The sequence below is a fragment of the Mangrovimonas sp. ST2L15 genome, assembly GCF_001280515.1.
GTDB lineage: Bacteria > Bacteroidota > Bacteroidia > Flavobacteriales > Flavobacteriaceae > Mangrovimonas > Mangrovimonas futianensis.
Map to the genome: position 1 here is coordinate 1497843 of NZ_LBIQ01000030.1, position 115343 is coordinate 1613185.

Genomic DNA, 115343 nt, shown 5'->3' on the forward strand with positions numbered 1-115343 from the left:
GGTAATCCCTTTGAGATTAAGCATAAGTTTGATGAATATAGAAAGACTGTTGGTAATGCAGGTGGTATTAAAGGTAAATTCAACAATGCCTTGGATGATTACAAAAACAACGTTGATGAAAAAGCGAACAAACGCGTTTTAATTATAATCGGTATCCTTATTTTACTCTTCCTTATTTTCATAGAGTTTGATTTGTCAATTTTCTTTAAAAGCTAATGGCAGATATCATTCAGTTATTACCAGATCATGTTGCCAATCAAATAGCAGCAGGTGAAGTTGTTCAAAGACCTTCATCCGTTGTTAAGGAATTGATGGAAAATGCTATAGATGCTGGTGCTTCTACAATAAAACTGGTCATAAAAGACGCAGGTAAAACTTTGATTCAAGTCATTGATGATGGCTGCGGTATGAGTGCTACCGATGCTAGGTTGAGTTTTGAGCGTCATGCTACTTCTAAAATTCGCTCTGCTGAAGATTTATTTCAATTACACACCAAAGGATTTCGAGGAGAGGCCCTGGCCAGTATTGCGGCTATCGCTCATGTAGAAATGAAAACAAAGCAGGATTCCAATGATTTGGGAACCCATTTAATTATAGAAGGAAGTGAAGTCGTGTCCCAAGAGGTTATTGTTACTCCTGATGGAACGTCCATTGCTGTTAAAAACCTTTTTTATAACATTCCTGCCAGACGAAATTTTTTAAAATCCAATCAGGTGGAGTTACGTCATGTAATTGATGAATTCCATCGGGTGGCATTGCCTCATCCGCAAATAAAATTTGTTCTTATTCATAATGGTAGTGAGGTCTTCAATTTGCCTTCCAGTAATTTTAGGCAGCGGGTAGTCAATATCTTTGGAAGTAAGACCAATGAGAAATTGGTGCCTGTAAATGAAGAAACCGAAGTCTTAAAAATTGATGGTTTTGTTGGGAAGCCAGAGTTTTCAAAAAAAACCAGAGGTGAGCAATTCTTTTTTGTAAATGATCGCTTTATTAAAAGCAATTACTTAAATCATGCTATTTCTTCGGCTTTTGAAGGATTGTTAAAAGACGGGCATCATGCCAGTTACTTTTTATTTCTTCAAGTTGACCCCAAATCGATAGATATTAATATTCATCCCACCAAAACGGAGATCAAGTTTGATGATGAGCACACATTATATGCCATTTTAAGAGCCTCGGTAAAACATAGCTTGGGACAATTTAATGTAGCTCCTATTTTAGATTTTGAAAGGGATTCCAATTTGGATACCCCTTATAACTATCAGAACAAGGAAGTGAATACACCTCGTATTGAAGTGGATAGCAATTTTAACCCCTTTGCTTCCAGCTCCAGTAAAATAAGCAGCAAGCAAACCCAAACTGCTTTTTCACGAAAGCAGACTCCAAATGATTGGGAAAGTTTGTACGTAGGTTTAAAAGATGAAGATGCAGAAGTAGAGCCTTCCAAAGAGTTTACTGAAATACGATTTGAAAGTGAAGAGCAAACCCTTTCAGTTTTTGATGAGGTGTCGCATGTTGATAAGGTTTATGCTACTTATCAATTACATAACAAGTATATAGTAAGTCCTATCAAATCGGGAATGTTATTGATAGATCAAAATAAGGCACACCAAAGGGTTTTATATGAAGATTTTCTTCAGAATATTACCGTTAAAGAGAGTGTCAGCCAGCAATTGTTGTTTCCAGTAGAATTGCATTTTACACCTCAGGAAATTGAGATTATTAAGCAAGTTCGTGAAGATTTGGAATATGCTGGTTTTATCTTTTCTAATTTTGAAGTAGATAGAATAGAAATTTCTGGGGTTCCTGTGAATGTGCCATCTAGTGAGGTGACTCTTATTTTGGAGCAGATAATTAGTGATATTGAAAATGATATTCCAGACAGTTGCTTTAGTGCAGCCGATTTGTTGGCCAAATCCATGGCTAAAAGTTTATCGGTCAAAACAGGACAATCTTTATCAATAGAAGAACAGGAACATTTGGTAAATAGGTTGTTTGGGTGTAAAGAACCTAATATGACCCCTAATAATAGACCAACTTTCGTGACTATGAGTATGGAAGAGTTGGACAAAAAGTTTATTTAGAATACAAACAAATGAATTTAAGAATTTCAGAAACCGTCAAGCATTTACTGATCATTAATGTGGTCATGTTTATAGGAACCATGACAGTGGCCAATGGTGCTTTTTACGATTGGTTTGCTTTATATTTTCCCATTAACGATGCTTTTAGACCATGGCAAATCATTACTCACATGTTTATGCATGGAGGTGTAACCCATATTTTGTTTAATATGTTTGCTTTATGGATGTTTGGTACACCTGTAGAACAGCGTTTAGGGTCCAAAAAGTTTTTATTTGTTTATTTTTCCGCTGGATTGGGAGCAGCATTGTTTCAATTAGGATATTATTATTGGGACTATTTTCAAATGTTACAGCCGTTATTGGATGCTGGTCTTTCCAAAGAAGCTATCACCGATATTGTAAATTTTAATATCGTTAGTGGTAATCAATATAGTGGTGCATTATTAAAGGATCAATTGATACCTTATTTGAATGAGCATAGCTATTCGACAAGCATGGTTACACAAGAGACGTTTACCAATTTGTTTGAAGCCAATGTCATGATTAATAATGGGTCCATGGTGGGAGCTTCTGGATGTATCATGGGGATTTTAGCAGCCTTTGGAGTTTTATATCCAGAAGCTAAGTTGATGATGATCTTTTTGCCAATCCCAATTAAAGCCAAATATTTTATTCCAGGGATCATCTTATTGGACCTAATTTCAGCACTAACTGGACATTCGTTCTTTAGCCCAAGCAATACGGCTTATATGGCTCATGTGGGTGGAGCGTTGGTTGGCTTTTTCATTATGTGGTATTGGAGAAAGAATCAGTTTAATAATAATAGATGGGATCTATGACATCCTTAAATCAAGACATATCCAGTAAGTTAAAAAACCTCAACGGCCTAGAAAAATTGATTGCTGTTAATGTGGTCGTTTTTTTAATTGTAACCATTATAAGGGCGCTAGTTGGTCGTTTTATGATTTTGGATTGGTTGGAATTGCCAAGTGATTTCTACAGTTTCCTTATCAAACCATGGACTTTAGTTACCTATTCTTTTTTACATTATGATTTCTTTCATATCCTATTCAATATGCTTTGGCTGTATTTTGTGGGTAAAATGTTCTTGACTCTTTTCAATGTCAAACTGGGAATGAACGTCTATTTTTTGGGGGCCATATCTGGAGGGTTGCTTTATCTGTTAGGATATAATGTGATACCTTCTTTCTTTTCGGGACCTAGCCGATTAGTTGGTGCATCTGCGGCAGTAAGAGCCTTATTGATTTTTATCTGTGCCTATTCGCCATTTATGGATGTTCGTATGTTTACCTTTAAAATCAAGCTATGGCATATTGGAGTGGCCGTGGTTGCTATAGATATCCTTGGGCTTTTCGGAGTCAATTCAGGAGGGAATTTAGCTCATTTGGGAGGTGCGATTTTAGGGTATGGTTATGCCGTACAACTTCGTAAAGGCAATGATATAGGTAAGGGGTTTGAAAAAATGATGGACTCTCTGTCTAGTTTATTTTCAAAAAAGGAAAAGTCTCCCTTGCGAACCGTTCATAAAACCAGAGGTCGAAAAGAAAAAATGGCAGGATACTCAAAGGAGGAGTTCAGTGAATTCAATACCCAAAAGAAAATCGATGTCATTTTGGATAAGATTAGTAAAAGTGGTTATGATAGTTTAACGAAGGAGGAAAAAGATTTTTTGTTTAGAGCAGGTAAATAATTAACTTTCCCCTTATGAAAGGACTCAAGTGGTTTGATAAACTTATCTATTTCTTAAATGCGCTTTTGGCCTTTGCTCTCTTACTATCTTACATACTTCCTTACCTGCCACCCAAAACATTCGCCATATTATCTGTATTGAGCCTAGGAGTTCCCTTATTGATAATGGTTAATGTGATTTTTTTATTTTATTGGTTGGTCAAGCTTAAAAAGCAATTGCTTTTATCCCTCTTGGTCTTATTGGTTGGCTATTTCTTTTTGGGAGGTTTGTATAAAATATCTTCTGAAGAGGAAGTGACATCATCCGACTTATCAGTCATGAATTATAATGTACGACTTTTCAATGTATATGAATGGATTCCCAGGAAAGGAGTGGAAAACGATATTGTATCATTTATCAAGGATAAAAGCCCTGACATTTTGAGTATTCAGGAATACCATCCACACAAAAGTATCGATTTATCTTTTTATAAATATAAGTTTGAAAATGTATCTGGTCAACGTGTCAAATACGGTCAGGTTATTTTTTCGAAATATCCCATTATTAATTCAGGGTCTATAGAATTTCCAAACACCTTTAACAATGCTATTTATGCTGATGTGGTAAAGGGTAAAGATACTGTCAGGATATATAATTTACACTTACAATCCTTGGGGATAGATCCGAATATCGATCACCTTAAAAAGGAGGATTCTGAAAAATTATTTGGGCATGTAGGGAATACGTTCAAGATGCAACAGTCTCAAGCTGAATTATTTTTAAAGCACAAGGCTAGTTGTCCGTATAAAATGATTGTATGTGGCGATTTCAATAATACAGCTTTCTCCTATGTTTATAGAAATATTAAAGGAGATTTAAAGGATGCTTTTACAGAAGAAGGAAATGGTTTTGGACGAACCTATAATTTTAAATTTTTTCCCATTCGGATTGATTTTATCCTAAATGATCAATCCATTGAAGTAGAATCCTTTAAAACCTTTGATGAAAACTACTCAGACCATTACCCCATCATGGCTCGATTAAAATTGGGAGAGTAAACAATCCACGCCATCTGATAGCATATGGATGATTAAACCCAGCGCCACCAGTCTTGTTTTTTTTGGGATAAGCATAAGGAAATAAACAGCTATGGCCCAATACGCATGAAGGGGGTGAAAGTTAATACTACATCTATTGGGATCAAATATGGGAGTCGCCAATAGGTGATCCAAGTCAACCAAAAATGCAGCAATCATTATGAAATAGGCTTTGACCCAATGAGCTCTAAAACCAAAAAGGGCTAGAAATAGGGGAAGAATAAAATGGCAACCGTAATGAATGAAACCCTGCATTTAGAATGATATTCTTTGGGATTCCAAATAATTTAAACTGTTCGGACCTTCATTAAAAAGTAAATCTAAAATACTCAGGTTTTCAATAAAACCGTGTTTGCTTTCAAAGACTTGGGTGTAATGCTCCAAGGCATTTGAAAACTTGTGTTTGACATTTACCAGCGATCGAAAATCCAAAACGTCTATAGGAGATTTATCATAGATTTCTGTTTTCTGGAAGTCCAAATCCAATTGCAAACAATCACAAACAGTATCAATGCATTTAAAATTAAAATCCATTAGATTGTCTACTTTCTCAAAAAAAAGAGGTTTCAACTCATCCTCATAAAACTCAAAAAATGGAGATGTTTGATAGGCTGATTGCAAGGATTTCCAGTGGTTGAGCTGCCAGTTTTCTTGATCCATGACCATTTGAACTGACTTGTATTTTTTCCGTTCTTTTTGAGAATGCCACACTGGAATGTTTAATAGCAAAGGACCATTAGCAGCATAAATATATGTTCGGCTTCTTAAAGTTTGTTTTTCAAAATTATCCTCCATTTCCCATAGAACCTTATCGGCTTGAACCATAGCTGCAAAATGCGCTATGTTTGGAAAATAGGTTGGATGTAAGAGAACCTTCATGTCTTAATAAAGGAATTGGTAGTACCTATGCCTGTTCCTTTTTTCTTTTTCTGAATTTGTTAAATCCGTAACCTATAGCCATCAAAATCAGGAATGGAATGAAGTAGGAGGTTGGTTTGCCACTTCCATTTACGGTTGTAAACAAACGATCCCATCTTATTTTTTCTCCAATACCTTTGCCATGTTGATTATAACTCATCCAAATAAAGACGGGTTTGCCAACGATATGATCCATAGGAACATAACCCCAAGAACGAGCGTCTTGTGAGTTGTGACGGTTATCACCCATCATCCAGTAATAGTCTTGTTTAAATGTATAGGTCGAAGTTTGTTGTCCGTTTATAAAGATTTGATTGCCTTTAACCTGCAATTCATTGTTTTCATACTCAGTAATCAATCTTTTGTAAAGAGGCAAAACATCAGTGTTTAACTCAATAGTGGCACCAGCCTTAGGGATGTATAAAGGACCAAAGAAGTCATTATTCCAATTATAGGCTGGATCATGTGGGAACACACTACCTTCACGCTCTCCTTTTTCACGCATTAGAGGTTCTATTTTGGCAACATTGGGGTGGTTCTTAAATTTCTCGACGGTTTCATTAGTGATACCAGGGAAATAACACACCGTGTAATTTTGATTGTAATGAGGGAAATCAGTGATGCCATATCGTTTAGACAGTTCGTAATTATCAAACGGACCATTTTTAGTTTCTACTTTATAGGAGAATTGTAATTTGGCTCGGTCTGGTAATTCGTTCTTTTGTCCATTAATATATACATAACCGTTACGTACTTCTAAAGAATCTCCAGGAATCCCTACACAGCGTTTTACGTAGTTGGTTTCTTTGTCTATCGGTTTTTTATAAGCTCTATTGGCAGGCTTGTACATGTTGTACAAAGTATCTACAGGCCAATTGAAAACAACTATATCATTGCGTTCTACGTTTTGAAATCCAGGTAATCGCAGATAAGGCAATTGAAACTTATTGATAAAGGAAGTCTTTTCTTCTTTTGCATTATCGTTGTATAGATATGATTTTGTTCCTAAAACAGGTATGGTATCATGAACCATTGGAGCTGCAAGAGTAGTCATGGGAATACGAGCGCCATAGTGAAATTTGCTCACAAATAAGAAATCACCAACCAATAATGACTTCTCCAGTGAAGAAGTTGGAATGGTATAAGGTTGAATGAAATAGGTGTGAACAATGGTTGCGGCCACAATGGCAAATAAAATGGAGCTTACCCAATCTCCAGTTGCTGTTTTAGGATGTAAATCCCTATTTTCTATATAAGTTAGATTGTCACCCGCATAATTGAGGTAGTAATTATAAAAACCGAGACTTAAAATGGCTAGCCATGTATCGGTAGTAGAGCTTTTTCCAAAACTTCTGGCAGTTTCTACCCAAACTACAGGGAACATGATCAAGTTTACTATGGGAAGAAATAGAAGAATGGTCCACCACCAAGGTCTGTTGATGATTTTCATTAAAATGACAGCGTTGTACACAGGGATAAATGCTTCCCAAGCTTGCCTACCTGCTTTTTGATATAATTTCCAGGTTCCTAATCCATGAATTACTTGAATGATTAGGATAAAAATAAACCACTGTACAAGAGTCATAATTATTTTCTTTTATTTTTTGGTTAGTGCAAGAACTGTTAAAATTGTTACTTTTCCAAGAGAAGTTAACCAATATTTAACACATCTTTCATGGTGAAAACGCCTTTTTTGCCAACCAACCATTCAGCCGCAATAACTGCTCCTAGAGCAAAGCCATCTCTGCTATGTGCTGTGTGGGTCATTTCGATGGTGTCTGTTTTACTGCTATATGTAACCGTATGTGTACCGGGCACATTTTCGATTCTTTTGGCTGTAATTGGAACAGCATTTGGTGCTTCTTGATCCAATACCCACTCTGAGTAATTTTGGTGTTCCTTGATGATGCCTTCGGCAAGAGAAATTGCTGTTCCACTAGGAGCATCCAATTTTTGAGTGTGATGAATTTCTTCCATGGATACTTTATACTCATCAAGAGGTCCCATCAATCTGGCTAATGTTCTATTAAGTTCAAAGAAGATGTTCACGCCCAAGCTAAAATTGGAAGCATAAATAAATCCGCCATTTTCTTCTTCGCAAAGTGCCACGGCTTTATCATAGTTATGAAGCCACCCTGTAGTTCCCGAAACCACGGGTACATCGTGCTTTAGACAATTGGCGATATTAAAAAAGGCTGCATTAGGAACGCTAAAATCTATGGCAACATCTGCTTGAGTGATATCATACCCACCTTCATCCGAAGTGGCTATAACTATCGAGTGTCCTCTTTGTTTGGCAATGGCTTCAATTGCTTTTCCCATTCTGCCATATCCTAGAAGCGCTATTTTCATAATCTAAAATTTAAAATTTAAAGTGAGGCCCACGTCTCCTTTGTTGTTCAAATCATTAATCTTATAGTGGGGCCTTACAGTCAATGCATCATCCACATTAAACTGCATAAGGTGAGCATTTACATTGGCTTCTATGATATTTAAAACATAGAAACCTAAAGTAACCAGCAAGGAAATTTCCTTATTTCGTCTTAGTGTTTTTTGGGCTCTTACCAGACCATCATCGGTTACTACTCCATAAAATTCATCAGTTGTATAACCTGCTAGTCTGCTTTTATAGGCATCCCTATAACGGTCATATTCTCTATCGTTATCAAAATAGAAATAAAGACCACCGCCAATGAATGCATACACTATAGGGATTTTCCAATATTTTTTATTGTAAGCTTGTCCTAAACCAGGTAAGATGGCTGAATAGAATGCTGCTTTGGAAGGCGCTAAGGGGTCAATAGGCTTTTTGTCCATTGCCGCTTGCTCCACCACTAAATCCTCTGTATCAATATAAGATTTGGATTTTCGTACGTTTTGCTGTTCTTCTGTTTTTTCCTCATCGTTTTCTTGAGAAAAACAGACTGGAATAACAGAGAAACAAAACAGAATTGTTATTATAAATAGCCTACTTGTCACGTTTTACAAGTTTCATGATACGGTTAAAGTCTTCTTCGGAATGAAAGGGGATGGTAATATTTCCTTTTCCTTTATTAGATACCTTAACGCTAATTTTATGACCAAAGTATTCTGAGAATTCCTTAATTCCTTTCTTAATATATTTCGGAATTTCTTTTTCAATAGGTTCCTTCTCGGGAGTATCTGAATGAAAGTTTCTTACCAAAGCTTCAGTTTCTCTAACCGATAGTTTTTTGGTAATAATTTTCTCATATAAATCCAATTGATCTGTCTGATCTTCAATGTTGATTAAAGCTCTCCCGTGTCCCATACTGATGAAACCATCGCGCATCCCAGTTTGGATGATTGGGTCCAATTTCAACAATCTGAGGTAATTGGCTATGGTAGAACGTTTTTTTCCCACACGATCACTCATTTGTTCTTGGGTCAAATTGATTTCGTCAATCAATCTTTGGTAAGAAAGAGCTATCTCTATAGGATCTAAATCTTGACGTTGAATGTTTTCAACAAGCGCCATTTCCAATGATTCTTGGTCATTGGCAATTCGGATGTAAGCTGGAATAGATTCCAGTCCTAATAATTTAGAAGCGCGAAAACGGCGCTCTCCAGATACCAACTGGTATTTGTTGAAGTCTAGTTTTCTTACTGTTATGGGTTGAATAACACCTAATTCTCTAATGGAAGATGCAAGTTCTTTTAGAGATTCTTCGTTAAAATTTGTTCTAGGTTGAAAAGGATTGAGGTCTATGGCATTCATGTCCAATTCCACAATATTTCCTATAACCTGATCAGCATTTTTATCTTTTGCAGAAGAAATGTCGTTATCAGGATCTTTTAATAAGGCTGATAACCCTCTACCTAAAGCTTGTTTCTTCGTTGCCTTCGCCATAAATTAGGAGTTTTTGGTAATGATTTCTTTCGCCAAACTTAAGTAATTTGAAGCACCTTTACTGGCTGCATCATAATTTATAATGCTTTCACCATAACTTGGGGCCTCACTCAAGCGTACATTTCGTTGAATAATGGTTTGAAAAACCATGTCGTTAAAATGCTTTTGTACTTCCTCAACCACTTGGTTTGAAAGTCTTAACCTAGCATCGTACATGGTCAATAGTAAACCTTCGATATCCAACTTTTGGTTGTGGATTTTTTGAACACTTTTAATAGTATTTAATAGCTTACCTAAACCTTCCAATGCAAAATATTCGCATTGAATCGGAATAATTACAGAGTCGGCCGCAGTTAAAGCGTTCAACGTTAAAAGCCCTAAAGAAGGTGCGCAATCAATTAATATAAAATCATAATCATTTTTGATGTCTGCCAAAGCCTTTTTTAGCATGTATTCTCTTTCATCCTTATCAATCAACTCGATCTCTATAGCCACAAGATCGATATGTGCTGGAACGACATCTAAATTGGGAGTGTCTGTATTAATAATAGCTTCCTTAACATGATTGGTATGCTCTAAAAGTTGATAGGTTCCAATCTCTACGGATTCAACATCAATACCTAAACCTGAAGTGGCATTGGCTTGAGGGTCTGCATCGATAAGAAGCACTTTCTTTTCTAAAACTCCTAGTGAAGCAGCTAAATTAACTGAGGTAGTGGTCTTTCCAACACCTCCCTTTTGGTTAGCAATAGCTATAATTTTGCCCATTAAACGATTTGGTTTTAATAGCGTAAAAATACAATTATTTATCAGTTTAGAAAACGTAAGTTGTTAACAGTATCTTAATTGATAAGTGCCTTATTTTAAGGCAATATTAACAATGCTTTGTGGGAACTTTTGTATTAAGTTGTATCTTTAATCCACTATTTAAATCACAATTTATGAATCAATTTTATCATCAATCTAAAATGATGCTGGCCAGTTTATTGTTTTTGGCCGTCTCATTTACTACACAGGCCCAAATAAAGCAAACGGCGAGCGTAGAAGGTATCACAGAGTATCAACTTGACAACGGACTTAAAGTCTTATTATTTCCCGACAACTCTTCACAAACCATTACGGTTAATATTACCTACAAAGTAGGTTCAAGACATGAGGGTTATGGAGAAAAAGGAATGGCTCACCTTTTGGAGCATATGTTATTTAAAGGATCTACAAATCATACTGATATACCTCAGGAATTAACAACCAGAGGATCTCGACCTAATGGAACCACATGGTATGATAGAACCAATTATTATGAAACTTTTAATGCTACTGAAGATAATTTAGAATGGGCTTTAGATTTAGAATCTGACAGAATGGTCAATTCTTTTATTGCACAAAAAGATTTGGAATCAGAATTTAGTGTGGTAAGAAATGAGTTTGAAAGTGGGGAGAATTCGCCTTCAGGTGTATTGATGGACAAGGTAATCGATGCTGCTTATTTATGGCATAACTACGGTAGTTCAACAATTGGAAACAAATCTGATATTGAGCGTGTACCTATTGAAAACTTACAAGCATTTTATAAAAAGTATTACAGACCAGATAACGCCATCTTAATGGTTACTGGTAAATTTGACAAGGATAAAACCTTAAAACTGATTGAGGATAAGTTTGCTGGAATTAAAAATCCGGCAGAACCAGTAAGAAAATCTTATACAGTAGAACCAGCTCAAGATGGTGAGAAATATGTGACCCTAAGTAGAGTAGGGGATTTACAGATTGTTTCTGCGCTTTATCACACCCCAGCAGGTTCTCATGAAGATTATGCTGCTATTGCCATAGCAGAACAGATTTTATCTGATAATCCATCTGGGCGTTTGTATAAGGCTTTAGTAGATGGAAAAAAAGCATCAGGAATTTGGTCTTTTAGTCCGTTTACTCATGACCCTGGATTTATTTATTTTAATGTTAATGTACCATCAGATAAGTCTTTGGATGAAGCTGAAAGTACATTGTTGACTGTTTTGGATGATTTCTCCCAAAAACCTGTGAGTCAAGAGGAATTGAATAGAGCTAAGGCTAATCTTTTAAAGCAAATTGACCAAATAAGCAGAAACTCTTCTTATTTAGGAACTTATATGAGTGAATTTATTGGTGCTGGAGATTGGAGGTTAGCGTTTATTCACAGAGATCGTATTGAAACGATGACTGTTGAAAAAGTAAATGCAGCAATTCAGAGATATTTTATTAAAACCAATAGAACGGTAGGGAAGTTTATCCCAACAAAAACACCGGTAAGAGTAGAAATAGAACATACCGAAGGTTTGGAAGACCTAGTTGCTACTTACAAAGGAAGAGAAGGATTTGATGCTGGTGAGGCTTTTGACCCATCTTATGACAATATCAACCAACGCTTGGTACAGGGTACTTTGAGTAACGGTATTGAGTATGGATTCATTAAAAAGAACAACCGTGGGAATACCGTTAATCTTTCTTTTGTTTTGAGAACAGGAAACCTTGATCAACTTATGAATACAGGTGTTGTTGATGGCTATACTGCCAGAATGTTAGACAAAGGAACCACGTCTAAATCAAGACAGCAAATTGAAGATAAGTTGAGTGAGTTGAAATCCTCCATTAGATTTCAAGGATCTAATGGCAGACTTTATGCTCGCATAAGTTCTACTGAAGAAAACCTAAAACCAACTTTAGATTTAATGGTGGATATGTTGAAGAACCCTGCTTTTAACCAAGAAGAATTGGATAAGCTTAAAACTCAGGATCTAGCTAGTATAGAATCTAGTAAGACTGAGCCAACATTCTTGGCAGGGATGAAATTAAGACAGATTAATCAGCAGTATCCAAAAGGACATCCAATGTATGCTATGTCTCTTGAGGAGAATATCGAGGCTATTAATGATGTCACCATTGAAAAGATTAAGAAGTATTACAACACCTTCTACGGATTATCAGATTGGTCTAGTGTAGTAGCTATAGGTAATTTGGATGAAGCCTTCTTGAAGACTTATTTTGTAGAGCAATTCAAAGATTTTAAATCGGGATTGAAATACAAAAGAGTTGCCGACAAATATTTCGAAAACAAAGCTGTAACTGACGAAATCTTAACGCCAGATAAGAAAAATGCCTTTACTGTTGGAGCCTTAACTTTTGAAGCAAGTCAATATGACGAGGACTTTGCGGCATTGGAAATGGCTGGCGCTATTTTTGGTGGTGGTTTCTTAAACTCTAGAATCGCTACGAGATTGCGTCAACAAGACGGTGTAAGCTATGGAGCGGGAGGTAGTGTTAATGTAGATGGCAATAAGGATGATAAATCGTCTTCTATATTTGTTTATGCTATTTATGCACCTGAGAATGAAGCTAAGGTAAAACTTGGATTTGAAGAGGAAGTTGCCAGATTTATCAATGAAGGTATTACCGAAGAGGAATTGAAGAATGCCAAAGAAGGTTGGATTCAAAATGAGAGTGTCTCTAGAGCGAAAGATAATGAATTACTAAACACCATCAGTAACAATATGTATTATGACAGAGACATGAATTTCCAAAAAGACATTGAAGAGAAGGTTAAAAAATTAACCGTGAAAGATGTTAATAAGGCGATCAAGAAATACTTCAAGACATTTGATCAGTGGACTGTAGTTTATGCTGGAGATTTCGAAAAAGCCGATATCAAAAAGGAAGAAGAAAAAGTGGATTAATATATTTTGATACCATTTGAAATAAAAAGCCCATCTCAAGAGATGGGCTTTTTTATTGTAGTCAAATTAAGACTTATTTTTCTGATTGGGAAGATTGAATCCTTTCCGCATTTTTAAGTTGTGTAGGGTTTACTTTGGGTTCGTTTTCATTGGCCGGTTTTTCTGTAACCTGAGTAGGATCTACATCAAATAATTTGGAGTAATACCAATCTAAAGCAACAAAGGTGGCTAAATATCTGTCTTTTGGAGCTCTTCTGATTTTTGTTCTTAATGGAGCAGCAATTAATGGTGCTCTCATACTGTTCGTTGCAACCAAGGCCTTGAAAGTAGTTTGGAAATCTTTATCCGAAAAATTGTTGCTTACACATTCAAAGATAGGTGCTTGGTAATTCACCGAGTGGTCTTCGTTAAATATTCCAGCTTCGGCTTTAAGGGCTTCAAACACTTCCATAGTATGCGGTGAAACAGCTGCTTGATAATCCATTCTTCTATTGTTTACATTAGCAAGAAAGGTGCTGTATGCTTTGGGTAAATTATTGGTTGACTGATTGAAATATTTTTTAATGTCTTCCTCAAAACTTAAAACAGCCTCTTCAAATAACTTGGTGTTTGTATTAGGACAGTTTATGCTGGAACCATCTTGGGCAAATTTATAATCAAGCGTTGGTTTGGTTTCCGTTTTACAGCCAAACAGGCTTATTCCTAAGGCGATAACAAATACTTTAATCGTCGTGTGTTTCATAATGTAATTTTTATTCGGTTTTTAATCTATTTTTTTCTTGGGGGTCAGAAATTCTTTTTTCAATAATGGGTTCTAAAAGGGTTTTTCGAGGAGCCATTTTTAAGAAGGGATATAGCTCCAGTTGGTCTGTCATTTGGTCCTGAGGGTTGATGTATTTATTGGTCCCCACCAACACCAATTCCTTATTGTCAAACTGTTCCAGTTCTTTATGGGAACTTTCCCTAATTTTTTTCTGGATGACCCCATCTTTAAGCTGCGTTAAAAAGCCGCCTCCAGCTTCAATATCTTTAAAAATATCCAAGGCTTTTTGAGCTAATTGGTTGGTGAGGGTCTCTATGTAGTAGGCTCCTTCTGTAGGATTGACGACTTTATCGAGATAGCTTTCATGTTTAAGCACTAACAATTGGTTTAAGGATATGCGTTCTCCAAAATCATTTACCCTTTTAAATACAGTATCATAAGCCAAGTTGTTGATGGTATTGGCACCGCCTAAAATAGCACTCATGCATTCTGTTGTGGTGCGCAGCATGTTGGCATTATAATCAAATAGCGTTTTGTTTCTTTTTGTGGGTTGTGCAAAAATATGGCAGGTACTGCTCACATGATATTCGTTAGAAAGGCATTCCCATAATAGCCTCATGGCCTTCAGTTTGGCAATCTCAAAAAAGTAATTGGAGCCGATGGCCATTCTAAATGAGAATTTCAGCTCCTTTATTTCCTCGTCTGTGTTGTTTGAAAATAGATAATCCAAATAGGTATTGGCATGTGATAAGGCGTAAGCCAATTGCTGGGTTATATTAGCTCCAGCATTTTGATACAAAGCAGCATCAATACTTATTTGTTTGGTGTTTTTGATAATTGCTTCAAACTTTTGGTGGTCATCCTTTAAGTTTGTGAACCAATTACCGCTCCTGCCCAAATTCCCAATGATGTCGGTTACTAAGTTTGAATTGGGATGGGTTTTTTTGACCTCTGCTACCAATTCAGGATTAAGAAATTGAAATTCAAAATAAAGAAGCGTTTCCTTAGGAATACCTTCAAGCAGTCCCATAATGTCGATATCCTTTTGGGGAAGGATAAATTTGATTGTATCTGCTCCCTGTCTAAGAAGCGCTATGGCATGCTGGTTAGATTTTTCAACGTCTGCCACATAGATGGTTTCACATATTTGCCATTGTGTGCAATCCACTGATTTTTCGATGGGCAGATTTTCAATATCCTCTGAAACATAAAAAGGTTTGACGTCAATACCTTCATTGGAATGCCATATTAAAAGGTCATTATAGTCGGCACCTTTTAAGTCAAACTGTAACTTTTGCTTCCATTGTTTTGAAGAAATATTGGGGAATTCGTCAAAAAGTGATTTACTCATCATGTTTTGTTTTTACAAGGCTGTCCTGGTATTCAATGATGTAAATTTCTTCGTTTTCCCGTTTCATATAGTAGGTTTCCCTAGCCAGTTTTTCAACACCTTCCTCAGTGCTTAGCTCCTTAATAGCCTTTTTGTCTTTATTGATTTCATTTTGATAGTATTCCTTTTCGTTTTCAAGTTCATTAATATCTGAATTCAGCTCGTAGTGAATCAAAAACGAATTGGCATCGAAGAAAATCATCCAAACCGCAAAGACAACGAGTATCAAAACAAAAATGTTTCTAAAGGGTTTCAGGTATTTGTTGTTTTTAATGCCCATATCAAATAAGACGTTCGTTAATGATGGTTTTCACAATATCAACGGCTACTGTATTGTATTTGTTATTAGGAATAATAATGTCTGCATATTCCTTTGAGGGCTCTATAAATTGCTGATGCATGGGCTTCAGGGTACGTTGATACCTAGTGAGCACTTCGTCAATGTCTCTGCCTCTTTCTGAAATATCTCTTTTTAATCTTCTAATCAAGCGTTCATCACTATCGGCATGAACAAATATTTTGATGTCAAACATGCTCCTTAATTCAGGATTGGTTAATATCAAAATACCCTCTACAATCATCACTTTTCTTGGGTGGGTCACTATGGTATCTCCTGTCCTGTTATGTTTGACAAAAGAATAGACCGGTTGCTCTATGGTCTCTCCTTTTTTTAATTCTTTTAAATGCTCCTCCAGCAATTCAAAGTCTATAGACCTTGGGTGGTCAAAATTGATGGCGGTTCGTTCTTCAAAAGTCAAGTGGGAGGTCTCCTTGTAATAAGAATCTTGAGTGATGATTCCAACCTCACCTTCTGGCAGTTCTTCTAGAATTTGGTTGACTACAGTGGTTTTACCACAGCCTGTTCCTCCAGCAATACCTATAATTAACATGAATGGTGCATTTAAATAAGTAACACAAATTTAAATATTTGGAACAAATGTCACCGTTCAATTTTGGAAACTTGTTTAGGAGTTATTAACGTCTCATTGGTATTGCCCCAAGAATTGGTTACATAGTTAAGAATATCTGCCACTTCTTCATCCGAAATTCCTAAAGGTGTCATAACGCTGTTATATGTTTGTCCGTTGACGGTGATTTCTCCCTGCTGGCCATATTTGACGACATGTATGGCACGGGGAATGTCTTCCATCAAGAAATCAGATTTTGCTAGGGGAGGAAACACGTTTTTTACACCCTGTCCTTCCTGCATGTGGCAACTGATGCAATAGACGTCATAAAGTTGCTTTCCTTTTTCCATGCTGGCCTTTAAGTTTTTCTCTGATTTACTTCCTTGATTTGAATTGCTGCAACCAACCATGAAGATGGCGGTCAATAGAATTGCTTTAAAAATATGTCGCATAGGTTAACGCTGGAGCTTAATAATTCCTAATCCCTCTATGCCAGCATAGATGTAGCCATCTGGGCCTTGTTCTAGAGAACGAACTCGTCCTATGCCTTCTAGAAGTTTCTTTTCTTTTACCACGGAATTTCCGTCTAAAAAGCAAAGTGCAAGATACTGAAATTTCAGGGAACCGACTAACAGATTTCCTTTCCAATTGCCATATTTATCACTGGTTATAAAAACCATACCGCTAGGGGCAATGGAGGGGTCCCAATAATGAATGGGCGGTTCTATGTCGGGCAAGGTGGTGTACGGCGTTAATTGAGAGCCGTTGTAGTTTTTTCCGAAACTTGCTTTAGGCCAGCCGTAGTTCTTTCCGGGTTTGATGATGTTTATTTCATCACCTCCCATGGGGCCATGTTCATGGATCCAGATGTCTTGGGTAACCGGATTGCGTTTCATTCCCTGCGGATTTCTATGGCCGTAGGTGTAGATGGCTTTTTTGGCATTTGATTGGTTGCTAAAGGGGTTGTCATCAGGGATGGTGCCATCGTCTTTGAGACGGTATATTTTACCGCCATCCCTAGTGATATCTTGCGGGTTTACGTCTCTATTGCCACGTTCGCCAATACTGAAATAGACATAACCTTGGTCGTCAAATTCTATTCTGGAACCAAAATGTCTGCCGTCTGTGGAATTGGGTTGTGCCTTATATAGTAGTTGTTTGTCTACCAATTGGTTGTTTTTTATACGGGCCCTCATAAGGGCAGTATGTCCTCCTTTTTTATCTCCTGCTGGGGAGGCGTAAGTAAAATAGAGCCAACCGTTTTGGGCATAATTGGGATGAAGTTGCAGGTCTAGTAAGCCCCCTTGGCCTCTTACATAGATTTCTGGAAGTCCCTTGATGTCGGTTTTTTTACCGTTGATGAAATGAACGAGTTTGCCTTCTTTTTCGGTGTAAAGAATGGAGTTGCCAGGGAGAAATTGAAAGCCCCAGGGGATGTGGAGATCTGGAACGATGAGCTCATAGGACAGCTCTTGGCTTCCTTGATTGGCCGCTAAGGTTTTCTTTTTTTTCTGTTGGCAAGAACCTGTAAGGAAGGCGCCTAACAACAGTGGGATAACCATTTTTTTTATCATAGTTCTGGGATTTCTATAAAATTAAAAATAATATTGTTTGAAATTCGAGAAATAACAATATCTTTGCAGTCCAAAATTCGGGGTGTAGCGTAGCCCGGTTATCGCGCCACGTTTGGGACGTGGAGGCCGCAGGTTCGAATCCTGCCACCCCGACAGAAAGCTGAACAGAAATGTTCGGCTTTTTTTGTGCTTTTTATTTTGGGTTTGTGGTTGGAATTAACAATGAGCAACTAACAATGTACAATTACCAATAATCAATAATTAAAAAGAGACAAGAATTAAGATTTTATAGGTAATGGTAAGAGGGCGAAATGGAGGCAACCAATTGTATGCCAAGGCTTTTATTTGTTCTTATTATTTGGTTTATGGAAGTTCCTAGTTTGTGTAGGAAATTTATTTATTTTTCGGGTTTATTTATTCCTTTATTATGTGAAATTTTCAAAAAGCAAGAATTGATGATAACATTGAAAACCCTAAAAGTATTATATAAAAGAATAGTTTTATGTTTTTTAATCTTTATCCTTTTTTCGGAATGTGGATCAAGTAAAGAAATTAAAAAACTTTCAACTCAATTAAATTGCTCAAAAAAGATTTGCTTTGTTTGGGATGACAACAGTAATTTCGTAAAATACATAAAAAAAGGTAACCACAAAGACTCTTATGCTTCCTTTTGGAAAGGGAAGAAATTGAATCATAAAGAAATTTTTATTAAGTCTGTTAAGGAGTTTAATGATAAATACGAAGGAGAATATTTCTATTCTGAAAATTACGACTTTTCCAAAGATTCAATTATTCATGTTTCTGTAAGGTTGGAAAAAGTGATTTTTAACATAGGTTTTTCAAAATTGATAACTGATGTACGGCTCGTATACTCAACTCCTGATAAAGAAGTTGGTTTAATTGGAACAAGTAATGGATATAAGGGAGAAAAATTATATCTGAAATGTTTCGAGGATGCAAATTTACAATTTCTACTTTCCCAATGTAACAACTGAAAATTCACACAAGAGGAATTGAATGAAAAAACAATTCCATTTTTACTTTTTGGTGTTGGTTCTCCAGCCTGTAATTTGTACAGGAAGGCTAACATGAAGTTCTCCCAATTTTTCTATCTTGGTTTTGTAATCAAAAAATGCTAGCGGATTTTCCTTGCAACAAACCAAACACAAAGCGTTAGTATTAATACGAGAATCAAAATGGGAATATTGGACTTTATATTTGGAAAGACAATAAAAATAGATGATGAGTTTTTCGGGAAAATGATTTTTCTTGAAGACAAAAGGGAACCGCTTAAAAGCTATTTTGAATGCAAAAGACATTTCAAACCAACTGATGACATTATTGAAATAGGAATAACAGGAGATGTAAGCGGACCGACAAAGATACAGATAGATTTTTTTCTAAAAATCGAATCTGATTATGATAAAATTGCTTCGTCAATAAAACCAATGATTGAAAATGAATTTCGGAATTGGAATGAGGATTTTAAAATAGCTGACTTTAAAAATGAATTTAAAGCTGTTTACCTTTTCTTGTCTCGTTGTGAAAAAGAACCAATAGTTTGGGAAATCGCATTTGAAAGCGAGCACAACTTAAACCATACATTCACTTTGACAATGAATGATTTACATGCGACTGAAATATTAATAGACGGATAAAAAAGTACAGTTGCTAAGCCGTGTAAAATAATTGTATGGTTCTAGCCAACTCAGAAAACCAATCTTCAAAGAATTAAAGAGAATTAATGTATTTATTAAGCTTTAGGGTGTTTTCTTTGCTGATAAAACAATTGGGAAGGATCATAAATAGAACTTGTTCTTCTCTAACATCTCCATTATCATATTCACGACACAACTTCAAGATCATTTAAGGGTTGTTAAGGTTTTAGGATTTCGTTTGAAATATTCCTAATTCTCTGGGATAGTTGCGTATTCTTATGGGGGTTCCACTTATATGTGGTAATTTTGTATAAATCATTGAAAAATAATTTATTATGAGTCGAGTAAAGGAAGACGATACGGTAAAAGTACATTACACTGGAAAGCTAAAGAACGGTCAAGTTTTTGATACGTCTCTTCAAAGAGAGCCTCTAGAGTTTACTTTGGGCCAAGGAATGTTGATTCCTGGGTTTGAAAATGCCGTGGTAGGAATGGAAGTGAATGAAAAGAAAACTACAGAAATCCCGATGGAACAAGCCTACGGAGATATTAATAAAGAATTGTTCCACAGAGTAGAAAGGAATCAATTGCCTCAAGACATAACACCAGAATTAGGGATGGGATTAACTTCTCGTTCTGAGGATGGGAGAGAGCACCAATTTAAAATCGTTGATGTGAAAGAGGATCACATCATTGTTGATGGGAACCATCCATTGGCCGGACAAGATCTTACTTTTGAGTTAGAGCTTGTAGAAATTTTATAAGTTGCAACGAGCCCTTAATTCACGGCAAAAAATATAGAAAACCACAGTCTAAACTGTGGTTTTTTGTTTTAATTCCATCGTGTATTTTCAATAATCCCCTTAAGACCTAGTTAGCTTAAAAAATTACTAATTTTATAAAGACTAAGTGACAACCCTTTAAATCATATTTAAGGTTAAAGCTAAAACATATAGAAAAAAGTAATGACACTTGAGGATTTAGGATATACTTTAGAATTTGAAAATTATAGAAAGGACCAAAATCTTGATTCTTTTGGAGTGGGACGTGTTATCTCAGAGCATAAGGAAAGATACGTTGTAAAAACCAGTGACAAAGAATATGATGGTGAAATAATTGGGAACTTGCGTTTTACAGCCCAAAGCAGGTCTGATTTTCCCGCTGTGGGTGATTGGGTCGCGATTTCTGAATATGATGAAAATAAGGTCCTTATTCATTCTGTTTTTCCAAGGAAAACGATTATTGAACGGCAAGCCGTAGGAAAACAAGGGGAGAAACAAATTATAGCGACAAATATCGATTATGCCTTTATTGTTCAGGCTGTTGATAGGGATTTTAATATCAACCGAATTGAAAGGTATTTGACCATTTGCAATACATCTAACGTAAAGCCAATTATTATTCTCAATAAAATTGATTTGATAAATGAAGGCGCTTTATTAAAGCTGATAACAACTGTTCAAGAAAGGATAAACCAAATACCCGTATTCCCTATAAGCAATGCGTCACGACAAGGATTTGAAAAACTGACAAAGCATATAGAAAAGGGAAATACCTATTGTCTGTTGGGCTCATCTGGAGTAGGGAAATCAACCCTTTTGAATAGCCTTTCTGGGAAGCAATTGATGAAAACCAATACCATTAGTGCAAGCACAAGCAAAGGACGACACATTACTACGCACCGTGAATTATTGGTGCTCGAAAATGGCGGTATTCTTATTGACAATCCGGGAATGAGAGAAGTGGGAATTGCAGATGCTACCGATGGATTAGAATTGACATTTGAAGCTATAATTGAATTGTCCAAAGATTGTAAATTTAAAGATTGTACCCATACGTCTGAAGTGGGTTGTGCCGTTTTGAAAGCAGTTGAAAGTCATGATATAGATAAATCGTCCTACGAAAACTTCTTGAAAATGGAACGTGAAAAGGAGCACTTTGAGTCAACAGTTGCTGAAAAACGCAAGAAGGACAAGGATTTTGGGAAAATGATAAAGAATTATAAAAAGCGAAATAAGCACAACAATATTTAAAAGTAATTGTTTATCCTCGTCTAATTCTGAAAACCCGTGGTATTTTTGATGTTCATCAATTTTTGAAATTGAAGCTTGAAAATGACTTAGAAACCGTTACCGCACCTAAAAAAACTTAATGGATCATTATATTTTCAAATCGGATAGACTGGGATTTAGAAATTGGACTGAGGAGGACAAATCTAAAATGGGAATGATTAACTCAGACCCAAAAGTGATGGAGCATTTTCCGTCAATACCAACTCAAAAACAGACGGATGAATTTATTGACAGAATGAGAAATCAATTTTCTAAAAACGGATTTTGCTATTTTGCTGTTGACAAACTTGAAAATAATGAATTCATAGGCTTTATTGGAATTGCAGAACAAACTTTTGAGTCAGATTTTACCCCCTGTGTAGATATAGGGTGGAGATTAGCTCAAGCTGAATGGGGAAAAGGATTTGCAACAGAAGGCGCAAAAAAATGCTTAGAATTTGCATTTAATGAGATGGGACTGGAGAACATAAAATCAATCTGTCCTGAGATTAATACCCGATCAGAAAAAGTGATGAAAAAAATAGGAATGAAAAAATTTAAAAGTTTTAATCACCCTTTACTTTTTGAATATAAAGAATTAGAAAAGTGTGTGCTTTATGAAATTGAAAAATAACGTTTGGAAATATAAAACTGAGCTAAAAATTGTGATTTCTAGCAACAAATCTTTAGTAACGAAGCAAAAATGAAAAACTATTTAGCAACCTTTGGTATACTGACGGAAGAGGAAATAGATCTATTTGAGAGAAAGGTTTTCCATAAAAAATTAAAAAAGGGAGATTTTTTTATCAAAGAGGGTCAAACCTGCCAAGAGGTAGCCTTTGTAACCTCTGGATTGTTCAGGTCATTTTATTATTCATCGTTAGAAGAGGAGGTAACTTATTGTTTTACCTTTTCCAACTCATTTGTTAGTGCCTATTCTTCATTTCTTTCCCAATCTAAAACTGTTGAGAATATTCAAGCTTTAACTGATATTGAACTATTATCCATACCACGTCATGCAATTTTACAATTGGAGCAATCTAGTGTGAATTGGTTGAAATTTTTTAAACATATAGCAGAACAAGAATACATCCAGATGGAAAAAAGAATTTTCTTGTTGCAAAAAGAATCCGCAGAAAAACGGTATCTCGACTTACTCCATAACCATCCCAAATTTTTACAATTAATTCCTCTTAACTTTCTGTCGTCTTATTTAGGGATATCACAAAGACATTTAAGCCGGATAAGAAAGTCGATATCGAATTAGACAAATGTCCTTTCAAAGCTTTTTGATTGTGTAGTTCTTTGTGAAAAACATAGAACAATCATGAAACAAGTATTAATAATCAATGGACACCCCGATAAAGAAAGTTTTAATTATGCTTTATCAGAGGCCTATAAAAAGGGAGTAAATACATCTGACGCAATGGTCACTCAGATTAACATCTCAGAATTGGAATTTAATCCTAATTTAAAGTTTGGTTACCGTAAAAGAATGGACTTGGAACCGGATTTAGTAGCGGCCATGGACAAAATCAAAAAGGCAGACCATATGGTATGGCTATTCCCTATGTGGTGGTATGGTTATCCCGCAATTATGAAAGGTTTTATTGATAGAACCTTTCTTCCTGGAATCACTTATCAACCTATTGAAGGAAAACCGCTCCCAGAAAAACTTTTGAAAGGAAAGTCCGCCCTTTTAATCATTACGGCCGATACACCAAAATGGTATGATTTCTTAATTATGAAGCGACCTGCCATAAATCAATTCAAGAAAGGCACGTTGCAATTTTGCGGTATCAACCCTGTTAAAGTGACTTACATCGCGACCATGAAAAACTCGAGTTCCGATTTTAGAGAAAAATGGTTAAGAAAAATATCGGTATTAGGAGAACAACTCAAATGACTTGGCACTTATTAGGAAGTTATTGTAAGGTGCTCATTATTAGTTTCTTTTTCTATCTTTAAGCGTGAATAAATAACAAAGATGGGATTGTTGAAATGTAGATTTTATTTCAATGAACCATAAACAAACTATAAATGAACAAAACCTATTTCTTGCTTTTTTTGACCATTTTTTTAAGTCAGATGCTTCTAGCACAGGATTATCAAGTGTATAAGTCAAAAACGGACACCACTTTTGTGTCATCCCATTTGGGCTACGAGAAGAAAATCTCTATCATATTGCCAGATGACTGGCAAAATAACAATCAAAAAAAGTACCCGCTGGTTATAATTTTTGATAGGCAAAATAAAAGAAGTTACGGTCAGATTGTAAACACCATAGACTATTTAACGGCTGCAGAACAAATGCCACGTTCTATTATTATAGGCATTGAGTCTGATAATTCTAAACGGATAAGTGAGGCGAAAAGCCCCAAGTCTTCTAAAGACGGTAAAGCGCATCTCAATGAAAAATTTCTCTTTGATGAGATTATAAAATTGGCCGAAACAAGATATAAAGCAAGTTCGTTTAGAGTCTTAATTGGTCATTCCTGGTATGGTCATTTTACCACATCCATGTTTGTTAAGAATATTGAGGGTTTATCTGCGGTGATTGCCTTAGATCCATTTTTTAAGCAAGAAAACATTTCTCTAACTGATTCCCTTTCGGATTTAAATAAACGCGAATTAGAGCACGCCAAATACTTCCTTTATGCCATAGGCAAAGATTATCCTCAAGATTATAAAGCTGTTGAAAAGGTTAAAGTTGAAAATACCAATTCAAAACTTGATATTCATGGAACTTATTTTCCCAAAGCATTTCATCATGCTGTTCCGGGGTTGGGAATTGGGGAGGCCTTGTATGATTTATTTGAATATTGGTCCGTTCAACAATATACTTTTTTTGAACCCTCAAATAAGAATGTTGACGTATTTGATGAATTAAAAGGCAATTTGATCAATCATTATGGCTCTAACTTGGATTTTTCGTTGGGTGTCTTGAATGGGAAAGGTTGGGGTTTTTACAATGACGAAGATTACCTGAAAGCTATCAAGGTTTGGGAAGAACTCATTAATCAATATCCAAGTTTTTCTGAAGCTTACCTTTATATCCTAGATGCGCAACAACAATTGAATCAGGATACTTCAGAAACCATAAGCAAATTCAAAGAGAGCTTGAAACAATCTCAATTTTATTCAAAAGAAGAAAAGAAAGAACTACTTTCTGAATTAAAATAATGACATATATACCTCATTTGTAGTAACATAAGAATCTAATTTTTATAACTTTAACAAAATTCAATTCCTGTTCCTAGAAAATAGCTAATCCTATTATTGAATTACCTAGTCCTTTTAGATGTTACTAAATAGGTTGGTTTTCGTTGATAGAGAGCATGAAACTTAAAGTTAAATGAATTGGAACCAATAACATTTTGAAAATGGAAATACAGACAAAACCTGAATTAAGAATGGGAGGACTCCTTTTAAGTTTAGGAGCCTTAATAACCATAATCTGTATACTTCTTGAGGTCAATGCGGGATGGGCATCACTGGTTGTTGAAATGAAAAGGACTGATTTTGAAGCTGGGAAATTTCTCTACGAAAATTGGGATGAAATGAATTCTATTTGGAATTGGGCCCTATATGGGAACGTATTTTTGGCTTTGTCATCTATGATTCTTTTTAAGGTCAACCAGAAAATAGGTTGGTTTCCATCAAGCCTTTTTTGGGCAGCGTATTTTTTAGGAAGTTTAATACTCATTATTTCATTTGCACTTAGTTTAGGTAGCTATCCCCATGCTTTCAAGGTCTTAGATGATGAATTGTATCTATTTGAGGCTTTGCGTGGGGCTCCTCTTTTTCTTTTTAATTTGGGAGCTTTATTTCAAACAAGTGTCTTTATCATATATTTTTTTGAAGGATTCAGCAAAAAGGGTAGGGTACCTCAATGGATAGCCGGTATAACACTTTTACTTATGGTCGGTTCTTTTGTTGCAGTCATTCTTGGAGCAGTGTCCTTTGCTGTTTTTGCTATAACATGTTTTGTTCCGCCATTAGTTTTAGGTCTCTTCTACATGAAGGAAACTTGGAAGACATAATGAATATCAAAACAATAAAACAAATTTGGAAGAACGGTAAAACCAAATGATTTACCTGAATATTACGATTGGAAAGATAAGAATGGGGAGTGGATTTCTCTCATTGAACTCGACCGGTTTGATGTGGTCTTTTGTGTTAAGGTTGTCAATGAATAAATTTAAAAAACTTAATTTTAGCTATTAAATTAGAAACCATTTAATCAAAAATAAATAGAAACATTAACATGAAAGTTACGGCTGAAAAAAATGATAAGGTTGCCCAAATGACCTTTGCATCCATTTATCCCCATTATGTGGGTAAAGTGGAAAAAAAGGGGAGGACCAAAGAAGAACTTCACCAAGTGATAGAATGGCTGACTGGATTTGATGAGGGTCAATTGCAAGACCTGATACAGGAGAAGGCCACTTTTGAAACCTTTTTTCAAAATGCGACCTTACATCCTAATGCGCATCTTATTAAGGGAGTCATTTGTGGGTATCGAATTGAAGATATTGAATTTGATTTGTATCGAAATGTGAGATACTTGGATAAGTTGGTTGATGAATTGGCAAAAGGTCGAGCCTTGGAAAAAATTTTAAGAGAAGAAAAGAAATAGTTTCTCTAAAATAAGTCCATTCAAGATTGCTTCAACTTTCACAAGTTTTCTAGCACTAGATCTCAAAATTTAACTTAAAAAAGGTGACAAATTTTTGATTGTCATAGAGGTAAGTTTTATTTTTGCACTGTGAAAATTTTGACACATCAACTCACCGCTTTAATCTTGGTGGGTATCTTGCTTTTTAATAACCTCAATACGGTAGTGATTGTGGTCAATTTTTTGGCCAACCAAGAACTTATTTCCAAAACTTTATGTGTTCAAAAGGATAACCAGCAGGGGTGTAATGGGAAATGTCATCTAAAAAAGCAGCTGGCCCAAAATGAAACTGGAGCAGAGAAACAAACACCGCTTCCAGAACTAAAAAGGTTAAGTTTGGATGCTTTTTTTATCTCAGAAATTCATGTGGTTGAGCCCCAACAATGTTTATGTTTAAGCACAAAACATGCTTCTGTATATAAAATCCCTTTTTTATATGAGAGCTTTATTTCTATAGAGACACCACCTCCCAATTTCGGTTAATTCATATTTACAAATAGAAAGGAATCACACTTGCTTAAAAAAGTTGTGGTGACTTCGTGTATTATCAATTTAAGTTAAGGGCTGTTTGGGCTAAGAACCTCAGGAAGCACTTGACCTACCATAAATTTGAATTAAAATGAAATTAAAATATATATACCCAATTATTTTATTGGTGTTATTTTCTGTGGCCTGCTCAGAAGATGATACTGAATTTTTTCCAACCAACGAACTTGAGGGACTAACCAAGATTCAAGAACTTTCCAATGACTCCCATGTCGTAGAACTTTACAGTAAATCGGGAACGCTTTCGACAGGATATAATGTGGTAAGTGTTAGAATCAAGAATCTATCCAATAACACGTATGTAGAAAACGCGGAGATCACTTGGTTACCAGTCATGCAAATGCCGACTATGAATCACTCCTGTCCTAAATCTGATCCAGTGCAAGTGGCAAATATGAATGCCCTATATCAAGGTTTTATGATTTATCAAATGACCAATAGCGATGGATCTGGATGGTCGCTTACCATAGATTATACTATCGATGATGTCTCTTATACCGTTAGTTCTGAACTTATGGTTTTTCAAAGCAATTTACAAAACGTCAGTAGTTTTATGGGTAGTGATGATTCTCGCTATGTTGTAGCTCTAATAGAACCAGAAGCGCCAATCATTGGAATTAATGAGATGGTTGTTGGTGTCTACAAAATGGAGACCATGATGTCATTTCCGGTAGTTGAAAATTATTTGTTGACTTTAGATCCTAGAATGCCAGGAATGGGAAATCACAGTTCGCCCAATAATACCGATTTGACATATCAAGTTGAGGATGAGTTGTACCGAGGAAACTTGTCACTAACCATGACCGGTTATTGGGTGCTTAATCTGAAATTGTTGAATGAATTAGGAGATGTTTTAAAAGGAGAAGATGTTACCGAAGACAACACACAAAGCAGTTTGTATTTTGAAATGGAATTCTAGGTTTACCACCGTTCTTTTCATGTTTTTTGGTTTTTATTCTTGGTCACAAGAAGTTGAGCCAAGGGTATCACCTGATACGCTTAATTTACAGGAAGTTATTGTTCTAGCTCCGCATAAATTAAATCATTACAAGCAAGATAAACCCTTGTCAAGTATTGATGATTATTTGGAAAAGGCCCAACGAGTGGGCATGATCAAACGAGGTCGATATGCTTGGGAGCCAAGTTTGAATAACATGACAAGCGAGCGTCTCAATGTTACCATTGATGGCATGTATGTTTTTGGAGCCTGTACCGATAAAATGGATCCCATCACCTCCTATGTGGATGTGTCCAATATTGAACAGGTGACCATTTCCTCTGGACAGGAGGGTACAGAACATGGACATAATATTGGAGGCGCTATCGATTTGAAATTTCCAGAAGCGAAATACGGCCCTAAAAAGTTTAAATCGAGTCTGGATTTGGGTTATGAAACCAACGGAAACTATAAAACTACGGGGATGGACTTAGCTTATACCAATACCTCATTTTATTTGAATTTAGATGGTATTTACAGGCACGCAGATAATTATGAGGCCGGTGGCCAAGAAGAAGTGCTTTATTCTCAATTTGAGAAATACAATGTATCGGGTCAAATGGGGTATCTGTTCAATGCACATCATGCATTAGAAGCTCATTTTATCTATGATAAAGCCACAGATGTTGGATATCCTGCGCTACCCATGGATGTTTCTTTGGCAGAAGCTCTGATTGGTTCAATTGGCCATAACTACCAAAGTGATTCCACTTTAGTCAAGCAATGGGAAACCAAACTCTATGCAAACACCGTTACCCATATAATGGACGATTCCCAGCGTGTAGATGTACCTATTAGGATGGATATGCCAGGTTGGAGCGATACATATGGTTTTTATAGTAAACTTCAAGCTGAGCGATTTCATCACGATTTAAGCTTGAATCTGAATGGGTATTATAACCGGTCCTTGGCAGAAATGACTATGTACCCCAATGATTCTTCTCAACCTAGTATGTTTATGTATACCTGGCCCGATGTAAGAACATGGTACACGGGATTGTATGTGGAAGATCGTTACCGTTTTACTCCTTCAAAAATTTTGTCGGCATCTATGAGGTTAGGATACCAAAACAACCGAGTTGCTAATGACGAAGGATTAGAAAGTTTGAAAATCTTTTATCCAAATATGGGAGATGATAAAAATAGGATGCTATTTGCTTTTTCATCTAATTACCATTTTGTTAAGAAGGACTTTGATGCTATTTTTGGTTTGGGTTACGGGGAAAGGGCGCCCTCGGTCAGTGAGGGATATGGGTTTTACTTGTTCAATAGTTTTGATCGATTTGATTATATAGGGAATCCAAACTTGGCGAATGAAAAATCCCTCGAGGCTCAGTTCAAAACCAATTACCGTTTGGATCACTTTCAGATTGGGTTGGAGGCTTCCTATTTCCATATTAAGGATTATGTGATAGGTGAGATAGACCCAAACTTAAGTGCTATGACCATAGGGGCTAATGGCGTTAAACAATATAGTGCTTTGGATTATGCAACTATTTTTGATGTATATCTTCATGCGAATTTCCAATTCTTTAAACGGTTTTTAGTACATAGTGCTCTGGGGTATAATTATGGTAAAGGCAGTCATGGAGGGAACCTGCCTTTAATTAAGCCCTTTTCTTATATAGCTGAGGTATCTTATACCGCTCCTTATTTCAACGTGGCTATTCAGTTGCAAGGAAATGGTAACCAAAGCAGGTATGGTTACAATTATGGGGAAGATGAAACTCCAGCCTATGGTATCCTGAATATGAATTTGGGACATGTTGTCCCTTTCCATTCTAATAAACTGGTGTTCAAATATGGTATAGAAAATGTTTTAGATACCTATTATTCAACCTATGCCGATTGGAATAACATACCTCGGGAAGGAAGAAACTTCTATATTAATTTGTCTGTGGTTATGAATTGATATTTAGAAATTAGAGCGAGTGTTCTTCTTTTGATAGAATTTTGGTTCCAGGTTTAAACCTTTCATGTGACCTATTGTTTCATGAAAAGCTAAAGATAAAGACTGTATTTTAAGATTATTTTAAAATACAGTCTTCTTTTATAAGCGTGAATAATCCTAAATTTGTTAGAATCACACCCTTAAGGTGATTTTATATGAAGATAGCAAAGATTCTTATATTAGTTGGAGGCCTTATTATTTCAGGACTATTTATTTCCTTGATAGCTGAACCAAATTTTTACAGTCAGATTGAGCCCAAAGAAAAATATCATTATACAACGATAAAGACATGGGATGTACCAGGAGTTCTAGAGGAGATATCTGGTATTTTTTGGTTAGGGGATCAAAAAATGGCAACCATTCAAGATGAGGATGGTGTTATTTTTATCTATGATTTGAAAGCTAAAAAGATAAGTGAAGAAATACCATTTGATAAAGGAGGAGATTATGAGGCTTTGGCCATTGTGGATGATGTGGCTTATGTTATGAGAAGTGACGGAAAGTTGATTGCGATATCAAATTATATGGATGAGGATAGGGAGTTAAAAGTATATGATTCATTTTTTGATGAAGAAAATGATATGGAATCCCTCACGTATGATAAAAAACACCATCGCTTGCTTATGATTGCTAAGGATGAAGACCCCAATTTTAAAAAGACTAAAGGGATTTATGCCTTTGATTTGAACAGTAAAAAATTCTTGTCAAAACCCGTTGTTTCTATTGATTTTAAGGATGATGGTTTTAAAGATTATAGACATAAGGACGCCTATAAAACGTTTCGACCATCTGATATGGCCATCGACCCAAAGTCAGGAGATTATTATCTTTTAGAAGGTGTTGATCCGAAAGTCTTGATTTTAAATTCGCAGGGTGATTTTAAATCTATCTACAAATTGGATAATGATGATTTTGAGCAACCTGAAGGTATCACCTTTGATAATTATGGTGAATTATATATCTCCAATGAAGCTGTAAATCATTCGGCGAATATTATACAGCTTCGATTAGATAAGTAAGGTTGTTTATGATTTATTTTTTTAAGAGCATTATTTATTAATGTAAACGGCTTTTTTGTTTACAAACTCCATAATGCCTTCTATCGAGAGTTCCCGGCCATAACCAGAAGCTTTGGTACCTCCAAATGGCAATCTTGGGTCTGACTTAACCATTTCGTTAATGAAGAAAGAGCCATCTTCAATGCTGCCAATTCTTTCATAGGCATCATCAATATCTTCAGTAAATACCATAGTTCCTAATCCAAATCTTGTGTTGGAGGCCAGTTTATAGGCTTGGTCCTTATCTTTGACTTTCATAATGGCTGCTACCGGGCCAAAAGTTTCTTCAGTAAAAATGGGCATGTCCTCAGTGACATCAGTAATCACTGTAGGTTGATAATAGGCTTTATCTCGATGGTTACCATAGGCAACCACGGCACCTTTATCTACAGACTTTTCTACTTGTTTAAAGAGTTCTTCAGCCAAGTCCTCCCTGGCAAGCACCCCAACTTCAGTTTTCTCTTTTTCTGGATCACCAGAATTCAGGTTTGAGACTTTTTCTAAGAAACGGGCTAAGAATTCATCATATATTTTTTCCTCAACTATAAATCTTTTGGCGGCTATGCAACTTTGTCCTGAGTTTTGCATTCTAGCATTGACCATAGTATCTAAATAGGTGTCCAAATTGGCATCATTTAAAACGATACAAGCGTTATTCCCCCCAAGTTCTAGAACCAATTTTTTTAAGTTTTTACCAGCAATTTCGGCAATTTTCCTGCCTGCTCCTTCACTTCCCGTTAAGGATATGGCTTTAATGCGGTCATCAGAAATTAACTGTTCGATAGCATCATGTTTTGCCAATACCGTTTGGAAACATCCTTCGGGGTATCCAGCATCTTCAAAAAGGTTTTGAATTAATAAAGCGCAACCCGAAACGTTGGAGGCGTGTTTTAAGATAGCTGTGTTACCCGCTGTAAGTGTTGGTACGGCAAATCTCATAACTTGCCAAAAGGGGAAGTTCCAAGGCATAATGGCTAGGATGGTTCCCATGGGGTCATAACTGATAAAACTCTCCTTGGCTTCTGTTTCAATCAAGGCGTCGGCTAAAAACTGATCGGCATTTTTGGCATAGAAGTCACATAACCACGCGCATTTTTCTACTTCGGCTTTGCTCTGGGAAATGGGTTTACCTACTTCTTGGGTCATAAGCAACCCGTAGGAATCCCTATTTTTTCTTAAAAGTTTAGCTAATTTCTTTAGCAGTTTGGTTCGCTTGGATATATCAGTTTCTTTCCAAACCTTAAAGGTACTGTCGGCCTTTGCTAATATATGTTCTATATTTTGTTTGGTATGTAAGTTATAGGTTTGTAAAATTTTACCTGAGTAAGGATTTATAGTAGTGATATTGGATGTTTCCATGGGATTGAATTTTAATAGTAAGTTAGGATTAATCTTCTAAAATGAAGAATGCTTTGACTTAATATTAACGTTTGAAAAGGAGAAAAGTTAAATAGTATTAAAAATGATTCATTGTGTTTTTAAATGCTTATTTTTTAAAGAGTTAAGTCTAAAATTTTATAAATTCTTTAACGACATTGAGTAAGTAATTTCTTAATTTAGAGTCATAAAACTTATTGTCTAATTTAAAACGAACGAAAATTATGGGAAAAGATAGCAGCACGATGTTAGGTCTTTTGGCTGGAACAGCAATTGGAGCAACTCTTGGTATTTTATTTGCGCCAGATAAAGGTGAAAAAACAAGAAAGAAAATTGCAGATGAAGCCAATATAGCCAAAGAGCGTCTTACGGAAAATGCAATGCATTTAAAAGATGCTGTGGTAAGTGGTGTTTCTACAAAAAAGCAAACTTTGGATGAGCAAGTTGAACATATTGTTTCTGATGCCAGTCATAAGGCTGAAGATGTTATTACAACTTTGGAAAGAAAACTTGCAGATTTAAAAGCTAAGAATAAAAAATATCAAAAACCAGTCGTTTAATGAGTAACGTTTTTGAGTCGATTAGTGAAAATTCTTCCAAAGCAACCGACCTTGGGGAGAAATATATAAAGAATACTCAGGACTACATTAAACTTAAAGTTTTTCAACAACTTACTATTTCAATTAGTATGGTTGTAAAAATGTTTATAGTGGGGAGCCTATGTTTTGTAGGCTCTCTATTTCTAGCTGCGGCAGCAGCTTGGTCCTTTGGAAAACTTTTAGGCAGTTTAGCCTTAGGTTGTCTTGTGGTGGCTTTTTTATTCTTTATTTTGGGCTTGATAGCCTATCAATTCAGGCAAAAAATCAATTCAGTGATTATCACCAAAATGTCTGAAAAATTCTTCAATTAACATTATGAATAAAAATTACCAATCTTTTGAAGACATAGAATATGATTTAAAACGTCTCAAGTTAGAGCGCCAAATCATACAGGAAGAACTGAAGGGGGTCCGTAACGATTTACAGGACGATTTGACGCCTGCCAATTGGGTTCAAACCGTATTTAGTGCGTTTAGCAAGTTTGGACTTTTTATGCTTATGAAAAAATTCTTGACAAAAAGCAAGTAATTCCTTTTTCCTTGCTGAAATTATTAAAATTCAAAATCTATTTTAACAATGAACATATTTGAAGCTATTAGAAAAGATCACGACATTCAAAGAGATTTACTAGACAAATTAGTTGATACTTCTGGTGATAGCAAAAAAAGGGATGAACTCTTCAAAAAAATAAAAAAAGAACTTCAGGTGCATGCCAATGCTGAAGAAAGACATTATTACAAGCCTTTGATAGATGTAGATGTCATGCAGGAAAAAGCCAGACATGGTATAGCAGAACATCATGAAATAGATGAACTAATAGAGGAACTTGAAGAAACTGAATATGATTCTTCGGCATGGTTAAAAATAGCCAAGGATTTAAAGCATAAAGTAGAGCATCATTTGGAAGACGAAGAGCATAAATTCTTTCAGCTTTCCGGTAAGGTTCTTTCAGAAAACCAGAAAACCGCTTTAGCCAAGGATTATATGGATTATATGGAGGAGAACAGGTAGTTTGAATAAATGGCCGATATAAAAATTTCCAAGCGTCTTCTTTTGAAAATGGCTAATGAACCACAAGCCATAATCGAAAAATTTAATCTTATCTATGTTCATCAAGGAAGGTTATCCATTAAAAGGAAGAAATCTCCTAATGGATTTATTTATTTGAAAAAAGGTAAGCAGTTGCAGAGTAAAAAGCAACTAGATAGAATTAAGGCTTTGGTCATTCCTCCGGCATGGGAAAAAGTGAGGATAACACATTTAAAAAATGGCCATTTACAAGCTGTAGGTAGAGATGCACGTAGTAGAAAACAGTATCGTTATCATCCGTTATGGACCAAGCTTAGAAACCAGACTAAATTTTACAAAATGGCTGAATTTGGGGGGAGTTTGTCCCAGATCAGAGAACGAACCGACCAAGACTTAAAAATGGAAGGTTGGCCAAAAGATAAAGTTCTTGCTTTGGTCATCAATTTAATGGAAGAAACTAGAATAAGAATTGGTAATTCGTATTACGCCAAAAACAATAAATCGTATGGCTTGACTACGCTTCGATCCAAACATGTTCACCTTTATAGAAACAAAATGTACTTTGAGTTTGTTGGTAAAAAAGGAAAGCAGCACAAGGTCACCCTGCGAAATAAGAAATTGATTAAACTAATTATGCAATGTGAAGAGATTCCAGGGTGGGAATTGTTTCAATATTTTGATGAGAATGGAGAGAAAAGGACTATTGATAGTGGGATGGTGAACGAATACTTGTTTGAAATTACAGGTCGTAATTTTACCGCTAAAGATTTTCGTACTTGGTCAGGATCTCTGGTTTTCTTTGAAGCCTTACGTGAATTGGAGTTACCAACAAATGAAAAAGAAATCAAAGCGAACTTGATAACAGCCTATGATGTGACTTCCAAAGCACTGGGGAATACACGTTCTGTTTGTCAAAAATATTACGTTCACCCTTGTTTGCCAGAAGCTTATATCAATGAATCCTTATTTGATACTCAAGTTAAAAAAGAAAAGAATAACCATCAAGGACTATCTGAAAACGAATGGGTTCTTCTAAATTTGATAAAAAAATATAAAGTACAAGTTTAAATGTATTTATTCTCGTCAATGGCTTCACTGTCTGCATCCAAATATTTTACGATATCAGAAGGATTATTTAACTGTAAATATTTCTCTCCAAAAATTAAGATAGGGTAGGCCAATACTTCAGGATGTTTATTCAAGATCTTGATCCAATCATTTTCATCCAAATCTAAATCTTCATCATAGTTTTCAGTAAATATGGGATGATGCTTGTCAATTAATTCTCCTATGGTTTTATGTAAACCGTCAGCCAATTCCTTCCATTGGGTTCCTGTAACCTTTGTTTGAAGTATATCAATCGTCAATAATTCATGGTCTGAAGCTTTTAGGTAGCCAAGTACTTGCTTCCCTAAACTGGATTGCGAATTGAAGAATAGTTTATTAGTGCTTTTGTTGGTAGAAATCACAGACATCATTTTTATTATTAGACATTACCCTCAAAATTAAGCTATTATCTTGGAAGTTTCTGTTAAAGTAATTTTAATTCCTCTGTAATAAGAAAATCAAATAGTTCTATTAGAACTGTTAATAACTTATAAGTAAGGTTTTCATCAAAAAACCTACTTTTGTTTAGTGTAATTAACGATAAGAGATTATGTCAGATTCAATAGAAAGAGTGAAATGTTTAATTATTGGTTCAGGTCCTGCGGGTTATACGGCAGCAATATATGCATCAAGAGCCAATATGAATCCAATTTTGTATCAAGGAGCCCAACCTGGTGGTCAATTGACAACCACAAATGAAGTAGAAAATTTTCCTGGTTATCCTGATGGGATTACTGGTCCAGAAATGATGATGGAATTACAAAAACAAGCAGAGCGTTTTGGAACCGATGTAAGAAATGGATGGATTACCAAGGTGGATTTTTCTGGAGAGGTTCATAAAGTTTGGGTTAACGATGAGAAGGAAATCCACTGTGATACCGTTATTATTTCTACTGGAGCTTCAGCTAAATATTTGGGATTGGAATCTGAACAAAAATATTTAAAGTTAGGAGGCGGTGTTTCTGCATGTGCCGTTTGTGATGGTTTCTTTTATAGAAATCAAGAAGTGGTTATTGTTGGAGCAGGAGATTCTGCTTGTGAAGAAGCACATTATTTATCAAACCTTTGTAAGAAGGTAACCATGTTGGTTAGACGAGATGAATTTAGAGCCTCTAAAATCATGGAAGCAAGAGTTAGAAATACACCTAACATTGAAATATTGATGAATACCGAAACTGAAGAAGTGATTGGTGATGGTCAATTGGTAACGGCAGTAAAAGCTAGAAACAAAGAAACGGGAGAAGTTTTTGAAATTCCTGCAACTGGATTTTTTGTTGCCATTGGTCATAAGCCTAATACTGATATCTTTAAAGGCTTTTTGGAATTGGATGAAACCGGTTACATTATTAATAAACCAGGTTCTTCACGTACCAATATTGAGGGCGTGTTTGTGAGCGGTGATGCAGCAGACCATGTGTATAGACAGGCTATTACGGCTGCTGGAACAGGCTGTATGGCAGCTTTGGATGCAGAAAGATATTTAGCTTCAAAAGATGCTACATTTGAAGTAAGTACTTCAACATACAACTAGAAATACAAATTAGAAACCTTGTAAGTTATTGAAACCGAAGCATATGCTTCGGTTTTTTTTGTATATTAGGAGGAGATTCCCTGTAAGTGATCTATTAATAGCATATTAAGAACACTCTAAAACCTCTCACATGAAACGAGTATTATATGCTTGGTGTCTCTTTGTAAGCGCCATGGTTTGGTCTCAAAAATTGGCTCAACCAGAAGTCCTTCCTCAAAACATTGTAAAGAATACCTACCATGGTGTTACCATTGAAGATCCATACCAGTATCTGGAAAACTTAGATGACCCCTCTGTTATCAATTGGATGAAGGGTAATGCCCAATATGCCAATTCTGTTTTGGATAACATTTCTGGTAAACAAGAAATGCTGGACAAGATGATGGAATTGATGAACAGAACATCTGCGGCCATAGGCAGTTTAAGGATTACAGATGATAATACTTACTTTTATTTAAAGCGCGTTCCTGGAGAAGAGATTTTTAAAATGTATAAACGTGATGGATATGAGGGCAAGGAAACGCTCTTTTTTGATCCTAACAAATACAAAAAGGATTCAGGAAAGACATACACCATTAATGGGATTACCCCCAATAATCAAGGAGATAAGGTTGCAGTAACGCTGGCAGCAAATGGATCTGAAAATCCGGAAGTCCTTATTTTCACCAGTGAAGGAGAGAAATTTAAAGAAACCATAGAATTAGGACGTGGTATTTCTTGGCTGCCTTCAGGAGATGCTTTCTACTACAACAAATTCCATTCTTCCGATGTGACTGACATGAACCGAAAAATGTTTACGAATGTCTATGTACATCAATTGGGAACTGAACAAGAAGCGGATAATATATACTTTTCTAAAGAAGAATATGAGGCTTTAGGTGTCGATGGGATGGAGATTCCTATGGTAGTTTATGACAAAAACGCAGGACTGAATGTTTTGATTATAGGATCCGTAGATAAAAACACAAGAGCTTATTTTCAATCGGCATCTGGTAATTCAAAAGTATGGAAGTCCTTATCTCAAAGGTCAGACCTGATTGTTGATTATGAAGTCAATGATAAGCATCTTTATTTCATGACGTATTTGGACAGCCCCAATTATCAGATTAAAAAAGTATCTCTTCAAGATTTGGATGTGTCTAAAGCAACAACTGTAGTTCCCGAGTCCAAGAACGAAATTATTACAGGGATGAAATTGACAAAAGATGGCTTGTACTATACTACCATGAAAAATGGTGTAGAGGCTCAAGTTTATTTTTTAGCATACAATTCATCTACTCCTAAGAAATTAAAACTACCTTTTACGGCGGGTGATGCTTCTTTATCGAATAAGAGCTCAGAATTTAGTGATATTTGGATTTCCATCTCAGGATGGACTTCACCAGACAAGAGATATCTTTATCATCCTAAGGACGATGTATTTGAATATCAACCGCTTTCTACTCCAGCAGAATACCCAGAACTTAAAGACTTAATAGCTAAAGAAGTGATAGTTGCTTCTCATGATGGGGTAATGGTGCCTGTTTCTATTATTTATAATAAAAACATCAAATTGGATGGCTCCAATCCTGGGGTAATCTATAGTTATGGCTCTTATGGAAATTCAACGAGTCCGTTTTTTAGCCCTATTACATTGGCTTATACTCTTTATGATGGGGTTTTGATAGTTCCTCATGTAAGAGGTGGCGGAGAGTTAGGAGATTCATGGCATAAAGCGGGTCAAAAGTTGAATAAGCCTAATACGTGGAAAGATGCCATAGCAGCAGCAGAATATGTTATTAAAGAAGGATACACATCTTCTAAGAAATTAGCCATTTTTGGAGGTAGTGCAGGGGGGATTTTAGTAGGACGCTCTATTACTGAACGTCCCGATCTTTTTGTAGCCGCCGCACCCATGGTAGGAGCCATGAATACCGTAAGAATGGAAGAGACACCTAACGGACCAGTAAATACTCCAGAGTTTGGAACGGTTCAAGATCCAGAAGAGTTCAAGGGTTTATTGGAGATGGATTCTTATTTAAATCTTAAGCCGGGAACAGACTATCCTGCAACCCTTATTACTGCCGGGATTAATGACCCTCGGGTTATAGCCTGGCAGCCAGCAAAATTTGCGGCCAAGTTACAACATGATAATGTAGGTGACTCACCGATTCTTTTTTTAACAGATTTTGAAGGAGGACATGGAGGCGGTGTTGCATTAACCAAAGCATTAAATAGATTTTCGAATGTGTTTTCATTTTTTTACTGGCAATCGGGACACCCGAAATTTAAGATGAGAGAGCCGATTAAGGATTAAAAGTATAAACCGAAACCTAGATTTAAAAGTCTAGGTTTTTTGTTTTTTTAGCGAAGTTTTCGAACTATAACGGTATAGTTGAGCCTGTGTGATAAATGTTACACATAGTATGATTTATGTCATGTTTTCGAAAGTCATTCGGTATTACATTTGTATCAAACAATTAATCAGATATGAGACATTTTATCCAATTAGCCATCGTGGCTTTGTTGCTGTGTCCAATTTCTTCAATCGGGCAAAGCTTTAAGATCCAAAAAACAGGATCATCGATCATTATTTCCGGAACATCCAGTCTACATGATTGGGATATTGAAGCCGAAGATTATTCAGGAACTATTGAGTTTAGTGATTTGGCTGCCGGTCAAATTTCTAACCTTAACATGTCAGTTGTTTCAGAAAGTTTAAAAAGCGGAAAAAGCGGTATGGATAGCAATACCTATAAAGCTTTGAACACTAAAAAGTACAAAAATGTAACTTTTAAATTTTCTAAAGTCAACAAACTGGAAAAGGTAGATGACTCCACCTTTAAATTGAATGTGTCAGGAACATTAACGATTGTGGGGGCATCTAAAAATGTCAACTTTGAAATGCTTTTAACTAAGCTTCCAAGTGGCGTTAATTTAACAGGTAGTGAATCCATAAAAATGACGGATTTTGGTATCGACCCGCCTAAAGCTTTAATGGGAACCATTAAAACTGGAGACAAGGTTACCATCAAATTTAATACAACTTTTAAATAAATACTTAACAAAAACGAAACTAGAAATGAAAAATTTTAAAAAACTATCGGTTTTATTTCTATTGGTGCTTTCTTTTAGCGCCGTACAAGCACAGAAAAGACATTTGGATAATTATAGAGATCCAGATCAAAGAGGTATCAATGTATTTGAAGCGCCTAAAGATACTGTCTCCACATTTGATGGAGTAAGGGTTAGAATAGGTGGATCATCTACTCTTCAATTCCAAGCTATAGATCACGAAAATGGTGTAGATCAGGCTTTAATTGATGACGGAACAGTTCTTCCATTAAAAGAAATAGGAAGCAACTTTAACCTAGCTACTGCCAACTTAGATTTAGATGTAGCTTTGGCAAAAGGTGTAAGAATGCACTTAAGAACTTATTTGTCTTCTCGTCACCACCCAGAACCTTATGTAAAAGGTGGATATTTTCAAATTGATAACCTAGACTTTATTAGTGAAGGTACTTTAGGTGAACTAATGAAATACACCACTATTAAAGTAGGTCACATGGAGAATAACTATGGTGATGCCCACTTTAGAAGAACTGACAATGCACAAGCCATGTTCAACCCATTTGTTGGAAACTTAATTATGGATTCGTTTACTACAGAAGTAGGTGCTGAGGTTTACTATCAAAGAAATGGTTTTATCGGTATGGTAGGTTTCTCTAATGGTAAGTTAAACCAATCTGTAGAAGCGGGATCTAATGGAAAAACTGGTGGAGCTTCCTTTTTGGCAAAATTAGGTTACGACAGTCAACTTAGTGATGACCTAAGAGTGCGTTTAACAGGATCTTTGTATAATACAGGTTATGTGCCTTCAAACTACTTATATACTGCAGACCGTGCTGGTTCTAGATATTACTTTGTAATGGAAAATGAGGAAGCTGCTGCTAAAAGCCCATTCAGATCAGGACGTTATGATCCAGGTTTCAGAAACAGTATAACAGCTATTATGTTCAATCCATTTGTGAAATTCGGAGGTTTGGAATTCTTCGGAACTGCAGAATTTGTTAGTGGTAGAGCTTCATCTGAAGTTGATGACCGTAAAACAACTCAATTTGCTGGAGAACTTATCTACAGATTTGGAAGCACTGAAAACTTCTATGTAGGTGGACGTTACAACACTGTTAAAGGGGAATTAGCTGATGGAACTGAACCAGATATCAACAGAACACAGCTTAGTGCCGGTTGGTTTATGACCAAAAACATTTTAGCAAAAGTTGAGTATGTGAATCAAAAATATGATGGATACGACAATACTAGTATTTTATATGATGGTCAATTTAATGGAGTAGTAGTAGAAGCTGTAATTAGTTTCTAATTTCCAGAAAATTTGGTTAAATTTATAAAGTGAAGCCTATAATTTTAATTCTGGTCAGTGTGTTATGTTTTAAATCTCTAGTAGATGATAAGGGATTTAATGAAGCAACATACCTGATATCCGAAAGGAGTGAATTAAAAATTATAGGCTCCACTAATGTTAACAAGTTCACTTGTGCTTATGATATGAGCCGAGTGGAAACCAAACAAAAAGTAAATTTTAGACAGGAAAACGATAAGCTTGTTTTTACAAACACCGATTTAATTCTAAAGAGTACAGCTTTTGACTGCGGTAGTAAAATGATCAACAAGGACTTCAATAAGTTGATGCAAACTGATATCTTTCCTGATATTTCCCTAAAGCTTATAGAAATTACCAAAGAAAATATTGAACATCATGTGGTTTACACCACAATGGATGTCACTATTTGTAATCGAACCAAGCGCTATAAAGTACCTGTCAATATTTCTGATAGCGTTAAGTTAGGAGTTAAAGGTAATTTAAGAATCAATATCACAGACTACGAGCTCGAAGCCCCTAAAAAGGCGATGGGTATGATTAAAGTTTGTAATGATATTGATATCGATTTCAATCTCTTCTTTCAAAAATTATAGTTCCTTTTTCTTTAATTGTGAGGTACCATCAAATTTGTGAATGGTAATTTGAGGCGCTCCATAAAGATCCACATCTCCATTACCTATAGATTCTAATTCAAAGGAATTATTGACATGAATGGAAATTTCGCCATTATCCTGAATAAAAACTTTAGCTGTATTTGTAGTTAAATTATTTCCTCTTAAATCTGAATTTCCAGAACATTTCAAGTCCAATTTTTGCAAATTTCCTTCTAAAGTCGCATAGGCGTTATCAAAAAGGTCCAGTTTAAGTGATTGACTATTTATTAATGCTTCTATTTTACTATTTTCATTAAGGTCCAAGGTTGTAGAATCGCTTTTTATATTAAATTTCATGTCACCTTTTCCATGCCCATTCAACTGAAAATAGCTTGTTTCTATATTCAAGGAAATTTCAGCATCATCTCTGGCTTCTATTTTAAGGTTATTAGTAACCATCGTGCTAATCGCTGCTATTTCAGAATCTCCTTTCCCTATAATATAATTTAGGTCACTGTTATAGTTAACCGTGATGTTTAATCGTTTACTTGAAACAATTCGTTTTGTAGTTTCTATTACCAAGGCACCCTCTGAAACTGTAATATGAATGATATCGTGAAGATTTTCATCGGCTTCTACTTCAACCGACGTGTCAAAAGATTTTTTTAGGATAACTTCAAAATCATTGCCTACCACCAATTTGTGGAAGGGGTCAACTTTTGTTTCTACGGTAGTAACTTGTTTGTTACCTTTTATTTTTTCTTGACTTAAAGCAGACTGAATGATAGAGAATCCAATCAAACAGGTTAGTAAAATGTTCTTCATATAAATGGTTTGGTGCAAATATAGAAAACCATCCTGATATGTTTTAAACACAACAGGATGGCATTTTTTGGTGGTCAGATGATATTTATTCTTGTCTTACAGAACCAGAAACCCCATCGGTTTTATCTAAAATTTCTGGATTCCCAATATATTTCACATCAGCCCCACTACTAGCCTTTGCAGTTAATTTTTTCTGCGTATTTACAGTAATGCCTGAGCCGCTGCTAGCTTTAACCTGCGAGTTTATTGCAATTAGTTTTTCAGCATCAATGCTACTTCCACTACTGGCCGTAGCCGAAAAGTTATTGACGCTTCCTTCAAGATCCAGTTCGCTGCCACTTGATGATCTGGCGGAGATGGAATTGGCCTGAACCTTAAGATTTAGATCGCTTCCGCTAGAGGTTCCTAAGTCCAAATGGTCTGTCTGTATCTGGTTGGTAGCAGTCACATCGCTTCCACTAGAAGCTGAAATAGACTGGATGGTTTTAACTGTTACAAAAATCTTTCTGGATGCTGCATGCGAAATATTTTGACTGGCAGTTACTTTTAAAACACCATTGTTTACTGAAGTTTCTATGATGTTTAAAAGGTTTTCATCTGCTTCTACAGTAACACTTTCTGAGGAGCCCTGGGTGATGAATACATCTAGGCCTCGACTTACTTCAATAGCATTAAAGGACTCAGAAACCGGTCGGTTTTCTGTAGCTACGTTTCCATTTCCACGAACTCCCATATCAAACATACAAGAGTTTAATAATAGTGATAAAATGGCGGTTACGATTAATTTTGCAATTGTTCCCATGATAATAGATTTTTGATTGATTTTAGATTGTAAATATGTGATGATTAATTGATTCTTAAAATTATAGTTCCTTCAGTTGTAAAATTTGATGACTTAATTGTTATTCGCTGGTGATGTGGATGCCATCTTCTGTAATATCCATTTTCACATCATCAGAAGATCCTTTGATACCATCGCTATTTATTTCGAGACTATCACCATTGTCTTTGATCTTAATGCCTTGACTGTTGATGATTAATCCGTTTTCCTCTTTTTGGATATTGATATTCACATCAAATTCGTCTTCAACATCACAATCAATGCAGATGACTTCGTCTTCCATGACCATTAATAAATGTGAGGCGTCGCTAAAGGAAACCAATCCACCCTCATAGCTTCTGTGGTCTAAAAATGAAGCTGTGTTTTGGTCTAACTTAAAAACAGTTCCCACAGGTAATTGTAATACCAAGTTGACATTCTGGTCTAGAAACTTGTTCTCGAAATCAGTATGTAAATAGTTATTCAATGACAAGGTCTTTCCGTTGAAGCTGTAATTATAGTCAATATTCTCTGCTGTGTTTCTGGCTTCAATAAAATCACTTCCTTTAGCTTCTTTCATTATAATAAGGCTAGCTACAGAATCTTGTGTCGATTTAATGGTAAGCCTCACGTTTCTTGAAAAGATTACTTTTTCATCCTCGGTGTTGTACTTTACCTCAAAACCGTTGCTTCTGTGCATACCATATTTGTACTTGTCATAATCACTAGCCACCATCTTAATTTGTAAGGTGTCTTGTGGGTTGATGGTCAGTTTTTCTGTTTGCGATACAGAATTCTCAAGGGCAAAGTGTGATGCTTCTTTAATACTGATTACAACCAATCCTACTATGGATAATAACCAAAGGCCTAACAGTGTGAATTTGGCAACCCTACCTATAGACTTCAGGTTGGTAATCAAAATTCTCAAGCCTAAATAAAGGATAAAGAATAATGGAATTCCGAATAGGAAGAACAATAAAACCGATCCCAACCATAATGGTAATCCTGTGGTGTTTAGTGCATCTGGGTAATCAAGCCACCATGGATGAAAATAGGTGGAACTACCAAATGACAATAAGCTTACTATGAGTCCGAAGAGCAGCGAAACGCCAATGATAATTAAGATGATCCCTATGAATTTAGCAAAGAGTTTTAAGAGAAATAAAAGGACATCGCCTATGGTGTCAAAAAAATTTTTAGAACCACTTTTTACACGTTGCCCGTATTTTTCATAATCAACGTTTTTTACCGTTTCGGAGACATTATCAATTCCGTCTCGAATTTTTTTTTCAATGTTGCTGATGTTCACAGGCTCTCCGGTCATGGTCAATTTCTCAGCTGTAGTAACGGCCTCAGGAACCAAAATCCAGAAAAGAATGTAAATAAATATAAACGTACCGCCAGAACCTATGGTAAGCAAGATCCAAAGTAAACGCACCCAAATGGCATCGATACCCAAATAATGACCCAATCCAGAAGATACCCCTGCAATATAGGAGTTGTCACGGTCTCGGTATAATTTTTTGGTTGATGATGATCTGGTTGACTTACCGTAAGAAGAAGAAATAGGTTCGTCCTCAAAAATCTCGTCGTCTACCAAATAATCTTCAGGCTGCCCCATGATGCCAATGACTTCTTCAACTTCCTTGATGCCTATCACTTGTTTGTCGTGTTTTACACGCTCGCTAAACAATTCGGCAATACGGGCCTCGATATCAGAAATTATTTCTGCTCGACCTTGAGAGTCTGTAAATGAACGTTTAATAGCCTCAAGATAGCGTTGTAATTTTAAGTATGCATCTTCATCTATGTGAAAAAATATACCTGCTAAATTTATGTTGACTGTCTTATTCATCTCGTTTTATTTTTTGGCTTGTTACTAGGTTTACAGCGTTTTGTAATTCGCTCCATGTGGTGTTTAATTCTTTAAGAAAGAGCTTACCAGTTTCGGTAAGTCCGTAATATTTTCTCGGTGGACCTGAAGTAGATTCTTCCCAACGGTAGTTAAGAAGTCCAGCGTTTTTAAGACGGGTCAATAAAGGGTAGATGGTACCTTCCACTACCAGCATTTTGGCGTCTTTTAAGGTGTCTAGAATTTCTGCTACATAAGCATCTTCATCCCTAAGGATAGATAAGATGCAGTATTCCAAAACACCTTTACGCATTTGAGCTTTTGTGTTTTCTATCTTCATGTTTTAATTCGATTTAGATGTGAAACTGTTCATTTTTTGATTGATATGATGATTATTTGATGAAATTGATGGTGAAAGGATAGTGATATGGCTTCCCTTCTCTAGCCGTTAAGCTTGCTCTTATTATTAATACAAGTTCTATGATGAAACCAATAAAAGCGATTACTCCTAAGCCTCCTGTGATGAAAAGAAGAGGAGACGGTTTGCTAATACTGATATGAAAATGATCAAAATTGTTGAAATTGATAAAATCAAATCCGCTAAATAGATTGAATGCAAACAATGGGATAGCAATGCTACCTAATATTAAGGCATATAATAAAATGCTTATCTGAAAATTGATAGCTTGTTTCCCGTGGCTATCCACAAATTCTGACTTATCCTTATTCAATGCCCATAAAACAATGGGAGCGATGAAATTTCCCAAAGGGAAAAAGAACCTAGTGAAAGTAGATAGATGTATTAAAGTGGCGATATTTTTTTGGTGGTTGTCTAACATGATTTCAATTCATATAGTAATTTCTTATACAAATATATATCTAAAAGAAGGTATTATGCAAAACATAGTACTTAAAATTAACAAATTATTAACAATTGAAGTCTTGAGTATTTTCAGTAATTTGGTGTTCTATTTTAAATATATATGAAAATTTCACCCAGTAAACTCAATAAATTTTTAATGTTCAAACTTCCTTCTGCTTATCTAACGGGCGTGCGTGTTAAGGAAATTAATGCTTCTAGCTGTGTTGTCTCGGTAAAGCATAAGTGGCTTAATCAAAATCCCTTTAATTCCATGTTTTGGGCAGTTCAGGGAATGGCCGCCGAATTGACAACAGGTTCCTTGATGATGATGAAGATTAAAGAAAGTGGAAAGAAAATTTCCATGCTTGTAGCCAATAACAAAGGTAGCTTTACTAAAAAGGCAACTGGACGTATTACTTTTAGTTGTCATGATGGGAATCAATTGGATGAGACCATAGCCAAGGCTATTGAAACGGGGGAGGGACAAACCATTTGGATGCAGTCAACGGGAGTTAATGAAGAAGGGGTAGAGGTTTCTAATTTTCAGTTTGAATGGACTATAAAGGTTAAAAGTTGAGGATGATGTAACGAATAGAACATTTCCTTCACTAATAGTGTATAATCAATAAAAAACGAAATACAATGACATCACACGAAATAGATTACAGGATTTATGGTGAAGAAATGCAGTATGTAGAAATTGAATTAGATCCTCAAGAGGCGGTTGTAGCTGAGGCTGGAGGCATGATGATGATGGATGAAGGCATTCAAATGGAGACCATTTTTGGAGATGGTTCTGAAAAGAATAAAGGTTTTTTAGGTTCTATTTTAGGAGCAGGAAAACGTGTACTAACAGGGGAAAGCTTATTTATGACCGCTTTTTATAATACACAAGTGGGTAAAAAATGTGTCAGTTTTGCGTCCCCTTACCCAGGGAAAATAATTCCTATTGATTTAACGGAATACAGAGGTAAGTTTATCTGCCAGAAGGATGCCTTTTTATGTGCAGCAAAAGGTGTGAGCGTGGGTATTGAGTTTAGTAAACGTTTAGGCCGGGGGTTCTTTGGAGGAGAAGGATTTATTATGCAAAAATTAGAAGGAGACGGACTGGCTTTTGTGCATGCTGGAGGTACCTTGGCTAAAAAAACCTTGCAAGCAGGTGAGGTTCTAAAGGTGGATACTGGTTGTATTGTTGGGTTTACGCAGGACGTTGATTATGATATAGAGTTTGTAGGAGGTATCAAAAACTCCATATTTGGTGGAGAAGGTTTGTTTTTTGCCAAACTACAGGGACCAGGAACCGTTTATATCCAATCGTTACCTTTTAGCAGATTGGCAGGAAGAGTTTTGGCAAGTGCACCTCAAGGAGGAGGAAAGGATAAAGGAGAAGGTAGTATTTTAGGAGGTTTAGGTGATTTACTAGATGGCGATAATCGGTTTTAGTTAATAACTTAGTTGATATTTTTTGTTAAAAATTTAAATTATTTCTCACACTCAAACGTTTTTTTATTACATTTAATGAAACTAAATAACTGAGTGCTTATAAACACTACTACCAAAAACTAAACCCTAAAATTATGGCTAGAGCAATGTTTGAGTACACCAAAACGGTACTTAGAAAAGTGAGTTTTGATGTTTCATTATTTTGCAAGGAAGTTCAAAAGGCCCTTCAAAGATTACTACCGTATGAAATTGAAGAATTAAAAGTCTTTATTGATTCCTTGATTACACAAAACCCAGAATTGAATCAATGTTTAATTTATTTAAAACCATAATTAAATAAAAAGAGCGACTGAAAAGTCGCTCTTTTTATTTTGAAGTTGTTTGTTATCATTTTACAGGAAGTGGACTAACAATTTTTACATTTTGGAAGGCAATAGCTCCTCTTACTATGCCTGTAATAACTTTATGAAGCGCCTCAATAATTTGAAGCTTAAGTTCACTTTTATGATAAATCAAGCTCACTTCCCTTGCTGGACTCGGTTCGTAAAAGTAATGTAGGTTTTTCTTGTAATTTTCGTTAAGATCAAAGGTGTGTAGGTAAGGAAGTAAAGTCATTCCCAAACCTTCGTTTGATAATTTGATCAAGGTTTCAATACTACCACTCTCTAATTGGAATTGATCTGCTTCTTGATTTTTAAACGTTTTACACAAATTGATGATGCCTTCCCTAAAACAATGGCCATCTTCTAGAAGTAGCATATCATCTAACGATAACTCTTCTATTTTGATTTTATCTTGAGAATGGAGTTTGTGATTTTCTGGAATATAACCAACAAATGGTTCGTAATATAAAACACGTTCTTTAATATGTTCATTCTCTAGAGGAGTTGCTGCGATAGCCGCATCTAAATGGCCTTCGGTAATTCTAGAGATAATCTCCTCTGTTGTTAATTCCTCAATCTTAAGATTGATTTTTGGGTATTTTTTGATAAAAGTTTTCAAAAACATCGGTAATAAGGTAGGCATGACTGTTGGGATGATACCCAATCTAAATTCTCCCCCAATAAAGCCTTTCTGTTGGTCAACTATATCTTGAATTCGGTAGGATTCATTTACAATGTTTTTGGCCTGAATTACTATTTTTCTTCCAACCTCAGTTAATTCAATGGGTTTTTTACCGCGATCAAAAATTAAGATGTCTAATTCATCTTCTAATTTTTGAATTTGCATACTCAAAGTTGGCTGGGTTACAAAGCACTTTTCTGCTGCTTTGGTGAAGTTTTTATGTTCGGCTACAGCCAAAACATAATATAGTTGAGTTATTGTCATAAGTTATATTGATTGCGGCTATAAAATTATAAAAACTATCAATAAAACTTATAGAGTAGATTGTTAATTATAGATTAAATTTGTAGTAGAAATAAGATATTAAAACACATAGATATGACATTAAATAGTATAGGATTAGATGAAAAAAATACCAAAGCATTGGCAACAGACCTAAATATGCTTTTGGCTAATTTTCAAGTTTATTACCAAAATTTAAGAGGTATTCACTGGAATATTAAAGGAAAACGATTTTTTGATCTTCACGCAAAATTTGAGGAATTATATACCGATGCCAATTTAAAAGTTGATGAAATTGCTGAGCGTATTTTAACTTTAGGATCAACACCTCTACATACTTTTGAGGATTATACAAACTCGGCTAAAGTGCCAGTAGGTAAAAACATTTCGGAAGATGAAAAAGCAGTGAGATTGATTGTTGATTCGTTAACAGAATTACTTAAAATTGAAAGAGATATTTTAGGCAAGTCTGATGAGTTTGATGATGAAGGTACCAATTCCATGATGAGTGATTTTATCACCGAGCAAGAAAAGACCGTTTGGATGATGAAAGCTTTCTTAGGAGAAACTGTATAATGAATAATAGAAAGATTGAAAAAGCGCCCTAGGATAAGGGCGCTTTTTTTTTAAAACCTGACAGTCATTTCGATATCCTGATCTGTAACTTCAAATTTGGCGTCATTAAAGGATGGAGGTCCAAATAACATCGGATTGTTGCTCATTCCATAAGACTCAGCAGGCATTCCTGAACCGTCAAAATCCATGCGGTTGTTGTCATTTTCATCATGTAACACCATGATGGCATAGGTTCCAGGCTTAACATTATCAAAGGTGACCTGCACCTTTCCATCGGTTATTTCTTTCTTGTATCCTTCAATGCCCTTTCCTTTCATAAAAGTCTCCTGATTGTGAAGCCCAATTAACGCATGTCCCTTTTCATTTAAAAAATTGTTGACATGAATGGTTACTGTGTAAGTTGATTTTTCTTCTTGAGCTTGTGTTACAAATTGCGTCAAAAGACAAACGATAAAAATAGCTAGAGTTCTCATAATTGTAATGTGTTTCTTGATTAATACACTTCAAAGATTGTTGAATAACACAAATTTGGAAATAATTATTTCCTGAATTGTTAAGAAAGAGGAGTGAATTGTATTTGACTGAAAAAGATAAGCCTCAATTGATATTGAGGCTTCTTTGTTGGGTAGTGTAAATATATTTTTCTAACTCTTTTTAAATAGAATTTTAACTTCATTAAATTGATTGGCTGCCACAAGGAACTCCAACATCAAAGGCCAATTACTGTTTGGCTCAAAGTAATTTTTGTAGGATTTGTTGGTTTGAATTTTTAAAGTGTTCCCATCCAAGGAGGCTGAGCTTTCAAATGCTCCTGTGATGTTGTCTATATTAAAATTTAATTTATCTATACCAGAAACTTCATACCCCTCAGGAATTGTAATATTAACTTCGTTTGTATAAGAACGGGGATTTTGAGAATACACATTTTGGGTACGTTCTTTGGTTTTTTCATTGACTTCAAATTGACCTCCAATAAGTTTTCCTACTTCGAGGATGTAAGAAGGTCCCGCTTTTTTAATAAGATCTCCTTCCGTAGTGAAATGTTCTTTCAATTCTAATGGATCACCTGTTTTAAAACGTCCCGTTTTTATCACTTCAAATGAGTAGTCATCTAATTTTAAGTCATATTCTGAAGAAGTAAGTTTTTTACAATTTTCCTGTTGCTTCTCTTTTAATTTTTTCAACAACGACTCATATTCAGTTTTATGACGTTCTCGGTCCTTTTTCTTACCAGCAAATTCAAGCACCGAGGTTGAATTGTATTTGTCATAATCTTCATAAACAAAATCAAAATACTCCAATCTGGATTTTTGCTCATCAGATTTGTTATGCCCTATGTGATAAGAATTTCTATCTATAACCAAACCTTCAAAACCATCTTTAAAGCTAATGTTTGCAACTTCTTTTGAATTATTCTCTTCATAAGTGGAAGCAGGTAATTTGGCATGGGCAATCTCAGAGATTACAGCCTTTTTGGTGGTCTTTAAAGAGTATGCCTCCGAATTTTCGAGCAATGGCGATATCTTATTGATGGTAGCGTAAGCATCAAACGTATCTATGTAAAGAGGTGTTTCGGTATTGACTTTTAAAACGAAATCGGCATTGTATTCCAATAAAAGTTCGTCAATACTACCATTAAATCTTTTGGTACCTACCAATATTTCATAATCGATTTTTTGATCTTTAAGTACTTGGGCAAAATATCTAACAAAAGATTCGTCATTGTTAAAAAAGATGGCGTTCATATAATAAGCAAAGGGATTCATGATTTTGGCATCTTCAATGACAATTGCCTCAATATAATTGGTGTAAAATTTATGTCTCATGAAATAGAATACGGCAGTAACCAATTCTGTTTGAGATTTAAAATCATGTTCTTTTATAAAGTGCCTTACTTGCTTAATATCTCCGCTAGGAGCCAACTTGTCCTCATAAAAGGTATATACCTCCTCTTTGGTGACTGTTTTTTTTATGTCAAAATCTTCCTCAGGAATAAAGGCATAAGCTCTTTTTTCATTTTTTCGGGTTCTGGCAAAATTCACCTGAAATTTGTAACAGGGTAACTCCACATATGGATAGAACCATCTGGGATAAGTGTTCTCATCGACATCTTTCATTTCAAAACTGTAGTGTCTTTTTTTCTTTTCGGCTACATCTTGTTCTTGAAGTTCTGGTGCCCCATTGTAGGTATTGAAACTTATAAAGAAGTCTTTTTCTGTGTAGAGGTTGAATTCATAATTCATAATAGGATACGTAGCCTCAACGGTTTCTTCCACTTCATCAAAGCGATAAAGATCATTTTCACCTGGAATCATATCTGAATAGAAATAATAATCGATGATATCTCCTTTTTCCAAATTAGGTATTGCCAACTTGGTTTCTTCTTCCCCTTCAATTTTTTCCTCTTTAACGTCAACAATATGCTCCTCTCCATTGGGTTTGATGACTTTAAGACCTAAGTGGAAGGTGTACAAATGTTTTTGTTTAGCGTTGTTGTTTTTATACTTGAATTCTGAATAGTCATTTACCGCTGCCTGATCCAGTAATTTGATTCTGTTTCTAACAACCCTTGTATACTCGATGCTGTTTTGCGGACGAATGTAATAGTAGTTCACGGACCTGTAAATATACACCGCCGATTCACTTTCCCATTTTTGTGGAATTTCAAAAACATCGTGATAAGGCGCTTCGGCTCCCCATAATTTTTCCTCTACAGCAGCAATTTTTTTGATTTGATCCTTTGTTTGGGAATAGCCAATTGTAATACTCATAAGTAGGAATAGGCTAAGAATTAATTTATTAGTCATGGTTAGTTATTTGGACAGGGTTAATATTAGTTGTTCGTTATACGTAGATTTTAAGCGCTCTATGGTTTTGTTCCAGTGTTCAAATGTTGCTTTCTTTATTTTTGCATTTTTAATGATAAACAGTTTTTTATATTCCAAAATGTTGTTGTTCAGATTATAGCTCAAATGAATTTTAAAGTCTTCGTTCTCTTCATCAATGGCTTCTGGCAGATGTTCAATGGTATAACCTTCTGGAATTTCTAAGTTTATCTCGCTTTCAAGGTGTTTTTTAAAATTAAAAACAAGATCGGTTTTTCGATCTTCTAAATTATAAGTTGCAAATTCCCTGTCCTTGTCCAAATCTAAATAAATGGTACCATCAAAACTGGAAATGGTATTTTTTAAGATTAAATGGTAGTCTAGGTTTAGGTCGTTTTCACGGTCATTAAAATCGGAAGGATTTATGTCTGCTACAATAATGTTATGATCCCCATTGTTCAGGTAAAAGTTAAGAGCTTCCCCTTTTTTATTGGTCATTAAGTTATTGTAATTGTATAAAAAAGAGGCTTTGCTCTCACCTTTATAGGTGATGTGGGCATCACCAACAATTTCATCATTTTCGATTTTGGCATTATAAATAAAGTGTGATTGGTTATCTGCTGAAGTGGCAACCGGTATCTGCTCCAAAATATAGTCGTCTCCATTTTCAATCAAAGCTTGTTTACCCTGTATCCTTTCAGCATATTCGCCAAATGGATTGTATTTTTCAGTTCCATCAAGGAATATTTTTTTGCCATCTTTAATTACGGTACAAATCATGTGATTATCCACAGAAAGAGAGGGGGTTGAATAGTCGTATGCAATGTGATTGGTTCCAATCCAAGTCAATCTAGCATCAAAACCAGCAAGGATTAGCATTTGCTTGATGAGGTTGGCCATACCTTTACAATCTCCATAGCGTTTGTTGTATACGTTTTGGGAATCATCTGGTTTAAATCCCGCAATGCCGTCTTCAAAGGCAATGTATCTAATGTTGTCTTGAACCCAATAGTAGATGTTTTTTATTTTTTCTTCATCAGATGATGTATTACTGGTTAATTCTGAAACCTTACCTTGAAATTGAAAAGGTTCATCGGTCATATCATCAACAAGAGATTTGTACCAAGCGTAAAGATCTTTTGTATTTTTAAATAAGGTATGACTCTCCTTTTTGTAGGTGAATGATTTAGCCAAAACTAGAATATGTGGATAGATAAAACTTGGTCCTGGAGCCATTTTGTCATCATAATGGGCGTCCAAATTGCTTACGGTAAAAGAAATAGTTCGAGTCTTATTCTTTTCATCATAGACTTCTGTTTTTTCAATATCAAAGCCATCAAAATTCATTTCTTTAAGTTCTAATTCTAACCAATCAGGAACAACAAAAGTTATTGTTCTATTTAATATGGGATAGTCATCCGGAAAATAAATGGAGGTAAAATATTTAATGTCCTCGTATTTCTTTTTTGAACTCAAAGCATATTGATATCCTTGAACAGGGAAGTCCAAATTGGTATAAACCACTTTGGTATCATTGTGAAATAGATCATTACTTGTATATGACTCATATTTTGGCGAGAAGGGAGCTTCCTTGTCATTTCTGTATTTGATAATAAAATATTCCACATTCGATTCGCTGTTGTACATATCATAGGTCTGAATGTCCGCTCTAGAACTAATGTTCATCAGGTTTTGATCAACCTTATGGTTAACAATAACTTGTTGGTTGTCTTTATTGATGTCAAATTCGATATAATCGTTACTGTTTATTAAAACCACATCATCATCAGGATATACCACTTTTAGGCTTTTGGCCTGAGTGATATCTTCAGGAGTTGGATCGATTTGTTTCTGGCAATAAACGAGTGTAGATAAAAAAAGGAGAGTTAGGGTTAATTTTTTTTTCATGGTTGGGTTCGTTCAAAATAGTTAGTTTTTAGATTAAGCCTTTGGCTTTTACTTCTAGGTATTTATTAATAGCATTGACAGTCAGGTTTTCTGGTTTGGTAAGTATGGTTTGTATCCCGTGTTTTTGCAATTCCCTTACCATCGTATACTTTTCAAGGCTGAATTTTTCGGCGATAGTCTTATGGTAAATACTGTTTAAGTCTTGGGTTGGTATAGAAATTAATTCTTCTAGTTCCGTATTTTCAAAAATGATAACGACGAGTAAATGCTTTTTTGCTATTGCTTGAAGGGACGGCAATTGTCTTTTAAGAGCACTAATATGTTCAAAATTAGTATAAAGCATGAGCATGCTCCTATGACTTATTTGTCTTTTTACTTGGGCATAAAGTCTTCCAAAATCAGAATCCTGAAACTGAGTATCGATATGGTATAACTGATCCATGATTTTATTTAAATGGGTCAGTTTATCTTGAGCAGGTAAAAAAGCTTCTATGTTTTTGGAAAAAGTAAGCAAGCCTACTTTATCGTGTTTCTTTAAAGCAACATTACTAAAAGCGAGGGAAGCATTAATGGCATAATCCAATAGTTTTAATCCTTCAAAAGGCATTTTCATGACACGTCCTGTATCAATGATGGAATAAATAGGTTGGGACCTTTCATCTTGATATTGATTGACCATCAGTTGGCCTGTTTTTGCTGTAGCCTTCCAGTTAATGGTTCTGAAATCATTTCCTGGCACATATTCCTTAATCTGTTCAAATTCTTGGGTATGCCCAATACGTCTTATTTTTTTAAAGCCAAATTCGGTTAAATGATTGCTGATAGCTAGAAAATCATATTTCTGCATTTGTACAAACGAAGGATAAACTGCTACGGTATCATGTTCTTGAAATGTAAATTTTCGCTTGATTATTTTGAGTCCGGTGGAAACAAAAACATTGAGGTTTCCAAAGATGTATTCTCCACGATCTACAGGTCTTACAGTATAAGAGAAATCCTTTGTTTCATTTGGTTTTAGAGCTGTCCGATACTCAAAATCACGCTTTTGAAATTGAGCAGGAAGTTCATCAATTACTTGAAGCCAAGTTTTGATGGGATATCGGTTATGTAAACTGATATGGACTAGATTGTCATCACTGTTGGAAAATTTTTTTGGGAGCCACCTTTTTGCTTCAAATGCATTTTTAAATCGGTAAAGCAAGATCAGATCAATACAGGCAACTAGAGAAATGATTAAAACCAATACCCAAGCCAGAGGATATAACCAATGAATCCAAAATGATAGGAGGAAACAGGCTGACCCAAGGGCTAGAACCTTGAAAAAGTTTGGATGAATGTAAAGTGATTTTAAAAATTTCAAGAACTCAAATTTTATCGTGGTACTTCAATAGATTGGATTATCATATCTAAAACGCGTTCGGTACTTAGGCCTTCCATTTCTCTCTCCGGAGTTAGAATAATGCGATGATTCAAGACTGGTTTGACCGCTCTTTTAACATCTTCTGGAGTTACAAAATCTCTTCCAGACATGGCGGCAAAGGCCTTAGCGGCATTTAAAATGGCAATGGAGGCTCTAGGGGATCCACCCAAATATAAATGGGAATGGTTTCTAGTTTTAGTCACCAATTCTGCTATATATCTAATGATTTTTTCTTCAACAAGGATTTGTTGGGTTTTTTCTTTAAAATCTGCCAATTGTTTGGTGTCAATGATTGATTCTATTAAAGTATGTGGTTTTTCACCTTTTCTTTGGTGATGGGTTTCAATAATTTTTATTTCATCTTCCAGTTGAGGATAATCCACCTTCACCTTAAAAATAAATCGGTCTAATTGCGCTTCTGGCAATGCATAGGTGCCTTCTTGTTCAATAGGGTTTTGGGTAGCCAGAACCATAAAGGGATCTTCAAATTTATAAGTGTGTCCATCTATGGTTGCTTGTCTTTCCTCCATGGATTCAAACAAGGCAGCCTGTGTTTTTGCAGGTGCTCGATTGATTTCATCAATAAGAATGACATTAGAGAAAATAGGACCGGATTTAAATTCAAAATCTGATGTTTTCATGTTGAGAATCGAAGTTCCCAATACATCACTTGGCATTAAATCTGGAGTGAATTGAATACGGCTAAAATCGGTTTTCAATACCTTGGCAAATAATTTGGCAGTTACCGTTTTGGCAATGCCAGGAACACCTTCTATTAAAACATGGCCATCAGCCAATAAAGCGGCTATCAAAAGGTCAATAAATTCTTCTTGGCCTACAATCACTTTTCCCAACTCACTTTTAATGGACTCAACGGCCATTTTTAATTCTTCTAGCGGGACGCGGTTATTAAATTCTAAGTTGTCGCTTTCCATGTATTTTTTGATTTAAAGGTGTCTATTTTGGTTTCCAATAACTCCAATTCTTTTACACTCACATTTAAGGCTTTATTTAACGATGCAATCCATTCAAATAGAGCCTTGGTATCGTCCAGGGAATTGTTACTTCTAGCCGATAGTTGAGATAAAAATTGATTGTCCATTGTTTGTGTATCTAAGTAGTAATGGGTTCTAATAAAATTTAAAAAATATTGAATTTTATGATGTGCCATTTCCTTGTGTTTTCCTTGTTCCAAATACATGTTTGAAATGGTTCTGGTAAAATCCAAGGTTTGGTTTTTTAATGGAGGAATAACCGGTATCGGTCTTTGCTTGCGTTTCCCTTCAAATATAACATACAGCAAAACGCCTAAAAGCATGAGGTAATAAGCCCATTTCAATTCTTTATTGTTTAAAAATACATACAAGGGAGAGATGTAAAATGTCTTTCCCGTTTTGTAGTGATTATCAAATAAAATGGGTTCTTCAGGAGGAAAGTAAGACATCAATCCTGCCGTAAAGTCTTTATTGGTGTCCTTTAAGATGAAATAATTGGTAAAGACTTGAGGTGTTGTACATAATATAATATGTCCTTCGCCAAAGGATTGATATGCGGTTGTAATATGCTCTTCCTTTAATTGCTGTGTATTTTCGTTTATAGCACCAATAACTGCCACCCCTTTTACATTTGATGAATCTACTTTTTTGAGGTAGTTGATATAATCCATACGATCTAATGGAAATAGATCGGAGGAAAGTTGTGGATTTTTTAGCCCTAATGAAAACGCATTGTCCATATTGTCAAAATTGCTCAATAAAGACGTTTTTAATTGCAATGTATCCTGAAGCCTTTTTGGTATTTCCTCTGAGGCAAATAATAGGGTGTTACCTTTGTCTACCCAATTAAGCAACGTTTCCAATTCGTCTTCACCTAATCCAACATTGTTGTTCAGCAAAACATAAGTTCCCGAAATTGAATCGTTATAGGTCAAAAACTCATAGGGAGATTGATTGATATCAATAAGTTGTTCATTTCCAAAATGAGACTCCAATAAATCATGAAAAACATAAGTTCCAAATGGAATTTTGTGTTGTTTGGCATAAGATGGAAACCAATTCACCTTTTCTGGCTTGGTGTATTCGGCTAAAACCATCAGAACAATAATCAAGATGGCCAAACCTAAATATATTCTCCCCTTTTTATTCATGCCGCTTGGATGGTTTGGTTGAAATCTTGAAATACGGTTTGGTATTTGAAGTATTTTTCTTCATTAATAAGAAACGACCCATACCACACATAATCGTAAATTCGGGTAAGGTTGGTAAACGAGGTTTTTAGGTCAGAATTGTTAAGTTCCCAAATATAATCTGTATTTGTTTTATCTGGTTGCCAGTTAATCAATTCCTTTTCTGTTAAGCGTTTTAAGGTCAACAAATATTGATACCTCAGTGCGAGTCTAAATTGTTTTTCTTTTAATGCGTCTAGTATCAGGTTTTCAAGGTCTGCCTTTTTTATCAATTCTTCCTCGAGAGTCAAAGAAATACTGCCCTCAGGTTTCTTCCCGGTAACAAGTGTTTTGGTATTGAATTTCAAGAAGAGTTTAATTAGCAAATAGACCAAAACTACTAACAGAAGATATGGTAGTGCCTTTAAAATCATGCTAAAAATACCGCTCGCTTTTTCTACCCCAAAAATGGCTTCCAAGATTTTTAAAAGGAGATTTCTTAACCAAATCATGAGATCATCCCAAAAGGGAATTTCGGTTGGTGTTTCCGTATAATCAAAATCAGAGTCCTCGAGGTAGGGCTCCAATTCTGATTCTGAAATTTCTTGAACCTGAAGAGGCGTGTGATCGGCAGCAACCACCAACGAATCTACTTGAGCAAATCCATGCCAAGTAGTAAATAGGAATATGATGCCGATTAATAATTTCATTTAAGAATCAGATCCGATAGATTCGATTTGCTCAAAGGTACCTGTTAGATGTTTTTTCTCATTAAGGTTGAAGTACACCAAAACAGCACTTATTACCAAAACAAGGTTTAACACGTACTGAAAAAAGTACGCTATTATATTGAGGAGAATCATAATTGGGTCAAAAAAGCTACTCATGTCCGATGGGTCAAATTCACTAGAGAAAGTGCCCATTTTTATCATGCTATATAACGAAGCAGGGAGACTGAATGCATAACCTGCAATCGTAATAATAATGTACATGATGATTAGGGTAAAGAAAGTCATCCAGAACTCATCTTTGATTAGAGTAAAACTGTAACTATAGGAATCGGACACATCTTTATCTTCAAAGACATAAATGGAAAACACTATAAACATGGGGACCATTAAATACAGAACGGGTAGAAAGCAAAGCATAGCACCTATTATTAGTGTAATCCATTTCAAAACACCTAAGCCCAAAAAGCCCGTGATTTGTTGGTAAACCGCTTGTTTAATTTCACTTTCATTGATAACACCATTATTATGAATGTAATTTTTGATGTAATGCAGTGCAGAGGCACTTGCAAAAACATAGGCTAGAATGGCAGATACTACAAATAATCCGACAGATAGGAGCATGATGCCACCACTAAACAAACCATTTCTTGAAGAGCTGTTGAAGTCAAACATGTCTACAGCTGCATATAGATAAAAAACCATGCAACCCAAATAGATTAAAATAAAGGGAGCACAAATTTTTAGAATGGTACTGAAAAAGGGCTTGTATTCATGTCTTATAAAACCAAAGCTATCACTTATGATTTCACCGAGTTCACGTTGCTTTTTAAATTGAAAGAATGTTTTCATGTTGGTTACTAGTAGATTTTTTATTGAGATAAATTGGATAATAGACGTAATAAAATAGAATGAGACCTAATGAAAGGGCAATTATAAAAATGGCTAACCAATCGGGCATTTCTGTATGTCTTGTGACAAAACCTTCCAAAAATCCAGCGACGATAAAAAAAGGAATGGTACTCATTAAAATTTTCAAACCACTTTTGATACCTCTTTTAAAAGCTTCTAGTCTGGTGTAGGTTTCTGGAAAAAGCATGCCAGCTCCTAAAGTCAGTCCAGCACATCCAGCCACAATGATGACAGATATTTCGATGGTTCCATGAATCCAAATGGTTCTAGCTGATTCCCAAAGCAGTCCTTTTTCATAAAAAAAGTATTGAAAACTACCTAACATCAATCCGTTTTGTAGCATGATATACAAAGAGCCAATACCAACCAAAAGGCCATAAACAAAGGCCATAAGAGCTACCTTAATGTTATTAAGTGTGATGCCTAAAAACATATTGAACTCCCCTTGTTGTTTATACACAGCCATGGGGTCTCCTTTTTCAATATTTTCTAGGGTCATGTTGACATATCCATCACCCAAAAAAGAACGAACAAAGTCCCCTTCACTAGCTGCAGAAAAGGCTCCTATGATAACGAATAGGGCAAAAACTAAAAAAGCAATGAGTAACTTTCTTTGATGTTGGTAGAATTCCATGGGGAATTCTTTGGTGAAAAAGGTGATGATCCTGTTTTTAGATTCTTTTTTGGTCTTGTAAATTTTTTGATGAGCGCTGGAAGCCAGTTGATTGAGATAAAATTCGGTATTGCTTTTGGGGTAGAAGGTTTTGGCATAGCTCAAATGATCTGTTATTTCGATATAAAGGTCAGAGAGATCATCGGGATTCATGGAGATTTTATTTGAAAGAAGGTTTTCAAAAGTGGACCATTTATCCTTATTTTGCTTCACAAAAGCAGCTTCACGCATTTATAGGGCTTTTGCTTTCAAAGAAAAGAAAATATGGAAGAATTTCAAATTGAAACCGCGCAAAATATAGGTATAAACCAAAACGTCGCTCACTTAGGAGATAGAATGTTGGGTTACTTGATTGATTCTTTGGTGATTTTTCTATACATATTTTCGGTATACATGTTATTGATTACTTTGGAATTGGACATGATGGACTCATGGTCAATTTATCTTTTAGTTAGTTTACCTGCTTTTATGTATTATGTATTGTTGGAAACTTTTTGGGATGGTAGAACCATTGGTAAATATGCTGCCAAAACCAGAGTGGTAAAGTTAGATGGTTCGAAGCCTGCTTTTTCCAATTTCTTAATAAGGTGGTTGTTGCGTATTGTAGATGTTACCTTAACAAGTGGTGGTCTGGCTGTTTTAACCATTTTACTTAAAGGGAATGGGCAACGTGTAGGAGATATAGCTGCGGGAACGACTGTGATTAGTGAAAAGCAGAGAGTTCGCTTAAGGGATACAATTATGGTTCAATTGCCCGATGATTATCAACCTAAATACAGTCAGGTGACTGTATTTTCTGATCAAGAGATGCAGACTATTAAAAGTTTATATGAAACGGCCGTATCTAAGGGGCAACACAATGTGATATTGTCGCTATTTAATAAAACCAAAGACGTTATGCAGGTGCAGCCGGAGGAGTTACCCATGGATTTTATCAAGCGAATTATCAAGGATTATAATTACTTTACACAGCAAATGTAATTGATGGTTGAAGGTGTTTTCACAGAGGAGAATTTCATTTATCTGATTGAGATTTTTGGTACCATAGCTTTTGCTATTTCAGGCGTATTGGTAGCCCTAAACAAGCGAATGGATTTTTTTGGCATCATCATCATTGCTTTTGTGACTTCGGTTGGGGGTGGGACATTACGTGATGTTTTAATGGGGTATACACCTGTTACCTGGATGACCCACTTGATCTATGTTCACCTTATTTTAGGTGCTTCTGTTTTTGCTATTATTTTTAGACACAAATTGGATCGGTTGAGACGATCGCTTTTTTTATTTGATACCATAGGTATTGGTCTGTATACGGTAATTGGAGTAGAGAAGGGCCTTTCGGCAAATTTAGATCCCTTGATTTGTGTTGCCATAGGAACCATGTCTGCCTGTTTTGGAGGTGTGATAAGAGACATTTTGTGCAACGACATCCCAGTAATATTCAGGAAGGAAATTTATGCAACGGCTTGTATCGTTGGTGGAACCACCTATTTTTTATTAAGTCAATTGCCGATAGAGCGTAATTGGGTTTTTGTGATTTCAGGCCTAGTGGTTATAACGATTCGTTTGGTGGCGGTAATTTTTAAAATCAGTTTACCAGATATTTATAAAAGATCTAATCGATAATTCTGACACTTTTGATATAAATGTTGTGAACGGGCCAATCAGAATCATCTGTTTTCTGTTTGGCAATTTCATCAACGACATCCATACCATTTAGGACCTTTCCAAAAATGGTATAGGAGCCATCCAAATGATGTGCGCCTCCTTCCTGTTGAACAATAAAGAACTCATAGGGAGATGCTAACTTATAAGCATTTTCAATTTCACTACTAGGCATACTAATGACGCCACGATCGTGTTTAAAACCACGTTTGGTGTCTGGTGGCAAAAGATATTTTCCTATTCCAGCTCGTTTGTTCATGATATCTGGGTCATCGGTACTACCTCCTTGAACAATAAAGTTGTTGATGACTCGATAAAATTGGGTGTTGTCAAAATACTTCCTTTTGGTTAGGTAAATGAAATTAGCTCTATGGAATTTGGTTTCATTAAAAAGCTCGATATCGATATCTCCAAAATCTGTCTTTATTCTTACCTTATTTTCTTTGTTGTGTTTTTCATATTCCAAAAAAAACTCCATCGCTGTTTTATCTGTGAGAAATGGAAATTCTGGCTCTTTTTCTTCGACAGTATCTTTTTTAACGACTTCTTTTTTTTCGGTTTTTGTTTGATTAATAGGGGTTCCCTTTTTAATTTTGGTATTGTTGTTACAGTTTAAGAGAAGTAGGGAAAGAAAAATGACGGAAAAATATTTCATATAAGGATTTCTTCTTGTAAGCTGCAAAATTCAAAGAGAGGTCAATGAATTTCGATAGGTTTATAAATATTGTGCCAAAATTAAAAAATATACCTCTTCCAGCCGAATCATCTCAATTTAAAATGTCTCCACCATTCCGACAGGAACTTATAAAAAGGGAGCAAAAAAAGATGAAATTCGCAAGGAAGGCAGGTGTTATGGCCCTGTTTTATCCAGATGTGACCAATACCACCAAACTCATTTTGATTTTGAGAAAAACATACAGAGGTGTTCATTCGGCTCAAGTGGCATTTCCCGGAGGGAAAGAGGAGGAGCACGATGATTCCTTGATGGCTACAGCTTTAAGGGAAACCGCAGAGGAGGTTGGTGTGCCAGAGCATCAAATTGAAGTTTTGAGAGAAATGACGCAAGTTTATATTCCGCCCAGTAATTATTATGTCTATCCTTTTATTGGGATTTCTAAAGAAACGCCACGTTTTATCAAACAGGAAACCGAAGTTGAAGAATTATTGGAAATTACTTTTCAGGATATGATAAGCGATTCCAATGTGGTAACCGAAATTGTAAACACGAGTTATCAAAAAGCCATTAGTGTTCCCGCCTTCAAATTAAACGGTAAAATTGTTTGGGGAGCTACTGCTATGATGCTCAGTGAGATTAAAGACTTGTTAAAGCAAGCCCTGTAAATTTCTTACTTTTATTACCTTTGTACCCTTAATTAAGCATGAAACAAACATGGGGTTGATAAAAAAGAATCCTTTCGGACATATCCTTTTTTTGAAAAAGTGGCTCATTAGAAGCATGGGAGCAATAACCCACAGGAGGTTTAGAGGGTTTAATGAATTACAGATTGAAGGATCGGAAATTATCAGAAACCTCCCTGAAACCAATGTGTTATTTATTTCAAACCATCAAACATACTTTGCCGATGTGGTGGCTATGTTTCATGTATTTAATGCGAGCTTGAGTAATAGGGATGATTCTATCAAGAATATAGGATATCTCTGGAACCCAAAGTTGAATATCTATTATGTAGCGGCTAAGGAAACCATGAGGTCTGGATTTTTGCCTAAGGTTTTGTCTTATGCAGGAGCTATTCCTATTGAAAGAACCTGGAGAGCCGATGGTAAAGAGGTTAACAGACAAGTGAAAATGAGCGATATTACCAACATCAAAAAAGCACTTCAAGATGGTTGGGTCATTACATTTCCGCAGGGAACTACCACGCCATTTAAACCCATTAGAAAGGGAACCGCCCATATTATCAAACATTATGAACCCATTGTGGTGCCTATTGTTATTGATGGTTTTAGACGGTCTTTTGATAAAAAGGGCATACGTGTGAAAAAGAAGAATATCCTGCAGTCTATGGAGATAAAGGAGCCTTTGGATATCGATTATAAGAATGAAACCATCGAACAGATTGTTGAAAAGATTGAATATGCCATTGAGCAACATCCATCCTTTCTAAAGGTGATACCAAAAGATGAGGTTGAGGCACATATGGCGCTTAACAACAAGCGTAGGTGGCACCCAACTGAATATTAGATTTCCAGTTTTTTTAATTCTTTATAATTTCTATTTAGGCCTTTTAGTAGAATTCCATAAACCAGCCAATAGAATAATAGAAATACGCCAATAAGTAGTACTAGAGCTATGAAAACCGTAGCAAAGAAAATAGCGTAAAACTTAAATATCTCACCATTTGCAGAGGCCTGACTTAAGTGGTCGTTTAATTCTTGGTTCTTGTCAAACTCAATAAAAAGAGCCGCGATGAAGCATACAATTAGGTAAATAATATTGAAAGCCACGTATTGTTTGACAGTTCTTCTTGTTTTTAGGATGTTTTCCATCAGTGCTTTAGCACTATCAGTCACAGAAATTCTTTTGTAATTTTTAAAGAACGCTATAAAAAAGTAAATCAAAATCCCAAAACCAATTATGGCTATAGGGACAAGGATGTTCTCTCCGTGAAGTTCTCTAAAATGCTTCATGCTTTCTGTATCCCTAAAGGCAACGCTGATAAAAGACCAAAAAACAAATTCAATGATGCTGATGATAAATATCCATTTCACAATGGAGGATGATTTCTTTAAAATCATCTTGTAAATATCGTCATAGGACAATTTAGGATAGCTATTATCCTGTTTTTGCCAATCTTTTTTCAATAATTCTAACTCATCCATAGCACTACGGATTTAAAATGGTTTTTAGCTTGGTTTTAATTCGGTTCATCTTCACACGGGCATTAACCTCGCTTATACCAAGAGTCTCACTAATTTCTCTATAATCCTTGTCTTCTAAATACAAGAAAACTAAGGCTTTTTCAATGTCGTTCAATTGATGTACCGCTTGATACATCAATTTGAGTTGTTGCTCTTCGGTGTCATCATAAGGTTCTGATTTGATTTTAAACTGGACCATATCAAATTCCTGGGTGTTGACACGTCTTTTTGATTTGCGATAAAGAGTAATTGCTGTGTTCAATCCCACTCGGTACATCCACGTACTGAATTTGGAGTCCCCTCTAAATTTAGGATAGGCTTTCCAAAGTTGAATGGTAATTTCTTGAAAGAGATCATTGTGTGCTTGTTGGTTATTGGTGTACAGTCTGCACACCTTATGCACAATATTTTGATTCTCCTCAAGTAGTTTTACAAAGCTATGTTCTAACTCTTTACTCAATCAAATGGTTGTTTAGTTTTCCTATAGGTATACGAAAACGTTATAATGTTACAAAACTTATAAAATCTTTATAAAAATAGGCTTTATTAGGGTTTTGCAATACATTTGTTATACAAATTTAGCACCATGAAAATACCTGAAACCAACTTCCCAAGGGTGGTTGTTGTTGGTGGCGGTTTCGCCGGAATCAACATTGTAAAGAAATTGGCTAACAAACCCGTTCAAGTCATTTTAATTGATAAGCGTAATTACCATACATTCCAGCCTTTACTATATCAGGTTTCTTCCGCTGGATTAGAGGCCGATGCCATTGCATACCCTCTACGGAAATTTATTAAGCGCTATAAAAATAGTTTCTTCAGACTGGCAGAGGTACATCGTGTGGTTTCAGAGGAAAATAGAATTGAAACATCTATAGGAGATATTACTTATGACTATTTGGTTCTGGCTTTAGGTACAAAAACCAATTATTTTGGAAATGAGACCATTCAAAAATTTGGAATGCCAATGAAAACGGTGCCTCAAGCTCTAAATATCAGGAGTTTGATTCTTCAAAATTTTGAAAAGGCTGCCATAGAGGATGATCTGGAAGAGGTTAAGGCTCTACTTAGCTTTGTTATCGTTGGTGGTGGGCCAACAGGCGTGGAGTTGGCTGGTGCTATAGCAGAGTTGAAAAATCAAATTCTCCCACGGGATTATAGGGATTTAAACTCAGACTTGATGGAGATTCACTTGTTGGAGGGTAGCGATCGTGTATTACCGCCTATGAGTCAAAATGCATCCAAAAAGGCAGAGAAGTTTTTAAAACGATTGGGAGTTCAAGTCCACTGTAACACATTTGTAAAAAATTATGATGGGGTAAAGGTAACCACCAATACTGACCTCAAACTGGAATCGGAAACCTTAATTTGGGCTGCTGGAGTTACATGCAGAACAGTTGAAGGATTACGTGACGAATGTTATACAGAACGTAACAACCGACTCAAGGTAAATGAGTATAACCAAGTGTTGGGATATGACAATATTTTTGCTCTTGGTGACATTGCCAGCATGGAAAGTAAAGACTATCCAAAAGGGCATCCTCAGGTGGCTCAACCAGCTATTCAACAAGGGAGTTTGTTAGGTAAAAACTTGCTTAAATTGATGGCAGGAAAATCGATGAAGAAATTTAAATATATCGATAAAGGTTCCATGGCCACCATAGGAAGAAATAAGGCTGTAGTTGATTTAAAGCCTTATAAATTTGGCGGATTTTTTGCTTGGTTTATTTGGATGTTTGTTCACTTAATGGCCTTGGTTGGATTTAGAAATAGAGTCATTACTTTCTTTAATTGGGTGTACAATTACATCAATTTTGATAAGGCATCACGCTTAATTATCAGACCATTTAAAAAGTTAAACTGATAATTTAAAATAAGTAAACTATGTATCTGATTAATAGATTTTTGACGTGTTGTTATAAATTTTATCTATCGTTGTTTTATAAGGCCTAAAACAATGAAAAGTTGTGCTGTTGCATACGTAAACATAATACTTAAATGTGACATTGCCAAAGGGGTGTAAAATTTATTGATTGCTAGAATGCTATCAGATATCAAAAAGAAAATAGCCCCTAAAAAAACGAGTAAAAAACTGGAGGCTGATACTTGTTTTATTCTTAAGAATGAGGTGACGGCCATAACCAAAATGACTCCCATATATATCGCTACAGGTACCATGAAATCTCCAAGATGATTTTTTAAGAGGAGGAAAATTAAAATAGCATAACTAGCTAAAAGGGCATAAAGTAAATAAGGTTTTTTATAAGGATTTCTTCGCTTAAGAAAAGTTGAAATATACAGTATGTGGGCCAATAAAAAGGCAACTAATCCGGCCAGAAAAAAGCTTGAGGTATGTTCTACAAATAGAAGTAAAATGTCACCCGTAAGAGAACAAATTAATGCTAAAAGTGTTAGTGATTTACTTATGCCATCTAGGTGTTTTGCCCTCAATAAAAAGAAGATGATGAGCGATAAAACAAGGAGAGGTTTGGTTATTATTCTATAAGGTTGGAGACTGGCAAAATGGGAGCATATAAGTTCAAGGGCCAGTAGCAAGCAAAAAAAGGCGATAAATCCTTTATTTGATGTCATAGGTTTTTAGTTTGTGTGTGTTCCAAATATAAATATTATGTCAAAAATTTAAAAGGAGTTTTATGATGGTTACCAATCCAATTAATAGGATTAAGGAGAGTGAAATCTTTCTGAAACGGTCTTGTGGAATATAATTCAGTATGAACTTCCCCATGTAGGTTCCAACGAACCCAATGACAAACAAAAAAGGAAGATATGTAAGTTCTTGTTTTTGAATATAGCCATTGTCATAATAAACAAAGGTTCTTGAGAAGTCTATCAATAAGTCAATAAAAGCTGAGGTGGCTATAAAGACATTTTTCTCAAGATTAAAGGCCGCCATGGTTAAACCTCTTATGGCTCCTCCTGTACCTAGCAAGCCAGCTGAAAACCCAGATAGGGTTCCTCCAGCAATGGCATTTTTATTGGTAGGTTTAAATGTGAGAGTCTTTTTTATAAGGAACAATAGGCTTAAAGCCACTAGAAAAACACCAAGGAATACCTCAAGCCAAAAACTGTTAACCATTTTAGATAAATAACCTCCCAAAATAACAAAAGCCACAGAGGGAGCTCCTATGTAAAGGAGTAGTCTTTTATCTAAACCCTTTTTGAACAGGAAAACCTTACTTAAATTACTTGATAAGTGAAAAATAGCGGTCATCCCAAGAACCGAATAGAAGTCAAAGTAAAAATTACCTAAGGGAACAAAAAAAACGGAGGATCCAAAGCCGCCTATGGTACCAATTATTTCGGCTTCTAAGGCCAACAATAGAAAAACAACCCGAATGTTCATATCTCAGGAAATAGTTCCATTAAGGTACAATTATTTAACCAGAAAAAACATGAATAATGTCAAGTTAAGACATAAGAATCCATTAGGGCTTATGGATTCAAGTTTAGAAGAGAAAGGTTTAATTATTCGGCTGTAACAGGGTCAATTATAGAATAAACTCTTTCTACAGAATTTGCAGGAAACCCACCTTGTTGGGCGTGTTCTCTAACCATTTCTTCATTAGGTGCATTATAAATACAATAAATTTTATTGCCAGTTACATAACTGTGAACCCATTGAATTTGAGGTCCCATTTTTTCTAATACACCACAGGATGTTTCAGAAATGGCCTTTAGCTCCGTAGGACTTGATTTACCGATATTCGGAATATCCCGCTCAATGACATATTTAGGCATGACAAAAAGGTGTTAAACCCTACTCGTATGGCTTTTCGGTTCCGCCCCGTTTGGTTTGGTCTCTGGACTCCAAGCTATTAATCAGTCCAAAAATTGGTTTAGTTGTTGGTTTGTTGAAAAAGCATTTAGTCTTCTAAAGGTACAAAAAGGAGTGATACATTTTAAATTTAAATGCGTTTTTATTTTTAAAATGTTAGGTAAAAATGAAGATACACCCAAATTAGAAAGTATTGCTATTAATCAGTATTTGGGTGTATCTGTAAAGACTTAATTGACGGGGGCGGGGGGAATGTAACTTGGTACTACATTCTCGATGGGTTTGATGGATTTTAAGTATTCAAAAATAGCCATCATATCTTCTTCTTTCATATCGACATAAGATTCCCATGGCATGGGAGGCATTAAAGGTCTGCCATTTTCCATTCCTTTATATTTTCCTTTAGTCATAGCTATTTTAAATTGATCGTATGACCAACTTCCTATTCCTGTATCATCTGGGGTAATATTGGCACTAAATGAAACTCCCCAGGGGCCAACAGCAGCTGTTAAACTATTGTTGAACAATAACCATTTATCAGGTCCTAAAGCTTCTGTAACAATCGGTGGGAGGGTATCATTGGCAGGATGCCCCATTAGCCAACGATCTGTATCAGGTACGGGTCCATTGGGTGTCATTTTTTTTGGTGTATGGCAATGATCACAACCTATGGTTTTGGTGAGGTATTCGCCTCTAGTAATTAGTTCTTCTGTTGTGGGTTCATTGGTAACGGTAGTCTCAATAGGTTCCGATTTTTTATCAACGCAGTTAAAAAATAAAATGACAATAAAAATTGGAGCCACACTGAACAGGTTTTTTCGAGTCATGTGGAAAAGGTTTTGGTTGGTTTGTAAAGTTTTGATTTAAGTTAGCATTCTGACATAAATATAATCATTTTTTAATATTAAATTAACTAAAGGTCTAAAATTCAATTATTTATTTATTGACAAGTGAAGATTTACGAATATACGATAGAAAGCCACTTAGAGAATTTATGGGCTTAAAAGCTGAACTATTGCCTTATTTTTGAAAAGCAAATGGTATCACAAATAGGCTTATTTGTCATGAAATCCTTTTCCATTTAGGATATGGGAGGTATATTTTTCTATTCTTGAGGCTTTTGTTTTAGATTGTTTTGGAGCTGAGAAATAAATGAGATAGCCTCTTTGTCTGCCCGGTGTTAGTTTGTAAAAAGCAGCTTTGAATGCAGGGTCTTTTTTAAAGACCGTATCCAATTCTTCTGGAATAGGTTGCTCTGGAGCTTTGTCTAATTCTATTTTTAACCCCTTTTCTTCCACTTCCATAGCTTCAAAGATGTATTCTTTTATTTTGGAGCGTAATGCTTGAAAGTTTGTTTGTTTATCCAATCGGATCAACCTAACTATTCTGGAATTTTTTCCAGGCTTGTCAAGTATTTGGTATGGGTCTTTTAAAAGTATTCCCTTAAAAAAACTAAGGGTACAATTGTCCCTAAAGGCATTAATTAATAAGATATTGTTTCCTTTGTATGTGTAACAAGGGACGCTCCATTTTAACTCCTCGATCAAACCGCATTCCAAAGCTAGAGTTCTTAAATGACGTAATTCATTTTGCCAAAGATGCACCTTGCAGTCTGAAGTTTTGTATAAACTACATCGTCCGCATCCATCTTTTAGATAGAGATCTACGGCCTTATGATTGGAATGAGGTTGCAAAATAAAAATGCATGAGATTAAAAAATAACCTGCTTAATTTTTTAAAAGAATACACCTTTTACATTTTCGAATGATGACTACTTCAAGTTTTCAATAACTTGTTTCATCTTTTTCTGAACTTCTCCAGCTATAGGCCCCAAAGATTCATTTTTTACAGAACTCATGGAGGCAATAGGATCTACGGCAGATACTTCAATATCTCCATTGTCATGTTCCTCAACAATGACATTACAAGGAAGAAAGACACCAATTTTGTCTTCACTTACTAATGCCTGATGGGCAAAATGCGGGTTACATGCTCCCAAGATGCGGTACTTTTTAAAATCAACATCTATTTTCTTTTTTAAAGTGGCTTGCACATCAATTTCTGTAAGAACCCCAAAGCCTTCTTTTTTTAGTTCGGAAGTAACAAGATCTAGTGCTTCTTCAAAAGAAATTCCATTTAGGGTGGTATTAAAATAGTAACTCATGGTTGTTGAATTTATAATACTTAAAGTTACTAAATTTTATTTCCAAAGTTGCTTTAAGCAACAGTAAATTTATGAGGTTTTAAACGCAAATAAAATGGTTTTAGGTACATTGAAATTCTGTTCTCTATATAGTAAATTGAGACCATGCATCAACACCATTCTTAAGCTATTTCTTAGGTTTAGAGGAACTAATGGATTTTAATGAAATCAGATTAAGGTAATAGAAGGATATTTTGCTTTAATAAACATATAAATACCGTAACCTATTAAACCAACAGAAATAACACCTAATACTAAAGCGCCAAATTGACTTTCAATAAAGCTGAATGCATCTGTTTGGGTACTTACCGAACTGCTAGAATTTAAACCAGATTTGATTGTTAAAAAAGCCATCAACCCAAACACAAGCCCCCTCGCTGTATGGCCAAATCGTCCCGCATTTATTAATATTTTTTGCTGGTTTTTACTTAAGTCACTTTCCCTAATTTCGTTTCTGTATTTTCCAGAATAGGCTCTATACAAATCATAGATGGCTTTTATAGCAAATCCTATTCCAACCATCAAAGCAATAAGGTTCCCATAAGATCCTGAAAAAAGATTGTGGGTTAATGACGAATTGCTGGAACCAATAAATCCATAGATGGCAAGTTTAAAAGCGTAAAAGGCTAAGCCTCCATAGGCCAAACCACTTATAAAGTAAGCAATGCGTGTCGCATAGCCCATAAAATCGCTTGTTATATTACTGGGATTTTTAAAAACTTGGTAGAACCTCCAAAACAAATATCCAAGCAAACCTAAGCCCATTAGAATGAGTAATACTTGTCCAAAAGGTTGTTTTGCTAAGAATTGTAATGCTCCGGTACTTCCAGCCTTCTCGCCACCATTGCTAAAAGCCGCTAAACCCGTAAGTATACCTATAATACAATATACTGTGCCTTTGGCGGCCATTCCGAATCTGGCAAAGTTTTTTTTATGTGAGCTCATACTATTAAATCTAATTTATTTGTATTTGGTGACAATTTATTATCGTCTTTTTTATGATGTTGTTTAGTCGTTCGTTTTTATTTGCAGTATTTCAATCAATTCAACTTCATACATTAGGGTAGAATCAGGATGTGGAAAGATATGTGCCCCAGTTCGTTTACTTAATGCTGGAGGTACAATTAGTTTTTTTATTTCTCCTTTTTTCATTCCAACTAATCCCTCGTCAACACCGGCAATAGCTTGACTACCGCCAACCAAAACTTTCACGGGGTTTGGTAATGTTCTAGAATCAAATAGCATAGAGTCGTTCATATAGGACATTGTTTCATGAATTAATACTTCCTGTCCCGCTTTCACTGGTACTCCCTTTCCTTCTTGTATGATTTTGTATTTGAGTCCCGTTGAAGTTTTTATAAATCCAATGTTTTTATCTTTTTTGTTTGAACTACAGCCAACCATGAAAGTGCTTGCTATTAGTGAAATCCAAAAAAAGAAGATAACATTGATGTATTTTTTCATGAATAAGAGTTTTTTGGTTGGGTTTGTTTGTGGATTAGTTCTAGGATTTTATTAATGAGAAACAAGATAACAAAAGTACGGTAACTTTTTGTCCAGATATTAATGCTAGCTTCAAACCGCACATAAGATTCAGGAACTCGAAATCACTGTTAAATTTCTATTTTATCTTTGCTAGTTCTATTAACCTTTCTGAAATAGATAGATTTCATCAACCTTTGCATTTCCCTATTTGAGCTATCAACCAAAGGGCGAAAAAGTAATGGCGCCAAATTCCCAATTGGTTGCAAAACCAATAAAAGCAAGAAGCAAGATGCAGGCTTGGAGAATCATTAGAATAAAGAACAAAAGAATTCTGAGAATTATACCCCATCGGGAATAATCTGAAGCAAAGGCATTGTAATACCCATAGGCAATGTAACATAATACCAATACGGGAGTGCCATAGTTGATGCTGGTTGCAATCACTTGACTTTTAGTAAATAGATACAAAAAGAATAGCAAATTGCCCATGGTAGATATGAGTAACATCCCTAGTAATATCATACCGGCAATAATAAAGTGCTCACTTAAGTTCAAGGATTTTCTTTTGAATAACAGTAAACTGTTGATGGCGGCAAATGGAACGAACAGAAATACAATCAATTTTCTTTTTTCTGAAATCATGCGATCCAATCTCTTACTGGCCTCGTCTTGTAATGCAGTGTCATTTATAACATCACCTTGAGCCATGGCCAATTGCTCATAAAAATGACGCAGGAACAAAATCAAACCAAATAAAAACAAGCCAAAAAGGAACAGATTGTAATACCGCCTGCGTTTCCCGTAAATATATTCTAAAGCAGCTTTTCCAGGGCGAAGTAGGGCCTGTTTAGCTGTAAAGACCATGCCTTTTTCTATGCTAAAAGTGCCATGGAGGATATCATTAAATACAAAGTTCTTAAAGGAAATGCGACGTGTATCTGCTTTTTGTCCGCAACCAGCACAAAATTCACCTACTAATTCTTTATTACAATTAAGGCAGTGGCTGGTGGTCATGTATGAAAGTTTGGGTTACGCGGTTTAGAATCAAATTAATGCTTTAAATATACTGTTTAAATTGAAAAATGAGCACACAGAATTCTAGAGGCTTTTAATAATTTGTCTTAAGGAACAGCCTCCAAATCATTCTGATTTTAAGGTTCCTTTTTTACCAAATACTTTATATAGATGATTACCAAGATTGGAACAAGAACCAAGCCACTAACAAAATTTAATAAGGAAGCCCAATCGGTCAATTCATTTGCGCCTTTAGAAACCAAGATCAGTTCGCCCAAAGGCCCTTTTGAAAATAGGGTGTTGTAAATGACATTCCATCCTAAGTGAAGGCCGAAAGGTAGCATCATGGATTTTGTTTTAGAAAAAGCCCATGCCCAAGCGTATCCCATTATTCCGGTTCCAATAAAAACTAAAATCATAGCCATAACATTCCCCAAAACACCGTATGAGAACCAATGATAAACCCCAAAAGCAATAGCAGAAATAAGAATGCCTTTTGATGGGCCAATTTTTTGGATGAGTATATATAACAAAGCTCCCCTAAAAATAAGTTCTTCGGTAAAGACAGATTTAAAATCCCACCAAAGGGACTTTAGTATTATGGCACTTGTAATATTATCATTTAGGATCCAAGTGGATGATTTTAGATGAGCCTCTAAATACTGAACTACAACACAAAGGATTCCAGTAATTAAAAATCCTATTAAGAATTGTTTCAATCTTTTGGGTGTAGGGAGGATTCCTAAAACTGAAAGAGTCTTGTTTTCAATGAAGTATAATAGCAACCACGAAATAGCAATTACAACTAAAATTCCTATCATTTCTTAGTTGGTTTTAAATTAGGTTCATGGACCTTATTATTGATTTGATTGCTAAGTTAAGGAATAACAAGTTGTTTTTGAGGTTGTTGTGTTGTTGTTTGTTTAAGAAGTGAATTAAAAATAACGAATTGTAGGGCAAGATTTCACTTAAAATCACCCATTAAATCATCATATTTAAATTCATAATTCAACAAGTGCCTCAGTTTCGTGCTATCAATTATTTTGTATTCATTTTTCGAATTTTCATTAAAGGAGATGGAGGAATGTCCTACTTTCTTTGATTCTTTAAGGTAAAACTCTCGCCTTTTGGGGTGATTGGCGGCACAGGCATTCAAGGTTTCATTCCAAACGTCTTTTAAAATGATTTGCTTGATGATTTCGATGCAATCGTCTCTATGAATAAAATTAATATACCCTTCTGGATTGTCAACCGCTTTGTTTGGTTTAATGAAATTTCCTGGTTTTCTGTTATAACCAAACAGTCCGCCAAATCTTAAAATGGTTGTTTTGAATGAGGTGTTGGTAATAAATAATTTTTCAATTTCAACAAGATTACTCTCAGTGGTGGGTGTTTCTTCAGTGACAATACCGTTAGTAAATGGATATACAGAAGTGGAACTGATAAATAGGACTTTTTGAACCTTATGGTGTTGTATTTTATCAATAAGCTTCTTAATATCCTGAATGTTCTTAGAGGTCATAGAAATGATTAAGACATCAGAATTTAAAAAATTCTGAATGTCCAGATTGGCTGAGCCTATGTCTATAAGAAATGGTTTAACGCCATTTTCAGAAAGTGTTCTGATTTTATCTTTTGAGGTCGTGGAGCCATACACCTCATATCCTTTTTCAATGAGATCAATAGCTAGGGCTAACCCTAGCCAACCACATCCTAATATGCTGATTTTTTGGTTCAATTTTTTTGGTTTGTGGGGTGATAACAAAGTTATCAAATAAAAATAGGTCTTAGATTGGAGGAATGAGTTTACCTGATGAAATAGCAAGTTTTGAATTCTATATGCTTTTATGTTAAGTTGTTACTTCTATTTGATATTCAATTGATTTTTTACTTTTGGATGATTCATTATCATCTTTTTAAATACCTCAAAATTTTCGTAGTTATTGGGCGAATCATTAATTTGTTCATAAAAGAAGGATTTGTCCTTTTGAGGATAAATGATGATGGTTTCTCCAAATCGTAAATCAAAAAGTTTCATGTTCAAAATTAAAGTTGAATATTCATCTGGACTTGCCGAAAATACCCAATCAAATTCATTGTTTTGCGCTTCAAAGGTTCCTTCAGCAGTTAAGTAAGGATAATTTCGAGATTCAACCAAGGTATTTTCGCTAGAGTTTTTGTCATTTGTTAAAACAAGCAATGTTAATTTATCAATTACGGTGTCACTTTCAGGGTTTTCATAGGCTCCAATTCGCACGCCTTTAAAAACCAAGTCACCAATTTCTATGATAAATGGAACACTAGAGACCGCATAATCATATGCTGCCACAGGGAAAGGTGATTTGTTTAACGGGTAACCTTTAAATATTTCAGAATATTGGTCATAGGTTTCAATATCTTGTGCAAACAGTTTTAAATCCCATTTTGTACTGTCAAGATGTTGACGGGATTTAATACTTAATTTTTCAATGTCCCATTCTTTTACTTCTGGACTATCTAAAACAGCATTCGTTTTTTCTTTCTCCTGACAAGAAAAAATCAATAGTATTAAAATAAAACCTAAGTAGTTTTTCATAACATGAGCGGAAGTTATGGCTAATTATTATGTTCTTATTAATTCATGAAATTCGTCCAGATATTTGCAAGGATTATCCTTGACCCAATAAATAGTATTGGTTCCTTTTATTCTAAATATATAATCAACCTTAGAGGAACAATAAGTTTTATCGTTTTTGTCCAAATTTTTAATGTTAGACACGAATTCCATAAGTTCTTCCTTTACGTCTTTCTTTCCTGAATAAATCCACTCGCCTTCATATCTTAATCTGTCTATTTTTTTTCTTAAAGTAATTTTATTGTTTTCATTTGTAATGAATTCAATTAGCTTTGTTGAAGCTCCGAAGCACCCCAATTCTTTATAAAGAACTTGAAGAGTGTCATTTTTGGTCACTTTCTTAATGTTCAAATTCTTGATTTCTTTTTCATTGTAAAACTCTTTAAGTTTATTTGGAAATTTTAACTCGATGTTTTTTTCAAAATTCAGTTTTTCGGTAATAGTATCATTAAAGCCAGATACGAATTTCAAATTATATTCTCCAAAACTTAAACTGTCATAAATACGGCTAACGTTTATATCATCGTCGTGGAAAAATAATTTGGAATCTATTTTTTGATCTGACTTCTTAATAATCAAATTATTCCAAATTTTAGAATCAGATTCTATCACTTGAATAAAATTTCCTTGTGGTGAATACTTGACAGAAATATTATTTTCTCCAATAAAAGCCTGACCTTGTATGCTATCATTCGGTATAGAGATTATACTGATATTTTCATTAGACAAATTTTCACAAGATTGAAAAGAAAGTAGTAAGCATAAAATACCTATAAATGTCAAAATGCGATTCGTTCTATTCATCAGAATTTAGTTTCTTTAATTAGTTGCATTGGTCAGAATAAGAGCTATTTATCGATTTAGTTTGTTTGGTTTTTACCACAGTGCTTTGTAACCAGGATTTTATTTATTTATAATTATGACTAAAACAATTATAAAAATAAAAACAAGGCTTAGAATGTAATTATATGGACTATTATCAGATAATATCTCACCAAATGATTTAGATCTATAAAAATAAATCCAACGAACAAATGCTCCTGGTAATCTCATTAAAATTCTATTTAAGAACTGGTTTATCAATTATAATGTTCTTTTCTAATTTAGCAACTAATTCAATTTTAAATATTTAATTTCAGTATGCATTTTTCAAATGTTGGGTAACTATTGGAATAACAGTCATTTCTCCGCTTAGTTTGTTTGGTTTTTAACTCAGTTCTTTGTTGTGCTTAGTTTTTTATTGTTTTTAAATGTTGTATTATGTCAATAAATACATTGTCATTATTTGTTTTAAAAGTCTTTTTGCCATAAAGTCCATTTTTGTCTACATATTTAAGCGAAATCACGTGAAATGTATCTAAAAATGATTTTGAATTAAATTTTATGGATTCAACTGATTTTGCATCAGCTAAAAATGTATTCACTTTCTTTTTGGAAAAATTCTTTTGATATTGAATTTCTAGTGAGTCATTTTCGATTGAGTAATTTTTAATGTAATAGTCATTTCTAAAATAGAACACTAAACACATTATCGTAAGCATAATTATTAAAATGGTAAATAAGAAAATCCAATCATTCGTTTTTCTGATATATATAAGTCCGAAAAAAAACGTGATTAGAATTGGTCCAAGAAATTTATCTTTTATTATGTTTTTTGTCATTTTTTAAATTAAGCACAACAAGCGAATAAACACCCCATTGTGTTTATTTCTTAATATATACTCCTTAAAAATACATAAAATTCTTACTTAACGCTACGAGTTTAATAACAGCAAAGAGAAGATCTACTGAAAATTACTGATAAGATCTTCCTTTTACCTTTTCAATCACAGGTTACAATTCAGGCATTTGTTTTTACAATTGAGTCAGCTTCCTTTTTAAAAGGGCTGCTTTTGTCGCAATTTTGGGGTATCAATCAAAAACAAAACAGGCATCAATCAATTTAATGTTACCTTTAATATCCCAACAGAGATTATATGAAAAAGCTTCGTAAAAATACCATCCTTGTTTTCATCATCGGTAGTGTGGTATTTGGAATAGGAAACTCCCTCTCATCAAAAGGGTTTCATTTTGAGTCTACCAAAGACCTGATGATCAATTTTCTGTTCTATCAAGCCTATGCGTTTCTGTTGGGATATAGTAACATGTATTACTTCGCCTTTTTGGAACGCAAACAGTGGAACAATAGCTTAAAACGCATTTTTGTTGGTATTTTCGGCTCGGTTCTTATAACCCTCTTGGGACTATTTGTACTCAATCTTTTGACAGCGGTTTATTATGACGGTTATACGGTACGAGCTTTTTTAAGTCAAACCTCTTGGAACCAATATGCCTTTGGAGTGTGGATCACCTTGACCATCGTTATCATTTTTCATCTGGTTTATTTTTACAACCGCTACCAACAAAACAAAATCAAGGAACAAAAGGTAATTGCCGGTACGGCTAGTGCCAAGTTTGATGCGCTTAAAAATCAATTGGACCCCCACTTTCTGTTCAATAGCTTAAATGTGCTGACCAGTTTGATAGAAGAAAACCCCGATGCGGCACAAAAGTTTACCACCTCGCTTTCTAAGGTGTATCGCTATGTGTTGGAGCAAAAAAATAAGGAACTGGTAGGGGTCGAAGAGGAGTTAAGGTTTGCAAAAACCTATATGTCTTTATTAAAAATGCGGTTTGAAGACAGCATCGTGTTTAGCATACCAGACCAAGTAAGCGACCCAGAAAGTAAAGTAGTGCCCTTATCGTTGCAATTGTTGCTTGAAAATGCCGTAAAACACAATATGGTAAACAACAAGCATCCGTTGCACATTAAGATTTATGAAGATAACGGGTATTTGGTGGTAGAGAACAACCTGCAACCCAAACAAATAGTAGGTAAAAGCAGCGGCGTGGGACTGAGTAACATCAAGCAGCGTTACCAGCTTTTAACAGACAAACAAGTAAACATCAATCAACAAGTAAACAGGTTTGCCGTAGCAATCCCTATGCTTACAAAACAAGTATCAATCATGGAAACAATCAATTTTGACCAAAACGGTTCTTATGAAAGAGCCAAAAAGAAAGTAGAAGAAATTAAAGGATTTTACAGCAATGTGTTTTCTTACCTCATTGTAATACCCTTTCTTATTTTTATCAACTACAGAACCTCTTGGGAGTTTAAATGGTTTTGGTTCCCACTTTTAGGTTGGGGTATTGGTATTGCATTTCATGCCTTTGGGGTGTATGGTTTTGGAAAATCCTGGGAAGAACGTAAAATCCAACAGATTTTGGATGAAGAAGAACGCAAACAAAGCAAATGGAGCTAATCATGGAAACTAAATTTGAAAAACAACGCCGAATTGATCGAGCCAAAAGACAAGTAAAACGCATCAAGGGTTTTTATACACATCTATTGGTGTATGTGGTAATCAATATTTTTATTTTGGTAGTCAATTTTTCTAGGACAGGCCTAGGAGAAAACACCTTTCAGTGGGAGAATTTCAGCACGTTGATATTTTGGGGAATCGCCTTATTGATACATGCAGCTTCCGTGTTTATGCCAAACATTATTTTTGGCACCGAATGGGAAGATCGCATGATCAAAAAGTATATGGACAAGGAAAAACAGGGTTGGAAATAAAACACTTATCAAAAGAATTTAAAACACTATGATGCAAGTAATAATTATTGAAGATGAAAAGCCATCGGCCAGAAGGTTGCAGCGCATGCTGGAAAAACTGGACATGCAGGTTCATACCATGTTACATTCGGTAGAGGAATCTATCGCTTGGTTTCAAAATAATACGCACCCAGATTTGATTTTCTTAGACATTCAGCTGAGTGATGGTCTGTCGTTTGAAATCTTTGAGGCATTGGATATCAAGTCTTCCATCATTTTTACAACCGCTTATGATGAATATGCTCTAAAAGCCTTTAAGCTGAACAGTATTGATTATTTGCTGAAGCCGATAGATGAAGAAGAGTTGGAAGCGGCCGTAAAAAAATACCAGACTATGGCTCCCAAACCATCTGTGACACTCAACTTTGATGATATCAAGCAGCTTTTGGTCAATCCGATAGAACGGGAGTACAAAAAGCGTTTCTCGGTAAAAATTGGTCAGCATATCAAGCTGGTGAATGTCGAAGATATTGAATGCATTTACAGTGAGAACAAGGGCACTTATTTACATACCGTAGATGGAAGGAATTATTTAATAGACCCAACCTTGGAGGAACTGGAGGTCGAATTGCCACCCAATCAATTTTTTAGGGTTAATCGTACGTTTTATGTTCAAATCAATGCCATCAAAGACATCATAAGTTATACCAATTCCAGACTTCAAATCAAATTGCAAAGCTATCAGGAACAGGATGTGATTGTGGCTAGGGAACGGGTTAAGAATTTTAAGGATTGGTTGCAGTGATTTTCGGTTAAATCTCATTTTAAGGGTGTTTATCAAAAAAGTTTTGCAAGTTGATTTAATAATAGTAGCTTTATTTTAAACAACTTGAAAATGAAACATATAACTACCCTGCTACTATCGCTTTTTATGTTACAATCCTTCGCCCAAGATTGGAACATGTATCCTTACGAACCTGTTGGGCAAATTGCTTTTCCTTTGGATGAAGGTCGTCATGATGGCGAGGAAGTAGAGTGGTGGTACACCTCGGGCTTTTTTGAAGGCGCTACTTCTGGCACTTCATACAGTTATATGGTAAGCTATTTCTACTATCCCGCGGCTGGCTTTGATGGATTTCGAATACTGAATATCACTAATTTGGATACTGGTACTTTTTACAAAGATGTTCTACCAGTCACTTATACAACCATGTCAACGACTTCTTTGGACATAGAAGCAGCCATTTTTTTAGGTGGTACCGAAACTTGGTCCAATGCGTTGGACGGTTCCAACAATCCCATACCTTTTGAGTATGACTTGAGTACGGGAGCTAGTTTTGGTGATTTAACCCTGAATATGGATGTGACTAAAAGACCACTTTTGGTTGGGGATGATGGCTTTGTAGACCAAGGTTTGGATCGATATTCCTATTATTATTCCTTTACTGGAGTGTCTTTATCGGGATCTTTGACCTTAAACGGCACCACCGAAGCTATTACTGGAACCGGATGGTTGGATAGGCAATACGGAAATTTCAATCCTTATTCCAGTGAAGATTACGAATGGTTCAGCTTGCAATTATCTAATGGCATGGATATCAATCTTTGGAATATTTTTACCGCAGAGAGCAGCATTCCTGATGCGCCGGAATATCGTATTCTTTCAGTGTATGTAGATGAAGATAACCAATACACAACCGCCGACCTAAGCATTGAAAGGGAAGCGTTTTTCTGTACAACCGAAGATGGCGAAGAGAAATGCTATTCCAAACAATGGCATTTAACATCCGATATCAATGATGTCGATCTAGTGATGACTGCTCAATATGAAGATTCTGAAATGCAATTGCCTTTCCGTTTTTATGAGGGTGCCACAACCATAGAAGGGACTGTCAATGGGGTAGAAGTGACAGGGATCGGCTTTGCTGAACTATTACACGGTTATGAACATCCAGAGGTTGCCATAACCACACCTACAACTGTTTTTGAAACGGGTTCTCCTATAACTTGGGAGTTAAATAATCCTGATGATGGTAGACCAATTTATTATGACCTTTCATACAGTGTGGATGATCAAGCTACCTTTTTACCATTGGTAGAGAATACTACAGAATTATCTTATTTATGGGAAAGCCCAAGCATAAGTGAAGATGATGTCTTATACTTTAAATTGTTTGCTTATTCGGTGGATGGTACTTTAAACAATGAAATTATTGCAGGTCCTTTTACTGTCAATTTGTTGTCTATGGATGAGGTATCTTTTTTTGAAGTTAAAACCTATCCAAACCCGGTTCAGGATATCTATTATTTACAATTTCCCAATTCTGTAAATGGAACGTGGCAATTGTTTGATATCAATGGCCGAAGCGTATCAAGTGATGCCTTTCAAGGGGTTTCTTTGCAACAAATTCCCGTTGCAAGTTTGTCCAAAGGCGTTTATTTCCTGAAAGTTGAAGTAGATTCTAAGACTTGGATAAAAAAACTGGTTAAACTGTAGCAGTTATTCTTCAATACGGTTGTCATCAAAAGCAGATGGCAATAATTGGGGAATGATCTTGACAATTAAAGGGAGTAGAAGGGAGCCGCCTGGTAATAAAAAGATGGCCAAACTAGGAATAGTCTTTATGATGTCCATTAATTGGTGGTTGACCCTTTTTTGTTCTTCCTCTGTTAAATCTCTTACAGTTGATTTGGTAATCAATTTCATAAGGTCCTTGCTTTGGGAAACCTCTTTAAGTAAGCGCTTGCTATTCCGTTTCAATAGTAAATTGACCAATTTACTGGAGTTGGAATAAAAGGTCTGTACGATGTTTTTGGAACTGAGCAATCCTATTTTTTCCTTATGACTTTGGTAAAAGTAAGTCAATGCACTTAAGGAGTTTTCAACCCTGTCTTTGGGTAGATTAAGTTGTGTGCCTAATTGCTTTAGGATATCTTGTTCGGTTTTTTCAACCACCATATCGGTCCATGCCGCCATACAAGCCAAATCCATGATGTAATACTTTTCTAAATCCTCATTTATGAAGGTGATACCTTCCTCCAAGCTGATGGTGGGATGATTTTGAAAGCGCAAAGAACGCTCCAGCAAATCAATTAAGGTATCATCATATTTTGATTTTTTGACTTTAGAGTCCAATACTTTCAAAACGATGGATTCAATTACGGCCTCCAAATGCTGTATATGGCTATTGGTAATTTTGCCTCGTTTCAAAAAATGTTGGTAGGCCAAGACATCAGTAAACAATAAGGCGTTGGTCACAAAGTAATTAAAACTTTTCCCAATAAACTTATCCTCAATCAAAACCCTTTTGTGTAGAATATGCTCTAGAAGGGCATGGGATTTCAGTTCTCCCAAAAGCTCTGTGAAAAAGGTGGGTTTATGGGCATCTATTTCCTTGTAAAATTGAATGACAGAATCCAAAAAGGAAGTGTCTGTAATATGATTGTCCTTATAGATATAATAAAAGGAAAGTGCCAGATTGATTTTACATAACTCTTCTTCAGTATAGTCATAAAAATCAAAACTATTATTAATGACCTCAATGTTGCTACCATATATAAAGCCACAAGTCCTTAACTCATCATAAAATTGAGCAGGTGATTTTTGAGTCCAATCTATGGATTCCTTGCCTAAAACCTTGATGAGTTTCTTGATCCAGCCTTTACTAGAAGGGTTCATTGCTATCAACTTTATCGGGGGATAAAGATATTAGATTCTTTCAAATCCATAACATCTTTTTTGTGTTAACAAATATTTAACAAAACCGCTTTTGGAGTAATTGCGTAGGTAGAGGTGAATGCAAAAAATAATTAATAAAACCTCATGATTATGAAAAAAACAAAATGGATTTTAGGAATCGGTCTACTAGCTGTGGCTGGTTTCTTTTTAGTAGCAGCAGATCATATTGATGCGCCTGCAGTTCAAGGTGGTTCTAGTGACATCACCGATTTTTATGCCTTTCAAGGTGAAAATACAAACAACATTGTTTTTGCCGCCAATGTAATGGGATTATTAAGTCCTACAGCAACCGCCGATGCTATGTTTGATGAAAGTGTATTGATTGAATTCAACATTGACAATACTGGAGACAACGTAGAAGATTTGGTGATTCAGGCCATACCAAGAGATGGCAAAATGTATTTCTTTGGACCTGCTTCCCCAGGAACCACAGGTTTAAGTAGTACCATTTTAACCAACAACATGTTGGGTTCGGTAGATATTTCTGCCTACGGTTCGGCTGCAATGACAAACAGTTACAATGGCGCTATGATGTTCGCTGGACCGCGTGATGACCCATTTTTTATGGATTTTGCTCAGTACAGTGAGATTATAGCAGGAAATGCTTCTGGATTTAATGATCCGGGGAGTGACACTTTTGCCGGAACCAATGTGCTGTCTGTAGTTGTGGAAGTGCCAAAATCTAGTGTTGGTGGTTCAGGAACCATAAACACATGGGTAGAAACAAAAAGAAAACAATAAAAACTTTAAATCACGAAATTATGAAACGAATAACATACATAACCCTAGCAGTCTTGCTAGCAGCTTTTACTTTTAATTGTTCAAATGATGATGATAATATGATGGGAGATATGGATAATACCAACCAGCCATCAGAACCTGACTTTTCGGGAACCTACATGCAGGAGGACCAAGTGGCGAGACCTGCTGTAAATACAGTGTTTACATCTCCATCATCAAAGGATATGTTTAATATGACCATTCCTTCGGAACAAGGTGCTGCTTTTCAATCCATGTTTCAGACAAACTTGGAGGGCTTAAGTCCGGCTTATGCCAATCCTGGTGACATGAATGCCTTGGGATTGGATTCAGCCACTTTTACGGGATTATTGGCCACTGACGTCTTAAATGTAAGTCTAGATGGCACCACAACTTTTTATGATGGCACCAATGTGTTGACGGGTAGAGCCCTGGCTGATGATGTAATAACAGTAGAATTGCTTTTGATTTTTGGAGGTGAAGATTTTACAGAAAATCCAACCCTTTCAAATGATCATGTTGATGCAAACGACAAACCTTTTTTGACCTCATTTCCATACCTGGCTTCGCCATGGTAGTATAATACATATCAGGGTATAACAGCCCGTTATATTCTGATATTTTTACCAGTGAACCATCCTACAAACCAAACAAAACTGAAATACCATGAAAACAAAACATACATTTTTATTACTTCTGGTTTGCCTTGTATTCAGTTGTAATACAGACACCAGAAAGAAGAGAACAAGGAATGTGACAAACGCACATGATTATCGTGGATTTTTTGAGTTGAAAGAGAATGAGGCGTTGCAAAAGGCAAAAAGCGAATATGCTTTTTGGGAAAAAAAGCTAGAAAAAGAACCGAGTCAATATCCGTACCTTGCTAAAATAGCAGCGTCTCAATCTCAATTATTCACGATTACAGGAGATATCAAATATCTCAAAGAGGCTGAATCAAATCTTACGGCCTTAAATGAAAAATCTCATTACACTAATTCCGGTAGTTTAAGGTCTTTAGCCCATAACTATATTTCGCAACACCGATTTAAAGAAGCGTTAGCACTTTTAAAAATGGCAGAGACTCAGGGAGAGCGATTGAAAGCGACCCAAAAGATGCTTTTTGACGTGCATTTGGAACTTGGAAATACCGCCGAAGCCAAACACTATTTGGAAACTATTAAAAACTTAAGCGATTTTGATTATTTAATTCGCTTATCAAAATGGAGTGATCATCAGGGTAATTTGAAGGCTGCCATTAAGTATATGGAAAAAGCACAAATTATTGCAGAACGTTCCAATGTTAAGAGCCTTAAGGAATGGTCGTATACCAATATAGCAGACTTTTATGGACACCACGGTGATATTGAAAAATCTTACAAGCATTACATAAAGGCATTACAATTAAACCCTAATAACGCCTATGCCAAAAAGGGGATTGCTTGGATTGTCTATTCGCATGAAAGAAATCCAGAGGAGGCTTTAAAAATTTTAAATAGCGTAAGTAAAGAACATAACGCTCCAGATTATCTGCTTCTTAAAGCAGAAATAGCATCGTATATGGGAAAAAATAAAGAAAAAGAAACCTATCTGGAAACTTATGTAGAGGCTGTAAAAAGGCCAGAATATGGCGATATGTATAATGCTTACAACGTTTTAATATACACCGATGAATTCAATCAAGCACAAAATGCCATGGTTTATGCTCAAAAAGAAGTAGCCAATAGGCCTACGGCTTTATCATATGATTTGCTAGCATGGGCCAATTTCAATGAAGGGAATAAATTAAAGGCTTTAGAAATTGCCCAGTCTCATGTTTTTGGTAAAACTTTTGAGCCAACAGCGCAATATCATTTGGCGGAAATTTTTAAGGCCAATGGCTTAGAGAATGAAGCACAAAAAATCAAAACAGAATTGCTTGAAAGCACCTATGAACTTGGTCCTTTAATGGAACAAGAAATTAAGAAAATTTAAACATTTGACCCTATTAGTATTTAGTATTTTCACAAAAAATTATCCCCTATGATTAAATCATTACTTACTTTCTGTTTATTGTTTATTATTAGTTCCTTAGCCCAAGGGCAAACCATGCAAGGTCATGTGTTGGATGAAAATAATAAACCTCTAGATGGTGCTTATCTATATAATGAAAATTCAAAAAAGCATGCGCATTCCAACGAAAGTGGCAGTTTTATTTTGGAAGGTAATCAGGTAAATGACTCCATAACCATAGGGTTGTTAGGATTTGAAAAAAAGATACGTATAGTATCTCAAGAAGATTTGAATAATTTGGTAACCATTCATTTGGTAAGTAAAGCATTTTTACTGGACGAGTTGGTATTGACCAATGAGGTCAATGCGTTGCATACCGTAGCAAAATTAGATTTAGAAACCAATCCTGTTAATTCATCTCAAGATATTTTGAGGAAGGTTCCAGGGCTTATCATCGGACAACATGCAGGAGGAGGAAAGGCAGAACAAATCTTTCTACGCGGTTTTGATGTGGACCATGGTACCGATGTGAGTATCTCGGTAGACGGTATGCCCGTAAATATGGTTTCTCATGCTCACGGTCAAGGGTATAGCGATTTGCATTTTCTTATTCCAGAAACAATCAACAATATTGAGTTTGGCAAAGGTCCTTACTACGCCGAGAAAGGAGATTTTGCTACCGCAGCTTACGTCGATTTTAATACAAAAGAACGGTTGGATGAAAGCGAAGTTCTTTTTAGCTATGGACAATTTAACTCGTTACGAACGGTAGGATTGTTCAATTTAATGGATAAGAGTGGTTCTCAAAATGCCTATGCAGCTATAGAATACATAGAAACGGATGGTCCCTTTGAATCACCTCAAAATTTTAACCGATTAAACCTCTTCGGAAAGTATACAGCGTTGTTAAAGGACCATGATAAGATTTCATTTAATGTTTCCCATTTTACCAGTCGTTGGGATGCATCTGGACAAATTCCACAACGGGCGGTTGATAGTGGTTTAATTTCAAGATTTGGTGCCATAGACGATACTGAAGGAGGAAATACCTCTAGAAGTAATATCAATGTGTCCTACATGAAATTTATGGATGATAATACGAGTATAAAAGCCAATGCATTTTATTCGCACTATAATTTTGAGCTGTATTCTAACTTCACTTTCTTTCTGGAAGACCCTGTAAATGGTGATCAAATAAAGCAATATGAAGGTCGAGATATTCTAGGTTTTAATGCCGAAATTAAAAAACACAAACAGCTTGGGGAAATTGATGTGAATATCTCCTCTGGGGCAGGGTTAAGACATGATATCATTAACGATATAGAGTTGTCACATACATTGAATAGAATTGAAACTTTGGAATACATGCAATTAGGTGATGTGAATCAGACCAATCTGTTTACGTATGTCAACACCGAATTTCTATTTGGCGCTTTAAAGGTAGCCCCAGCCTTACGATTGGATTATTTCAAATTTATGTATAACGATCATTTGACAGATTCATATGCAACCCAAAGTAATTCCAAAACCGCTTTGTCTCCCAAATTGAATGTGTTTTTTACGCAGAATGAGAATTTACAATGGTATTTGAAAAGTGGTATAGGATTTCACTCCAATGATGCTAGAGTTGTGCTACAGGAAAGAAAAGATATTCTTCCAAGAGCCTATGGTGTAGATCTGGGTACTACATGGAAGCCAATCCCGAAAATGTTATTGAATGTCGCTGTCTGGACCTTATTGTCAGAACAAGAGTTTGTTTATGTAGGCGATGCTGGTATCGTGGAACCAAGTGGTAAATCGGAAAGATATGGGGTAGATCTTGGGGTTCGTTATCAATTTACCAATTGGTTGTATGCAGATACCGATGCCACCTATACCCATGCAAGAGCAGCAGAGGAACCAAGTGGAATGGATTACATTCCTCTAGCACCAGACTTTACTTGGACGGGTGGTCTGGCTGTGGTTAATTTGAAAGGGTTTAGTGGCGGAATTAGATATCGTTACGTAGATGATAGACCAGCCAATGAGGATAACTCCATCGTGGCCGAAGGTTATTTTGTGACTGATTTTAATGTAGCCTATGAATATAAAAACATGGGAATAGGGATTACTATTGAGAATTTGTTTGATGTAGATTGGAACGAAACCCAGTTTGCCACAGAATCGAGGTTGTTTAATGAACCAGAACCAGTTGAAGAAATACATTTTACACCTGGAACTCCCTTTTACATTAGAGGAAACCTCACTTATAAATTTTAAAGTAAACTAACCTCTGTCCAAAGTTATTGGGGGATTTGTTTGGTAGAGTTTTTGTTGGTTTGGAAGCGTCACTTCACATGGTTGGAGGGCGCTTCTTTTTTATGGCTTCTCGTGAAGATTGGAGGTTCTTATGTCAACAGGTGCCAGTTGCGGTAAATTGCTGACTGGTGAATCCAAGTAAAAATAGGCGGTAGCAGACACATCATCGCTTCTATAAAAGTTGGTCCAACCATTCAAAATATCAGGATGGGTGAGGTCAACAGGCTGTGGCATTTCAAGGAGTTTGTGGAAGCTTTTATTGCTTACGCTTATGGGTTTCATGGGCACGCCGTTCTTAATCATTTCCCGAACTTTTTCTGCTGGAGCTCCACCAATTTGTTGGATGGTCACCTCCATATTTTCATAAAAAAACACAGGATCAGGAATGTGATATCTGTAGAAAGCATATTCCCCTTTTTTAGCATTAGCGATAGGTGAGCCTTGGTATTGATGACTAAAAGGCCCTTGACCATAGGCTGTTCCTATATAGTCTTCAGTCCCCGATCCAACCAAACTAGGATAATCTTTATCTCCATCTAAGTAAATTTTAACCTCTCCCTCTCCAAACCAAGTGTCTTCATACACTGGGTCTGTATACACCCCAATATTGGTTCCTAAAAACCTCCCAGAGCCTTTGATTTTGGGAAGAACTTTAAAATCCTCAGCCAATTTGGTATGAAGGTCTCGGCTCCAATAAGTATGAAAATAAAGCACATTTTCTTTATGCTCTTCCATTAGCACATCCACATCAAAAAAAATAGCTTCTAGATCCTTTTGAGATTCATTGGTAACTGTAATTTTTGCCTCAGTTTTAAATGGCATGGGAATAATACAATTAAAAGATCGTCCTTCTGGGTCACTAAAAAGGGCACTTTCAAAAGGAACACGTTGGCCCAAACCAACTCCGAAGAAATCCCCTATGGGAGCTGATACGGCTGGCTTGTCACTGCCGTCCCAAAACATTTCAATTTTTAGGGAACGCAACATCTCAGGACTTCTATCACTAAATGTTAACCAAATACGCTTAATAGTGCCGCTGCCTTCAAGATTTACCAAATTAACAGACGCGCCTCCTTTGATGTTATCAAATGCATGTCCCTTGGCTCCTTCATTTTCTATACCACCTTGCCCTTTATCTCCTGATATGTTTTCAAAACTCACCCATTTGGTATGCTTATTTTTAGGAAGTTGATATAACTCTTGGGAGAATAGGGTAGGGCTCCCACTTATAATAAATAAAAGGACTAAAAGTGATAGTTTATGAATTAAAGACATAGTTGTTATGAATTTGTTTCCACGGCACCCAAAGTATATAATTGATCCATAGTTGGAGACTCACTACCTCCAGCTGGTTCTAAGGTAATTCCAAAAGCTTCAGAATCATAAATATTCTCTAGGGTGAAAATTTTATTCTCGTTTTTGGTAAAATCATCAATAGTTCCCAAACTGGTAGGTGTTAATGGGGTAAGCGTTAAAGACCAAATTTGATATACTTTACCACTAGGAGGGGTTGGAAGTCCTTGCAAATCAAAATAAATCTTATCATTATCTTTATCCCAATAGGCCTTTGCATAAGCCTCCGGATAAACAGCTTGTCCTGTTAAAGGAATAGAAATGACATTTTTATCTCTTATAATCGATAAAATTTGTTTGGTTTCTACCAATTTTTGATCTGTTTTTTCTAATTCAACCTCTATCAATTCTTTCTCGGTTTCTACTGTTTGAATATCAGATTCCAATTGCTGCTTTTGATTGAACAACCAAATAAGTCCGGCAAACAATAAAATAGAAGCTGCCCAACCGGTATAAGCCATCCAGCGGTTTTTAGGTCTTCTTATTGGCACAACTTGATTTGATAAGCCTAATTTTTCCTTTACTGAGGCAAATAGATATTTAGGATCAGAAGGAGATGCCATTGCCGTTAAAGAAATAATGGATGCTTCAATTTTTAAAACCTCTGAAAGGACCTCGGGAGATTTTAAAAGCATGTTGTACACTTCCTCATTTTCTTGGTCTGAGAGCGCACCGGCTACATAAAGCTCTAATATTCCAGATTCTATAAATTCCTTTTCGTTCATGAGTTCACATTGAGCATGTTTCTAAGCTCATTAATACAATTTCTGTTTCTTGTTTTAACGGTGCCTATGGGCATATTTAATTCTTCCGAAGCCTCTTTTTGAGTAAAACCTTTGAAGTATAATAACTCAATAATTTCAATACATTTATTAGCTAATTTCTTTACAAAGTTTTGAATACCTAAGGCATCCATTCGACTGTTTAAGTTTTCTTGATTCTCTAAAATATCTACGAAAAACTGGGCATTGAGGTTTTTTTTAGAATTTTTAAACGTTTTGGAGCGGGTTTTATCAATGGCTGTATTTCTTGCTATATTAAGAATCCATGTAAAAAAGCGCCCTTTCTTAGCTGAATACGTATGGGAATTATTCCAAGCCTTAATAAAAACATCTTGAGTTAGTTCTTGAGCAATATCGCGATCTCTTACAATATTGAAAATAACACCATGCATACTTTCAGCATACATGTTATATAAAGTTTCAAAGGCCTTTTCATCTTTCTTTTGAAAACGTTTGACCAAATGTGTTAAGTCCATATTGTGGGATTTGTAGGTCTGAATTTATAAAATATTATTTTAATAAAAAAAGCTACCTGTTTTAGGTAGCTTTTTAAAAATATCGTAATAAATAACTATTTATTCAATAATGCCTCCACAACTCACGCGTCCTCCAGCATCACCAGTAGGTTGCGTAGTAAAGTCATCGGTTCCTTGATGCACGATTACGGCTTTTCCAACAATATCTCTGTTAGGGTCACCACATCCTATACACCATTCACCACCTGCGTTGAAGGTAATAGTTCCATTACCATTTTCATCGGCAGTAAAGTTTCCGATGTCTCCTTTATGGAAACCTTCGGCAGCTCCCCATTTTCCATGAGGCTGATTTGTAGGGTTCCAGTGTCCTCCAGTTGAGGTTCCATCTGGAGCCGAACAATCTGCTTTTTCATGAATGTGGATGGCGTGAGAACCAGGCTCTAAACCTTCAAAAACGGCCACAACGGTTACTTGCCCATCTTTATCAGTAAAAACGGCATTTCCAGAAACCTGAGTGTCACTTTTAGGTTCCATAGCCAATTTAATTTTTTTGACTTCTACTTTCGTTTCAACAACTTGTTCTTCTGTTACGGTTTCTTCATCTGCTTCCTTTTTCTTGTCGCTTTTACAGCTAGCAAATACAAGAGAAAAGGCACATAATGCGATAACTACTTTGTTCATAATGGTTGAGTGATTTTAATGTTTAAAACTAAAATTACATAGAAACCCATAGAATCTAAAATTATTAAGAAAGGTTTATGATAAATGTCATAGTTTAACCCCAGCCTTACTTGTAATTTTGAATTCATAAAGTTAGGTATGAAAACATCTTTGGTAACAAAGTATAATGTGGCTGGCCCCCGTTATACAAGCTACCCTACGGTGCCTTATTGGAACTTGAGCACTTTCTCTAAGGGACGTTGGGAAGATTCTGTAATACAGGCATTTTCTGAAAGTAACACTTCGGAAGGGATCAGTATTTATATACACTTGCCCTTTTGTGAGAGCCTGTGTACATTTTGTGGTTGTAACAAACGAATTACAAAAAGGCACGATGTAGAGTTGCCTTATATAGACCAACTTCTGAAAGAATGGAGTCTGTATCTGGAATTGTTTGATTCCAGACCCATAATCAAAGAACTTCATTTAGGTGGTGGGACACCAACCTTTTTTTCCCCAAGGAATTTAACCAAACTCATTCAGGGCATTTTTAAAGATGCCGATAGGGCCCCTGAATGGGAGTTTAGCTTTGAAGGGCACCCAAATAACACAACAAAAGATCATTTACAAACACTATTTGATCTTGGTTTCAAACGGGTAAGCTTTGGGGTTCAAGATTATAATGAAACTGTCCAAAAGGCGATTCATAGAATTCAACCATTTGAAAATGTGAAGCAAGTTACCGAATGGGCTAGGGAAATAGGGTATACCTCTGTGGGGCATGATATTATTTTCGGACTTCCGTTTCAAACTCTTGAAGATGTGCTTTACACAATCAAAAGAACCCAAGAGCTCATGCCAGACCGAATTGCATTCTATAGTTACGCCCATGTACCTTGGATAAAAGGGAATGGCCAAAGAGGGTTTAAGGATGGAGATTTACCTGCACCCGAAACCAAACGGTCACAATATGAAATGGGTAAGGATTTATTACAACAAGTAGGTTATACCGAAATAGGCATGGATCATTTTGCCTTACCTTCAGATGGTCTTTATGAATCTATGGTCACCAAAAAACTTCATAGGAATTTTATGGGGTATACGGCTTCCAAGACCCAGATGATGATTGGTTTGGGGGTATCTGCAATTAGCGATAGTTGGTATGGGTTTGCCCAAAATGTGAAGACATTAGAGGAATATCAAGAACTTATTAAAGAAGGAAAATTACCAGTATTCCGCGGTCACATGTTAAATGAAGAAGATTTAATCATCCGTAAGCATATATTAAACCTTATGTGTCATCAAGAGACTTCTTGGGAAAATCCCAATCAAAAATTTAAGGAATTACAAAGTACGTTGGCTAAACTTTCTGAGATGGAAAAAGATGAATTGATCAGTATTGAGGCCAACGGTTTGAAAATAACGGAAAAGGGAAGACCTTTTGTACGTAATGTGTGTATGGCTTTTGACCTGTTACTGCAAAGAAAACAGGCAGATAAACAATTATTTTCAATGACTGTGTAAAAGGTCGGGAGCTTTAAATAATATTTTTAACTTAGTACAAATTTTAAACAACTTAATCATTACCATGAATAAAATTATTGTACCCATCGATTTTTCTGATTATTCAGAATACGCCTTACAGGCTGCGGCTTCTTTGGCGAAAAAAAACGACGCTGAAATTCTTGCTTTACATATGTTGGAGCTTTCTGATTTTATGTTGACAATTTCTGGTTCTGCATTAGATGAGCAAACGGTGTTCTATTTAAAAATGGCAGAGAAGAAATTCCATGAATTTTTAGATAAGCCCTATTTAGAGGGTATAGAAGTTACCCCAATAGTAAAGCATTTTAAATCGTTTGTTGAAGTAAGTGAAATCGCAAAGGAGCATAATGCCGATCTAATTGTAATGGGATCACATGGTACACATGGCCTACAAGAAATGTTTGTGGGGTCCAATACTGAAAAGGTCGTAAGACATTCTGAAATCCCTGTACTGATTATCAAGGATAAATTGAAAAGTATAGAGTTTGACCATGTCATATTTGCTTGTGATTTCTCAGATGAGGCCATCCCAGCTTATAAAAAGGCTACCAAAATATTAGGTGAAATCAGTGGTCAATTGCATATCTTATATGTAAACCAACCAGCTGAACGTTTTAGAAGTTCTGACGAAATTGAAAACAAACTAAAAGAGTTTTTAACTAAGGCAGATGGTAACACAGATAACTTTAAAAATGTAGCCATAACCAATGCATATACCGTAGAGCACGGAATTTTTGCTTATGCTGATAAAACGTCAGCCGATTTACTAGCACTTGCTACTTATGGAAGAACAGGAATAGCACACTTCTTTGAAGGCAGTATTTCTGAAGATGTAGCAAATCATGCGAAGCTACCGGTTTTAACTTTCAAAATTTAATTTTAGTGATGAACAATCAGTAAGGGCAAAAACAAGCTCTTACTGATTTTCGTTATTGAAGAACCTTCCATTAACCGTTGTAAGACGGTTTCTTTTTTTGCTATAACGCCTGCTAAATCAATAGTGTGAACTTGCTCATAAGTCAAAACGGCGTCGTGAAGGGATACCCCATGAATGTAATGGTAGCTGTAATTTCCTTTAAATTGAACTAACTTAAGCTCATCTTCTTTTATTCTTAAGGGATCATCTGTTTTCGTCACTCTCAAGAAATGGAATCTTGGGTTATGGGAGGCCATGACGTTTAATATCTCATTAAATTCGTCACTGTTTAAATGGTCATCATCACCCAATGGTACCAGGAGACTGTTTGGTTCCTTATAGTTAAAATCCCTTGGTATAACCAAGGTAGGTTTCTTGATGTTTCTTATGATTTGAAGAGTGTTAGATCCAAAAATCACTTCCATTACATTGGATGCTCCATTGTATCCAGCAACCAAAATATCAATCTTTTTTATGGCAATAACTTGGTTAATGGCACTTAAAAAATCATCATAGTCTATAAGGTACTGAAAAGAATGATTGGGGTTTTTATTGGTATTCTCTAATTCCAAACAAGCTCTTTCTAGAGCCTCCTTTTCATTGGCTAGCAAACTACTGTAGATATCTGCTTTAGGATCTTTGATAAGTTCGCTCATGGTAAAATCATTGGGCCTATGCACATACATTAAATAAAATTCACAATGTTCCTTATGGAAAAAATGAAGGGCATAATCAATAGCGTTTACAGCGCTTTTAGAGAAATCTGTAAGTAGGAGAATACGTTTCATAACCTTAATTTTCGTACAATTAAGATACAAAAAAATAGGCTTTTAATTAATGACAATTCATGGAACTTGTAGCCATATCCACCATAGGTTTTGGAGAAATATATGGGATTCCTAATCCAAGTCCTCTTAAAATAAATAAGATGCCAATAATGATTACAAACACAGGGATGGCTTTTTGAATGCGTTGCTTAATGTTGGCATTCAAAAACTTACCCAGATAAATGGCTGAGGTCATGAGCGGAATAGTGCCTATGCCAAATAAAATCATGTACATACTGCCTTCCAGGGCATTGGCGCTTACTAAAGATCCAAACACGGCCATATATACCAAACCACAAGGTAAAAAACCATTAAGGAATCCGATGGTCAAAAAAGTATCTGCTGTTTTTTTCTTAAGGGATTTTCCTAAAGCCGATTTGACTTTAGAAATTAATTGATAGATAGGTTGAGAGATTTTAAAGCGGTTTAATTTGTGTGCAGGAATTAAAACCAAGACAATCATGGCGGCTCCAATAGCTATGGAAAGTTGTTGTTGAAATCCAAATAGATATAAGCCCTTGCCAACCAGTCCAAACATCAAACCAATCAAGGCATACGCTAGTAACCTTCCTATATGGTAGGTGGTAATCTGACTGACTTTTCTAAAGGAATTGGACCGATCTACGGGCAACATAAAGGCAATGGGACCACACATTCCCACACAGTGAAAACTTCCCAAAAGCCCAAATATGAAAGCCGACCACAACATTTAATATTGGATATCTTCTTTAAATAAATAATTAATGTTCTTATATTGCCAATCTACTTTAATGTTCCAACGGCCATCTGATAAACGCGTGTCAGGTATGAGCAAATTATGTGTGGACAATGAGATTGGCGTCTCAAAGTCCGATTGTTTATCGGATGGCCTATATAGGAACACTTTTCCTGAAATTTTGGTGACATCCATTTCCTCAGGGAATTGAATCACCAAACCATCGTTGGTTTTATTTATTTCTAAATTATGTGCCAAATTCTTGGCATTGTTTTGTTTGTTGATATCCTCTTGAAATTTGACTTCTTGCTTATAATAGTCTTCGGTCACCAATTCATGGTTGTATTTGTCGTTGGTACTCATGTTAATGACAAAATACATGATAAACGAAATGAATGCTATAAATGCAATAACGATACCGGTTCCCCAATTAAATTTCATTTGTTACGAGGTTTATGTTTAATTATAACTTCTTGGGCCTAAAAAGTTGACACTGGTAGTTTCAATCAGCTTTTCTTTGCTGTAAACATCAATTGTCAGTTTTACTTTATCGTCCTCCAAATTAGCTTTATCAATTTCTATAAATATGGTTCCTTCAGCTAGTCCTTGCTCAGGGACATGAATGACATCTTCTGTAGAAACCAGTTTGATTTCACCTTCAACACCCCTAAGTCTAAACGTTACATGGTTATACTCATGAGAAGTTTTGTTGATGATTTTATAGGTGAACACATTACTTATAATGTTTCCTTCCTTATGTTCATATAGTTGCCCTGGTAATCTCAAAATACGAGCATCTAAATCACTTCGTAATAATAACATTCCGGCAAGCACTCCAGTCAAAATGGTCAGAACGGCGATGTAGCCTTTCATTCTAGCTGTAAGCTTGAACTTTTCCTTTTTCTCTATTTCATCTTCACTAGCATACCTAATAAGTCCTTTGGGCAGATTGATGCTTTCCATAATATGATCGCACTCATCAATACAGGCGGTACAATTGACACATTCCAACTGTGTTCCGTTCCTGATGTCTATACCTGTAGGACATACATGCACACATTGAAGACAGTCAATACAATCACCATGTCCCAAGGCTTCGCGATCTTCATTCTTTCTGAACTTTTTACGTCCGTTTTCACCTTCTCCTCGTTTATGGTCATAGGCTACTACAATGGATTTGTTATCCAAGAGTACACCTTGTAAGCGTCCGTAGGGACAAGCAATGATACACACTTGTTCTCTAAACCATGCGAAAATAAAATAGAAAACAGCAGTAAAAATTAGTAGTGGGAAAAGAGTGCCCAAATGCTCTGCTGGCCCATCTGTAATGTCACTAATCAATTCATCGCTTCCTATCAAATAGGCTAAAAAGATGTTGGCTATCAAAAAGGAAATGATGAGAAAAATAAACCACTTTAAGAGTCTTTTTCTAATCTTTTCAGCATTCCAAGGCTGGTTGTCCAGCTTACGTTGCTTGTTTCTGTCTCCGTCAATCCAATATTCAATTCTTCGGAAAACCATCTCCATAAATATGGTTTGCGGACAAATCCATCCGCAGAAAATCCTTCCAAAACCAACAGTAAAAAGGGTAATGAAAACCACTCCAATGATCATCGAAATAACAAATAGATGAAAATCTTGCGGCCAAAAAGGAAATCCGAAAATGTTAAAGCGGCGCTCCAGAACATTGAACATGAGGAATTGGTTGCCATTTATTTTAATAAAGGGCGCAGCAAACAAAAAGGCTAATAGGAAGTAGCTTACTATTTTACGTTTGTCGTAAAACCTTCCACTTGGCTTTTTGGGATATACCCAAGCGCGCTTACCTTCATCATTGATGGTACCAATTGAATCTCTAAAGTTTTCGTTTTCTGGAGCTTCCATCTTGTGTTATTCTCTAAGTAATATATCAGTAGAATCTACTTTTATAACTTGTTCTTCAATCGTTGCAGGTACTTCCACATCTTCTACATTAACCTCATCCGTGGTCCAAATATCACCTTGCGGTTCTTTTGGTTCAGCTGGAGTGGTACCTTGTAAAGACAGCACATAACTGGCAACTTGTGCCATTTCTGATGGTTTTAAACTTTGCTTCCAGGCAACCATTCCTTTTCCGGCACGTCCACCTTCTGATATGGTATGGAATACATTTTTAATACCGCCGCCTAAGATCCAATATTCATCGGTCAAATTTGGTCCAATACCACCACCACCATCAGCTTTGTGACATGCTACACAGTTTTCTTGAAATATAACTTTTCCAGCATTTAGGTCTGAGGCATCAGTCAATATTTCTACAGTATTGAAATCAACCAAATCTTTTGCCGTTTTTTTGTACTCTTCAATAGATATTTGGGCTTCAGCATATTCTTGTTCCAATTCTTCAAATTGATTGGCACCATTAAATACATGGTATCTCAATAAATAGATAGCGGCAAAAATGATAGAGGCGTAGAAGCTATACAACCACCATGGTGGCAGGGAGTTATCAAGCTCTTTAATGCCATCATAATTGTGATCTAAAATAATTTCATGTTCTTCCTCAATAGGTTTTTGGTCTAAGGATTTTTTATAAATATTTTGAATCCAACCTATCAATTTAGAAGGCTTTTTGGCTTCAGCCAAATAGGTTTCTTTGGATTTCTCGTCCAAACTTTGAAAAAGTATATTCTCTAGGGAACTTACAATAGCCTCTATTCCTATCAGGAACATTAATACCAAAACCAAGAATAGGGCCACCATTGGGAATTTAATAAATGCCGGTTCGTTTCCAGAATCTATAAAATACTCAGCTAAGGCTGCAATAGCAAAGAAGATGACCGGTACTCTGATCCAGCCTGGAATTTGTCGTCTCATAATTCTGCGTTTTGTTGGTTATCTAATGGTAATTGGCTTACGGTATTGATGTATTCTTTTTTTGCGGTTATAACCCACCAAAAGAGGATAACAAAAAATAAAAAGAATATGAGGAGCGATATCATGGGATAGATTTCTATCCCAGTGATACTTTCTAAGTGATTTTTTACAAATTTTAGCATGGTTGATTAGTTTTGAGTAGCACCAAGTTCTTGTTCTAATTCCTGAACCTTAATATCGGTTCCAAGGCGTTGTAGATAAGCAATCAAAGCTACAATTTCACGGTTTCTCATTTCTACAAAATCACTACCGCCACTTTTCTTATCGGCTTCATAGGTTTCTGCAAAATCAGGATCGGTATAGAGGTTTTCCTCAATTTTGGTTCCTTGAGCTAGCATGTTTTCTTGTGCTTTGGCAATGTCTTCATCTGTATAAGGCACGCCTAATTTCACCATGGTTCTCATTTTAGCTTCCGTTTGTGATTTGTCCAATTCATTTTTAATCAACCATGGATAAGGTGTCATAATAGAACCAGAAGATGTACTGGTAGGGTCATACATATGGTTTAAGTGCCAGTTGTCTGAGTATTTACCTCCCACACGGTGTAAGTCAGGACCAGTACGTTTACTTCCCCATAGGAATGGGTGATCATAAACATATTCACCAGCCTTGGAATACTCTCCGTAACGTTCTACTTCACTTCTGAATGGACGCACCATTTGGGAGTGACATCCCACACAACCTTCTCTAATATAGATGTCTCTACCTTCCAATTCTAGAGGGGTGTATGGTTTGACTGTTGAAATGGTAGGTATGTTCGATTTGACCATTATGGTTGGTACAATTTGAATCACCCCACCTATAAGAATGGTGATAGTAGCTAAAATGGTTAACTGAATAGGTTTTCTTTCCAACCAAGTATGGAAGCTTTCACCAGCAATTCTTCTTTTAGATACACGCTGTAAAGCAGGAGCTTCTGCCAATTCATCGGTTACTGAAGACCCTTGTTTCATGGTCATGATGATGTTGTAGGCAAGGATAAACATTCCGAAGATATACAAGGAACCACCAATGGCACGCATCCAGTACATTGGGATAATCTCAAATACGGTTTCTAAAAAGTTTCCATATAGTAAAGTTCCATCAGGATTGAATTGCTTCCACATAGTAGCTTGAGTAAATCCAGCTACATACATAGGTAAGGCGTATAAAACAATTCCTAAAGTGCCTATCCAAAAATGAAGGTTAGCAAGCTTGATTGAGAATAAGGTTGTTTTGAACAATCTAGGTATCAGCCAGTAAATCATACCAAAGGCTAAAAATCCGTTCCAAGCCAAGGCACCAACGTGTACGTGGGCTATAATCCAGTCGGTAAAGTGTGCTATGGCATTAACCGTTTTTATAGATAGGGTAGGTCCTTCAAAAGTAGCCATACCATAACCAGTAATGGCCACAACCATAAACTTCAATACAGGGTCAACTCGCACTTTGTCCCAAGCGCCTCTTAAAGTCAACAGACCATTAATCATACCTCCCCAAGAAGGCATTAACAGCATGATAGAGAAAGTGGTTCCTAAATTTTGCGCCCATTCTGGAAGCGCAGTATATAATAAGTGGTGTGGTCCTGCCCAGATATAAATAAAGATCAAAGACCAAAAGTGGACAATAGATAATCTATAGGAATAGATAGGTCTGTCTGCCGCCTTAGGTACAAAATAGTACATCAACCCAAGGAATGGTGTGGTTAAAAAGAATGCTACGGCATTATGTCCGTACCACCATTGAACCAAGGCATCCTGAACTCCGGCATATACCGAGTAGCTTTTCATGCCACTTACAGGCAATTCCAAACTGTTGAAAATATGTAGTACAGCAACCGTGACAAAAGTGGCTAAATAGAACCAAATCGCCACATACATATGACGTTGACGACGTTTTAAAATGGTACCGATGAGGTTCCATCCAAAGGCAACCCAAATCAAGGCGATGGCAATATCAATAGGCCATTCCAATTCGGCATATTCTTTAGAGGTGGTTAATCCCAATGGTAGGGAAATAGCGGCAGCAACAATAATTAATTGCCACCCCCAAAAATTAACATTACTTAAAAGATCACTGTACATCCTGGCTTTAAGCAACCTTTGAGAGGAATAATAAACACCAGCATAAATGGCATTACCTACAAAGGCAAAGATGACAGCGTTGGTATGCAAGGGTCTTAAACGACCAAAACTTAACCAAGGGATTCCCTCTGTAAGGGTGGGAAATAGAAACATAAAGGCAAGGAGTAACCCTACCAACATGCCCACTACGCCCCAAACCATGGTGGCGATCAAAAACTTTTTGACAATTTTGTTGTCATAATAGAACTGTTGAATTTCCATAATTAATTAGTAGTTGGATTGTGGTTTGATGATTTATTTTTTGACTTGGTTTTAACCAATTCGTCTTCAAAGAGCATTCTAACAGACGGCGTGTAACTGTCGTCGTACTGTCCGCTCCTGACGGCTGTGATAAAGGCAATAAAGAATATTATTGCTACAATCACACTAATAGTGAGTAGAATATAAATAACGCTCATACCTAATTAAGAGTTTAGTTCAAATTTATAATGGCTCCAAGTTTTAAAACATGATTTTTATCATGATTTCTATTTTTTATCATTTTAATTTTCGTCCTAAATAATTGGTTGCTACCGTAGTAAAAATGACAATGCTTATGGAACTCAATGGCATTAATATGGCAGCGATCACGGGTTTTAGTTGGCCAGTAACGGCAAAATAAAGTCCGATAACATTATATATGAAGGAAAAAATAAAACTCCACTTAATGATTTTTATGGCCGACTTTGAAGCCATAATGTAGTCGTTGAGCTGGTTAAATTTACCAGCATCCAAAATAGCATCACAGGCAGGGGAGAAGACATTAATATCTTCTGAAATAGCAATACCTACTTCGCTTTGGGCTAAGGCTCCCGCATCATTCAGTCCATCACCTACCATAAGTACTTTAGCACCTTCACTTTGATGGTACTTGATGTATTCTAATTTATCCTGGGGCTTTTGGTTAAAAATCAGTTTGGTTTTGGTAGGTAATAATTTTTTCAGGTTTTCTGCTTCACCTTCATTATCACCTGATAAAATAACCAAATCAAAGGTCCTCTTTAATTGGTTGAATAACTTAGACAATCCCGGACGGTACGAATTGTAAAAGGTATATTTTCCTTTATATTGGTCGTTACTGCTTATGTGGACTGAAGTACTCAATTCAGGTAGGGCAGATACTTGTCCTACAAAAGCTGGTGATCCTATTTTGATTGTGTTTGAACCATCCGCAGCGACAATCCCTTTTCCTAAGTGTTCTTCAAAATTGGTTAAAGGTACAATTTGGTGTTCGGCCAGTAGTTGGTACAAAGAGCGACTCAAAGGGTGGTTGGAACCCCTAAGCGAACTCTTTAAAAGAGCTTCTTCTTCTCTTGAAAGTTGAATGCCTTCATAACTGGCAGTACTTTTTTTATTGGCAGTAATGGTTCCTGTTTTATCAAAAATAATGGTGTTGATCTGCGCCAATTGCTCAATAACCGAGGCGTTCTTTAGATAAAATTTCAACTTGCCAAAAATACGTAGCAAATTACCCAATGTAAAAGGGGCTGCTAAGGCTATGGCGCAAGGACAGGCAATAATAAGTACGGCCGTGAAGACATTCATAGCTTTAGACATATCCACAAACATCCAATAGCTGGTGGCCAAAAAAGCAATACTTAATACGGCAATGGTAAAGCGCTTACTTATAGTGTTGGTTAAAGTTGTAAAGGCATCTTCCTTGTTTTTGTTGAAGACATCATTACTCCATAATTGAGTGAGATAACTTTGCTCGACAGATTTTAAAGCCTCAACCTCTATAACACCAGACGTTTGTTTGCCTCCAGCAAACAGTTTGTCTCCTGAGACTTTGTGGACAGATTCAGATTCGCCAGTAACAAAACTGTAATCCACGTTGGCATTCCCATTTATAAGAATGGCATCTACCGGAATCAATTCCTCGTTTCTTATCAATAACCTGTCACCTTGTTGTATGTCATAAACTTGGATGGGTGATTCTTCACCTTGATCCAGTTTGGTAACCGCTATAGGAAAATAGGATTTGTAGTCACGCTCAAAGGAGAGGTACGCATAGGTCTTTTGTTGGAAGAACCGTCCCAGTAATAAAAAGAATACCAAGCCTGTCAAACTATCAAAAAAGCCAGCGCCCAAATCAAATATGATTTCAATGGTACTTCTAACGAAGAGTACCAAAATACCTAAGGCAATGGGAACATCAATATTGAGTATTTTGGAACGTAGTCCTTTAAATGCGGAAATAAAATAATCTCTACCGGCATAGAAAACAACGGGCAGTGAGTAGGCAAACATCAGCCATCGGAATAAGCCTTTATATTGATCCAGCCAAAACTCGTTAACCTCAAAATACTCAGGAAAGGAGAGGAACATGACATTTCCAAAAGCAAATCCAGCCACTCCTAGTTTATAAATGAGACTACGGTTTACCTTGTTTTTTCCAGTATTGTAATCTTCAAGAGAAATATAGGGCTCATAGCCTATACTACTTAGAAGCAAAACCAATTCTTTTAAGGAAAAAGCGGTTGTTTTATAGGTGGCTCGTACTGTTTTTTGACCAAAATTAACTTGAGAAGCCGTAATGTTTGGATTTAATTTATTGAGGTTTTCTAATATCCAAATACAGGAACTGCAATGGATGTGTGGAATTTTGAGTGTCACTATTTGAGTTTGCCCGTCATTAAATTCCAGTAACTTATCGATGATGGCTTCTTGTTCTAAGAAGTTGTATTTGCCTTCAATTTCTTTGGGAGTCGCACCGGGGGCTTGTTGTAAATCGTAATAGCAAGTGAGATCATTTTCATGGAAGATCTCATAGACGGTTTTACAACCGTTACAACAAAAAGATTTTTCGTCAAAAGTGATGCTCTCGTTTTCACATGAATCACCACAGTGGAAACAGTTTGTTTGTTCCATAAAACTTGCTCAATTTACCTAAGACAAAAGTCTGTTTTAAGATATTAAAAAAATATGATAATTGTCAGCTTTTCACTAATTTTACGGTAGATTTCGAAGATATGAGTAAATGTGAACAATGCATCGTCAAGCAATTTAATTCTTTAAAAGCCTTAACCAAAGATGAACTGATTAGGATCTCTGGTTGTAAGGAATCTAGAACCATCAAAAAAGGGGAGATTATTTTTGAAGAAGGAGAAATTCTTAACGGTATATTCTGTATTAGGGAAGGTATTTGTAAGCTTTCCAAATTGAGTTCCAACGGTAAAGACCAAATAGTTAAATTGGTAGCTCGAGGGGACATTATGGGGCAACGGTCCTTGATTGGTGATGAGTCGGCCAATCTAAGTGCTGTGGCTATCAATGATATGGAAGTTTGCTTTATTCCTAAAAGTGAGATTCTGGACGACCTTCAAAAGAACAATAACTTTTCAATGACTATGCTGCAAAAGATGGCTGATGAACTTAAATTATCAGATAACATTATTGTGGACATGGCTCAAAAGAGTGTCAAGCAAAGAATGGCAGAAGCCTTGGTTCAGATTTATGAAACCTTTGGAACTGAAGAAAACGAAGCCTTAAGCGTAATTCTTTCAAGAGAGGATTATGCTAATATTGTGGGGACAGCTACGGAATCGGCTATTAGAATCCTGTCTCAATTTAAGAAGGAAGGACTTATTAGTACCAAAGGGAAACAAATCATTATTGAAGACGTCAACGGATTAAGACGCGTAGAATAGCAGCCATTGTCATCCTGAACTCGCTTAATTTTTTTGAATCTTCGATTTCAGGATGAACTTTTGACTACAACTTTCCTAATGCCTACCGTTTACTGGATACTGTTTACTGACTATTAACGTCATCAACCGCTTCCATATCAGCTTGTGGTAATTCTCCATCCATTTTTTTGGTTGGGTTTTTGAGGTATTCATCAAGAAAGTCTACTACCTTACTGTAGGCTTCTATTTGATTTTCTTTTTTCACAAAGCCATGGCCTTCATCTTCAAACAACACATATTCTACGGGAACGCCATTTTCCCTTACCCCAGCAACAATTTCATCACTTTCTACTTGCAGTACCCTTGGGTCTTGTGCACCCTGTAAAACCATAAGCGGTTTGGTAACTTTATCGGTGTGGAAAAGGGGAGAGATACGTTTTAATCTAACCGAATCGGCACTGTAGGGATCCCCTAATTCCAAATACAATGATTTGCGGAAGGATTCCCAATAAGGGGGAATACTTTTGAGGGTTCTCATCCAGTTGGTTACCCCAAACAGATTAACGCCTACATTAAACTCTTCGGGGGTGTAGGTTAGGGCAGCCATAGTCATGTAGCCACCGTAAGAGCCACCTATGATTCCTATTTTATCTGCATCAATTTCTGGTTGGGTTTGAAGCCAATTTTTCCCTTCAACACAATCTTGCAAATCTTTTTCGCCGTGGTTTAAGTCATCCATCTTATAGAAGGTTTTACCATAACCACTACTACCACGATTGTTTACCGCCAGAACAGCATACCCATGATTTACCATATATTGGAGCAAGGAGAAGTAACTTTGTCTGGTTTGTCCTCCGGGACCACCATGTACCCAAACCATGGCAGGTACTTTATGGTCTTTTGAAGCTTGATGTGGCAGGTAGTAAATGGCAGGTATCACGGTGCCATCAAAGGATTTGTAACGCACCACTTGTGCTGTGACCAAATCATCGATATTAATGTCTTTGTTTAGAACATTGGTAATCCTGTGTAATGCCTTGTTTTCAATGTTGTAAGTATACAAATCAGAAGGGGTGTTAGACCCGCCCACATACAAGCGCATCCATTTTTCATCATCGCTAAAACTCACACTGGTAATACTCATTTGACCAAAATCGGGTAGGTCTAGAGGTTGTTTGGTGGCTGTTTCTGTTACTTCTATGACATTTTTTCCATCCTCATTTATATAGACAACCATATAGGTGCCATTTTCAGTAAAACCTGAACCCATAACATCCCAATCCTTTTGTACAACGATTGATTTTTCTTTGGTGCTGAGGTCATAAGCCATCAAATAAGAAAATTCCTGACCATCATCGGTGGTGTAGTATAGGGTTGTATTGTCTTTGGAAAAACCTTGGGCCGAATTCGCACTAAGCTGGTCATTGATCTTAGTAGATTCCTTAGTTTGCATGTTGTAGAGATACAGGTCGCTATCGTTGGTGTTTAATGATTGACTCAATGCAATATATTGCTCGTCACCAGAAATGGCACTAAAGTTCATACCGTCATTATTCTGGTAGACCAAGCTGGGTTTAAAGGTGTTGATATCCATTTTATACACATCAAAATACTTGGGGTCTCGTTTGTTTGATAAATAATAAAATCCTTGTTTATCTTCTGTCCAATCTAGGAATTGGGATTTAGCCTCTTTCTCTGGGGTAAGATCTGTCAGGGTCCCTGTGGTGTCTCTGAGGTAAATATGATCTATTTCATCGCCATTGCCATCGGCTGACAGCAACATGCGGTCATCACTTGGAAAAAAAGACTGGGCAAAGTATGAGGTGCTGTCTGAAGCGGTTATGGGCGTGTAGTCCCCTCCTTGGGTTGAAACAGTGTAGGCATTGTAGATGCCTGATTTGTTACTACTAATGAGTAATTTGGAATTATCATGAGAAAAGCTACCACCGCCTACGGACTCGTTATCCATAAACTGTTCAATAGTATATTGTGGGATTTCTCTTTGGGCTGTTTCGGTTTCTTTGGTTTGGTTTTCGTTCTTGCAGGAAACAAGAATAAGTACAAAAATAAGGAGGATGGATTGTTTCATGATTTCGTATGTGATTGATTATAAGCAATAAATATAATCAAACTTTACATAACACCCTTATAATGAGGTAGAAAAGTATATAATGGTTTTAATTCTCCTGAAAGCTGCAACCTTGACTGTCTGGAAAAGTAATTTACAGCGCAATTCCTGCTGAAATTTAAGGTTAATATCCTGAACCCCAGCCCTTGTCATCCTGAACCCCAGCCCTTGTCATCCTGAACTCCATCCCTTGTCATCCTGAACTTGTTTCAGGATCTAATGGTCGATACAGGTCCTTCCATTCTGGATTAAGGCCTTCAATAAGATTAATCTTCCAATCCCTGTGCCAATTTTTTAACTGCTTTTCTCTCTTTATAGCGTCATAAACGTATTGATACTCTTCATAATATACCAGTTTCCTTAATTTATATCGAGATGTAAAACCACTATTAGAACTAAGATGTCGTTCCATTCTATCATCTATACCTCCTGTAATGCCAATGTATAAGACGCCTCTTGGTTTGTTTGTAAGAATGTAAACCCAATAGTTGTGATAGGCGCGTCTCATCATGTATTAAAAATAGTGATTTTGTGATAAGATGCTGAAATAAATTCAGCATGACAGTTCGTTTATTGAATCCCATCCCTTGTCATCCTGAACTTGTTAACTTCGATTTCAGAATCTAAATGTCATCAAGACGTTCCTATCTGGTTATTTCAAACAGCAACAACTCGGTGTCATCATTAGGAAGAAAGGTGGTGCCTATCTGTTTCAACCCGAGTTTGATTAATAGGTTTTGGGAGGATACATTGTCTTTGGTGGTAAATCCTCTGAGGGTTTCTATACCAAAATGGGTAAAGGCCGCTTCCTTAATACAATGGGCGGCTTCAAAACCGTACCCATTTTCTCATAGGCAGGTAGAAAGGCAAACCCAATATCAATGCAGTCTACGCCTTCCCTAGCGTAGAGTCCGCAGGTGCCTATTTTCTTTCGGTCTTGCTTCCTGATCAAGGTGTAGTTTGAAAAGCCCAAACGCTCTAGTTGGGGCAGCACCTTCACACGGATGTAACTTTCAGCATCTATCTCTGTTTTAAGGTGGCGATCGCCTATGTACTTTAACCACTTGGGGGTGTTTAAAAGCTCTAAAATAAAAGCCGCATCCTTGACACTGGTAGGTCTTAGGAGGAGTCTTTCGGTTTCAAAGGTTTTATAGGCCATGGCTGTTTTTATGACGGGTCACACAAGTAACCGTACCCAAGGTAGTAAATTGGAACAGATTTTCAGTAGAAAAACACTTCTAAGAAATGAGTATCTCTTTAGTCTTAGGACGCCCTTGGGCTTTTGTAAAGCCAATAACTTAGGCTTATGTGGCTACTTCTTTTTAGACTTGCCTTTGCCGTTTCCTTTGCTTTTGCTGTTTCCTTTGCCTTTGTTCTTGTTTTTGCCGGCGTTGTTTTTTAATTGGTGGAATTCAGGGGAACCAGGTTTGATGCCTAGTTCTTTGGCGATGACGCCCCAACCTTTCTTTTTGTTGGTTTCATACACCGTAATCACACGGTCAATAGATACTCTAGAGAGTTTGGAAAGCTCAAATGCCAAGTAAATTTCTCCAGGTGCCATGTGCAGGCTTGTGTGCATGTGGTCAATTTTCCTGCTGCTTACACCAAAAGACAGGCTTAGATCGCTTCTAAAGGCGCTAAAGTTGGCCGTAGCTCTTGTGTTGATCATGTTTAAATCGGAGTCCAGTTGTACGCTGCCGGTGTTAAAGGTAATCTGTGCCGAAGCTGAAAAGGCCATAAGGGCCAGTAGGAAGAAAATGCATTTTCTTATCATATCTTTGTAGGTTAATGGTTCATGTTTGCTGTTCTAGTACGAGACACCTTGGGGAGGTAGCAGGTATTTAAACAGGCTTGTATGCTCTGGTTGCTGATTAGGGCGTTCTATCTCCAGAGGGATAGAATAGCTAAAATAGTCATTTTTTTGGTTTATGGTTGTTTGTTTATGGTTGATGGGAGGTGCGGATTGAAAGTCTGTGTTGATGGGATTTGTTTTTAACTCAGGTTTTTGTTGTAGGTAATCTTTAATAGTTTAACTCTTTTATAATGTTCAGGTTTATGTCCCAAATAGTTATTCTTCCTTTTTTATCTGTAGTAACAATTCGATTGTCCTTAGGACTCCAATCTATTCCCCATAGTGTATTTTTTGCTTTTTCTTCTCTAATCAAGTCTCCGGTTTTATCCCATAGCCGAACATAATCACCTGCTGTAGCCAGCACTTCACCATTCTTACTCCATTTAATGTTTCGGTACTCAAGTTTACTTTTTTCTATGTTTTTAATGTTGTCTCCATTGGCACTCCAGAATTGAAGTAAAGGCGGATAGTTTTTTTCAAAATCTCCATAGTCTCCAGTTACGAAAAACTCACCTGACGGATGCCAATCTATACAAAGCATCAATACCTCCTGATTTCTAGGTTTAATGTTGAATAAATTATCGTTTTCATAATCGTAAATTCCTATTTGACTTCCGACTGTTACAATTGTATTCTTTTTAGGATGCCAACTTAATCCAGTTATTGATTTTTGTTTGACGTCAATTTTTTTAATGATATTTCCTTTTTTATCAAATATGGTCAGCATTCCTTCATTATCTCCAACTGCTAAAAGTTTACCATCAAAATTCCAACCGATTCCTCGTGCTCCATCCTTAGAGATACTGTCAAGTACAATAATTGCATTATTTTCCAAATCAATAATTTTTGCTTTATCTGTTGAGATTTGTGTGGAAACCGCCAATTTCTTGTCTTTGGGATGCCATTTTAATTTAGTAATTGTATTTGTTAAAGGGTAATTCTTTTCTCTTTTAAAGTTTTTTCCTAAAAATAATCTCAGAGTGTCCTGATTTCCTCCCGTTGCAATATATCTTCCATCTGAACTCCAATTAACTGTCCATAGCAAACCTTTATCAGTAAAACTTTCTTGCTTTTCTGATGCTTTACACCCAAATAAAATGATTGTCAAAAAAAAGGTTTGAATTTTATTCATTGTTCTTTTTTAGATTACTTAGAACTCGTTTTACCCTAACTAAAATAGACTTTATTCCTTGATTTGTGGGGAGATGGTTGCCTATTTTATCTTAGTTTTTTGGTGTGCATTTGTTTTTTTAATATTTATCAAATACTTGGTCAATCAGTACCGTGTCTTTTTCGATTTTTATTTTTGTTATTTTTTCTAAAGGATAGCCATTTGTATAATAACCAAAAACTTGCGTTTTATTAATTCCGTTCACTAAAAATGTTATTTGGTAAGCTCCATCAGTTTTTGAGATAGTCGTCATATCAGATTTATATTCGGCTTTTTCTCCTTCTTTTAGTGAAATATATTTTCCTACATCACTAATATTCGGTTCTATTTTCAGAGAATCTATATTAAATTCCGTGTTGTTCATAATTTCAAAGTCCGCTACAACTTTATTACTACAAGAAGTTAAAATCAAAGTAAAAACTAAAATTCCGATGATATTTTGTTTCATTATTCTCTATTGTCAATTTCGAATTTCATGTTGTTGTGTCGTTTTTATTTTAATTCAAAAAATGCATCAATTTTAGAGTACAGTTCATTCCTGTCCCCGCCTTGATTTATACAATGAAATAATTCTGCATTAATTGAAGAATCAATAGTTTCTCCATTTCTAATTTTCAAAAGTTGAGGAAATCGAGTATAATTTTTAAAGCCATAAAACGCTCTGGATAAGAATTTCGTGTCGTATTTATCAGATTCGATTTTCCGTCCATTTAGAAATAGAACTTCCACTTCTTCTGGCAAGTTGGGAATAACTTTGTCTTCAATGTACTGACGTCCTTTTTTTCTGTTGTTATAGCAGAAGAAATTAGAGCCATCAATAGTCTGTAAATATTCCAAGTATTCCTTCTTGAACTTCTTTTCTCTAATCCATAGAAATGGACTTGCAATTATGAAGAAAGGCAACGCAATGACAATCAAGCATAGAGTCAAAATTCCAATTGGAATAGCTAATAATATGTTTTTTACCGTCTTCATTTATGCTCCACAACTAGTTATATCCCTACTAAAATAGTTTTTATTACTTGATTTGTGGGGTATGGTAGGCTTTTCGTCTTAGATCTTTTAGGCATTCGTTTTTTTATTTATTTTCTTCAATACAATCATTCATAAATTCTAATACATCAGTGAAATAATGTTCTAGATTCTTAAATTCTACTTCGCCAGGTTGCCAAGAAGAGAATTTCCAATATTTCCAATTTTCTAAATCTGTTTTTGGAGGGATAAGTAAAAAATATTGCTCTTCCATACTTCCACCTACTAAAATACCTTGCTCTAATTGCTGTCCTATATCTGAAACTCCTTCTTGATTCCAAACTTTTACTAAAAAATCATCAATGTTTTTCAAAAAGTCAATTTTTTCAATCGGTTCAAAAGTAGGTTCTACATTGTTTGGTAAAGAAAATCCATTTGTAATTAAAAGAAACTGTTTATAATCTATTGGTAGTTTGACTTTGAGCTTTTTTTCGGTCAGTTCTATATCAGTTTTTAAGGCTGGTTTGATACCTAACCATTTATTTTCAATCTGCCCTGGAGTAAACTCAAAATCACCTAATTCAATGGCTTTCTCTGATATTTTTTTTAGTAGTGTGATCATATTTCAAATTATCCACAACGGGTTCTATCCTTACTAAAATAGTTTTTATTCCTTACATGTGTGTATCTGATGCCTTTTTGAATAATTAGATCCTTGAGGATGTTATGGAAAAAGCATGAGTTTGGTTGAACCGCCATCATGCGGTTATAATATTATGTAGCCAGTTATTTTATTTCGATTTCCATCTTATAAACACTATCCACTATAAAATTAAATTTTGGAGGCTTCTTTCCTCCGAGTTTAAGTTTGGTGAAGCTCTTTTTTAGCTCTGTTGCATTGGGTGCAAAAACAGATACCGTTTCCAATCTCACATTTGTTAAACTTCTAACAGAATCGCGCCATTTGGCATTTTCAACCATATCTTCTTTGCTGCCATCCAATTTACAGACATAAATACCATAACTTTTTTCGCCTAAAATCTTTAAGTCAGGAATTGTAATTACGGAAAAATTCCAGCCTTCTCTGCGAAAAGGTTTGTTGATATCAAGACCTTTCTCTTTCAGTTGTTTATAGGCCATACTATCTGGTAGATTTGTTAATATTGTTATTTCTGTAGGCCCAGGTTCATGTTCCGATGAATCAAGATAGGTTTTTATTTGCAAGGAGGCATTTGCTAATTCCAGACTGCCAGAAACAAATCCATTTTGTTTAGAAGTCTTGCCCTTATATTGAAGGTTATATTTATTTACCAAAGAGTCTATAGTCCTTTGGGGATTTGGAGTTACAATATTAATTTTCCAAAATTCAAAATCTGCAATTTGATTTTCACTTTGACTACAGCTGGATACTAGCAAAGCACCAAATATGGAATAAAGTAAATAATACAATCTAAAAAATGGTTTATTATTCATTTTCTCCTAATTGTTTTTAGCTTGTTATATTGCTCTAAATTAATCTTTTATGCTTGAAATGAAGGGAGGGTGATTACTTTTTTTGTTTTATAGGATCCTTGAGGATGTTATGGCAAAGGATGGGTTTGGTTCAGCATGACAGTTCGTTTACCAAACCCCCAGCCCTTGTCACCCTGAACTCGTTTCAGGGTCTATTGGGATACATTACGGTTTATTGATAAGACGCGTCAACCACCCATGGGCCTCCTTCTGAATAACAAATCCCTTGGCTTATAGCCCTTCCTTCCATTAAAAAAATCATAAAACCCGCCCAAAACTTGACAACCAACCAAAGAATATCGTAATTTTAAAGTGCTATGACAAACCCAAACCCTCAAAGAAAAGGCTTCGTTTTTAAAACCTACGAGGTACCATACCAATCGCCTTTTGATAAACTCTTCGATATCTTTAAGGAGCTTATTACTTATACCTCTGGAGATTTTGACGAGGCCATCGACTGGTTGCGTGATTTGGATGACGAATATAAGTTAACGACTGCCGAGTATACTATTGACGATTTTATTGAAGACTTGAAGAAAAAAGGATACATCCGTGAGGAGATAGACCCCGACGGACAAGGCGGAATGGCCATTACTGCCAAAACCGAACGGGCCATCCGTCAACAGGCACTCGACCAAATATTTGGGAAAATAAAACGCAGTGGTGCTGGTAACCATCGCAGTAAAACCCCTGGGGTGGGCGATGAACATACAGGGGACTTTAGAAGCTATCAGTTTGGGGATGCGCTTGACAAGGTCTCTATGACCGAGAGCTTAAAGAATGCCCAGATCAATCACGGTATTGGTGATTTTACCATGGCCGAGGATGACCTAGTGGTTGAGGAGACCCTACACAAATCACAGATGAGTACCGTGCTGATGATTGACATTAGCCATAGTATGATTCTTTATGGCGAAGACCGTATTACCCCAGCCAAAAAGGTAGCCATGGCACTAGCCGAACTCATTACCACACGCTACCCCAAGGATACCTTGGATATTTTGGTGTTTGGGAACGATGCTTGGGCTATTGAGATCAAGGACTTGCCCTATCTAAAAGTAGGACCTTATCATACCAATACGGTGGCTGGCTTGCAGTTGGCCATGGATCTACTGCGAAGAAAACGAAATACCAATAAACAGATTTTTATGATTACCGATGGGAAACCTAGTTGTGTGCGTTTGCCAGACGGGGAGTACTATAAAGACAGTGTGGGGTTGAACCCCTTTATTACCAACAAGTGCTATGCCATGGCCCAACAGGCTAGAAGGCTGCACATACCCATCACCACCTTTATGATTGCCAAGGATGAGTACTTGATGCAGTTTGTAAGGGAGTTTACCTATGCCAACCAAGGAAAGGCCTTTTATACAGGGCTTAAAGGACTGGGGGAAATGATCTTTGAAGATTATGAAACCAATAGGAGAAAGCGTATTAGGGGATAGGGAAATTGTAATTTTAAAAGTAAGAAAATTGATATATGTTGTCACATCGAGCGCAGTCGAGATGTTTCAAAAAGCGAAATATAAATGAAAATAGAAAACATCAAAACCTTTGGACAATTAAAGGAAGCAGGCTATCAAAGCAAGTCTATCAAAGACGAACTTAGGGATAACCTCATTCAAAAAATAAAGAACAACGAGCCTACCTTTGAAGGTATTCATGGGTATGAAACCACGGTGATTCCTGAATTGGAACGCGCCATCCTGTCTAGGCACAACATCAACCTATTGGGGTTGCGCGGACAGGCCAAAACCCGTCTAGCCCGATTGATGGTGACTTTGCTAGACGAGTACATTCCTGTGGTGGAAGGCTCTGAGATTCACGATGACCCGTTTCATCCCATCTCCAGATATGCCAAGGAGTTGTTGCAGGTAAAGGGTGACGAGACACCTATAGGCTGGTTGCACCGTGAGGAGCGCTTTGCCGAAAAACTGGCTACCCCAGATGTGACGGTGGCTGATATCATTGGGGATGTAGACCCCATTAAAGCAGCAAACCTGAAACTGAGTTATGCCGATGACCGTGTGATTCATTACGGAATGATACCGCGGGCCAATAGAAGCATTTTTGTAATAAATGAGTTGCCCGACTTGCAAGCACGTATACAGGTAGCCTTATTTAATATCTTGCAGGAAGGCGATATACAAATTCGTGGGTTTAAATTGCGACTGCCTTTGGATATGCAGTTTGTGTTTACTGCCAATCCTGAGGATTATACCAATAGGGGAAGCATTGTAACCCCACTTAAAGATCGAATCGGTTCCCAGATTTTGACGCATTACCCCATAGATATAGAAACCGCTAGATTGATTACCGAACAAGAAGCCAAGGTGGTCTCTGGACAAAAGGAGCATATCATGGTTCCAGATCTGGCAAAAGACCTGCTGGAGCAGATTGTTTTTGAGGCTCGGGACAGTGAGTATATTGATGCCAAAAGTGGGGTGAGTGCCCGACTGAGTATCACGGCTTTTGAAAACCTTTTGAGTACGGCTGAAAGGCGTGCTTTAAAAGCGGGTGACGAGCATACCATGGTTAGGTTAAGTGACTTTGTGGGTATTATTCCATCAATAGTAGGAAAAGTGGAGTTGGTATATGAAGGCGAGCAGGAAGGTGCCGCCTTAGTGGCTTACAACCTGATAGGGGAAGCGATTAAAACTTTGTTCCCAACCTATTTTCCAAAGATTGAGAAACTTAAAAAGCAGGATGAGGAAACCCCTTATGATGATGTGGTGTCATGGTTTTTTAACCAAAAGGACGGGTTTGAAATTCTGGATGACTTTAGAGAGAAGGAATACCGACAGTTACTGGATTCTATTTCACCTTTAGATGATTTGATAGGGGAATACCAACCCGAATTGCCTAAGGAGGAAACTTACTTTGAGAAGGAGTTTATCTTGTGGGCCCTAGTGGAATTTAAGCAACTGAGTAAATTTAGGTTTACCGAGGGGACCCAATTTAAGGATCCGTATGGTAGTTTTATAAGCGGTATTTAATAACTGTCCCCGCGGGACTTTTTGTTTGATGCACAATACTTGATGATTTCGAGGATGCGTTTTTGTCTGGTGGTGTCGCGTTTGGCGTCATTTAACCAGTACAAATAGCTCTTTCTGTAAGATGGCGCAAACTGATTGTAGTTATCAAAAGCCTGAGGGTTTTGGTTGAAAGCTCGCTGTAAATCCTCAGGTATGATGCCATTTTCCACATCGTCTAGGGCTGTCCAACTGCCATTTTCTTTGGCAATTGCAATAGACTGGTGCCCCGATGGGTGAATCAAATCGGCAGCTGCCAATTCATCAATGTATTTTTTGTTTAGGGCGCTCCAAGCACTTTTGGGGTTTCTCCGGGTAAAGTACTGCCGGCGTTTGCCATCGCCCAAACTCTTAACGGTAGAATCGATCCATCCATAGCAAAGGGCAACCTTTACGGCTTCTTCCCAACGCATACTGTCTTTGGGATGGTCTACCTTATAAAATATTAAATAAACACCTGTAAACTCCTCGTGGTTGTCATGCAACCAGTCCCTCCATGCATCATGTGTTTTGAAATAGAGTTCGAGGAGTTTGGACACGGTTATATCTTTTTAGGGATGATATAGAAATTAGGGTCAATAGTCACATCATCCGAAGCAATAAAAGCGGTGCGCCATTCTTGCTTGGGGTAGATCCATTGTTTCTTACCATCATAGGTGATGATTACTGGCATATCAAAGTTTTCAACCACATTGGTCCATCTAAACTTGATTTGCTGACCTTCCACTTCATATTCCAAAACAGGAATGCGGGTATCTCTTAAATACTGATTAAAAAACTCAGTAAGGTCATAACCGGTTTTCTC

Annotated in this window: 122 protein-coding genes, 1 tRNA gene and 1 pseudogene (2 of these 124 cut by a window edge); 53 read left to right on the top strand and 71 right to left on the bottom strand. The window is 36.1% G+C overall.

Annotated elements, in window-relative coordinates:
- The 5 genes in view from ZA07_RS10530 to ZA07_RS10550 are tightly spaced (at most 14 nt apart) and all read left to right on the top strand, a layout consistent with a single transcriptional unit that may run on beyond the window.
- Positions 1 to 216: the 3' portion of a hypothetical protein gene (locus tag ZA07_RS10530; RefSeq protein WP_053971643.1), read on the top strand. The gene continues 66 nt to the left of window position 1, outside the view; only the last 216 of its 282 coding nucleotides appear in the window; its start codon lies beyond the left edge, outside the window; the stop codon is at positions 214 to 216.
- Positions 216 to 2084: a DNA mismatch repair endonuclease MutL gene (mutL, locus tag ZA07_RS10535; RefSeq protein ID WP_053971644.1), complete on the top strand. Its 1869-nt coding sequence runs from the start codon at positions 216 to 218 to the stop codon at positions 2082 to 2084. The genes ZA07_RS10530 and mutL overlap by 1 nt, the downstream gene beginning before the upstream one ends.
- 11 nt (positions 2085 to 2095) lie before the next feature.
- Positions 2096 to 2923 carry a rhomboid family intramembrane serine protease gene (locus tag ZA07_RS10540; protein ID WP_053971645.1) on the top strand — a complete coding sequence of 276 codons (828 nt, stop codon included), beginning with the start codon at positions 2096 to 2098 and terminating at the stop codon, positions 2921 to 2923.
- Positions 2920 to 3795, top strand: coding sequence for a rhomboid family intramembrane serine protease (locus tag ZA07_RS10545; protein WP_053971646.1), 876 nt, complete (start codon positions 2920 to 2922; stop codon positions 3793 to 3795). Before ZA07_RS10540 ends, ZA07_RS10545 begins: the two co-directional genes overlap by 4 nt.
- Before the next feature lie 14 nt (positions 3796 to 3809).
- Entirely contained in the window at positions 3810 to 4832 is a 1023-nt protein-coding gene (locus tag ZA07_RS10550; RefSeq protein ID WP_053971647.1) for an endonuclease/exonuclease/phosphatase family protein, read from the top strand.
- Here ZA07_RS10550 and ZA07_RS10555 read toward each other — a convergent pair.
- From ZA07_RS10555 to ZA07_RS10585, 7 genes are all read right to left on the bottom strand, one after another.
- Positions 4815 to 5126 (bottom strand): DUF6122 family protein, encoded by a 312-nt coding sequence (locus ZA07_RS10555; RefSeq protein ID WP_053971648.1) that lies wholly within the window; start codon positions 5124 to 5126, stop codon positions 4815 to 4817. The genes ZA07_RS10550 and ZA07_RS10555 overlap by 18 nt on opposite strands.
- The gene (locus ZA07_RS10560) at positions 5127 to 5750 is read right to left on the bottom strand and encodes a WbqC family protein (protein ID WP_053971649.1); all 624 of its coding nucleotides are present in this window, start codon (positions 5748 to 5750) and stop codon (positions 5127 to 5129) included.
- Positions 5751 to 5775: 25 nt separating this feature from the next.
- A complete protein-coding gene (gene lepB / locus ZA07_RS10565) occupies positions 5776 to 7374 on the bottom strand; it encodes a signal peptidase I (protein ID WP_053971650.1) in 1599 nt (532 codons plus the stop codon).
- A 65-nt stretch (positions 7375 to 7439) separates the two neighbouring features.
- On the bottom strand, positions 7440 to 8141 hold the full coding sequence (gene dapB / locus ZA07_RS10570) for a 4-hydroxy-tetrahydrodipicolinate reductase (RefSeq protein WP_053971651.1): 702 nt from the start codon (positions 8139 to 8141) through the stop codon (positions 7440 to 7442).
- A 3-nt stretch (positions 8142 to 8144) separates the two neighbouring features.
- Positions 8145 to 8768, bottom strand: a complete 624-nt coding sequence (locus tag ZA07_RS10575) for a DUF5683 domain-containing protein (protein ID WP_053971652.1) — start codon at positions 8766 to 8768, stop codon at positions 8145 to 8147.
- Positions 8758 to 9657, bottom strand: a complete 900-nt coding sequence (locus tag ZA07_RS10580; RefSeq protein WP_053971653.1) for a ParB/RepB/Spo0J family partition protein — start codon at positions 9655 to 9657, stop codon at positions 8758 to 8760. Before ZA07_RS10580 ends, ZA07_RS10575 begins: the two co-directional genes overlap by 11 nt.
- Before the next feature lie 3 nt (positions 9658 to 9660).
- Positions 9661 to 10425, bottom strand: coding sequence for a ParA family protein (locus ZA07_RS10585; protein WP_053971654.1), 765 nt, complete (start codon positions 10423 to 10425; stop codon positions 9661 to 9663).
- Positions 10426 to 10598: 173 nt separating this feature from the next.
- On the opposite strand from ZA07_RS10585, the gene ZA07_RS10590 reads away from it, so the two are divergent.
- The gene (locus ZA07_RS10590) at positions 10599 to 13364 is read left to right on the top strand and encodes a pitrilysin family protein (protein WP_053971655.1); all 2766 of its coding nucleotides are present in this window, start codon (positions 10599 to 10601) and stop codon (positions 13362 to 13364) included.
- A 73-nt stretch (positions 13365 to 13437) separates the two neighbouring features.
- Here the strand turns inward: ZA07_RS10590 and ZA07_RS10595 are convergent, their stop codons facing one another.
- The 6 genes from ZA07_RS10595 to ZA07_RS10620 are packed head-to-tail and all read right to left on the bottom strand — an operon-like array spanning position 13438 to position 17999.
- Complete coding sequence (locus ZA07_RS10595) at positions 13438 to 14106, bottom strand: hypothetical protein (RefSeq protein ID WP_053971656.1); 669 nt, start codon at positions 14104 to 14106, stop codon at positions 13438 to 13440.
- Between the two features lie 10 nt (positions 14107 to 14116).
- Positions 14117 to 15481, bottom strand: a complete 1365-nt coding sequence (locus ZA07_RS10600) for a methylmalonyl-CoA mutase subunit beta (RefSeq protein WP_369793515.1) — start codon at positions 15479 to 15481, stop codon at positions 14117 to 14119.
- Complete coding sequence (locus ZA07_RS10605) at positions 15471 to 15797, bottom strand: septum formation initiator family protein (protein WP_053971658.1); 327 nt, start codon at positions 15795 to 15797, stop codon at positions 15471 to 15473. Before ZA07_RS10605 ends, ZA07_RS10600 begins: the two co-directional genes overlap by 11 nt.
- Position 15798: 1 nt before the next feature.
- On the bottom strand, positions 15799 to 16407 hold the full coding sequence (udk, locus tag ZA07_RS10610) for a uridine kinase (RefSeq protein WP_053971659.1): 609 nt from the start codon (positions 16405 to 16407) through the stop codon (positions 15799 to 15801).
- A gap of 50 nt (positions 16408 to 16457) precedes the next feature.
- Complete coding sequence (locus ZA07_RS10615; RefSeq protein WP_231628669.1) at positions 16458 to 16877, bottom strand: cytochrome c; 420 nt, start codon at positions 16875 to 16877, stop codon at positions 16458 to 16460.
- Between the two features lie 3 nt (positions 16878 to 16880).
- On the bottom strand, positions 16881 to 17999 hold the full coding sequence (locus ZA07_RS10620; RefSeq protein ID WP_053971660.1) for a PQQ-dependent sugar dehydrogenase: 1119 nt from the start codon (positions 17997 to 17999) through the stop codon (positions 16881 to 16883).
- A 78-nt stretch (positions 18000 to 18077) separates the two neighbouring features.
- Here ZA07_RS10620 and ZA07_RS10625 point away from each other — a divergent pair.
- The 15 genes from ZA07_RS10625 to ZA07_RS10695 all read left to right on the top strand — a co-directional run bounded on the left by ZA07_RS10625 (position 18078) and on the right by ZA07_RS10695 (position 30899).
- Positions 18078 to 18152 (top strand) — tRNA-Pro (locus tag ZA07_RS10625).
- A 212-nt stretch (positions 18153 to 18364) separates the two neighbouring features.
- Positions 18365 to 18994 carry a hypothetical protein gene (locus tag ZA07_RS10630; RefSeq protein WP_157492114.1) on the top strand — a complete coding sequence of 210 codons (630 nt, stop codon included), beginning with the start codon at positions 18365 to 18367 and terminating at the stop codon, positions 18992 to 18994.
- 210 nt (positions 18995 to 19204) lie between these two features.
- Complete coding sequence (locus ZA07_RS10635) at positions 19205 to 19657, top strand: hypothetical protein (RefSeq protein WP_157492115.1); 453 nt, start codon at positions 19205 to 19207, stop codon at positions 19655 to 19657.
- 335 nt (positions 19658 to 19992) lie between these two features.
- Positions 19993 to 20421, top strand: a complete 429-nt coding sequence (locus ZA07_RS10640; RefSeq protein WP_053971663.1) for a peptidylprolyl isomerase — start codon at positions 19993 to 19995, stop codon at positions 20419 to 20421.
- 201 nt (positions 20422 to 20622) lie between these two features.
- Positions 20623 to 21690 carry a ribosome small subunit-dependent GTPase A gene (rsgA, locus tag ZA07_RS10645; protein WP_053971664.1) on the top strand — a complete coding sequence of 356 codons (1068 nt, stop codon included), beginning with the start codon at positions 20623 to 20625 and terminating at the stop codon, positions 21688 to 21690.
- A gap of 118 nt (positions 21691 to 21808) precedes the next feature.
- Positions 21809 to 22342 carry a GNAT family N-acetyltransferase gene (locus ZA07_RS10650; protein ID WP_053971665.1) on the top strand — a complete coding sequence of 178 codons (534 nt, stop codon included), beginning with the start codon at positions 21809 to 21811 and terminating at the stop codon, positions 22340 to 22342.
- Positions 22343 to 22411: 69 nt separating this feature from the next.
- The gene (locus ZA07_RS10655; RefSeq protein WP_053971666.1) at positions 22412 to 22975 is read left to right on the top strand and encodes a Crp/Fnr family transcriptional regulator; all 564 of its coding nucleotides are present in this window, start codon (positions 22412 to 22414) and stop codon (positions 22973 to 22975) included.
- 60 nt (positions 22976 to 23035) lie between these two features.
- Entirely contained in the window at positions 23036 to 23614 is a 579-nt protein-coding gene (locus tag ZA07_RS10660; protein ID WP_053971667.1) for an NAD(P)H-dependent oxidoreductase, read from the top strand.
- Positions 23615 to 23748: 134 nt separating this feature from the next.
- Positions 23749 to 24891, top strand: coding sequence for an alpha/beta hydrolase-fold protein (locus ZA07_RS10665; RefSeq protein ID WP_053971668.1), 1143 nt, complete (start codon positions 23749 to 23751; stop codon positions 24889 to 24891).
- 200 nt (positions 24892 to 25091) lie between these two features.
- Positions 25092 to 25751: a hypothetical protein gene (locus ZA07_RS10670; RefSeq protein ID WP_053971669.1), complete on the top strand. Its 660-nt coding sequence runs from the start codon at positions 25092 to 25094 to the stop codon at positions 25749 to 25751.
- A 224-nt stretch (positions 25752 to 25975) separates the two neighbouring features.
- Entirely contained in the window at positions 25976 to 26347 is a 372-nt protein-coding gene (locus ZA07_RS10675) for a DUF2200 domain-containing protein (RefSeq protein ID WP_053971670.1), read from the top strand.
- 138 nt (positions 26348 to 26485) lie between these two features.
- Positions 26486 to 26869 (top strand): hypothetical protein, encoded by a 384-nt coding sequence (locus ZA07_RS10680; RefSeq protein ID WP_157492116.1) that lies wholly within the window; start codon positions 26486 to 26488, stop codon positions 26867 to 26869.
- A 136-nt stretch (positions 26870 to 27005) separates the two neighbouring features.
- Positions 27006 to 27851: a hypothetical protein gene (locus ZA07_RS10685; RefSeq protein WP_053971672.1), complete on the top strand. Its 846-nt coding sequence runs from the start codon at positions 27006 to 27008 to the stop codon at positions 27849 to 27851.
- Positions 27799 to 29841 carry a TonB-dependent siderophore receptor gene (locus tag ZA07_RS10690; RefSeq protein WP_231628670.1) on the top strand — a complete coding sequence of 681 codons (2043 nt, stop codon included), beginning with the start codon at positions 27799 to 27801 and terminating at the stop codon, positions 29839 to 29841. The genes ZA07_RS10685 and ZA07_RS10690 overlap by 53 nt, the downstream gene beginning before the upstream one ends.
- Positions 29842 to 30035: 194 nt before the next feature.
- Entirely contained in the window at positions 30036 to 30899 is an 864-nt protein-coding gene (locus tag ZA07_RS10695; protein WP_053971674.1) for an SdiA-regulated domain-containing protein, read from the top strand.
- A 30-nt stretch (positions 30900 to 30929) separates the two neighbouring features.
- Here the strand turns inward: ZA07_RS10695 and ZA07_RS10700 are convergent, their stop codons facing one another.
- Entirely contained in the window at positions 30930 to 32297 is a 1368-nt protein-coding gene (locus ZA07_RS10700) for an NAD-dependent succinate-semialdehyde dehydrogenase (protein ID WP_053971675.1), read from the bottom strand.
- A gap of 242 nt (positions 32298 to 32539) precedes the next feature.
- On the opposite strand from ZA07_RS10700, the gene ZA07_RS10705 reads away from it, so the two are divergent.
- The 5 genes from ZA07_RS10705 to ZA07_RS10725 are packed head-to-tail and all read left to right on the top strand — an operon-like array spanning position 32540 to position 35011.
- On the top strand, positions 32540 to 32875 hold the full coding sequence (locus ZA07_RS10705; RefSeq protein WP_053971676.1) for a YtxH domain-containing protein: 336 nt from the start codon (positions 32540 to 32542) through the stop codon (positions 32873 to 32875).
- Complete coding sequence (locus tag ZA07_RS10710) at positions 32875 to 33225, top strand: hypothetical protein (protein ID WP_053971677.1); 351 nt, start codon at positions 32875 to 32877, stop codon at positions 33223 to 33225. The genes ZA07_RS10705 and ZA07_RS10710 overlap by 1 nt, the downstream gene beginning before the upstream one ends.
- A 4-nt stretch (positions 33226 to 33229) precedes the next feature.
- The gene (locus ZA07_RS10715) at positions 33230 to 33442 is read left to right on the top strand and encodes a DUF6327 family protein (protein ID WP_053971678.1); all 213 of its coding nucleotides are present in this window, start codon (positions 33230 to 33232) and stop codon (positions 33440 to 33442) included.
- Positions 33443 to 33490: 48 nt separating this feature from the next.
- Positions 33491 to 33925: a hemerythrin domain-containing protein gene (locus ZA07_RS10720; protein WP_053971679.1), complete on the top strand. Its 435-nt coding sequence runs from the start codon at positions 33491 to 33493 to the stop codon at positions 33923 to 33925.
- A gap of 9 nt (positions 33926 to 33934) precedes the next feature.
- A complete protein-coding gene (locus tag ZA07_RS10725) occupies positions 33935 to 35011 on the top strand; it encodes a DNA topoisomerase IB (protein ID WP_053971680.1) in 1077 nt (358 codons plus the stop codon).
- Here the strand turns inward: ZA07_RS10725 and ZA07_RS10730 are convergent.
- Positions 35008 to 35412, bottom strand: a complete 405-nt coding sequence (locus ZA07_RS10730; RefSeq protein ID WP_157492117.1) for an arsenate reductase family protein — start codon at positions 35410 to 35412, stop codon at positions 35008 to 35010. The two genes, ZA07_RS10725 and ZA07_RS10730, sit on opposite strands and share 4 nt — an antisense overlap.
- Positions 35413 to 35600: 188 nt before the next feature.
- On the opposite strand from ZA07_RS10730, the gene trxB reads away from it, so the two are divergent.
- The 5 genes from trxB to ZA07_RS10755 all read left to right on the top strand — a co-directional run bounded on the left by trxB (position 35601) and on the right by ZA07_RS10755 (position 41555).
- A complete protein-coding gene (trxB, locus tag ZA07_RS10735; RefSeq protein WP_053971682.1) occupies positions 35601 to 36581 on the top strand; it encodes a thioredoxin-disulfide reductase in 981 nt (326 codons plus the stop codon).
- A gap of 130 nt (positions 36582 to 36711) precedes the next feature.
- Positions 36712 to 38877 (top strand): prolyl oligopeptidase family serine peptidase, encoded by a 2166-nt coding sequence (locus ZA07_RS10740; protein ID WP_082316564.1) that lies wholly within the window; start codon positions 36712 to 36714, stop codon positions 38875 to 38877.
- A 173-nt stretch (positions 38878 to 39050) separates the two neighbouring features.
- Positions 39051 to 39617: a YceI family protein gene (locus tag ZA07_RS10745; RefSeq protein ID WP_053971684.1), complete on the top strand. Its 567-nt coding sequence runs from the start codon at positions 39051 to 39053 to the stop codon at positions 39615 to 39617.
- A gap of 25 nt (positions 39618 to 39642) precedes the next feature.
- Positions 39643 to 40941: a hypothetical protein gene (locus tag ZA07_RS10750; protein ID WP_053971685.1), complete on the top strand. Its 1299-nt coding sequence runs from the start codon at positions 39643 to 39645 to the stop codon at positions 40939 to 40941.
- A gap of 29 nt (positions 40942 to 40970) precedes the next feature.
- Complete coding sequence (locus ZA07_RS10755; protein ID WP_053971686.1) at positions 40971 to 41555, top strand: YceI family protein; 585 nt, start codon at positions 40971 to 40973, stop codon at positions 41553 to 41555.
- Here ZA07_RS10755 and ZA07_RS10760 read toward each other — a convergent pair.
- The 5 genes from ZA07_RS10760 to ZA07_RS10780 form a co-directional block, all read right to left on the bottom strand.
- On the bottom strand, positions 41550 to 42380 hold the full coding sequence (locus ZA07_RS10760; RefSeq protein ID WP_053971687.1) for a GIN domain-containing protein: 831 nt from the start codon (positions 42378 to 42380) through the stop codon (positions 41550 to 41552). The genes ZA07_RS10755 and ZA07_RS10760 overlap by 6 nt on opposite strands.
- A gap of 85 nt (positions 42381 to 42465) precedes the next feature.
- On the bottom strand, positions 42466 to 43182 hold the full coding sequence (locus tag ZA07_RS10765) for a head GIN domain-containing protein (protein WP_053971688.1): 717 nt from the start codon (positions 43180 to 43182) through the stop codon (positions 42466 to 42468).
- Positions 43183 to 43282: 100 nt separating this feature from the next.
- Entirely contained in the window at positions 43283 to 45055 is a 1773-nt protein-coding gene (locus ZA07_RS10770) for a PspC domain-containing protein (RefSeq protein ID WP_053971689.1), read from the bottom strand.
- Positions 45048 to 45392, bottom strand: a complete 345-nt coding sequence (locus ZA07_RS10775) for a PadR family transcriptional regulator (protein ID WP_053971690.1) — start codon at positions 45390 to 45392, stop codon at positions 45048 to 45050. Before ZA07_RS10775 ends, ZA07_RS10770 begins: the two co-directional genes overlap by 8 nt.
- Positions 45393 to 45444: 52 nt before the next feature.
- Positions 45445 to 45891 carry a DUF4870 domain-containing protein gene (locus ZA07_RS10780; protein WP_053971691.1) on the bottom strand — a complete coding sequence of 149 codons (447 nt, stop codon included), beginning with the start codon at positions 45889 to 45891 and terminating at the stop codon, positions 45445 to 45447.
- 144 nt (positions 45892 to 46035) lie between these two features.
- Here ZA07_RS10780 and ZA07_RS10785 point away from each other — a divergent pair, with 144 nt between their 5' ends.
- From ZA07_RS10785 to ZA07_RS10795, 3 genes are all read left to right on the top strand, one after another.
- On the top strand, positions 46036 to 46491 hold the full coding sequence (locus tag ZA07_RS10785; RefSeq protein ID WP_053971692.1) for a DUF4442 domain-containing protein: 456 nt from the start codon (positions 46036 to 46038) through the stop codon (positions 46489 to 46491).
- A gap of 65 nt (positions 46492 to 46556) precedes the next feature.
- Complete coding sequence (locus ZA07_RS10790; RefSeq protein ID WP_053971693.1) at positions 46557 to 47357, top strand: TIGR00266 family protein; 801 nt, start codon at positions 46557 to 46559, stop codon at positions 47355 to 47357.
- 134 nt (positions 47358 to 47491) lie between these two features.
- A complete protein-coding gene (locus ZA07_RS10795; RefSeq protein ID WP_053971694.1) occupies positions 47492 to 47689 on the top strand; it encodes a hypothetical protein in 198 nt (65 codons plus the stop codon).
- A gap of 55 nt (positions 47690 to 47744) precedes the next feature.
- Here ZA07_RS10795 and ZA07_RS10800 read toward each other — a convergent pair whose 3' ends face one another.
- Entirely contained in the window at positions 47745 to 48686 is a 942-nt protein-coding gene (locus tag ZA07_RS10800; protein ID WP_053971695.1) for a LysR substrate-binding domain-containing protein, read from the bottom strand.
- Between the two features lie 114 nt (positions 48687 to 48800).
- Between ZA07_RS10800 and ZA07_RS10805 the strand changes: the two genes are divergently transcribed.
- Positions 48801 to 49280: a Dps family protein gene (locus tag ZA07_RS10805; protein WP_053971696.1), complete on the top strand. Its 480-nt coding sequence runs from the start codon at positions 48801 to 48803 to the stop codon at positions 49278 to 49280.
- A 50-nt stretch (positions 49281 to 49330) separates the two neighbouring features.
- On the opposite strand, the gene ZA07_RS10810 is transcribed toward ZA07_RS10805, so the two are convergent.
- The 9 genes from ZA07_RS10810 to ZA07_RS10850 form a co-directional block, all read right to left on the bottom strand.
- A complete protein-coding gene (locus tag ZA07_RS10810) occupies positions 49331 to 49753 on the bottom strand; it encodes a DUF2141 domain-containing protein (protein ID WP_053971697.1) in 423 nt (140 codons plus the stop codon).
- Positions 49754 to 49924: 171 nt separating this feature from the next.
- A complete protein-coding gene (locus ZA07_RS10815; protein WP_082316565.1) occupies positions 49925 to 52087 on the bottom strand; it encodes a DUF3857 domain-containing protein in 2163 nt (720 codons plus the stop codon).
- A 6-nt stretch (positions 52088 to 52093) separates the two neighbouring features.
- On the bottom strand, positions 52094 to 54013 hold the full coding sequence (locus tag ZA07_RS10820; RefSeq protein WP_053971699.1) for a transglutaminase family protein: 1920 nt from the start codon (positions 54011 to 54013) through the stop codon (positions 52094 to 52096).
- A 28-nt stretch (positions 54014 to 54041) separates the two neighbouring features.
- Positions 54042 to 55373, bottom strand: a complete 1332-nt coding sequence (locus tag ZA07_RS10825) for a DUF58 domain-containing protein (RefSeq protein ID WP_053971700.1) — start codon at positions 55371 to 55373, stop codon at positions 54042 to 54044.
- A gap of 11 nt (positions 55374 to 55384) precedes the next feature.
- Positions 55385 to 56368, bottom strand: coding sequence for a MoxR family ATPase (locus ZA07_RS10830; RefSeq protein WP_053971701.1), 984 nt, complete (start codon positions 56366 to 56368; stop codon positions 55385 to 55387).
- Positions 56350 to 57579, bottom strand: coding sequence for a DUF4350 domain-containing protein (locus tag ZA07_RS10835; protein ID WP_053971702.1), 1230 nt, complete (start codon positions 57577 to 57579; stop codon positions 56350 to 56352). Before ZA07_RS10835 ends, ZA07_RS10830 begins: the two co-directional genes overlap by 19 nt.
- Positions 57576 to 58307: a DUF4129 domain-containing protein gene (locus ZA07_RS10840; protein ID WP_053971703.1), complete on the bottom strand. Its 732-nt coding sequence runs from the start codon at positions 58305 to 58307 to the stop codon at positions 57576 to 57578. Before ZA07_RS10840 ends, ZA07_RS10835 begins: the two co-directional genes overlap by 4 nt.
- Positions 58308 to 59177, bottom strand: a complete 870-nt coding sequence (locus ZA07_RS10845) for a hypothetical protein (protein WP_053971704.1) — start codon at positions 59175 to 59177, stop codon at positions 58308 to 58310.
- Positions 59155 to 60141: a stage II sporulation protein M gene (locus ZA07_RS10850; RefSeq protein ID WP_053971705.1), complete on the bottom strand. Its 987-nt coding sequence runs from the start codon at positions 60139 to 60141 to the stop codon at positions 59155 to 59157. The genes ZA07_RS10845 and ZA07_RS10850 overlap by 23 nt, the downstream gene beginning before the upstream one ends.
- Positions 60142 to 60174: 33 nt before the next feature.
- Here ZA07_RS10850 and ZA07_RS10855 point away from each other — a divergent pair, with 33 nt between their 5' ends.
- Both ZA07_RS10855 and ZA07_RS10860 read left to right on the top strand, forming a co-directional pair.
- Positions 60175 to 60891, top strand: coding sequence for an RDD family protein (locus tag ZA07_RS10855; protein WP_053971706.1), 717 nt, complete (start codon positions 60175 to 60177; stop codon positions 60889 to 60891).
- A gap of 3 nt (positions 60892 to 60894) precedes the next feature.
- Entirely contained in the window at positions 60895 to 61536 is a 642-nt protein-coding gene (locus ZA07_RS10860; protein ID WP_053971707.1) for a trimeric intracellular cation channel family protein, read from the top strand.
- Here ZA07_RS10860 and ZA07_RS10865 read toward each other — a convergent pair.
- Positions 61526 to 62230, bottom strand: coding sequence for a peptidylprolyl isomerase (locus ZA07_RS10865; RefSeq protein WP_053971708.1), 705 nt, complete (start codon positions 62228 to 62230; stop codon positions 61526 to 61528). The genes ZA07_RS10860 and ZA07_RS10865 overlap by 11 nt on opposite strands.
- A 170-nt stretch (positions 62231 to 62400) precedes the next feature.
- Between ZA07_RS10865 and ZA07_RS10870 the strand changes: the two genes are divergently transcribed.
- A complete protein-coding gene (locus ZA07_RS10870) occupies positions 62401 to 62916 on the top strand; it encodes a CoA pyrophosphatase (protein WP_336245953.1) in 516 nt (171 codons plus the stop codon).
- Between the two features lie 49 nt (positions 62917 to 62965).
- Positions 62966 to 63778: a 1-acyl-sn-glycerol-3-phosphate acyltransferase gene (locus ZA07_RS10875; protein ID WP_053971710.1), complete on the top strand. Its 813-nt coding sequence runs from the start codon at positions 62966 to 62968 to the stop codon at positions 63776 to 63778.
- Here ZA07_RS10875 and ZA07_RS10880 read toward each other — a convergent pair.
- Entirely contained in the window at positions 63775 to 64416 is a 642-nt protein-coding gene (locus ZA07_RS10880; protein ID WP_053971711.1) for a hypothetical protein, read from the bottom strand. The two genes, ZA07_RS10875 and ZA07_RS10880, sit on opposite strands and share 4 nt — an antisense overlap.
- A gap of 4 nt (positions 64417 to 64420) precedes the next feature.
- Entirely contained in the window at positions 64421 to 64915 is a 495-nt protein-coding gene (locus ZA07_RS10885; RefSeq protein ID WP_053971712.1) for an RNA polymerase sigma factor, read from the bottom strand.
- A gap of 126 nt (positions 64916 to 65041) precedes the next feature.
- Between ZA07_RS10885 and ZA07_RS10890 the strand changes: the two genes are divergently transcribed.
- Positions 65042 to 66319: an NAD(P)/FAD-dependent oxidoreductase gene (locus tag ZA07_RS10890; RefSeq protein ID WP_053971713.1), complete on the top strand. Its 1278-nt coding sequence runs from the start codon at positions 65042 to 65044 to the stop codon at positions 66317 to 66319.
- Between the two features lie 65 nt (positions 66320 to 66384).
- On the opposite strand, the gene ZA07_RS10895 is transcribed toward ZA07_RS10890, so the two are convergent.
- The 13 genes from ZA07_RS10895 to ZA07_RS10960 form a co-directional block, all read right to left on the bottom strand.
- Positions 66385 to 67047, bottom strand: a complete 663-nt coding sequence (locus ZA07_RS10895) for a lysoplasmalogenase (RefSeq protein WP_053971714.1) — start codon at positions 67045 to 67047, stop codon at positions 66385 to 66387.
- A 40-nt stretch (positions 67048 to 67087) separates the two neighbouring features.
- A complete protein-coding gene (locus tag ZA07_RS10900) occupies positions 67088 to 67819 on the bottom strand; it encodes a sulfite exporter TauE/SafE family protein (RefSeq protein ID WP_053971715.1) in 732 nt (243 codons plus the stop codon).
- A 122-nt stretch (positions 67820 to 67941) separates the two neighbouring features.
- The gene (locus ZA07_RS10905) at positions 67942 to 68214 is read right to left on the bottom strand and encodes a DUF4242 domain-containing protein (protein ID WP_053971716.1); all 273 of its coding nucleotides are present in this window, start codon (positions 68212 to 68214) and stop codon (positions 67942 to 67944) included.
- A 267-nt stretch (positions 68215 to 68481) separates the two neighbouring features.
- Positions 68482 to 69078, bottom strand: coding sequence for a hypothetical protein (locus ZA07_RS10915; protein ID WP_053971718.1), 597 nt, complete (start codon positions 69076 to 69078; stop codon positions 68482 to 68484).
- 228 nt (positions 69079 to 69306) lie between these two features.
- Entirely contained in the window at positions 69307 to 69855 is a 549-nt protein-coding gene (locus ZA07_RS10920) for a YdeI family protein (RefSeq protein WP_231628671.1), read from the bottom strand.
- A gap of 167 nt (positions 69856 to 70022) precedes the next feature.
- Positions 70023 to 70415, bottom strand: coding sequence for a DUF302 domain-containing protein (locus ZA07_RS10925; protein WP_053971720.1), 393 nt, complete (start codon positions 70413 to 70415; stop codon positions 70023 to 70025).
- Between the two features lie 207 nt (positions 70416 to 70622).
- Positions 70623 to 71399 (bottom strand): DUF1206 domain-containing protein, encoded by a 777-nt coding sequence (locus ZA07_RS10930; protein ID WP_053971721.1) that lies wholly within the window; start codon positions 71397 to 71399, stop codon positions 70623 to 70625.
- Positions 71400 to 71462: 63 nt separating this feature from the next.
- Positions 71463 to 71918: an FKBP-type peptidyl-prolyl cis-trans isomerase gene (locus tag ZA07_RS10935; protein ID WP_082316566.1), complete on the bottom strand. Its 456-nt coding sequence runs from the start codon at positions 71916 to 71918 to the stop codon at positions 71463 to 71465.
- Between the two features lie 237 nt (positions 71919 to 72155).
- Positions 72156 to 72953 carry a DUF3667 domain-containing protein gene (locus ZA07_RS10940; protein ID WP_053971723.1) on the bottom strand — a complete coding sequence of 266 codons (798 nt, stop codon included), beginning with the start codon at positions 72951 to 72953 and terminating at the stop codon, positions 72156 to 72158.
- Positions 72954 to 73090: 137 nt separating this feature from the next.
- On the bottom strand, positions 73091 to 73774 hold the full coding sequence (locus tag ZA07_RS10945; RefSeq protein WP_053971724.1) for a CPBP family intramembrane glutamic endopeptidase: 684 nt from the start codon (positions 73772 to 73774) through the stop codon (positions 73091 to 73093).
- A 143-nt stretch (positions 73775 to 73917) separates the two neighbouring features.
- Positions 73918 to 74691: an NAD(P)-binding domain-containing protein gene (locus tag ZA07_RS10950; RefSeq protein ID WP_082316596.1), complete on the bottom strand. Its 774-nt coding sequence runs from the start codon at positions 74689 to 74691 to the stop codon at positions 73918 to 73920.
- A 126-nt stretch (positions 74692 to 74817) separates the two neighbouring features.
- The gene (locus ZA07_RS10955; protein ID WP_053971726.1) at positions 74818 to 75528 is read right to left on the bottom strand and encodes a hypothetical protein; all 711 of its coding nucleotides are present in this window, start codon (positions 75526 to 75528) and stop codon (positions 74818 to 74820) included.
- A gap of 27 nt (positions 75529 to 75555) precedes the next feature.
- Positions 75556 to 76371 (bottom strand): hypothetical protein, encoded by an 816-nt coding sequence (locus ZA07_RS10960; protein WP_157492118.1) that lies wholly within the window; start codon positions 76369 to 76371, stop codon positions 75556 to 75558.
- A gap of 1172 nt (positions 76372 to 77543) precedes the next feature.
- On the opposite strand from ZA07_RS10960, the gene ZA07_RS10970 reads away from it, so the two are divergent.
- The 4 genes from ZA07_RS10970 (at position 77544) to ZA07_RS10985 (ending at position 81662) form a co-directional block, all read left to right on the top strand.
- The gene (locus ZA07_RS10970; protein ID WP_053971729.1) at positions 77544 to 78872 is read left to right on the top strand and encodes a 2TM domain-containing protein; all 1329 of its coding nucleotides are present in this window, start codon (positions 77544 to 77546) and stop codon (positions 78870 to 78872) included.
- Positions 78873 to 78874: 2 nt separating this feature from the next.
- A complete protein-coding gene (locus tag ZA07_RS10975; RefSeq protein ID WP_053972122.1) occupies positions 78875 to 79186 on the top strand; it encodes a 2TM domain-containing protein in 312 nt (103 codons plus the stop codon).
- Positions 79187 to 79217: 31 nt separating this feature from the next.
- Positions 79218 to 79970, top strand: coding sequence for a LytTR family DNA-binding domain-containing protein (locus ZA07_RS10980; RefSeq protein WP_053972123.1), 753 nt, complete (start codon positions 79218 to 79220; stop codon positions 79968 to 79970).
- Between the two features lie 90 nt (positions 79971 to 80060).
- Positions 80061 to 81662 (top strand): lipocalin-like domain-containing protein, encoded by a 1602-nt coding sequence (locus ZA07_RS10985; protein ID WP_082316567.1) that lies wholly within the window; start codon positions 80061 to 80063, stop codon positions 81660 to 81662.
- Positions 81663 to 81665: 3 nt separating this feature from the next.
- Here ZA07_RS10985 and ZA07_RS10990 read toward each other — a convergent pair whose 3' ends face one another.
- Positions 81666 to 82844 carry an LETM1-related biofilm-associated protein gene (locus ZA07_RS10990; RefSeq protein ID WP_053971731.1) on the bottom strand — a complete coding sequence of 393 codons (1179 nt, stop codon included), beginning with the start codon at positions 82842 to 82844 and terminating at the stop codon, positions 81666 to 81668.
- A 150-nt stretch (positions 82845 to 82994) separates the two neighbouring features.
- Here ZA07_RS10990 and ZA07_RS16335 point away from each other — a divergent pair, with 150 nt between their 5' ends.
- The 4 genes from ZA07_RS16335 (at position 82995) to ZA07_RS11010 (ending at position 87911) form a co-directional block, all read left to right on the top strand.
- Positions 82995 to 83645 carry a DUF4331 family protein gene (locus ZA07_RS16335; protein WP_053971732.1) on the top strand — a complete coding sequence of 217 codons (651 nt, stop codon included), beginning with the start codon at positions 82995 to 82997 and terminating at the stop codon, positions 83643 to 83645.
- A gap of 20 nt (positions 83646 to 83665) precedes the next feature.
- The gene (locus ZA07_RS11000; protein ID WP_053972124.1) at positions 83666 to 84241 is read left to right on the top strand and encodes a DUF4331 family protein; all 576 of its coding nucleotides are present in this window, start codon (positions 83666 to 83668) and stop codon (positions 84239 to 84241) included.
- An 88-nt stretch (positions 84242 to 84329) separates the two neighbouring features.
- Positions 84330 to 85634 carry a tetratricopeptide repeat protein gene (locus tag ZA07_RS11005; RefSeq protein WP_053971733.1) on the top strand — a complete coding sequence of 435 codons (1305 nt, stop codon included), beginning with the start codon at positions 84330 to 84332 and terminating at the stop codon, positions 85632 to 85634.
- Positions 85635 to 85682: 48 nt separating this feature from the next.
- Complete coding sequence (locus tag ZA07_RS11010; protein WP_053971734.1) at positions 85683 to 87911, top strand: TonB-dependent receptor plug domain-containing protein; 2229 nt, start codon at positions 85683 to 85685, stop codon at positions 87909 to 87911.
- Positions 87912 to 88010: 99 nt separating this feature from the next.
- Here the strand turns inward: ZA07_RS11010 and ZA07_RS11015 are convergent, their stop codons facing one another.
- From ZA07_RS11015 to ZA07_RS11030, 4 genes are all read right to left on the bottom strand, one after another.
- Complete coding sequence (locus ZA07_RS11015) at positions 88011 to 89225, bottom strand: glycoside hydrolase family 172 protein (RefSeq protein WP_053971735.1); 1215 nt, start codon at positions 89223 to 89225, stop codon at positions 88011 to 88013.
- Between the two features lie 5 nt (positions 89226 to 89230).
- Complete coding sequence (locus ZA07_RS11020) at positions 89231 to 90028, bottom strand: anti-sigma factor domain-containing protein (RefSeq protein ID WP_053971736.1); 798 nt, start codon at positions 90026 to 90028, stop codon at positions 89231 to 89233.
- Positions 90025 to 90561 (bottom strand): RNA polymerase sigma factor, encoded by a 537-nt coding sequence (locus ZA07_RS11025; RefSeq protein WP_053971737.1) that lies wholly within the window; start codon positions 90559 to 90561, stop codon positions 90025 to 90027. The genes ZA07_RS11020 and ZA07_RS11025 overlap by 4 nt, the downstream gene beginning before the upstream one ends.
- 99 nt (positions 90562 to 90660) lie before the next feature.
- Positions 90661 to 91242 (bottom strand): superoxide dismutase family protein, encoded by a 582-nt coding sequence (locus ZA07_RS11030; RefSeq protein WP_053971738.1) that lies wholly within the window; start codon positions 91240 to 91242, stop codon positions 90661 to 90663.
- A 138-nt stretch (positions 91243 to 91380) separates the two neighbouring features.
- Between ZA07_RS11030 and hemN the strand changes: the two genes are divergently transcribed.
- Entirely contained in the window at positions 91381 to 92745 is a 1365-nt protein-coding gene (gene hemN, locus ZA07_RS11035; RefSeq protein ID WP_053971739.1) for an oxygen-independent coproporphyrinogen III oxidase, read from the top strand.
- A gap of 64 nt (positions 92746 to 92809) precedes the next feature.
- Positions 92810 to 93643 carry a universal stress protein gene (locus ZA07_RS11040; protein ID WP_053971740.1) on the top strand — a complete coding sequence of 278 codons (834 nt, stop codon included), beginning with the start codon at positions 92810 to 92812 and terminating at the stop codon, positions 93641 to 93643.
- A gap of 2 nt (positions 93644 to 93645) precedes the next feature.
- Here ZA07_RS11040 and ZA07_RS11045 read toward each other — a convergent pair whose 3' ends face one another.
- From ZA07_RS11045 to ZA07_RS11085, 9 genes are all read right to left on the bottom strand, one after another.
- Positions 93646 to 94470, bottom strand: a complete 825-nt coding sequence (locus ZA07_RS11045) for a universal stress protein (RefSeq protein WP_053971741.1) — start codon at positions 94468 to 94470, stop codon at positions 93646 to 93648.
- A 46-nt stretch (positions 94471 to 94516) separates the two neighbouring features.
- Positions 94517 to 95218, bottom strand: a complete 702-nt coding sequence (locus tag ZA07_RS11050; RefSeq protein ID WP_053971742.1) for a sulfite exporter TauE/SafE family protein — start codon at positions 95216 to 95218, stop codon at positions 94517 to 94519.
- A complete protein-coding gene (locus tag ZA07_RS11055) occupies positions 95219 to 95665 on the bottom strand; it encodes a FixH family protein (protein WP_053971743.1) in 447 nt (148 codons plus the stop codon).
- An 18-nt stretch (positions 95666 to 95683) separates the two neighbouring features.
- On the bottom strand, positions 95684 to 97108 hold the full coding sequence (ccoG, locus tag ZA07_RS11060) for a cytochrome c oxidase accessory protein CcoG (protein WP_053971744.1): 1425 nt from the start codon (positions 97106 to 97108) through the stop codon (positions 95684 to 95686).
- A 6-nt stretch (positions 97109 to 97114) separates the two neighbouring features.
- Entirely contained in the window at positions 97115 to 98080 is a 966-nt protein-coding gene (locus tag ZA07_RS11065; protein WP_053971745.1) for a cbb3-type cytochrome c oxidase N-terminal domain-containing protein, read from the bottom strand.
- Positions 98077 to 98262, bottom strand: coding sequence for a cytochrome c oxidase subunit IV (locus tag ZA07_RS16295; RefSeq protein WP_053971746.1), 186 nt, complete (start codon positions 98260 to 98262; stop codon positions 98077 to 98079). The genes ZA07_RS11065 and ZA07_RS16295 overlap by 4 nt, the downstream gene beginning before the upstream one ends.
- A 6-nt stretch (positions 98263 to 98268) precedes the next feature.
- Complete coding sequence (gene ccoN, locus ZA07_RS11075; RefSeq protein WP_053971747.1) at positions 98269 to 100464, bottom strand: cytochrome-c oxidase, cbb3-type subunit I; 2196 nt, start codon at positions 100462 to 100464, stop codon at positions 98269 to 98271.
- A gap of 2 nt (positions 100465 to 100466) precedes the next feature.
- Positions 100467 to 100661, bottom strand: a complete 195-nt coding sequence (gene ccoS / locus ZA07_RS11080) for a cbb3-type cytochrome oxidase assembly protein CcoS (RefSeq protein WP_053971748.1) — start codon at positions 100659 to 100661, stop codon at positions 100467 to 100469.
- A gap of 79 nt (positions 100662 to 100740) precedes the next feature.
- Positions 100741 to 103113 carry a heavy metal translocating P-type ATPase metal-binding domain-containing protein gene (locus ZA07_RS11085; RefSeq protein WP_053971749.1) on the bottom strand — a complete coding sequence of 791 codons (2373 nt, stop codon included), beginning with the start codon at positions 103111 to 103113 and terminating at the stop codon, positions 100741 to 100743.
- A 101-nt stretch (positions 103114 to 103214) separates the two neighbouring features.
- Here ZA07_RS11085 and ZA07_RS11090 point away from each other — a divergent pair, with 101 nt between their 5' ends.
- Positions 103215 to 103892: a Crp/Fnr family transcriptional regulator gene (locus ZA07_RS11090; protein WP_053971750.1), complete on the top strand. Its 678-nt coding sequence runs from the start codon at positions 103215 to 103217 to the stop codon at positions 103890 to 103892.
- Between the two features lie 103 nt (positions 103893 to 103995).
- On the opposite strand, the gene ZA07_RS11095 is transcribed toward ZA07_RS11090, so the two are convergent.
- The 9 genes and pseudogenes from ZA07_RS11095 to ZA07_RS11135 form a co-directional block, all read right to left on the bottom strand.
- Complete coding sequence (locus ZA07_RS11095; protein WP_053971751.1) at positions 103996 to 105960, bottom strand: prolyl oligopeptidase family serine peptidase; 1965 nt, start codon at positions 105958 to 105960, stop codon at positions 103996 to 103998.
- 232 nt (positions 105961 to 106192) lie between these two features.
- Positions 106193 to 106510 carry a GIY-YIG nuclease family protein gene (locus ZA07_RS11100; protein ID WP_082316568.1) on the bottom strand — a complete coding sequence of 106 codons (318 nt, stop codon included), beginning with the start codon at positions 106508 to 106510 and terminating at the stop codon, positions 106193 to 106195.
- Between the two features lie 133 nt (positions 106511 to 106643).
- Positions 106644 to 107158: pseudogene (locus ZA07_RS11105) on the bottom strand (GNAT family N-acetyltransferase).
- A gap of 153 nt (positions 107159 to 107311) precedes the next feature.
- A complete protein-coding gene (locus tag ZA07_RS11110) occupies positions 107312 to 107773 on the bottom strand; it encodes a hypothetical protein (RefSeq protein WP_157492119.1) in 462 nt (153 codons plus the stop codon).
- A 247-nt stretch (positions 107774 to 108020) separates the two neighbouring features.
- Complete coding sequence (locus tag ZA07_RS11115; protein ID WP_053971753.1) at positions 108021 to 108983, bottom strand: WD40 repeat domain-containing protein; 963 nt, start codon at positions 108981 to 108983, stop codon at positions 108021 to 108023.
- Between the two features lie 118 nt (positions 108984 to 109101).
- On the bottom strand, positions 109102 to 109470 hold the full coding sequence (locus ZA07_RS11120) for a hypothetical protein (protein ID WP_053971754.1): 369 nt from the start codon (positions 109468 to 109470) through the stop codon (positions 109102 to 109104).
- A gap of 44 nt (positions 109471 to 109514) precedes the next feature.
- Positions 109515 to 109997: a hypothetical protein gene (locus tag ZA07_RS11125; protein WP_053971755.1), complete on the bottom strand. Its 483-nt coding sequence runs from the start codon at positions 109995 to 109997 to the stop codon at positions 109515 to 109517.
- 103 nt (positions 109998 to 110100) lie between these two features.
- Positions 110101 to 110616, bottom strand: coding sequence for an SMI1/KNR4 family protein (locus tag ZA07_RS11130; protein WP_053971756.1), 516 nt, complete (start codon positions 110614 to 110616; stop codon positions 110101 to 110103).
- 164 nt (positions 110617 to 110780) lie between these two features.
- Positions 110781 to 111467 (bottom strand): hypothetical protein, encoded by a 687-nt coding sequence (locus ZA07_RS11135; protein ID WP_053971757.1) that lies wholly within the window; start codon positions 111465 to 111467, stop codon positions 110781 to 110783.
- A gap of 356 nt (positions 111468 to 111823) precedes the next feature.
- Here ZA07_RS11135 and ZA07_RS11140 point away from each other — a divergent pair, with 356 nt between their 5' ends.
- Positions 111824 to 112951: a VWA domain-containing protein gene (locus tag ZA07_RS11140; protein WP_053971758.1), complete on the top strand. Its 1128-nt coding sequence runs from the start codon at positions 111824 to 111826 to the stop codon at positions 112949 to 112951.
- A gap of 84 nt (positions 112952 to 113035) precedes the next feature.
- Positions 113036 to 114502, top strand: coding sequence for a sigma 54-interacting transcriptional regulator (locus tag ZA07_RS11145; RefSeq protein WP_053971759.1), 1467 nt, complete (start codon positions 113036 to 113038; stop codon positions 114500 to 114502).
- Here ZA07_RS11145 and ZA07_RS11150 read toward each other — a convergent pair.
- Together ZA07_RS11150 and ZA07_RS11155 are read right to left on the bottom strand one after the other, a co-directional pair.
- Positions 114499 to 115077, bottom strand: a complete 579-nt coding sequence (locus tag ZA07_RS11150; RefSeq protein ID WP_053971760.1) for a YdeI family protein — start codon at positions 115075 to 115077, stop codon at positions 114499 to 114501. The two genes, ZA07_RS11145 and ZA07_RS11150, sit on opposite strands and share 4 nt — an antisense overlap.
- A 2-nt stretch (positions 115078 to 115079) precedes the next feature.
- Positions 115080 to 115343 carry the final stretch of a M1 family metallopeptidase gene (locus ZA07_RS11155; RefSeq protein ID WP_157492121.1) on the bottom strand. The gene runs 1371 nt beyond the window's last position, so only the last 264 of its 1635 coding nucleotides appear in the window; its start codon lies off the right edge, out of view; it ends in the stop codon at positions 115080 to 115082.

Excerpts from the sequence above, each read along its gene's own strand:
- mutL (WP_053971644.1), top strand. The coding sequence starts at position 216 with ATGGCAGATATCATTCAGTTATTACCAGATCATGTTGCCAATCAAATA.
- ZA07_RS10540 (WP_053971645.1), top strand. The coding sequence starts at position 2,096 with ATGAATTTAAGAATTTCAGAAACCGTCAAGCATTTACTGATCATTAAT.
- ZA07_RS10545 (WP_053971646.1), top strand. The coding sequence starts at position 2,920 with ATGACATCCTTAAATCAAGACATATCCAGTAAGTTAAAAAACCTCAAC.
- ZA07_RS10550 (WP_053971647.1), top strand. The coding sequence starts at position 3,810 with ATGAAAGGACTCAAGTGGTTTGATAAACTTATCTATTTCTTAAATGCG.
- ZA07_RS10555 (WP_053971648.1), bottom strand. The coding sequence starts at position 5,126 with ATGCAGGGTTTCATTCATTACGGTTGCCATTTTATTCTTCCCCTATTT.
- ZA07_RS10560 (WP_053971649.1), bottom strand. The coding sequence starts at position 5,750 with ATGAAGGTTCTCTTACATCCAACCTATTTTCCAAACATAGCGCATTTT.
- lepB (WP_053971650.1), bottom strand. The coding sequence starts at position 7,374 with ATGACTCTTGTACAGTGGTTTATTTTTATCCTAATCATTCAAGTAATT.
- dapB (WP_053971651.1), bottom strand. The coding sequence starts at position 8,141 with ATGAAAATAGCGCTTCTAGGATATGGCAGAATGGGAAAAGCAATTGAA.
- ZA07_RS10580 (WP_053971653.1), bottom strand. The coding sequence starts at position 9,657 with ATGGCGAAGGCAACGAAGAAACAAGCTTTAGGTAGAGGGTTATCAGCC.
- ZA07_RS10585 (WP_053971654.1), bottom strand. The coding sequence starts at position 10,425 with ATGGGCAAAATTATAGCTATTGCTAACCAAAAGGGAGGTGTTGGAAAG.
- ZA07_RS10590 (WP_053971655.1), top strand. The coding sequence starts at position 10,599 with ATGAATCAATTTTATCATCAATCTAAAATGATGCTGGCCAGTTTATTG.
- ZA07_RS10595 (WP_053971656.1), bottom strand. The coding sequence starts at position 14,106 with ATGAAACACACGACGATTAAAGTATTTGTTATCGCCTTAGGAATAAGC.
- ZA07_RS10600 (WP_369793515.1), bottom strand. The coding sequence starts at position 15,481 with ATGATGAGTAAATCACTTTTTGACGAATTCCCCAATATTTCTTCAAAA.
- ZA07_RS10605 (WP_053971658.1), bottom strand. The coding sequence starts at position 15,797 with ATGGGCATTAAAAACAACAAATACCTGAAACCCTTTAGAAACATTTTT.
- udk (WP_053971659.1), bottom strand. The coding sequence starts at position 16,407 with ATGTTAATTATAGGTATTGCTGGAGGAACAGGCTGTGGTAAAACCACT.
- ZA07_RS10615 (WP_231628669.1), bottom strand. The coding sequence starts at position 16,877 with ATGCGACATATTTTTAAAGCAATTCTATTGACCGCCATCTTCATGGTT.
- ZA07_RS10620 (WP_053971660.1), bottom strand. The coding sequence starts at position 17,999 with ATGATAAAAAAAATGGTTATCCCACTGTTGTTAGGCGCCTTCCTTACA.
- ZA07_RS10630 (WP_157492114.1), top strand. The coding sequence starts at position 18,365 with ATGGAAGTTCCTAGTTTGTGTAGGAAATTTATTTATTTTTCGGGTTTA.
- ZA07_RS10640 (WP_053971663.1), top strand. The coding sequence starts at position 19,993 with ATGAGTCGAGTAAAGGAAGACGATACGGTAAAAGTACATTACACTGGA.
- rsgA (WP_053971664.1), top strand. The coding sequence starts at position 20,623 with ATGACACTTGAGGATTTAGGATATACTTTAGAATTTGAAAATTATAGA.
- ZA07_RS10650 (WP_053971665.1), top strand. The coding sequence starts at position 21,809 with ATGGATCATTATATTTTCAAATCGGATAGACTGGGATTTAGAAATTGG.
- ZA07_RS10655 (WP_053971666.1), top strand. The coding sequence starts at position 22,412 with ATGAAAAACTATTTAGCAACCTTTGGTATACTGACGGAAGAGGAAATA.
- ZA07_RS10660 (WP_053971667.1), top strand. The coding sequence starts at position 23,036 with ATGAAACAAGTATTAATAATCAATGGACACCCCGATAAAGAAAGTTTT.
- ZA07_RS10665 (WP_053971668.1), top strand. The coding sequence starts at position 23,749 with ATGAACAAAACCTATTTCTTGCTTTTTTTGACCATTTTTTTAAGTCAG.
- ZA07_RS10670 (WP_053971669.1), top strand. The coding sequence starts at position 25,092 with ATGGAAATACAGACAAAACCTGAATTAAGAATGGGAGGACTCCTTTTA.
- ZA07_RS10675 (WP_053971670.1), top strand. The coding sequence starts at position 25,976 with ATGAAAGTTACGGCTGAAAAAAATGATAAGGTTGCCCAAATGACCTTT.
- ZA07_RS10685 (WP_053971672.1), top strand. The coding sequence starts at position 27,006 with ATGAAATTAAAATATATATACCCAATTATTTTATTGGTGTTATTTTCT.
- ZA07_RS10690 (WP_231628670.1), top strand. The coding sequence starts at position 27,799 with ATGTTACCGAAGACAACACACAAAGCAGTTTGTATTTTGAAATGGAAT.
- ZA07_RS10695 (WP_053971674.1), top strand. The coding sequence starts at position 30,036 with ATGAAGATAGCAAAGATTCTTATATTAGTTGGAGGCCTTATTATTTCA.
- ZA07_RS10700 (WP_053971675.1), bottom strand. The coding sequence starts at position 32,297 with ATGGAAACATCCAATATCACTACTATAAATCCTTACTCAGGTAAAATT.
- ZA07_RS10705 (WP_053971676.1), top strand. The coding sequence starts at position 32,540 with ATGGGAAAAGATAGCAGCACGATGTTAGGTCTTTTGGCTGGAACAGCA.
- ZA07_RS10710 (WP_053971677.1), top strand. The coding sequence starts at position 32,875 with ATGAGTAACGTTTTTGAGTCGATTAGTGAAAATTCTTCCAAAGCAACC.
- ZA07_RS10715 (WP_053971678.1), top strand. The coding sequence starts at position 33,230 with ATGAATAAAAATTACCAATCTTTTGAAGACATAGAATATGATTTAAAA.
- ZA07_RS10720 (WP_053971679.1), top strand. The coding sequence starts at position 33,491 with ATGAACATATTTGAAGCTATTAGAAAAGATCACGACATTCAAAGAGAT.
- ZA07_RS10725 (WP_053971680.1), top strand. The coding sequence starts at position 33,935 with ATGGCCGATATAAAAATTTCCAAGCGTCTTCTTTTGAAAATGGCTAAT.
- trxB (WP_053971682.1), top strand. The coding sequence starts at position 35,601 with ATGTCAGATTCAATAGAAAGAGTGAAATGTTTAATTATTGGTTCAGGT.
- ZA07_RS10740 (WP_082316564.1), top strand. The coding sequence starts at position 36,712 with ATGAAACGAGTATTATATGCTTGGTGTCTCTTTGTAAGCGCCATGGTT.
- ZA07_RS10745 (WP_053971684.1), top strand. The coding sequence starts at position 39,051 with ATGAGACATTTTATCCAATTAGCCATCGTGGCTTTGTTGCTGTGTCCA.
- ZA07_RS10750 (WP_053971685.1), top strand. The coding sequence starts at position 39,643 with ATGAAAAATTTTAAAAAACTATCGGTTTTATTTCTATTGGTGCTTTCT.
- ZA07_RS10760 (WP_053971687.1), bottom strand. The coding sequence starts at position 42,380 with ATGAAGAACATTTTACTAACCTGTTTGATTGGATTCTCTATCATTCAG.
- ZA07_RS10765 (WP_053971688.1), bottom strand. The coding sequence starts at position 43,182 with ATGGGAACAATTGCAAAATTAATCGTAACCGCCATTTTATCACTATTA.
- ZA07_RS10770 (WP_053971689.1), bottom strand. The coding sequence starts at position 45,055 with ATGAATAAGACAGTCAACATAAATTTAGCAGGTATATTTTTTCACATA.
- ZA07_RS10775 (WP_053971690.1), bottom strand. The coding sequence starts at position 45,392 with ATGAAGATAGAAAACACAAAAGCTCAAATGCGTAAAGGTGTTTTGGAA.
- ZA07_RS10780 (WP_053971691.1), bottom strand. The coding sequence starts at position 45,891 with ATGTTAGACAACCACCAAAAAAATATCGCCACTTTAATACATCTATCT.
- ZA07_RS10785 (WP_053971692.1), top strand. The coding sequence starts at position 46,036 with ATGAAAATTTCACCCAGTAAACTCAATAAATTTTTAATGTTCAAACTT.
- ZA07_RS10790 (WP_053971693.1), top strand. The coding sequence starts at position 46,557 with ATGACATCACACGAAATAGATTACAGGATTTATGGTGAAGAAATGCAG.
- ZA07_RS10795 (WP_053971694.1), top strand. The coding sequence starts at position 47,492 with ATGGCTAGAGCAATGTTTGAGTACACCAAAACGGTACTTAGAAAAGTG.
- ZA07_RS10800 (WP_053971695.1), bottom strand. The coding sequence starts at position 48,686 with ATGACAATAACTCAACTATATTATGTTTTGGCTGTAGCCGAACATAAA.
- ZA07_RS10805 (WP_053971696.1), top strand. The coding sequence starts at position 48,801 with ATGACATTAAATAGTATAGGATTAGATGAAAAAAATACCAAAGCATTG.
- ZA07_RS10810 (WP_053971697.1), bottom strand. The coding sequence starts at position 49,753 with ATGAGAACTCTAGCTATTTTTATCGTTTGTCTTTTGACGCAATTTGTA.
- ZA07_RS10815 (WP_082316565.1), bottom strand. The coding sequence starts at position 52,087 with ATGACTAATAAATTAATTCTTAGCCTATTCCTACTTATGAGTATTACA.
- ZA07_RS10820 (WP_053971699.1), bottom strand. The coding sequence starts at position 54,013 with ATGAAAAAAAAATTAACCCTAACTCTCCTTTTTTTATCTACACTCGTT.
- ZA07_RS10830 (WP_053971701.1), bottom strand. The coding sequence starts at position 56,368 with ATGGAAAGCGACAACTTAGAATTTAATAACCGCGTCCCGCTAGAAGAA.
- ZA07_RS10835 (WP_053971702.1), bottom strand. The coding sequence starts at position 57,579 with ATGAATAAAAAGGGGAGAATATATTTAGGTTTGGCCATCTTGATTATT.
- ZA07_RS10840 (WP_053971703.1), bottom strand. The coding sequence starts at position 58,307 with ATGAAATTATTAATCGGCATCATATTCCTATTTACTACTTGGCATGGA.
- ZA07_RS10845 (WP_053971704.1), bottom strand. The coding sequence starts at position 59,177 with ATGAAAACATTCTTTCAATTTAAAAAGCAACGTGAACTCGGTGAAATC.
- ZA07_RS10850 (WP_053971705.1), bottom strand. The coding sequence starts at position 60,141 with ATGCGTGAAGCTGCTTTTGTGAAGCAAAATAAGGATAAATGGTCCACT.
- ZA07_RS10855 (WP_053971706.1), top strand. The coding sequence starts at position 60,175 with ATGGAAGAATTTCAAATTGAAACCGCGCAAAATATAGGTATAAACCAA.
- ZA07_RS10860 (WP_053971707.1), top strand. The coding sequence starts at position 60,895 with ATGGTTGAAGGTGTTTTCACAGAGGAGAATTTCATTTATCTGATTGAG.
- ZA07_RS10865 (WP_053971708.1), bottom strand. The coding sequence starts at position 62,230 with ATGAAATATTTTTCCGTCATTTTTCTTTCCCTACTTCTCTTAAACTGT.
- ZA07_RS10870 (WP_336245953.1), top strand. The coding sequence starts at position 62,401 with ATGAAATTCGCAAGGAAGGCAGGTGTTATGGCCCTGTTTTATCCAGAT.
- ZA07_RS10875 (WP_053971710.1), top strand. The coding sequence starts at position 62,966 with ATGGGGTTGATAAAAAAGAATCCTTTCGGACATATCCTTTTTTTGAAA.
- ZA07_RS10880 (WP_053971711.1), bottom strand. The coding sequence starts at position 64,416 with ATGGATGAGTTAGAATTATTGAAAAAAGATTGGCAAAAACAGGATAAT.
- ZA07_RS10890 (WP_053971713.1), top strand. The coding sequence starts at position 65,042 with ATGAAAATACCTGAAACCAACTTCCCAAGGGTGGTTGTTGTTGGTGGC.
- ZA07_RS10895 (WP_053971714.1), bottom strand. The coding sequence starts at position 67,047 with ATGACATCAAATAAAGGATTTATCGCCTTTTTTTGCTTGCTACTGGCC.
- ZA07_RS10900 (WP_053971715.1), bottom strand. The coding sequence starts at position 67,819 with ATGAACATTCGGGTTGTTTTTCTATTGTTGGCCTTAGAAGCCGAAATA.
- ZA07_RS10905 (WP_053971716.1), bottom strand. The coding sequence starts at position 68,214 with ATGCCTAAATATGTCATTGAGCGGGATATTCCGAATATCGGTAAATCA.
- ZA07_RS10915 (WP_053971718.1), bottom strand. The coding sequence starts at position 69,078 with ATGACTCGAAAAAACCTGTTCAGTGTGGCTCCAATTTTTATTGTCATT.
- ZA07_RS10925 (WP_053971720.1), bottom strand. The coding sequence starts at position 70,415 with ATGAGTTACTATTTTAATACCACCCTAAATGGAATTTCTTTTGAAGAA.
- ZA07_RS10930 (WP_053971721.1), bottom strand. The coding sequence starts at position 71,399 with ATGAGCTCACATAAAAAAAACTTTGCCAGATTCGGAATGGCCGCCAAA.
- ZA07_RS10935 (WP_082316566.1), bottom strand. The coding sequence starts at position 71,918 with ATGAAAAAATACATCAATGTTATCTTCTTTTTTTGGATTTCACTAATA.
- ZA07_RS10940 (WP_053971723.1), bottom strand. The coding sequence starts at position 72,953 with ATGACCACCAGCCACTGCCTTAATTGTAATAAAGAATTAGTAGGTGAA.
- ZA07_RS10945 (WP_053971724.1), bottom strand. The coding sequence starts at position 73,774 with ATGATAGGAATTTTAGTTGTAATTGCTATTTCGTGGTTGCTATTATAC.
- ZA07_RS10955 (WP_053971726.1), bottom strand. The coding sequence starts at position 75,528 with ATGAAAAACTACTTAGGTTTTATTTTAATACTATTGATTTTTTCTTGT.
- ZA07_RS10960 (WP_157492118.1), bottom strand. The coding sequence starts at position 76,371 with ATGAATAGAACGAATCGCATTTTGACATTTATAGGTATTTTATGCTTA.
- ZA07_RS10970 (WP_053971729.1), top strand. The coding sequence starts at position 77,544 with ATGAAAAAGCTTCGTAAAAATACCATCCTTGTTTTCATCATCGGTAGT.
- ZA07_RS10975 (WP_053972122.1), top strand. The coding sequence starts at position 78,875 with ATGGAAACTAAATTTGAAAAACAACGCCGAATTGATCGAGCCAAAAGA.
- ZA07_RS10980 (WP_053972123.1), top strand. The coding sequence starts at position 79,218 with ATGCAAGTAATAATTATTGAAGATGAAAAGCCATCGGCCAGAAGGTTG.
- ZA07_RS10985 (WP_082316567.1), top strand. The coding sequence starts at position 80,061 with ATGAAACATATAACTACCCTGCTACTATCGCTTTTTATGTTACAATCC.
- ZA07_RS10990 (WP_053971731.1), bottom strand. The coding sequence starts at position 82,844 with ATGAACCCTTCTAGTAAAGGCTGGATCAAGAAACTCATCAAGGTTTTA.
- ZA07_RS16335 (WP_053971732.1), top strand. The coding sequence starts at position 82,995 with ATGAAAAAAACAAAATGGATTTTAGGAATCGGTCTACTAGCTGTGGCT.
- ZA07_RS11000 (WP_053972124.1), top strand. The coding sequence starts at position 83,666 with ATGAAACGAATAACATACATAACCCTAGCAGTCTTGCTAGCAGCTTTT.
- ZA07_RS11005 (WP_053971733.1), top strand. The coding sequence starts at position 84,330 with ATGAAAACAAAACATACATTTTTATTACTTCTGGTTTGCCTTGTATTC.
- ZA07_RS11010 (WP_053971734.1), top strand. The coding sequence starts at position 85,683 with ATGATTAAATCATTACTTACTTTCTGTTTATTGTTTATTATTAGTTCC.
- ZA07_RS11015 (WP_053971735.1), bottom strand. The coding sequence starts at position 89,225 with ATGTCTTTAATTCATAAACTATCACTTTTAGTCCTTTTATTTATTATA.
- ZA07_RS11020 (WP_053971736.1), bottom strand. The coding sequence starts at position 90,028 with ATGAACGAAAAGGAATTTATAGAATCTGGAATATTAGAGCTTTATGTA.
- ZA07_RS11025 (WP_053971737.1), bottom strand. The coding sequence starts at position 90,561 with ATGGACTTAACACATTTGGTCAAACGTTTTCAAAAGAAAGATGAAAAG.
- ZA07_RS11030 (WP_053971738.1), bottom strand. The coding sequence starts at position 91,242 with ATGAACAAAGTAGTTATCGCATTATGTGCCTTTTCTCTTGTATTTGCT.
- hemN (WP_053971739.1), top strand. The coding sequence starts at position 91,381 with ATGAAAACATCTTTGGTAACAAAGTATAATGTGGCTGGCCCCCGTTAT.
- ZA07_RS11040 (WP_053971740.1), top strand. The coding sequence starts at position 92,810 with ATGAATAAAATTATTGTACCCATCGATTTTTCTGATTATTCAGAATAC.
- ZA07_RS11045 (WP_053971741.1), bottom strand. The coding sequence starts at position 94,470 with ATGAAACGTATTCTCCTACTTACAGATTTCTCTAAAAGCGCTGTAAAC.
- ZA07_RS11050 (WP_053971742.1), bottom strand. The coding sequence starts at position 95,218 with ATGTTGTGGTCGGCTTTCATATTTGGGCTTTTGGGAAGTTTTCACTGT.
- ZA07_RS11055 (WP_053971743.1), bottom strand. The coding sequence starts at position 95,665 with ATGAAATTTAATTGGGGAACCGGTATCGTTATTGCATTTATAGCATTC.
- ccoG (WP_053971744.1), bottom strand. The coding sequence starts at position 97,108 with ATGGAAGCTCCAGAAAACGAAAACTTTAGAGATTCAATTGGTACCATC.
- ZA07_RS11065 (WP_053971745.1), bottom strand. The coding sequence starts at position 98,080 with ATGAGACGACAAATTCCAGGCTGGATCAGAGTACCGGTCATCTTCTTT.
- ZA07_RS16295 (WP_053971746.1), bottom strand. The coding sequence starts at position 98,262 with ATGCTAAAATTTGTAAAAAATCACTTAGAAAGTATCACTGGGATAGAA.
- ccoN (WP_053971747.1), bottom strand. The coding sequence starts at position 100,464 with ATGGAAATTCAACAGTTCTATTATGACAACAAAATTGTCAAAAAGTTT.
- ccoS (WP_053971748.1), bottom strand. The coding sequence starts at position 100,661 with ATGAGCGTTATTTATATTCTACTCACTATTAGTGTGATTGTAGCAATA.
- ZA07_RS11085 (WP_053971749.1), bottom strand. The coding sequence starts at position 103,113 with ATGGAACAAACAAACTGTTTCCACTGTGGTGATTCATGTGAAAACGAG.
- ZA07_RS11090 (WP_053971750.1), top strand. The coding sequence starts at position 103,215 with ATGAGTAAATGTGAACAATGCATCGTCAAGCAATTTAATTCTTTAAAA.
- ZA07_RS11095 (WP_053971751.1), bottom strand. The coding sequence starts at position 105,960 with ATGAAACAATCCATCCTCCTTATTTTTGTACTTATTCTTGTTTCCTGC.
- ZA07_RS11100 (WP_082316568.1), bottom strand. The coding sequence starts at position 106,510 with ATGATGAGACGCGCCTATCACAACTATTGGGTTTACATTCTTACAAAC.
- ZA07_RS11110 (WP_157492119.1), bottom strand. The coding sequence starts at position 107,773 with ATGATAAGAAAATGCATTTTCTTCCTACTGGCCCTTATGGCCTTTTCA.
- ZA07_RS11115 (WP_053971753.1), bottom strand. The coding sequence starts at position 108,983 with ATGAATAAAATTCAAACCTTTTTTTTGACAATCATTTTATTTGGGTGT.
- ZA07_RS11120 (WP_053971754.1), bottom strand. The coding sequence starts at position 109,470 with ATGAAACAAAATATCATCGGAATTTTAGTTTTTACTTTGATTTTAACT.
- ZA07_RS11125 (WP_053971755.1), bottom strand. The coding sequence starts at position 109,997 with ATGAAGACGGTAAAAAACATATTATTAGCTATTCCAATTGGAATTTTG.
- ZA07_RS11130 (WP_053971756.1), bottom strand. The coding sequence starts at position 110,616 with ATGATCACACTACTAAAAAAAATATCAGAGAAAGCCATTGAATTAGGT.
- ZA07_RS11135 (WP_053971757.1), bottom strand. The coding sequence starts at position 111,467 with ATGAATAATAAACCATTTTTTAGATTGTATTATTTACTTTATTCCATA.
- ZA07_RS11140 (WP_053971758.1), top strand. The coding sequence starts at position 111,824 with ATGACAAACCCAAACCCTCAAAGAAAAGGCTTCGTTTTTAAAACCTAC.
- ZA07_RS11145 (WP_053971759.1), top strand. The coding sequence starts at position 113,036 with ATGAAAATAGAAAACATCAAAACCTTTGGACAATTAAAGGAAGCAGGC.